93 protein-coding genes, 1 tRNA gene and 5 pseudogenes (1 of these 99 cut by a window edge) are annotated in these 112,332 nt (G+C 61.7%); 62 read left to right on the forward strand and 37 right to left on the reverse strand.

The annotated features are described in order from the left end of the window. The 3 genes from EI969_RS05215 to EI969_RS05225 all read left to right on the forward strand — a co-directional run. Nucleotides 1-134: the 3' portion of a LysR family transcriptional regulator gene (locus EI969_RS05215; RefSeq protein WP_160386234.1), read on the forward strand. Its footprint begins 730 nt before the window's first position; the window shows 134 of its 864 coding nt (coding positions 731-864); its start codon lies off the left edge, out of view; it ends in the stop codon at nucleotides 132-134. A 106-nt stretch (nucleotides 135-240) separates the two neighbouring features. Further along, the gene (locus EI969_RS05220) at nucleotides 241-1,386 is read left to right on the forward strand and encodes an SRPBCC family protein (RefSeq protein WP_160386236.1); all 1,146 of its coding nucleotides are present in this window, start codon (nucleotides 241-243) and stop codon (nucleotides 1,384-1,386) included. Then, on the forward strand, nucleotides 1,383-2,465 hold the full coding sequence (locus tag EI969_RS05225) for an SMP-30/gluconolactonase/LRE family protein (protein WP_160386238.1): 1,083 nt from the start codon (nucleotides 1,383-1,385) through the stop codon (nucleotides 2,463-2,465). The genes EI969_RS05220 and EI969_RS05225 overlap by 4 nt, the downstream gene beginning before the upstream one ends. A gap of 140 nt (nucleotides 2,466-2,605) precedes the next feature. On the opposite strand, the gene EI969_RS05230 is transcribed toward EI969_RS05225, so the two are convergent. After that, nucleotides 2,606-2,839, reverse strand: coding sequence for a DUF465 domain-containing protein (locus tag EI969_RS05230; protein ID WP_160386239.1), 234 nt, complete (start codon nucleotides 2,837-2,839; stop codon nucleotides 2,606-2,608). A gap of 217 nt (nucleotides 2,840-3,056) precedes the next feature. Between EI969_RS05230 and EI969_RS05235 the strand changes: the two genes are divergently transcribed. Beyond that, entirely contained in the window at nucleotides 3,057-3,578 is a 522-nt protein-coding gene (locus EI969_RS05235; protein WP_160386242.1) for a DUF4142 domain-containing protein, read from the forward strand. A 16-nt stretch (nucleotides 3,579-3,594) separates the two neighbouring features. Here the strand turns inward: EI969_RS05235 and EI969_RS05240 are convergent, their stop codons facing one another. Then, entirely contained in the window at nucleotides 3,595-5,706 is a 2,112-nt protein-coding gene (locus tag EI969_RS05240; RefSeq protein WP_160386244.1) for a PAS domain-containing hybrid sensor histidine kinase/response regulator, read from the reverse strand. Between the two features lie 105 nt (nucleotides 5,707-5,811). Then, on the reverse strand, nucleotides 5,812-6,501 hold the full coding sequence (locus tag EI969_RS05245) for a GntR family transcriptional regulator (RefSeq protein WP_007973313.1): 690 nt from the start codon (nucleotides 6,499-6,501) through the stop codon (nucleotides 5,812-5,814). 140 nt (nucleotides 6,502-6,641) lie between these two features. On the opposite strand from EI969_RS05245, the gene EI969_RS05250 reads away from it, so the two are divergent. From EI969_RS05250 to EI969_RS05280, 7 genes are all read left to right on the forward strand, one after another. Beyond that, the gene (locus EI969_RS05250; RefSeq protein WP_160386246.1) at nucleotides 6,642-7,727 is read left to right on the forward strand and encodes an ABC transporter ATP-binding protein; all 1,086 of its coding nucleotides are present in this window, start codon (nucleotides 6,642-6,644) and stop codon (nucleotides 7,725-7,727) included. Between the two features lies 1 nt (nucleotide 7,728). Then, on the forward strand, nucleotides 7,729-8,646 hold the full coding sequence (locus EI969_RS05255) for an ABC transporter permease (RefSeq protein WP_160386248.1): 918 nt from the start codon (nucleotides 7,729-7,731) through the stop codon (nucleotides 8,644-8,646). Further along, nucleotides 8,643-9,431, forward strand: coding sequence for an ABC transporter permease (locus tag EI969_RS05260; RefSeq protein ID WP_007995935.1), 789 nt, complete (start codon nucleotides 8,643-8,645; stop codon nucleotides 9,429-9,431). Before EI969_RS05255 ends, EI969_RS05260 begins: the two co-directional genes overlap by 4 nt. Nucleotides 9,432-9,448: 17 nt before the next feature. Further along, complete coding sequence (locus EI969_RS05265) at nucleotides 9,449-10,516, forward strand: extracellular solute-binding protein (RefSeq protein ID WP_160386250.1); 1,068 nt, start codon at nucleotides 9,449-9,451, stop codon at nucleotides 10,514-10,516. 155 nt (nucleotides 10,517-10,671) lie between these two features. Further along, nucleotides 10,672-11,868 carry an amidohydrolase family protein gene (locus tag EI969_RS05270; RefSeq protein WP_160386252.1) on the forward strand — a complete coding sequence of 399 codons (1,197 nt, stop codon included), beginning with the start codon at nucleotides 10,672-10,674 and terminating at the stop codon, nucleotides 11,866-11,868. Beyond that, nucleotides 11,865-13,352, forward strand: a complete 1,488-nt coding sequence (locus tag EI969_RS05275) for an amidohydrolase family protein (protein ID WP_160386254.1) — start codon at nucleotides 11,865-11,867, stop codon at nucleotides 13,350-13,352. The genes EI969_RS05270 and EI969_RS05275 overlap by 4 nt, the downstream gene beginning before the upstream one ends. Nucleotides 13,353-13,364: 12 nt before the next feature. Beyond that, complete coding sequence (locus tag EI969_RS05280; protein WP_160386256.1) at nucleotides 13,365-14,027, forward strand: flavin reductase family protein; 663 nt, start codon at nucleotides 13,365-13,367, stop codon at nucleotides 14,025-14,027. 130 nt (nucleotides 14,028-14,157) lie between these two features. Here the strand turns inward: EI969_RS05280 and EI969_RS05285 are convergent, their stop codons facing one another. Genes EI969_RS05285 through lexA form a run of 4 tightly spaced genes read right to left on the reverse strand, consistent with a single transcriptional unit; the run spans nucleotide 14,158 to nucleotide 19,889 of the window. Then, entirely contained in the window at nucleotides 14,158-17,256 is a 3,099-nt protein-coding gene (locus EI969_RS05285; RefSeq protein ID WP_371925860.1) for an error-prone DNA polymerase, read from the reverse strand. Next, nucleotides 17,232-18,647, reverse strand: coding sequence for a DNA polymerase Y family protein (locus EI969_RS05290; RefSeq protein ID WP_160386259.1), 1,416 nt, complete (start codon nucleotides 18,645-18,647; stop codon nucleotides 17,232-17,234). Before EI969_RS05290 ends, EI969_RS05285 begins: the two co-directional genes overlap by 25 nt. A gap of 7 nt (nucleotides 18,648-18,654) precedes the next feature. Continuing rightward, on the reverse strand, nucleotides 18,655-19,272 hold the full coding sequence (gene imuA / locus EI969_RS05295; protein WP_160386262.1) for a translesion DNA synthesis-associated protein ImuA: 618 nt from the start codon (nucleotides 19,270-19,272) through the stop codon (nucleotides 18,655-18,657). After that, nucleotides 19,272-19,889, reverse strand: coding sequence for a transcriptional repressor LexA (lexA, locus tag EI969_RS05300; protein ID WP_007987463.1), 618 nt, complete (start codon nucleotides 19,887-19,889; stop codon nucleotides 19,272-19,274). Before lexA ends, imuA begins: the two co-directional genes overlap by 1 nt. A gap of 1,189 nt (nucleotides 19,890-21,078) precedes the next feature. Here lexA and EI969_RS05305 point away from each other — a divergent pair. Then, a pseudogene (locus EI969_RS05305) lies at nucleotides 21,079-21,797 on the forward strand (AAA family ATPase). Between the two features lie 102 nt (nucleotides 21,798-21,899). Here the strand turns inward: EI969_RS05305 and EI969_RS05310 are convergent. From EI969_RS05310 to EI969_RS05360, 11 genes are all read right to left on the reverse strand, one after another. After that, nucleotides 21,900-22,175 (reverse strand): DUF971 domain-containing protein, encoded by a 276-nt coding sequence (locus EI969_RS05310; RefSeq protein WP_160386264.1) that lies wholly within the window; start codon nucleotides 22,173-22,175, stop codon nucleotides 21,900-21,902. Further along, nucleotides 22,172-23,134 carry a HEAT repeat domain-containing protein gene (locus EI969_RS05315; protein ID WP_160386266.1) on the reverse strand — a complete coding sequence of 321 codons (963 nt, stop codon included), beginning with the start codon at nucleotides 23,132-23,134 and terminating at the stop codon, nucleotides 22,172-22,174. Before EI969_RS05315 ends, EI969_RS05310 begins: the two co-directional genes overlap by 4 nt. Next, a complete protein-coding gene (locus tag EI969_RS05320) occupies nucleotides 23,131-23,979 on the reverse strand; it encodes an ABC transporter ATP-binding protein (RefSeq protein ID WP_160386268.1) in 849 nt (282 codons plus the stop codon). The genes EI969_RS05315 and EI969_RS05320 overlap by 4 nt, the downstream gene beginning before the upstream one ends. Further along, nucleotides 23,979-24,761, reverse strand: a complete 783-nt coding sequence (locus EI969_RS05325; RefSeq protein ID WP_160386270.1) for an ABC transporter permease — start codon at nucleotides 24,759-24,761, stop codon at nucleotides 23,979-23,981. Before EI969_RS05325 ends, EI969_RS05320 begins: the two co-directional genes overlap by 1 nt. A 137-nt stretch (nucleotides 24,762-24,898) precedes the next feature. Further along, nucleotides 24,899-26,323 carry an ABC transporter substrate-binding protein gene (locus tag EI969_RS05330; protein ID WP_178120560.1) on the reverse strand — a complete coding sequence of 475 codons (1,425 nt, stop codon included), beginning with the start codon at nucleotides 26,321-26,323 and terminating at the stop codon, nucleotides 24,899-24,901. A 204-nt stretch (nucleotides 26,324-26,527) separates the two neighbouring features. Further along, a complete protein-coding gene (locus tag EI969_RS05335; RefSeq protein WP_007946457.1) occupies nucleotides 26,528-26,773 on the reverse strand; it encodes a ferredoxin family protein in 246 nt (81 codons plus the stop codon). Between the two features lie 26 nt (nucleotides 26,774-26,799). Beyond that, the gene (locus EI969_RS05340; RefSeq protein ID WP_160386274.1) at nucleotides 26,800-28,530 is read right to left on the reverse strand and encodes a fumarate reductase/succinate dehydrogenase flavoprotein subunit; all 1,731 of its coding nucleotides are present in this window, start codon (nucleotides 28,528-28,530) and stop codon (nucleotides 26,800-26,802) included. 2 nt (nucleotides 28,531-28,532) lie between these two features. Beyond that, a complete protein-coding gene (locus EI969_RS05345) occupies nucleotides 28,533-29,279 on the reverse strand; it encodes a GntR family transcriptional regulator (protein ID WP_160386276.1) in 747 nt (248 codons plus the stop codon). A 210-nt stretch (nucleotides 29,280-29,489) separates the two neighbouring features. Then, complete coding sequence (locus EI969_RS05350; protein WP_160386278.1) at nucleotides 29,490-30,458, reverse strand: Gfo/Idh/MocA family protein; 969 nt, start codon at nucleotides 30,456-30,458, stop codon at nucleotides 29,490-29,492. 15 nt (nucleotides 30,459-30,473) lie between these two features. After that, nucleotides 30,474-31,361: a Dyp-type peroxidase gene (locus tag EI969_RS05355; protein WP_160386280.1), complete on the reverse strand. Its 888-nt coding sequence runs from the start codon at nucleotides 31,359-31,361 to the stop codon at nucleotides 30,474-30,476. Nucleotides 31,362-31,470: 109 nt separating this feature from the next. Further along, on the reverse strand, nucleotides 31,471-32,511 hold the full coding sequence (locus tag EI969_RS05360; protein WP_160386282.1) for an AraC family transcriptional regulator: 1,041 nt from the start codon (nucleotides 32,509-32,511) through the stop codon (nucleotides 31,471-31,473). A 208-nt stretch (nucleotides 32,512-32,719) separates the two neighbouring features. On the opposite strand from EI969_RS05360, the gene EI969_RS05365 reads away from it, so the two are divergent. After that, nucleotides 32,720-33,667 (forward strand): transporter, encoded by a 948-nt coding sequence (locus tag EI969_RS05365; protein ID WP_160386283.1) that lies wholly within the window; start codon nucleotides 32,720-32,722, stop codon nucleotides 33,665-33,667. A gap of 130 nt (nucleotides 33,668-33,797) precedes the next feature. Here EI969_RS05365 and EI969_RS05370 read toward each other — a convergent pair whose 3' ends face one another. The 3 genes from EI969_RS05370 to EI969_RS05380 all read right to left on the reverse strand — a co-directional run bounded on the left by EI969_RS05370 (nucleotide 33,798) and on the right by EI969_RS05380 (nucleotide 36,884). Further along, nucleotides 33,798-35,006 carry a DSD1 family PLP-dependent enzyme gene (locus EI969_RS05370; RefSeq protein WP_160386392.1) on the reverse strand — a complete coding sequence of 403 codons (1,209 nt, stop codon included), beginning with the start codon at nucleotides 35,004-35,006 and terminating at the stop codon, nucleotides 33,798-33,800. A 74-nt stretch (nucleotides 35,007-35,080) separates the two neighbouring features. Then, nucleotides 35,081-36,475 (reverse strand): D-arabinono-1,4-lactone oxidase, encoded by a 1,395-nt coding sequence (locus EI969_RS05375; RefSeq protein ID WP_371925862.1) that lies wholly within the window; start codon nucleotides 36,473-36,475, stop codon nucleotides 35,081-35,083. 22 nt (nucleotides 36,476-36,497) lie between these two features. Continuing rightward, entirely contained in the window at nucleotides 36,498-36,884 is a 387-nt protein-coding gene (locus tag EI969_RS05380) for a cytochrome c5 family protein (RefSeq protein ID WP_160386284.1), read from the reverse strand. Between the two features lie 266 nt (nucleotides 36,885-37,150). Here EI969_RS05380 and EI969_RS05385 point away from each other — a divergent pair, with 266 nt between their 5' ends. Beyond that, nucleotides 37,151-38,776: an NADP-dependent glyceraldehyde-3-phosphate dehydrogenase gene (locus EI969_RS05385; protein WP_160386286.1), complete on the forward strand. Its 1,626-nt coding sequence runs from the start codon at nucleotides 37,151-37,153 to the stop codon at nucleotides 38,774-38,776. Between the two features lie 44 nt (nucleotides 38,777-38,820). Further along, on the forward strand, nucleotides 38,821-39,861 hold the full coding sequence (locus tag EI969_RS05390; RefSeq protein WP_160386396.1) for an FUSC family protein: 1,041 nt from the start codon (nucleotides 38,821-38,823) through the stop codon (nucleotides 39,859-39,861). A gap of 15 nt (nucleotides 39,862-39,876) precedes the next feature. On the opposite strand, the gene EI969_RS05395 is transcribed toward EI969_RS05390, so the two are convergent. After that, entirely contained in the window at nucleotides 39,877-40,770 is an 894-nt protein-coding gene (locus tag EI969_RS05395) for a DMT family transporter (RefSeq protein WP_160386288.1), read from the reverse strand. 136 nt (nucleotides 40,771-40,906) lie between these two features. Between EI969_RS05395 and EI969_RS05400 the strand changes: the two genes are divergently transcribed. After that, entirely contained in the window at nucleotides 40,907-41,344 is a 438-nt protein-coding gene (locus EI969_RS05400) for an Lrp/AsnC family transcriptional regulator (protein WP_160386290.1), read from the forward strand. A gap of 56 nt (nucleotides 41,345-41,400) precedes the next feature. After that, nucleotides 41,401-41,730: a YceK/YidQ family lipoprotein gene (locus tag EI969_RS05405; RefSeq protein ID WP_160386292.1), complete on the forward strand. Its 330-nt coding sequence runs from the start codon at nucleotides 41,401-41,403 to the stop codon at nucleotides 41,728-41,730. A 59-nt stretch (nucleotides 41,731-41,789) separates the two neighbouring features. On the opposite strand, the gene EI969_RS05410 is transcribed toward EI969_RS05405, so the two are convergent. After that, nucleotides 41,790-42,461 (reverse strand): Bax inhibitor-1/YccA family protein, encoded by a 672-nt coding sequence (locus tag EI969_RS05410; RefSeq protein WP_103393095.1) that lies wholly within the window; start codon nucleotides 42,459-42,461, stop codon nucleotides 41,790-41,792. A gap of 123 nt (nucleotides 42,462-42,584) precedes the next feature. Here EI969_RS05410 and EI969_RS05415 point away from each other — a divergent pair. The 5 genes and pseudogenes from EI969_RS05415 to EI969_RS30410 all read left to right on the forward strand — a co-directional run. Beyond that, nucleotides 42,585-42,672 (forward strand) — tRNA-Ser (locus tag EI969_RS05415). Between the two features lie 560 nt (nucleotides 42,673-43,232). Next, on the forward strand, nucleotides 43,233-43,739 hold the full coding sequence (locus tag EI969_RS05420; RefSeq protein WP_160386294.1) for a sigma-70 family RNA polymerase sigma factor: 507 nt from the start codon (nucleotides 43,233-43,235) through the stop codon (nucleotides 43,737-43,739). Continuing rightward, nucleotides 43,736-44,704: a FecR domain-containing protein gene (locus EI969_RS05425; RefSeq protein ID WP_160386296.1), complete on the forward strand. Its 969-nt coding sequence runs from the start codon at nucleotides 43,736-43,738 to the stop codon at nucleotides 44,702-44,704. The genes EI969_RS05420 and EI969_RS05425 overlap by 4 nt, the downstream gene beginning before the upstream one ends. A 96-nt stretch (nucleotides 44,705-44,800) precedes the next feature. Further along, nucleotides 44,801-47,227, forward strand: coding sequence for a TonB-dependent receptor (locus EI969_RS05430; RefSeq protein WP_160386298.1), 2,427 nt, complete (start codon nucleotides 44,801-44,803; stop codon nucleotides 47,225-47,227). A 93-nt stretch (nucleotides 47,228-47,320) separates the two neighbouring features. Next, nucleotides 47,321-47,413, forward strand: a pseudogene (locus tag EI969_RS30410) (patatin-like phospholipase family protein); the annotation flags it as partial. Between the two features lie 311 nt (nucleotides 47,414-47,724). Here EI969_RS30410 and EI969_RS05435 read toward each other — a convergent pair. Both EI969_RS05435 and EI969_RS30760 read right to left on the reverse strand, forming a co-directional pair. Next, on the reverse strand, nucleotides 47,725-48,204 hold the full coding sequence (locus tag EI969_RS05435; protein WP_160386300.1) for a VOC family protein: 480 nt from the start codon (nucleotides 48,202-48,204) through the stop codon (nucleotides 47,725-47,727). Between the two features lie 96 nt (nucleotides 48,205-48,300). After that, on the reverse strand, nucleotides 48,301-50,436 hold the full coding sequence (locus EI969_RS30760) for a calcium-binding protein (RefSeq protein WP_160386302.1): 2,136 nt from the start codon (nucleotides 50,434-50,436) through the stop codon (nucleotides 48,301-48,303). Nucleotides 50,437-51,069: 633 nt separating this feature from the next. On the opposite strand from EI969_RS30760, the gene EI969_RS05445 reads away from it, so the two are divergent. The 3 genes from EI969_RS05445 (at nucleotide 51,070) to EI969_RS05455 (ending at nucleotide 53,990) form a co-directional block, all read left to right on the forward strand. After that, nucleotides 51,070-51,630, forward strand: a complete 561-nt coding sequence (locus EI969_RS05445) for a YSC84-related protein (protein WP_160386304.1) — start codon at nucleotides 51,070-51,072, stop codon at nucleotides 51,628-51,630. A gap of 193 nt (nucleotides 51,631-51,823) precedes the next feature. Continuing rightward, nucleotides 51,824-53,038 (forward strand): sodium/glutamate symporter, encoded by a 1,215-nt coding sequence (gene gltS / locus EI969_RS05450; RefSeq protein ID WP_160386306.1) that lies wholly within the window; start codon nucleotides 51,824-51,826, stop codon nucleotides 53,036-53,038. A gap of 58 nt (nucleotides 53,039-53,096) precedes the next feature. After that, complete coding sequence (locus tag EI969_RS05455; RefSeq protein WP_160386309.1) at nucleotides 53,097-53,990, forward strand: LysR family transcriptional regulator; 894 nt, start codon at nucleotides 53,097-53,099, stop codon at nucleotides 53,988-53,990. On the opposite strand, the gene EI969_RS05460 is transcribed toward EI969_RS05455, so the two are convergent. The 3 genes from EI969_RS05460 to EI969_RS05470 form a co-directional block, all read right to left on the reverse strand. Then, a complete protein-coding gene (locus EI969_RS05460) occupies nucleotides 53,978-55,144 on the reverse strand; it encodes a carboxymuconolactone decarboxylase family protein (protein ID WP_160386311.1) in 1,167 nt (388 codons plus the stop codon). The two genes, EI969_RS05455 and EI969_RS05460, sit on opposite strands and share 13 nt — an antisense overlap. Nucleotides 55,145-55,162: 18 nt before the next feature. Beyond that, a complete protein-coding gene (locus EI969_RS05465; RefSeq protein ID WP_160386313.1) occupies nucleotides 55,163-56,218 on the reverse strand; it encodes an alpha/beta hydrolase in 1,056 nt (351 codons plus the stop codon). A gap of 61 nt (nucleotides 56,219-56,279) precedes the next feature. Next, a complete protein-coding gene (locus EI969_RS05470) occupies nucleotides 56,280-57,374 on the reverse strand; it encodes an alpha/beta fold hydrolase (protein WP_160386315.1) in 1,095 nt (364 codons plus the stop codon). 208 nt (nucleotides 57,375-57,582) lie between these two features. Between EI969_RS05470 and EI969_RS05475 the strand changes: the two genes are divergently transcribed. Beyond that, nucleotides 57,583-57,882, forward strand: coding sequence for a hypothetical protein (locus EI969_RS05475; RefSeq protein WP_160386317.1), 300 nt, complete (start codon nucleotides 57,583-57,585; stop codon nucleotides 57,880-57,882). A 159-nt stretch (nucleotides 57,883-58,041) separates the two neighbouring features. After that, the gene (locus EI969_RS05480) at nucleotides 58,042-59,781 is read left to right on the forward strand and encodes a dipeptidase (RefSeq protein WP_160386319.1); all 1,740 of its coding nucleotides are present in this window, start codon (nucleotides 58,042-58,044) and stop codon (nucleotides 59,779-59,781) included. A gap of 160 nt (nucleotides 59,782-59,941) precedes the next feature. Here EI969_RS05480 and EI969_RS05485 read toward each other — a convergent pair whose 3' ends face one another. Then, entirely contained in the window at nucleotides 59,942-60,262 is a 321-nt protein-coding gene (locus EI969_RS05485; protein WP_160386321.1) for a DUF6124 family protein, read from the reverse strand. A gap of 401 nt (nucleotides 60,263-60,663) precedes the next feature. Between EI969_RS05485 and EI969_RS05490 the strand changes: the two genes are divergently transcribed. From EI969_RS05490 to EI969_RS05500, 3 genes are all read left to right on the forward strand, one after another. Then, nucleotides 60,664-61,077, forward strand: coding sequence for a nitrilase-related carbon-nitrogen hydrolase (locus tag EI969_RS05490; RefSeq protein WP_178120561.1), 414 nt, complete (start codon nucleotides 60,664-60,666; stop codon nucleotides 61,075-61,077). A 281-nt stretch (nucleotides 61,078-61,358) separates the two neighbouring features. Beyond that, nucleotides 61,359-62,150 (forward strand): enhanced serine sensitivity protein SseB C-terminal domain-containing protein, encoded by a 792-nt coding sequence (locus EI969_RS05495; protein WP_371925863.1) that lies wholly within the window; start codon nucleotides 61,359-61,361, stop codon nucleotides 62,148-62,150. 248 nt (nucleotides 62,151-62,398) lie between these two features. Continuing rightward, nucleotides 62,399-62,704, forward strand: a complete 306-nt coding sequence (locus EI969_RS05500; RefSeq protein WP_160386324.1) for a hypothetical protein — start codon at nucleotides 62,399-62,401, stop codon at nucleotides 62,702-62,704. A gap of 201 nt (nucleotides 62,705-62,905) precedes the next feature. Here the strand turns inward: EI969_RS05500 and EI969_RS05505 are convergent, their stop codons facing one another. Both EI969_RS05505 and EI969_RS05510 read right to left on the reverse strand, forming a co-directional pair. Continuing rightward, on the reverse strand, nucleotides 62,906-67,303 hold the full coding sequence (locus EI969_RS05505) for a response regulator (RefSeq protein WP_160386325.1): 4,398 nt from the start codon (nucleotides 67,301-67,303) through the stop codon (nucleotides 62,906-62,908). A 51-nt stretch (nucleotides 67,304-67,354) separates the two neighbouring features. Beyond that, nucleotides 67,355-68,512 (reverse strand): HD-GYP domain-containing protein, encoded by a 1,158-nt coding sequence (locus EI969_RS05510; protein ID WP_160386327.1) that lies wholly within the window; start codon nucleotides 68,510-68,512, stop codon nucleotides 67,355-67,357. A gap of 273 nt (nucleotides 68,513-68,785) precedes the next feature. Here EI969_RS05510 and EI969_RS05515 point away from each other — a divergent pair, with 273 nt between their 5' ends. The 11 genes from EI969_RS05515 to EI969_RS05585 all read left to right on the forward strand — a co-directional run bounded on the left by EI969_RS05515 (nucleotide 68,786) and on the right by EI969_RS05585 (nucleotide 86,096). Continuing rightward, entirely contained in the window at nucleotides 68,786-69,487 is a 702-nt protein-coding gene (locus EI969_RS05515; RefSeq protein ID WP_160386330.1) for an EthD domain-containing protein, read from the forward strand. Between the two features lie 173 nt (nucleotides 69,488-69,660). Continuing rightward, nucleotides 69,661-71,073, forward strand: a complete 1,413-nt coding sequence (locus EI969_RS05520) for an NAD(P)/FAD-dependent oxidoreductase (protein ID WP_160386402.1) — start codon at nucleotides 69,661-69,663, stop codon at nucleotides 71,071-71,073. 16 nt (nucleotides 71,074-71,089) lie between these two features. After that, the gene (locus EI969_RS05525) at nucleotides 71,090-72,049 is read left to right on the forward strand and encodes an alpha/beta fold hydrolase (protein WP_160386332.1); all 960 of its coding nucleotides are present in this window, start codon (nucleotides 71,090-71,092) and stop codon (nucleotides 72,047-72,049) included. 162 nt (nucleotides 72,050-72,211) lie between these two features. Continuing rightward, nucleotides 72,212-76,015 carry a hypothetical protein gene (locus tag EI969_RS30765; protein WP_305989796.1) on the forward strand — a complete coding sequence of 1,268 codons (3,804 nt, stop codon included), beginning with the start codon at nucleotides 72,212-72,214 and terminating at the stop codon, nucleotides 76,013-76,015. A gap of 259 nt (nucleotides 76,016-76,274) precedes the next feature. Beyond that, nucleotides 76,275-78,401: a TonB-dependent receptor domain-containing protein gene (locus EI969_RS05555; RefSeq protein ID WP_160386334.1), complete on the forward strand. Its 2,127-nt coding sequence runs from the start codon at nucleotides 76,275-76,277 to the stop codon at nucleotides 78,399-78,401. A gap of 570 nt (nucleotides 78,402-78,971) precedes the next feature. Beyond that, nucleotides 78,972-79,436 carry a MarR family winged helix-turn-helix transcriptional regulator gene (locus EI969_RS05560; protein WP_160386336.1) on the forward strand — a complete coding sequence of 155 codons (465 nt, stop codon included), beginning with the start codon at nucleotides 78,972-78,974 and terminating at the stop codon, nucleotides 79,434-79,436. Next, nucleotides 79,429-80,496 carry an HlyD family secretion protein gene (locus tag EI969_RS05565; protein ID WP_256678233.1) on the forward strand — a complete coding sequence of 356 codons (1,068 nt, stop codon included), beginning with the start codon at nucleotides 79,429-79,431 and terminating at the stop codon, nucleotides 80,494-80,496. Before EI969_RS05560 ends, EI969_RS05565 begins: the two co-directional genes overlap by 8 nt. Further along, nucleotides 80,489-82,027, forward strand: a complete 1,539-nt coding sequence (locus tag EI969_RS05570) for a DHA2 family efflux MFS transporter permease subunit (RefSeq protein ID WP_160386338.1) — start codon at nucleotides 80,489-80,491, stop codon at nucleotides 82,025-82,027. Before EI969_RS05565 ends, EI969_RS05570 begins: the two co-directional genes overlap by 8 nt. Nucleotides 82,028-82,188: 161 nt before the next feature. Further along, entirely contained in the window at nucleotides 82,189-83,463 is a 1,275-nt protein-coding gene (locus EI969_RS05575; RefSeq protein ID WP_160386340.1) for a flavohemoglobin expression-modulating QEGLA motif protein, read from the forward strand. 171 nt (nucleotides 83,464-83,634) lie between these two features. Next, a complete protein-coding gene (locus EI969_RS05580) occupies nucleotides 83,635-85,173 on the forward strand; it encodes a DUF3300 domain-containing protein (RefSeq protein ID WP_160386342.1) in 1,539 nt (512 codons plus the stop codon). A 14-nt stretch (nucleotides 85,174-85,187) separates the two neighbouring features. Next, nucleotides 85,188-86,096 carry a DUF2950 domain-containing protein gene (locus EI969_RS05585; protein WP_160386344.1) on the forward strand — a complete coding sequence of 303 codons (909 nt, stop codon included), beginning with the start codon at nucleotides 85,188-85,190 and terminating at the stop codon, nucleotides 86,094-86,096. 14 nt (nucleotides 86,097-86,110) lie between these two features. On the opposite strand, the gene EI969_RS05590 is transcribed toward EI969_RS05585, so the two are convergent. Beyond that, nucleotides 86,111-86,611: a GNAT family N-acetyltransferase gene (locus EI969_RS05590; RefSeq protein WP_160386346.1), complete on the reverse strand. Its 501-nt coding sequence runs from the start codon at nucleotides 86,609-86,611 to the stop codon at nucleotides 86,111-86,113. A 143-nt stretch (nucleotides 86,612-86,754) separates the two neighbouring features. Between EI969_RS05590 and EI969_RS05595 the strand changes: the two genes are divergently transcribed. Genes EI969_RS05595 through EI969_RS05605 form a run of 3 tightly spaced genes read left to right on the forward strand, consistent with a single transcriptional unit; the run spans nucleotide 86,755 to nucleotide 88,909 of the window. Further along, nucleotides 86,755-87,102, forward strand: a complete 348-nt coding sequence (locus tag EI969_RS05595) for a metalloregulator ArsR/SmtB family transcription factor (RefSeq protein WP_160386406.1) — start codon at nucleotides 86,755-86,757, stop codon at nucleotides 87,100-87,102. Nucleotides 87,103-87,126: 24 nt separating this feature from the next. Next, nucleotides 87,127-88,410, forward strand: a complete 1,284-nt coding sequence (locus EI969_RS05600; protein ID WP_160386348.1) for an arsenic transporter — start codon at nucleotides 87,127-87,129, stop codon at nucleotides 88,408-88,410. Nucleotides 88,411-88,438: 28 nt separating this feature from the next. Continuing rightward, a complete protein-coding gene (locus tag EI969_RS05605) occupies nucleotides 88,439-88,909 on the forward strand; it encodes an arsenate reductase ArsC (RefSeq protein WP_160386349.1) in 471 nt (156 codons plus the stop codon). 26 nt (nucleotides 88,910-88,935) lie between these two features. On the opposite strand, the gene EI969_RS05610 is transcribed toward EI969_RS05605, so the two are convergent. The 4 genes and pseudogenes from EI969_RS05610 to EI969_RS30910 all read right to left on the reverse strand — a co-directional run. Beyond that, on the reverse strand, nucleotides 88,936-89,262 hold the full coding sequence (locus tag EI969_RS05610; protein WP_160386351.1) for an AzlD domain-containing protein: 327 nt from the start codon (nucleotides 89,260-89,262) through the stop codon (nucleotides 88,936-88,938). Beyond that, entirely contained in the window at nucleotides 89,259-89,999 is a 741-nt protein-coding gene (locus tag EI969_RS05615; protein ID WP_160386353.1) for an AzlC family ABC transporter permease, read from the reverse strand. Before EI969_RS05615 ends, EI969_RS05610 begins: the two co-directional genes overlap by 4 nt. A gap of 90 nt (nucleotides 90,000-90,089) precedes the next feature. Beyond that, complete coding sequence (locus EI969_RS05620; protein WP_160386355.1) at nucleotides 90,090-91,073, reverse strand: GlxA family transcriptional regulator; 984 nt, start codon at nucleotides 91,071-91,073, stop codon at nucleotides 90,090-90,092. Between the two features lie 212 nt (nucleotides 91,074-91,285). Next, nucleotides 91,286-91,418, reverse strand: a pseudogene (locus tag EI969_RS30910) (proline/glycine betaine ABC transporter permease); the annotation flags it as partial. A gap of 206 nt (nucleotides 91,419-91,624) precedes the next feature. Here EI969_RS30910 and EI969_RS05625 point away from each other — a divergent pair. From EI969_RS05625 to EI969_RS05650, 6 genes are all read left to right on the forward strand, one after another. Beyond that, nucleotides 91,625-92,020, forward strand: a complete 396-nt coding sequence (locus tag EI969_RS05625; RefSeq protein ID WP_160386357.1) for a hypothetical protein — start codon at nucleotides 91,625-91,627, stop codon at nucleotides 92,018-92,020. Between the two features lie 477 nt (nucleotides 92,021-92,497). Further along, a complete protein-coding gene (locus EI969_RS05630; protein ID WP_160386358.1) occupies nucleotides 92,498-93,349 on the forward strand; it encodes a sugar phosphate isomerase/epimerase in 852 nt (283 codons plus the stop codon). A gap of 14 nt (nucleotides 93,350-93,363) precedes the next feature. Beyond that, complete coding sequence (locus EI969_RS05635; protein ID WP_160386360.1) at nucleotides 93,364-94,434, forward strand: isopenicillin N synthase family oxygenase; 1,071 nt, start codon at nucleotides 93,364-93,366, stop codon at nucleotides 94,432-94,434. 45 nt (nucleotides 94,435-94,479) lie between these two features. Then, entirely contained in the window at nucleotides 94,480-95,274 is a 795-nt protein-coding gene (locus EI969_RS05640; RefSeq protein WP_160386362.1) for an ABC transporter substrate-binding protein, read from the forward strand. Nucleotides 95,275-95,338: 64 nt separating this feature from the next. Then, a complete protein-coding gene (locus EI969_RS05645) occupies nucleotides 95,339-96,886 on the forward strand; it encodes an amino acid ABC transporter permease/ATP-binding protein (RefSeq protein ID WP_160386363.1) in 1,548 nt (515 codons plus the stop codon). 46 nt (nucleotides 96,887-96,932) lie between these two features. Next, on the forward strand, nucleotides 96,933-97,721 hold the full coding sequence (locus EI969_RS05650) for an SDR family oxidoreductase (protein ID WP_160386366.1): 789 nt from the start codon (nucleotides 96,933-96,935) through the stop codon (nucleotides 97,719-97,721). A gap of 30 nt (nucleotides 97,722-97,751) precedes the next feature. On the opposite strand, the gene EI969_RS05655 is transcribed toward EI969_RS05650, so the two are convergent. Beyond that, on the reverse strand, nucleotides 97,752-98,729 hold the full coding sequence (locus EI969_RS05655; RefSeq protein WP_160386368.1) for a LysR family transcriptional regulator: 978 nt from the start codon (nucleotides 98,727-98,729) through the stop codon (nucleotides 97,752-97,754). A 395-nt stretch (nucleotides 98,730-99,124) separates the two neighbouring features. Here EI969_RS05655 and EI969_RS05660 point away from each other — a divergent pair, with 395 nt between their 5' ends. The 12 genes and pseudogenes from EI969_RS05660 to EI969_RS05710 all read left to right on the forward strand — a co-directional run. Continuing rightward, nucleotides 99,125-99,454 (forward strand): DUF485 domain-containing protein, encoded by a 330-nt coding sequence (locus EI969_RS05660; RefSeq protein WP_160386370.1) that lies wholly within the window; start codon nucleotides 99,125-99,127, stop codon nucleotides 99,452-99,454. Then, the gene (locus tag EI969_RS05665) at nucleotides 99,451-101,100 is read left to right on the forward strand and encodes a cation acetate symporter (RefSeq protein ID WP_160386372.1); all 1,650 of its coding nucleotides are present in this window, start codon (nucleotides 99,451-99,453) and stop codon (nucleotides 101,098-101,100) included. Before EI969_RS05660 ends, EI969_RS05665 begins: the two co-directional genes overlap by 4 nt. A gap of 173 nt (nucleotides 101,101-101,273) precedes the next feature. After that, nucleotides 101,274-102,524: an OprD family porin gene (locus tag EI969_RS05670; protein ID WP_160386374.1), complete on the forward strand. Its 1,251-nt coding sequence runs from the start codon at nucleotides 101,274-101,276 to the stop codon at nucleotides 102,522-102,524. Between the two features lie 287 nt (nucleotides 102,525-102,811). Further along, nucleotides 102,812-104,515 carry an AMP-binding protein gene (locus tag EI969_RS05675; RefSeq protein ID WP_160386376.1) on the forward strand — a complete coding sequence of 568 codons (1,704 nt, stop codon included), beginning with the start codon at nucleotides 102,812-102,814 and terminating at the stop codon, nucleotides 104,513-104,515. 104 nt (nucleotides 104,516-104,619) lie between these two features. Continuing rightward, entirely contained in the window at nucleotides 104,620-106,128 is a 1,509-nt protein-coding gene (locus EI969_RS05680; RefSeq protein WP_160386378.1) for a CoA-acylating methylmalonate-semialdehyde dehydrogenase, read from the forward strand. An 88-nt stretch (nucleotides 106,129-106,216) separates the two neighbouring features. Then, entirely contained in the window at nucleotides 106,217-107,107 is an 891-nt protein-coding gene (gene mmsB, locus EI969_RS05685; RefSeq protein WP_160386381.1) for a 3-hydroxyisobutyrate dehydrogenase, read from the forward strand. Nucleotides 107,108-107,109: 2 nt separating this feature from the next. Further along, the gene (locus tag EI969_RS05690; protein WP_160386382.1) at nucleotides 107,110-108,198 is read left to right on the forward strand and encodes an enoyl-CoA hydratase/isomerase family protein; all 1,089 of its coding nucleotides are present in this window, start codon (nucleotides 107,110-107,112) and stop codon (nucleotides 108,196-108,198) included. 18 nt (nucleotides 108,199-108,216) lie between these two features. Next, entirely contained in the window at nucleotides 108,217-109,368 is a 1,152-nt protein-coding gene (locus EI969_RS05695; protein WP_160386384.1) for an acyl-CoA dehydrogenase family protein, read from the forward strand. 156 nt (nucleotides 109,369-109,524) lie between these two features. Beyond that, nucleotides 109,525-110,205, forward strand: a pseudogene (locus tag EI969_RS30915) (cache domain-containing protein); the annotation flags it as partial. A gap of 123 nt (nucleotides 110,206-110,328) precedes the next feature. Beyond that, nucleotides 110,329-111,063: a methyl-accepting chemotaxis protein gene (locus tag EI969_RS30920; RefSeq protein ID WP_371925864.1), complete on the forward strand. Its 735-nt coding sequence runs from the start codon at nucleotides 110,329-110,331 to the stop codon at nucleotides 111,061-111,063. Then, nucleotides 111,060-111,737, forward strand: a complete 678-nt coding sequence (locus EI969_RS05705; protein WP_160386388.1) for a TetR/AcrR family transcriptional regulator — start codon at nucleotides 111,060-111,062, stop codon at nucleotides 111,735-111,737. The genes EI969_RS30920 and EI969_RS05705 overlap by 4 nt, the downstream gene beginning before the upstream one ends. 103 nt (nucleotides 111,738-111,840) lie before the next feature. Next, a pseudogene (locus EI969_RS05710) lies at nucleotides 111,841-112,107 on the forward strand (MurR/RpiR family transcriptional regulator); the annotation flags it as partial. Nucleotides 112,108-112,332: the final 225 nt, after the last annotated feature.

The following is a 112,332-nucleotide window of genomic DNA, read 5'->3' on the forward strand; positions in this document are numbered from 1 at the left end:
AATTCAACTACCCGACCTATCTGGTCTACTCCCGCGATCGTGACTCGCCGACGCTGCAACACGCCTTTGATTTGCTGCGCAAGGTGATCGATTCCGACGAAGACTGGTCGCAACGCTGGGACCCGCTGACCTGAGTCCGGTTTGCACCGGATCATGGCGGTTGTGTCCTCAAGGTTCGCTCCGCCAGGACACTGGAATCGACTAATCTGCTGGAGATAACAATAACCACAGGTGATTGCAGTGAGGCAGACCACCGAAGGATTCCGCAGCCGTTACCGCGCCGCCATTCATCCTCTCTACAACCCTTGGCTGCACGGGGCTTTTGTCCTGTTGTTCGGGGCACTGGCGATCAGCGTTTTCTGGAGCAACGTGCATCAGGTACGGCCGGCGCAATGGCTGGCAGTGCCCGTCACGCTGCTGCTGTTCAACCTCGGCGTGTACACGGTGCATCGCCACCTGGGTCATCATAAAAAAAGCTTCGCCCGGCTGTTTTATGCCCGTCACGCCGGCGACCACCACAGCTTTTTCACCCCCGGCCACATGACCTGGGACGGTGCCCGCGACTGGCGGGTGATTCTGTTTCCGGCATGGCTGATCGTTTTGCACACCCTGGCCGTCGCCCTGCCCCTGTGGTGGCTGCTCAAGCACATCGACAGCAACGTCGCCGGGTTGGTCGGCGGCGTTCTTGTCCTCGGTTACCTGGCTTATGAAGTGTTTCACGCCTGCGAGCATCTGCCGCCAAACAACCCGGTCACGCGGTTGCCATGGATCCGCCAGATGCGCCGGCTGCACGAACTGCATCACCGCCGCGAACTGATGCAGGAGCGTAATTTCAACATCGTTTTCCCGCTGATGGACTACCTGTTCGGCACCCTGTACTGGGAGCCGGAACCTGCGCCGCTCAACCCTGCGAGGACGCCCATGACCCGCATGCAGCATCAGATCGTGATTACCGGAAAGCCCGTCGATGTCCTGGCCTACGCCAGTACCGTGACCCTTTGGCCGCAATGGCACCCGTCGTCGCTGCATATCGATGGGCCAAAAGGTCCGTTGCATGCCGGCGCACGTTTCGAGGAAGACATCCGCGCCGGGGGCCGCGACGGGCACTTGAGCTGGGAGGTGGCGGAGTATCTGCCCGGAAGGCGCTGGAGTGCCCGGGCCCGGGGTGATCATGGCCTGTCGCTGGTGGTGACCTACGAATGCGAAGGCAGCGGCGCGGACACACGTTTCGTGCGCACCCTGGAGTATCAATTCAGCGGCCTGGCGATGCGGATTGCCAACCGCTTGTTGCTCAAGCGGCGCATCGACCGGGAATCGGCGGCATCGATGCTGGCCTTGCGCAACATGGCCCACAAATACCTGGCGGCGACAGGGGTCAGCGCGTGAGCAAAATCTTCAAGAGCCTGTTGCTGGCCATAGTCGTCATCGGCGCGTTCCTGCTGTTGATGCCGACCAAGGTTCGACCGGTGGCCTGGGCACCCCAACCGGCGCCATCCCTCACCAGCGGCATCTACGCTGAGAATCAGCGACTGCGGGGAATGGAGCGCGTCGGCGCCGCTGACATCGACGGACCGGAAGCCTTGTTGCTGGAAAACGACGACACCCTCATCACCGGCCTGCACGACGGTCGCCTGATCAGCACCAGCGTGGATGGCAAGAGCAGAAAAGTCCTGGCCGACACCGGTGGCCGGCCACTGGGCCTGGCCCGGCATCCCAATGGTCTGCTGGTGATCGCCGATGCCGTCAAGGGCCTGTTGTCACTCGACGCCCAGGGTCGCCTGGTGGCCCTGACCACAGAGGCCGGCGGTGTGCCCTTCGGTTTTACCGACGATGTGGTCATCGACAAACCCGGTCACTACGCCTATTTCAGCGATGCTTCGAGCCGCTTCGGTTATGGCCACGACGGTGAGGCCGTGATCGAACACGGCGGCGACGGTCGACTGCTGCGTTATGACTTCCAGAGCGGCAAGACCACGGTGGTGCTGGACAAGCTGGAGTTTGCCAACGGCGTGGCCATGGGACCGGACGATGCCTACGTGCTGGTCAACGAAACCGGCGCCTACCGCATCAGCCGCTATTGGCTGACCGGCCCCAAGGCCGGCACCCATGACCTGTTCATCGACAACCTGCCGGGCCTGCCGGACAACCTGTCGTTCAATGGGCACGACCGGTTCTGGGTAGCGCTGTATGCCCCCCGAAACGCCTTGCTGGACGGCACGGCGGCGCATCCGTTCGTGCGCAAGATGATCGTGCGGGCCCTGACCATTTTGCCCAAACCCGTGGAAAAACGCGGTTTTGCCCTGGGCCTGGACCTTGAAGGCAAAGTGATCGCCAACCTGCAGGACAACAGCAGCGACAGCTACGCACCGATCACCACGGTGCGCGAGTATGGGGACTGGTTGTATTTCGGCTCGCTGAAAGCGCAGCACATGGCGCGGTTGCCTTTAAGCAAGGCATTGCAATGATCAGTTCGCCGGGATATCCGGGCGGGGTCATGAGGCACCTCGTTGAGAGCCGTTATATCGGTCCCTGTGCATTCGAGGTGCCGGTTCGGTTTGCCGTTCCAACTATTCAACCACCGATCGCCGGTGGCGGGCACGCTGGATCAGGACGACGGGCCAAGCTGCCTGACGATCTTGTCCTTGACCAGCAGACGCGCCTCCTTGAGTTTCCTTACGGTGTCATCGTTGGATTTGGCCTCCTCTGCTTTCACCACTTCGGCATCCGCCTGGGAATACTTGTTAAGCAGTGAATCCAGTAACGGATCCTTGGTGCGTTTCTGCTGGATTTCTTCCTTTGAGCGTTTCAGATCCTGATAAAGGTCATGTGGCACCGGCATGGAACACCTCCGTTTGTTGATCGGTAGCGAAACGCGATCAATTGCGTTCACCAACTATCAGAATGGCCTCGGATAGCCCGTTATGTCGACCACCCGTCAGACCAGCGGTGCCCGTTCGTCGTCCTGTCGCAAATGCGATAAAACCTTTGCCGACGCTGGCGCCTCCACCGGTTAACGATCATTCGATCTTCTTTGAAACCTGCGTGGAGAAACATCAATGGACGGATTCAACGTGCGTCACCTGGCCCTGGTCATCGCAATGAGCAGTTTCATGGGCAGCGCCCTGGCTGCCACTTCCAATGATTTTGTCGACAAAGCGGCTGCCGGCGGGATCGCCGAAGTCGAGGCCAGTCGGCTTGCCCTGGAAAAAAGCGGATCGGCCGACATCAAGAAGTTCGCCAACATGATGATCAGCGATCATTCCAAGGCCAACGATGAGCTGGCCGCCCTGGCGAAAAAACACGACATCGAAGTGCCGGACAGCACGACGCTGACCAAGCAAGCCAAGGAAAAAATCCTCGACATGCGCGATGAATCCTTCGATGCGGCCTATGCCGACAATCAGGTCAAGGCGCATGAAGAAGCCATTGCGCTGTTCAAGAAAGAAGCCAATACGGTGACGGACGACAAGGTCAAGGGCGCCACCGAACTCAAGGGCTTCGCGCAAAAAATGCTGCCGGCCCTGGAAAAACACCTGGAGATGGCGAAGGCACTGCAAGCTGCCCATCCGGATAAATAGGCGCCATCAATACAGCTCAGCCGTTCAGCACCCTGCGCACCATCTGCCTGAGCGCGTCCGGATTGTAGGGTTTGCTCAGCAGGTGGGTGTCGGGGCTGAGCTGGTGATTGCGCGAGATGATGTCGCGGGTATGCCCCGAGGTGAACAGCACGGCCACCGGCGGCTCCTGTACTTTGGCCCAGGCCGCCAGGTCCGAACTCTTGATCAGGCCGGGCATCACCACGTCGGTGAATATCATGTCCACCGCCAGCCCTTCCATCAGCATTTGCATGGCGACGTCACCGTTGGTGGCCGTGAGAATCTGATAACCCTCTTCGCGCAACAACTCCACCACCGATACCCGCACGGCCTCGTTGTCTTCGACCACCAGGATGCGTTCGTGCCCGCCCCGTTGCGGCACATCGGGGCTCGGGGTTTCACTGGCTGCCGCGCGCAAGGTGCGCGGGAAGAACAACTGCACCCGTGTGCCCTGCCCGACGTCGCTGGCGATTTCGATATGCCCGCCACTCTGCTTGACGAAGCCGAACACCATGCTCAAGCCCAGTCCGGTGCCCTGCCCGTCGGCCTTGGTGGTGAAGAACGGCTCGAACGCCTGGGCCAGTACCTGCGGCGGCATGCCGACGCCGGTATCCGCCACGGACACCCGCACGTAGTCCCCGGGGGCAATGCCCCTGCCGGCACAAAATTCGCGATCGAGGACGATGTTTTCCGCACAGAGGTCGATCACGCCTTCGCCTTCAAGGGCATCCCGGGCGTTGATCGCCAGATTGAGAATGGCGTTCTCCAGTTGGTTGCGATCGACAAACACGCTCCACGAATCTTCCGGCGCCGCCATGTGCACCTGCAGGGTTTCACCCAAGGCACGCAGCAACAATTCCGCCAGGCCATCGAAAATCTGCCGCAACGTGAACACCGCCGGCGACAAGGGTTGGCGACGGGCGAATGCGAGCAATTGCGAGGACAGCTTGGCACCGCGCTCGACCGCGGCAATCGAAGCCGCGACGCGGCGCTGCACATTGGCGTTGTCCGGCTCATGGCGCGCGAGCAGGTGCAGGTTGCCGGCGATCACTTGCAACAGGTTGTTGAAGTCATGGGCCACACCACCGGTGAGGCCGCCGATGGCTTCGAGTTTCTGTGACTGGCGCAGTTGTTCTTCCGCCGTCAGCCGCGCCTCGACCTCATCGGCCACCCGCTGTTCGAGATTGCGGGTGAACTTGAGCAGGGACTCTTCGGCGATCTTGCGCTCGTGAATGTCGATCAGCACGCCGGGAAAACGAAACGCCTTGCCCTGCTCGTCGAATTCGCAACAACCGCTGGCAAGCACCCAGAGGTAATGGCCGTCGGGGCTCTGGATCCGGTACTCGACGTTGTAGGGCTCGCCAGTCTCGACCGACAGAGTGACACGTTCCTGAACCCAGCCGCGGTCGTCCGGATGGATCCGGCCTTGTGCGATGTCCTGGGGCAGATTTTGCAAGTCTTGTCCGGGCGGATAGGAAAACGTGCTGGCGAAGCGCTCGTCACCCGACAACACGTTGCTCTTGATGTCCCAGACGAATGAGCCGAGCAAGGCGCCGGCGTTCAATGCCAGGCGCACTCGTTCGTTATCCGCGCGATAAGCGTCTTCGGCCGCCTGTCGCCGACTTTCGGAGATCACCCGTTCCGTGGTTTCCACCACCATGGCCATGACCCCGGCCGGACGCCCGTCGTCGCCGGCCACCGGGCTGTAGTAGAGGTCGAGCCAGACATCCTCGGGAACGCCGTCACGCAGTAACACCAGGTCTTTGTTGCGATAGGACAAGGTGCCGCCCGCCAGACAGGTATCCACCACGTGGCGATTGAATTCGGCGACCTCGGGCCAGCCCAGCTCGACCGCGGAACCCAGCAGGTAGGGATGACGCCCACCCGCAAACTTCGAGTAGGCGTCGTTGTAGATCATGTACCCCGACTGTCCCCAGAGCATCACCATCGGCAGCGGCGAAGCGAGCATCAACTGCACCGCGCTGCTCAGGCTCTTCGACCATGAATCGAGCGGGCCCAGTTCTGTCGGGCTCCAGTCGAACGCACGAATGCGCCCGGCCATTTCGCCGTTCCACCCGGCACACCCGTGGCTATCCTCTAGAAACTGCATCGGCTGGCTCTATCCCGGTAAATTGCACCCGTTTGTTTCGAGCGTCGCGAAGACTATTCGTTTCATAGAGGTATAGCTGATTCTGGCGGGCCACCGGAGAGGGGCCTAGACCTCAATCAAATGCTTGAGCGGGTTGTAACTGCTTTTCAGCGTGGCCGCGACATCCAGGATGGCCTTCTCGATGCCATTCAAATGCATGCAGGTCAGTTCGATCGCCGCGCTCTGGTTGCCCGCTTCGATGTACTCGATCAACCGCAGGTGTTCATCGTCGCGGCAGGCTTCATGGCTGTCGTCATCCAGCGCGGCGGCATACAGCGACGCCCGGGAAATCAGCTTCTGGAACCAGTCGAGCAGCACCGGATTGTTCAGGCTGCGGGCCAGTTTGATGTGGAATTCGCCGAGCAGGTGAATCAGCCGTTCGTGATCACCGCTCTGATGCGCTTCATCCTCCAGCAGCAGGTGATCGCGCAGGTCCTGGGTCACCGCCGTATCACGCCGACGGCACAGTTCGCTGACGATGCCGATCTCGACCAGGCGCCGGGTTTCGAACAGCGAGCGGATCTCTTCGTCACTCGGCAACGACACCGATGCACCTTTATTGGGCTCGGTGGTGACCAGTCCGTCGGCTTCCAATTGCTTCAGCGCGGCCCGAACGGAGGTGCGGCTGACATTGAACAGTTCGGCCAAAGACGCTTCGCCAAGCTTCATTCCCGGACGCAGCGAGCGCTTGCTGATTGCCTCGTAAACCCCTTGGTAGACACGGTCGACCGTGGTTTCCAGTTTCTTTTCCGTCATTCATCAACTCCTTACATCCAGTGCAACCGACCCTGGCGGATGAACAGCCATTGAAAAAGGGGCTTGCACGGGCAGATTAATCCGGGTATTTCTAAATTGCATCCAGATTTTGCATACAATAATTAGAGGAATGCACCATTATGGGTCATCCAGTTGCAATCGAAGTGCGTAACGTCTCCAAGCGGTATTCCGACGACCCGGGCTTGGCACCCGCGCTGGATAACGTTTCTGTCGATATTGCCGACAACGAATTCTTCACCCTGCTCGGCCCCTCGGGCTGCGGCAAGACCACCTTGTTGCGCACCATCGCCGGCTTCGAGCATGTCAGCGAAGGCGAGATCCGTCTGGCGGGCGAGCCGGTGAACGATTTGCCGCCATTCAAGCGTCGGGTCAACACGGTGTTCCAGAGTTACGCGCTGTTTCCGCACATGAGTGTTGCGCAGAATATCGCCTTCGGCCTCGAGATGCAGGGCCTTGATCGCAAACTGATCCCGCAGCGCGTCGAGGAAATGCTCGCACTGGTGCAAATGCAGCACCTGGCGCGGCGCAAACCGGCCGAACTGTCCGGTGGCCAACAGCAACGGGTGGCCCTGGCCCGGGCCCTGGCGCCGAAACCCAAAGTGCTGTTGCTGGACGAACCACTCTCGGCCCTGGACCTCAAGCTGCGCAAGGAAATGCAGGTCGAACTCAAGCGCGTGCAGAAAGAAGCCGGGATCACCTTCATTTTCGTCACCCACGATCAGGAAGAAGCGCTGACCCTGTCCGATCGCATTGCCGTGATGTCCGCCGGCAAGATCCTGCAGATCGGCACGCCCAACGAGATCTACGAGCGGCCGCAACACCAGTTCGTCGCGCAATTCATCGGCGACATCAACTTCCTCCCCGGCCACCTCAAGCGCGGCCAGCAGAATGAAAACATCTTCGTGCCCAACGGCATGCCTGTGGAGATCCCCTGCGCGGCCCAGGGCTTTGACGGTAGCAACGTGCAACTGGCGTTCCGCCCCGAGCGCTCGCAACTGGTCGAGCCGACGCAACCGCATCACCTGCGCGGTGTGATCGAAGCCGTGCTGTATGTCGGCACAGCCACGCTCTATCAGTGCCGCCTGAACAATGACATCAAGGTCATGCTGCGCGAGAACAACGAAGGCCTGAACCATGGGCGGGTGGTCGGTGATCGCGTCGCGGTCAACCTGCCGCCTCACGCCTGCCTGTTGATGGAGGCCTGAGATGAGCGTCAGCAGCACTTCCCCGGCCCTTAACCGCGCGCTGTTGCTCAGCCCGGTAGTCCTGACCCTGCTGGCCCTGATCGCCATTCCGCTGGGCATCATGGGCTACATCAGCCTGTTACCGCGCAACGTCTATGGCGGCGTCGACTGGCAGGCCGACTGGCAATTGCAAAGTTATGTGCAGTTGTTTTTCCAGGAAGGTTTCGACGGCGAACTGGAGCTGAACTGGGTCTACGCCCAGGCGCTGCTGCGTTCGGTGTTCCAGGCCGGCGGCACCACGGTCCTGTGTTTCCTGTTCGGCTTCCCGGTGGCGTTGTGGATGTCGAGCCTGACACCGCGCCGGCGCAACCTGATGGTGCTGCTGATCACCATCCCGTTCTGGACCAACCTGCTGATCCGCAACTACGCGTGGCTGATCATCCTGCGCGAGCACGGCTGGGTCGCCCAGAGCCTCAACGCGCTGTTGCCCCAGGCCGGCGGCATCACCCTGCTCTACAACGATTTCGCGGTCAGCGTCGGCCTGGTCTACAGCTTCCTGCCGTTCATGATTTTGCCGATCTACTCGACCCTGGAAAAGCTCGACTGGCGCCTGGTGGAAGCTGCCTACGACCTGGGCGCCAACCGCTGGCACGCATTGCGCCGGATCATCCTGCCGCTGTCGATGCCGGGGGTGATTGCCGGTGCCTTGCTGGTGTTCGTGCCGAGTCTCGGTGCGTTCATCACGCCGGCGATTCTCGGCGGCGGCAAGACCTTGATGATCGGCAACCTGATCCAGCAGCAGTTCGGCACCGCACGCAACTGGCCGCTGGGCAGTTCGCTGTCGTTCCTGTTGCTGGGGATCATGCTGGTGTCCCTGGTGCTCTACGCCCTCTATAGCCGCAATGCCGCCAAGGCCCAACGCCCGGGAGCCCAAGCATGATTGCCCTGCACCTGAAGAAACTGCCGCTGACCCGCGAAGTCAGCCTGCTGATGCTGGCCTATCTGTACCTGCCGATCTTCGTGCTGATCGCCTACAGCTTCAACGCCAACCGTTCGGCGACGGTGTGGACCGAGTTTTCGTTCGCCTGGTACGGACGCATCCTCGCCAACCCGTCGATTCAGACAGCGGCGCTGAACTCGATCATCGTCGCCAGCATCGCCACGGTCTGCGCCACGGCGATTGCCCTGCTCGCGGCGCTGGCGACCTACCGGCCGTTCTATGGGCAGAAGATGGTCGAGGGCGGGATCAACCTGCCGCTGATCCTGCCGGAGATCGTCACCGCCGTGGCCACCCTGCTGCTGTTCATGGCGCTGGGGATCAAGCTCGGCTTGCTGACCGTGATCGTCGCGCACATCGGCTTCTGCATTCCGTTTGCCTACCTGCCGATCCGTGCGCGGCTCAATGACCTGGACAAGAGCCTGCTGGAAGCGGCGAACGACCTGTACGCCAACCCCTGGCAGGTGTTTCGCCGGGTGACCTTGCCGTTGCTGTGGCCGGCGGTGCTATCCGGTTCGGTGCTGGCGTTCGTGGTCAGCCTCGACGATTTCATCATGACCTTCTTCGTCGCAGGTCCGGGTTCGACCACCTTGCCGGTGTACATCTTCTCGGCGATCAAGGCCGGGGTGACGCCCGAGATCAATGCGATTTCAACGCTGATGCTGGTGATTTCCATCGTGCTGGTGGTGCTGGCCTTCTGGCTGGGACAGCGCGGCAAACAACAATGAGCCTGGAGCCTTCCGATATGAGCAAGAAAGTCAAAAGCATGCGTTTCGCCGTTGCCGGTCTGGCCTTGAGTTGCTTCACCGCACTCACTTCGTTCGGCGCCCAGGCCGCCGAGCCCAAGGAACTGTTTTTCTACAACTGGACCGACTACTACCCGGTCGAGCTGCTGGCCAAGTTCGAAAAGGAGACCGGCATCAAGGTCACCATGGACGGCTACGACAGCAATGAAACCCTGCTGGCCAAGTTGCAGGCTGGCGGCGCGGCCTATGACGTGATCGTGCCGTCGCAGTCGATCATGCGCACCCTGATCAACCAGGACCTGCTGCTGGAAATCGACGCTTCCGCCCTGCCCAACTTCCAGTACGTCAAACCGGCATTCCGCGACCCCAGTTTCGACCCTGGCCGCAAGTTCTCGGCACCGTACCTGTGGGGCACCACCGGGTTCTCCTATGACAGCGCGCGGGTGCCTGGCGGCAAGCTCGACGACTCGTGGAAAGAGTTCTTCGAGCCGCGCAAGGAACTGCAGGGCCAGCTCGCCGCGCTCGACACCTCCAGCAGCGTGATCAACGCGGCCAGCCACTACCTGAATGTCGACGAATGCAGCGAAAACCCGCAGGACGCCAAGCGCATCCTTGAACTGCTGCAGAAACAGAAACCTTTCCTGAAGATGTACAGCTCGGACAACACCGTCGACCGCATGGCCTCCGGCGAGGTGATCATGATGCAGAACTGGAACGGTTCGACAGCGCGGGCCACCTTGCAGAAGAGCACCATCAAGTACGTGTATCCGAAGGAAGGCCTGGCGATGTTCCAGGACAACTTCGCCGTGCCGAAAAGCGCACCGCACCCCGGCAACGCGAAGATCTTCATCGACTGGATGATGAAGCCGGAAAACGCCGCCGCCGTGTCCAACGCCATCGCCTACGACAACGGCATCCAGAGCGACAAGCTGATCGACGCCAAGTGGCGGGTCATGGATGCCATCAACATGCCCGACGAATTCGCCTCGCGCCTGCGCCCGGAAAAGGAATGCAGCAACAAGGCGCGGGAGCTGCAGGACCGCATCTGGGCCAAGCTCAAGGGCTGATTGCCTGACTTGAAACCGCGGTGCGGCCATCGCTGGCAAGCCAGCTCCCACAGTGATTGTGTTGATCACAATTTTGTGAACACCCCCTAAACCCTGTGGGAGCGGGCTTGCCCGCGATGAGGCCCGTCCAGACACCATTGAATTAGAGGTTTGCAATGAATCAACCCCGCTGGCTGCGCAACGTGCGCCCCTACGGCTCCCCCGCCGAAGACCTGCTGATCGAAAACGGCCGCTTCACCCAACGCCGCCCCGCTTCAAACGAGGCCCTGTCGGCCACCGACATCGACGGCCAGAACCAGTTGCTCACTCCCGCCTTGGTGGAAAGCCACGTGCACCTGGACAAAACCCTCTGGGGCCAGCCCTGGCGCCCCAACAGCGCCGGCCCGACCCTCAAGGACTACATTGCCAACGAGCGGCGCATCCTGCGCGAAGTCACCACGCCCATCGCGCAACGCGCCGGTGCCCTGCTGGAAAACTGCATCGCCCGTGGCTCGCTGACCATGCGCTGCCACGTCGACATCGACCCGGAGTTTGGCCTGCGGCATGTCGAGGCCATGCAGCAACTGCGCGAACACTACCGCGACCTGATCGACCTGCAACTGGTGGTGTTCCCGCAAACCGGCCTGATCAGCCGCCCCGGCACCGCCGAACTGATGCGCGAGGCCATGGCCCTGGGCGTGGAGAACGTCGGTGGCCTGGACCCGTGCGGTATCGATAACGATCCGGTTGCGCAACTCGATTTCGTCTTCAAGCTGGCCAGCGAATTCGACCGTGGCGTCGACATTCACCTGCACGACAAGGGTGAGCTGGGCCTGTGGCAGATCGCGCTGATCGCCGACTACACCGAGCGCTTCGGCCACCAGGGCCGGGTGATGATCAGTCACGCGTATTGCCTGGGCATGTTGCCGTGGAGCCAGGTCAAACCGGTGGCCGAACGTCTGGCCAGATTGGGCATTTCACTGATGAGTTCGGCCCCTGCCGACTGCGCGGTGCCGCCGTTCCTGGCCCTGCGCGAAACCGGCGTGAATGTCTGCCTGGGTTCGGACGGCATTCGTGATGCCTGGTCGCCCATGGGCAACGGCGACATGCTGGAGCGGGCGATGTTGCTGGCGTTCCGCTTCGACTTGAACAAGGACGAAGAACTCGCGGCAGCGTTCGAGGCGGCGACCGTAAGTGGCGCCCAGGCCCTGGGCTGCGAAGCCAATCGCCTGGAGATCGGCCAGCCGGCGGACTTCCTGTTGATGCCAGTGCAGACACTGGGTGAGGCAGTGGTTTCGCGACCACCGCGCCAGGTCTATCGCGCGGGCCGGTTGATTGCCGCCGGTGGCCGTTTGCTGGATAGCCGCCTGTGAAGCGCATCGGCTTGCGGGCCAGTTGCGTGGTCGGCTTCGACGGCACCCGGCATGTCCTGTGGCGTGACGGCGAAGTGGTGTTCGCAGGCTCGCGCATCGAGTTTGTCGGGCGCGGTTATCCGGGGCCGGTGGATCAGTGGATCGATTACGGCAACGCGCTGATCGGCCCCGGCTTCATCGATCTGGATGCCTTGGGCGATCTCGATTCCACGGTGTTGACCCTGGACAACGGTGACGAGCGCGACATGGGCCGGATGTGGTCGGCGCAGTATCTGGCGCGTGGATCGCGGGACAGCTACAGCCCCGAAGAAGAAGTCTTCAAGTACCGCTACGCCTTCACGCAACTGATCCGCAACGGCATCACCACGGCCATGCCGATCACCTCGATGTATTACCGCGAATGGGCCGAGACCTACGACGAGTTTGCCGCGGTCGCCGGCGTGGCGGCGGAACTGGGGCTGCGCACTTACCTCGGCCCTTGCTACATGAGCGGCATGAGCTACTGGCAGGCCGATGGAACCCTGGCGCACCACTGGGACGAAAACCGGGGCATGGGTGGCCTCGATGCCGCCGAACGGTTTTTCCAGGATTTCGATGGCGCGCATAACGGTCTGATTCGCGGCGCGCTGCTGCCCGACCGCATCCAGACCTGCACACCGGCGCTGCTGCAACGCACCGCCGCACTGAGCCGGGAACTCAACGCGCCGATGCGCCTGCATTGCTGCCAGGGCCTCGGTGAAGTAGCGATGGTCGAGCAACGGCGCGGCACCTCGCCGCTGGGCTGGCTACAGCAGCTTGACCTGTTGAACCCGCGCAGTCTGCTGCCCCACGGCATCTACACCCGAGGTGATGAAGACCTTCAGCGAGTAGTGGATGGCGGCGCCAGCCTGGTGCATTGCCCGGTGGTGTTCGCCCGGGACGGCGAGGCGCTGAATTCGTTCGGACGCTACCGGGTCAGGGGCATCAACTTCGCCCTGGGCACCGACACCTGGCCGGCGGACCTGCTGGACAACATGCGCCAGGGCTTGAACATCGCGCGCCTGATGGAGGGCGGCAACGACCTGACCAGCACGCTGGACATGTACAACGCCGCGACCCTGGGTGGCGCCAAGGCACTGGGGCGCGATGATATCGGTCGCCTCGCACCGGGCTGCAAGGCCGACATCACGGTATTCAACCTGCGCGGGATGCATCTGGGGCCGCTATTCGATCCGCTGAAGAATCTTGTACTGGCCGGGCGTGGTGACGATTGCATCGCCAGTTACATCGATGGCCGTTGCGTGATGCACGAAGGCCAGGTCCTGGGCATCGACTACCCCGCCCTGCAACGCCAGGCCCAACAACAATTCGAAAAACTGATGCGCAGCCATAGCGACCGGGCCTTCGGCCAACCGGACTGGAAAAGTCTTTTCCAACCGGCCATCCCGTTCGCCGACAACTACAGCGCACAGGCGCCGCTGTGCGCCAGTGACCCTCTCCTTTAGAGATTTCTGCCTATGCAAAGCTTCGATTTCAGCCAACTGAGCCCACGGGACAAATACAAGATTCTGATCGGCAGCGTCGTGCCACGGCCGATTGCCCTGGTCACCACCGTCGACGGTGAAGGCCGGATCAACGCCGCGCCGTTCAGCTTCTTCAATGCGCTGTCGGCCGATCCGCCCATCCTCGCCCTGGGCGTGGAAAACTACGGCGACCAAAGCCCCAAGGACACCACCCGCAACATTCAGCTCAACCAGGAATTCACCGTGAACATCGTCAGCGACGCGCTGGTAGAGGCCATGAACGTCTGCGCCGTGCCTTTCGCCCCCGGCTTCGATGAACTGACCGCCGCCGGCCTCACCGCCATCCCCGGCACCACGGTAAAATGCCCGCGCATCGGCGAAGCCCCGGTGGCGCTGGAATGCCGGCGGATGATGGCGCTGTCCATCGGCCAATCCCGGGAGATCATCTTTGGTGAAGTGCTGATGGCCCATGTGCGGGACGAATTGATCGATCCGAAAACCCTGTACATCGATCAATTGGGGCTCGACGCCATCGGACGCATGGGCGGGCACGGCTATGCGCGCACGCGGGATTACTTCGACTTGCCGACCCGTTCGCTGCAGGCCTGGACGGATGCGCCGGGGGGTGGCGAGCGGTTTTGGCCTGTTACCAAGTAACCCGCAATGTCACAACCCTGTAGGAGCGAGCCTGCTCGCGATGGTGGATAACGATAACGCGGGCTTTCTGAATGAACGCGGCGCTCTCAAGTCCATCGCGAGCAGGCTCGCTCCTACAGGAGTTGCAGCGTTAGTGGAAATCCCGGCTCCGCACAGTGATGCCATCGAGCAACGGGCTCAGGTCACTCAACCGTCCGGCTATCAAATGCCGGACCTCCCCCTCCTTCTCCCAGCGCCCATCGACCTTGAGCAACTGCGAGCCGACCAGCACCTGGCGCTGGCGCTCGGCCAGGTCGCGCCAGACCACCACGTTGACGTTGCCGAACTCGTCCTCAAGGGTAACGAACGTCACGCCGCTGGCGGTGGCCGGGCGTTGTCGGCCGGTGACCAGCCCGGCGATGCTGACCGGCCGACCGTGTTCGACGTCCAGCAACTCCCTCGAACTGCGGCAGCGCCGCGCCTTCAATTCATCGCGCAACAGGGCCAACGGATGCGGCCCCAGGGTGGTGCCGACACTGGCGTAATCGGCTTGCAGGTCCTCGCCCACGGTAGGCTTGGGCAACGCCACCGCGTCCTCCTCCTGGCGCGGCAGGCCGGCGAACAGACCCAGCTGCTTTTGGACCCCGGCCACTTCCCAGCGGGCCCGGTGCCGGTCGCCCGCCAGGCCTCGCAGCGCGCCGGCATCGGCCAGTTGCTCGCGGGCGCGGGCATCGAGTCGCGCCCGTTCGCCGAGGTCGGCGATGTCGGCAAACGCGCCCTGCAAGCGGACCGCCTCGATGCGTCGGGCATCTTCCTCGCGAAAGCCCTTGATCATGCGCAGCCCCAAGCGAATCGCCGGTTGCCCGCCGCTGATCGGCTCCAGGCTGCAATCCCAGTCGCTGGCGCGCACGTCCACCGGGCGAACCTGCAAATGATGCCGGCGAACGTCCTGCAGAATCTGGTCCGGGCTGTAGAACCCCATCGGCCAACTGTTGATCAGCGCACAGGCGAAGGCCGCCGGTTCGTGGCATTTCAACCAGCAACTGGCGTACGTCAGCAGGGCAAAACTGGCCGCGTGGGACTCGGGAAAACCGTAGCTGCCAAAGCCCTTGATCTGCTCGAAGATCTGCGCGGCGAACTCCGCCGTGTAGCCGTTTTTCTTCATCCCGGCGGCCAGCCGTTCCTTGTGTGGTTCGAGCCCGCCGTGGCGTTTCCAGGCGGCCATGGAGCGACGCAGCTGGTCGGCCTCGCCGGGGCTGTAGTCGGCGGCGACGATGGCGATCTGCATGACCTGCTCCTGAAACAACGGCACGCCGAGGGTGCGCTTGAGTACCACCTCCAGCTCCGGTGACGGATAGACCTCCGGTTCTTCCTTGTTCCGTCGCCGCAGGTACGGATGCACCATGCCGCCCTGGATCGGCCCCGGTCGAACGATGGCGACCTCGATCACCAGATCGTAAAACGTCTTCGGCCTGAGCCTGGGCAGCATCGACATCTGCGCCCTGGACTCGATCTGGAACACGCCGATGGTGTCGGCCCGACCGATCATTTCGTAGGTGGCCGCGTCTTCGGACGGGATGGTCGCCAGGCTCAGGTCCAGGCCCCGGTGCTTGCGCAGCAGATCGAAACATCGGCGAATCGCGCTGAGCATGCCCAGCGCCAGGATATCGACCTTGAGCAAACCGACTGCGTCGAGGTCGTCCTTGTCCCACTGGATGATGGTGCGCTCGGCCATGGCGGCATTTTCCACCGGCACCAGGCTGTCCAGCGGCTGCTCGGAAATCACGAAACCGCCGGGGTGCTGGGACAAATGTCGGGGGAAGCCGATCAACTGCCCCGTCAGGCTGAGCACCCGGTGCAGCACCGGGCTCTCGGGGTCGAACCCGCCCTCGCGCAGACGCTCCACGGGCGGTGTTTCATCGCTCCAGTGACCGCAGCAATCGGCCAGGGCGTTGATCTGGTCCGGCGGCAAGCCCAGGGCCTTGGCCACATCGCGCACCGCACCGGCCGCATGGTAAGTGCTGACCACCGCCGTCAGCGCGGCGCGGGCCCGACCATAGCGCTGGAACACGTACTGCAAGACTTCTTCGCGGCGTTCATGCTCGAAATCGACGTCGATGTCCGGCGGCTCGTTGCGCTCTTTGGAAAGAAAACGCTCGAACAACAACGTGGTGCGATCCGGGTCGATTTCGGTGATCCCCAGGGCGAAGCACACGGCCGAGTTGGCGGCAGAACCACGACCCTGACACAGAATGTGCTGGGTGCGGGCGAAACGCACGATGTCGTGGACCGTCAGGAAATAGCTTTCATAGCCCAGCTCCGCGATCAGGTGCAGCTCCTTGTCGATCTGCACCAGCACTGCGCGTTTCGGCCCTTTTGGCCAGCGCCACTGGATGCCTTCGTCGGTCAAATGACGCAGCCACGAGGTGGCCGAGTGCCCTTGCGGCACCAGTTCGCGAGGATATTGATAGCGCAACTGGCCAAGATCGAAGGTGCAGCGCCGGGCAATGGTCAGCGTTTCGGCCAGCAAGCCTGGCGGATACAGCGCCTGCAGCACGTCGGGGCTGCGCAGATGACGCTCGCCGTTGGGGTGCAGGCGTAACCCGGCATCGGCCACCGGCAGGTGATGACGGATCGCGGTCATGGTGTCCTGCAAAGCACGCCGGCCGCGCGCGTGCATATGCACATCGCCACTGGCCACCGCCGCAATCTGCAACGCCCTGGCCAGTGTCAGCAGATCGTCCAGACGCCGCGCATCATCCTGGCCGCGATGCAACTGCACGGCCAGCCACAGGCGCTCGGCGAAGACCTGCTTGAGCCAGTCGCCCTGCGCGAAGGCATCGACGGCGTCCGGCACCCACAACGCCAACAACCCCGGCAAGGGTTCGCTGAAGTCTTCGCGCAGCACCTGGTACTGGCCTTTCGGCGTGCGGCGTCGGGCGCGGGTGATCAATCGGCACAGCGTCTGATAGCCTTCGAGGTTCTCCACCAGCAGCACCAGTTTCGGACCGTTCTCGATGCGTATCTCGCTGCCGATGATCAGCGGCAACTCCACGGACTTCGCCGCTTGCCAGGCGCGCACGATGCCCGCCAGGGTGCACTCATCCGTGATCGCCAGGGCTTGATAGCCCTGTTTTTTCGCGCGTTGGAACAGTTCGAGGGCACTGGAGGCACCGCGCTGGAAACTGAAGTTCGACAGGCAGTGCAATTCGGCATATTCGCAGCTCATGCGAACCAGCCCTGCAACCACAACGGGCCGTCCTCGCCGACCGCCCGGTAGGCCCAGCCCTGTTGGCCGGCTCGGGTTTCGATCAGGTAATAGTCACGGCGTATGTCGCCGCCGTCCCACCAGCCGGACTCGATACGTTCCGGCCCCATGAGAATGCGTGCCGAGCCCTGATGCACGGCCAGCGGCTCGGTCAGCAGCCAGCCCGGCCGCTTCACGGCGGCCGGCACCGTGCAAGGCTGGCTGTCGGCACGGGCCTGCCACGCGCACTCGGGGCGGTGATCGGCCTGAAAACGCAAGTCGTGCACCGCGTCATCCCCCAGCCGTGCACGCAGGCGTTCGCGCAGTTGTTCCCAGGGCAAGGTCTGCTGCGGGCGCTCGTCGAACAGCTCCTGAAACTGGGGTACGAAGGTCGGCAAATCTTCGGCGCGCAGACGAAAGCCACGCACCGGCGCCTCGACCTGGACTTGCTCCAGTCGCCCCCGGGCCAGCTCGAAGAGCATCGCCGGATCGCGCTCGGCGCTGAGCAGGCCGACCTTGATGACGGTGTCCGGCATCCCGGCGTGCTCCAGGTGCAGGTCGAAACGCTGTACGCCGCTGTCGCGACCGCAGAGGAACGCCGACAGGTCGCCCGTCAACCGGCGCAACGGAAACAGCAAGGCCTGATGGGACTGCACATCGAAATTGAGCTCGATGCGCACATCGAAGCGGTCCGGCGGCAGGTAGAACGTCAGCGCCAGCCGCCGCAAACCGGACAGGGCATCCAGATGCTTGAGCACCTGGGCCTCGAAACGCCGGGCCAGGCTATGCCGGGGCAACGCCTGCACCTGGCTCAAGGTGCGCAGGCCCATGCGCGACAAGGCCGTGGCGACCGAGGCTTCGAGACCGACCCGGTCGACGGGCATTTGCCCCAGGTGATGCTGCAAGGCTTGATCGTCCGGCACCACCAGACCGTCATAGGCGTTGGCCAGCACCCGCGCCGCCACCGGGTTGGGCGCGGCCACGATGCGGTGCCGGAACCCCAGTTCACCAAGCTCTCGGCGCAAAAGCGCTTCGAATTGCGGCCAGGCGCCGAACAGGCCGAGGCTGGACTCGATCTCGAACACCACGGCCCGGGGGTAATGCACGCTGACCTGGGAACTGAAGCGATAGGCCCAGGCGGCGAGAAACTGCTGCCAGTGTTCGATGTCAGCGGCGTCGTATTCGGCCGTGACAAAGCCTTTGCTCAAGGCCTGTGCCGCGCTCATGGACTGGCCGGGACGCAACCCCAGCGCCCGCGCCGCGTCGTTGACCGCCTGCAGCACCCGGCGCTGAGCCGGGCCGGTCAGCAACGCCAGGGGTTGATCGGGATCGGTGCGCTGACGCAGTACCGCGTCCAGCGCCAATTGCGGGAAAACAATGCAGACCCAGCGCATGGCAACCTCAATGCCCCACGGCGAAGGCAATCGGCGTCGACCGAGCCAGGCCGCCGCGACACTTGAGCACGCGCAGTTGTGCCGGTCGGGCATCGATGGCGATGCGCAGGGCCGCCGGCGAAGGGTTGATCGCTTCACTGAGGGGGCGATAGGCGAAGGCCAGGGTCTGGCCGGTTTCCGCCGCCACCTGCAAGCGGCGCAAGGCGCGGTCATCGACCTTGTGCGGCCAGCACAGCACCGCGCCGCAACTGCCCGAGCGCAGGCATTGTTCGGCGGCCCACAGCGCATCGCGCTCGCTGGCGCGGATGATCGACAACTGCCGCAGATCGACCCCGGCGCCCTGCCACGCCTGGGGATACGGCACATAAGGCGGCGCCACCAGCACGATACGCTCGCCCGCCGCCGACAGCCGTGCCAGCGTCGGCCACACCAGTTGCAACTCGCCCACGCCCTGCCCGGCCAACAGGATCTCCGTCAGCGCCGCCTCCGGCCAGCCACCGCTGGGCAATGCCGCGTCGAGCGCGGCATGCCCGGTGGGTTGCGGGCTGGCGGCCGGTGGCGCAGGCCGGCCCCTCCAGACCTGGCCGCCATTGAACAGCGTATCCAGCGCAACGACGGCACCCATCAGCCTTGCCTCACCAGGCCACAGAACACGCCTTCGATGGCCAGGTCCCGGTCGGCCTCGACAATGATCGGCTGGTAGGCCGGGTTGCGTGGCAGCAGCCGAACCACATCGCCGACCCGCTCGAAGCGCTTGATGGTGACCTCGCCGTCGAGCCGCGCGACGACGATCTGGCCGTTGAGCGCCTCGGGGTTGCGGTGCACGCCCACCAGATCGCCGTCGAGAATGCCGTCCTCGATCATCGAATCACCGCGCACCCGCAGCATGTAGTCCGGCACCCGCGAGAAGATCGACGGATCGAGCAGCAAGCGGCTGTGTACCTCGGCATCAGCCCCGATCGGCGCACCGGCCGCCACCCGGCCAAGCACCGGGATGTCCAGCAACTCGGGCCGCGGCGGCTGCCCAAGCAGGCGAATGCCCCGGGCCTGATGCGGGTTGACCTCGATAAACCCGGCTTCGGTCAGCGCCAGCACATGCTTGCGCGCCACACTGCGGGAGGCGAAACCGAACGCCTCGCTGATTTCAGCGAGGCTCGGAGGCTGACCGTGCTCGGCGATGCGATCTCGGATAAAGGTCAGGATGGCGGTACGGCGGGGAGTCAGAGTCGTCATGGAGTACATTTGTACTCTTTTGGCTTTTTTCTGGCAAGGGCCGTCAGTCATCTGCCGGACAGTTCGCTCCCACATTCAAGGCCTACCGTTCGTCGCCTTTTTTTTAAAAAAACAGGCTCTAAAAAAATAAAAACCATAGAAAAAATAGAAATCGCACATTGTTCCTACAGAAATATTCTACCCAACATAGAAGATCATTTTTGCTTGCCGAAAACTAAACCGCAGTTTCAAAAAGGAATTTCACAATTCACGCTAAAAAGTGCCAACACCACGATAAACCAAGACTCCTGACATCGTGCAGGACGCATCTTAAAAACATGCAGGAATACCCCTACAAACACAAAATTCTCTCGCTTGCACCCAGCAGCAAAATCAATTAATCCTTGCAATACCACTCAACGCCAAACGCCAAACGCCAAAAAATATAAAAAACAAATCTAAAAAGGTGCTACCCCATGACTAGAAACATTGCACCCAGAGCTTTTGTCCTAACTTCAATATTTATAAAAGAACAACTAAAAGAACCCACCGCCCTTTTCTGGATCATGATATCGCCTTGCGCGATGTTCTATTTTTTTGCAATAACCAGACAAGGCCTTAGCTATTTTTCCAGCAATTACATTACAGCCTCAGCATGGTTTTATGCCTACATCTCTTCAAGTGTCGCATTATTCGGATTCGCCTTTTACATAATCGGAAGAAGGGAAAGTGGATTCACCCGATCATTTATTTACTCCAAGGAATCGAAACTGATTTTTCTTTTATCGCACTTCATTGCCTACTCGCTAATATCGATATCTTATTGCGCAACCTTTTACTTAACGACCAAATTACCATTCGGAAACTACGATCTCAATGAACTACTGAATATCACACCACGCTTTTACATCTGCTTTATCATGTTTTGCGCGATCGGGGCTGCATTCTCATTATTACCGATCAACTTTCAAAACTCGAACACTTTGCTTTCCATTTTTTCGTTCTGCATGCTGATTCTCGGCGTAATGAGTGCCAGCAGATCAAACCCCATCACCGACACTTTGAACCTCGCAAACCCACTGACACTTGCAAGCCAGATAATGGAACAAGGTCTTAAATCCAACAAACTCATCACGACAGCAATAATTCTTTTATTTATTTTAGTACTGCACAAAACCTTCAAACACCTAAGAATCAATCCCGTATGGAGTCGATACTGATGAAAAAATTCATGGCGCAGAGCATTGACTTCTCCTATACAGATACCCCTCTATTGACCCAGGCATCTCTTGAGGTTGCTCAAGGCGACATTGTCGGCATTCTGGGACCAAATGGATCTGGAAAAACAACTTTTTCGATATCGTCTGTGACCTTAAAAAAGCGAAGTCCGGCTTCATAAAAAACGACTTCAGTCAGTTTTTATACCTTTCTCAAATCATTAGCACTCCCCCGCCGCTGCGCATGCGCGACATTTTTAAAATGGTGACTGCGCTGTCATCAAGCGAACCGATGACACAGGATAAGACCTTAAAAAAACTAAGAGCATGGAGTCCTGCGATAGTTGACCGATATCAAGACATATGGAACAAAAAATCATCGCTATGCAGCTACGGAGAAACACGCTGGTTCTTTACGCTCTCTCTTCTTTCAATTTCTGCAGACTTCGTGATTCTCGACGAACCTACCGCCGGTGTAGATCCGGAATTTCGGCGCTATATTTGGCAGTGCCTACGCGGCGCCGCCAGTGAGGGCACCGCTATTCTGGTTTCCTCGCACAATGTTGATGAAGTCATTAACCATTGTGATTATTTTTACATGATTAGCCAGAAGCGTTTCAATCGCTTTGCCAATGGTAGTGAGTTCATGCATCGGTATAACGTGAAGACTGTGGACGATGCGTTTATCCGAGCCGTTACTGAGCCTGTATTCACCGCATAAAGCCGGTCGACTGTTGGCGAAAAGCGTCCAGGCGTACCGATTCCTCCAACGGCATCGCTTTATCGTTCACGTCCATCGCGAGCAGGCTCGCTCCTACAGGGATCAGGTCAGAGCAGAGAGATACGCCCAAGGATAAATCCCCCGCTCGTGCCCATCGCTGAACACCAGTTGCAGGCCATAGCCCTGCGAGTTCAGTTCGATCACCTGAACCCGCGCATCGACCATCGGTGTCATCCCCCGCAATCGAAACGCCCGGCACTGTGAACACGGGCACTGCCGGCGCAGTTCGGCATGATCCAGCAGTTGCTCGCGACCATCCGGCCAGTTCAGGCGCAACTGCTGTTTGCTGCGGGAGTTGCCGATCGCCAGCGGGTTCATTGCAGTTGACTCAAGGCAATGCGCACGGCCTTGCGCACTTCCGGGTCGCCGTCGTCCTGCGCGGCCTGCAACGGTGCAATGGCCCGTGGGTCGTTCAGTTCGCCGAGGGCCAGCGCGGCTTCCTTGCGCAGGTTGCTGATGCGGTGGCCGAGGGTGTCGATCAGCGCTTCGAGCGCCGGTGTAAAACGCAAGCGCCCGAGGCTGCGGGTGGCGCGCAGGCGCACTTGCCAGTAACCGTCGCCCAGGGCGTCGATCAGGGCCGGGCCGGCGTCGGGGTGGCCGACCTTGCCCAGGGTGGTGGCGGCTTCTTCGCGCACTTGCCAGGCTGCGTCGCGCAAGGCCTGACGCAGGGCCGGCAGCACCTGGGCGTCAGACGCCAGGCCCAATGCGCCGGTGGCTGCACGCCGCACCTCGGTGTCCGGGTCAGCGCTGGCCAACTGCGCCAGCGCCGGCAAGGCATCGAGTTGCTTGAGCCAGCCGAGCACGCCCACCGCCTCGCGGCGCACGCTGGCGCTTTCATCAGTCAATGCCCGGGTGGCGGCATCGGCGGCATCGGGGCAACGCAACTCGCGCAACGCCCTGAACGCGGCAATGCGCACGCCGCTGTCGGCGTGCCCGGTCCACGGCAGAATGACCCGGCCCGCCGCTTCGCTCTTGAGCAGGCTGAGGCTTTGCGCGGCGGCCGCCTGCACCGCGGGGGACGGATCGGTCAGCGCCTGGCACAACGCTTCGACCACGGGCTCGTCCTCCCAGGCTTCCAGCAACCGCGCGGCTTCGGCGCGAACCTCTGCAATCGGGTCTGCGGCCAGTCGATCGGTCAACCACAGCAGGCCGTCCGGTTCCTCGAGATCGGCCAGTTCGATCAGCGCGATCCGGCGGACGCCGGGGTCGTCATCGGTCAGGCGCGGTTGCAGGGCAAGGATGTCGTCGTTATCGGTTACATCGAATAGTGAGGTCATAGGGCAAATCGCGGCAGTTTGTTTTCAGGAGGAAGCCCCAACGGGTTCAGGCGCGGCAGTTGCCGACCGTCTTCGTGGCGCAGGAGTTCGAGGCAATGACGCTTGAGGTGCGAGAATTCAGGGCTGGTCACCAGTTCGGTGCTGCGCGGCCGGGGGAAGTCCAGGCGCAGGTCTTCGATGATCCGCCCGGGGCGCGGTCCCATGACCAGCAAGCGGTCGGCGAGGAACAGCGCTTCGTCGATGTCATGGGTGACGAACACCACGGTGGTGCGGATGCGCGTCCAGATGTCCAGCAGCAGTTCCTGCATGTTCAACCGGGTCAGGGCATCGAGGGCGCCGAAGGGTTCGTCCATCAGCAACAGGCGCGGACGGTTGACCAGCACCCGGGCGATTTCCACCCGTTGCTGCATGCCGCCGGAGAGCTGATCAGGCCAGCGCTCGGCAAAACCTTCGAGGCCCACCAGCGCGAGGATGTCATCCGCCGCCTTGTGCCGTTCGCGCTTGCCGACGCCACGCATCTTCAAGCCGAACGCCACGTTGTCACGCACCGTGCGCCACGGAAACAAGGTGTGCTGCTGGAACACCATGCCGCGTTGTGGCGAGGGCCCCGACACCGGCGCGCCATCCACGTTCAAGGTGCCGGTGCGCGGTTGCAGGTGACCGGCCAGAGCGCCGAGCAAGGTGGACTTGCCGCAACCGGACGGCCCGAGAATGCACACGAACTGCCCCGGTTCGATCTGGCAATCGAGGCCCTGCACCGCTTCGAAAGCCGCGGCCCCTTCGCCCAGGCTGATCGACAGCCCGCGAATGTCGATGCGCCCTTCCAGGTGTTGAAAAACGCTCATCAGGCTTTTCCTCGTGGTCGATGCCAGGGCGTGAACAGCCCGCCCAGACGCTTGATCAGCAGGCTGCTGCCCATGCCGAGCACGCCGATCAGCAACATGCCGACGACGATGTCGGCGTAGTTCTGGATGGTGTAGGACTCCCAGGTGTAATAGCCGATGCCGAATTGGCCGGAGATCATTTCCGCCGTTACCAGGCAGAACCACGAGGTGCCCATGCCGATGGCCAGGCCGGTGATGATGCTCGGCGCAGCGCCCGGAAGAATCACCTCCAGCAGGATGGCCCGGCGCCCTGCCCCGAGGCTTTTCGCCGAGGCGATCAGCCGTGGGTCGACGCCTTCGACGCCATGCACGGTGTTGAGCAGGATCGGGAACAGTGCGCCGGTAAAGGTGATGAACACCATCGACAGTTCCGACGAGGGAAACATCAGGATGGCCAGGGGAATCCACGCCACCGCCGGAATCGGGCGCAGCACTTCCAGGGGCGGCAGCAGCAGATCTTCGGCCCATTTCGAGCGGCCGATGGCCAGGCCCAGGGCAACGCCAATGACCAGCGCTGCGAGGTAACCGGCGAACACCCGGCCGAGGCTGCTGCCCAGGTGCTGCGCGAGCTTGCCGGAGTCGCCGAGGCCGAGGGCGGCTTCAACGACCGCCACGGGTGTCGGGACGTTGGCGAAAGTCACCAGCCCGAGGTTCCAGTGGTGGCTGGCGGCGAGTTGCCAGAACAGCAGGCAGAGCAGCAGTGAAGCGGCTCTGGGGAGCCAGCGTGAATAGGATCGGTACACAATTTTTCCTCTCAACCGAGATCCCTGTGGGAGCGGGCTTGCCCGCGATGGCGGTATCACATTCAACATTGATGTCGACTGGTCTGGCCTCATCGCGGGCAAGCCCGCTCCCACAGGGGATTGCGGTGTTATGACTGTTAGCGGGTGGCCACGGCCTGCGCTGTGGCATCGGTGAAGTCGAAGACTTTGCCGCCTTGGGCGCTGGCGAACTGCTGGGCCTGGCCCTTGAGCAGGAACGCGCTCAGCTGGCCTTTGCTATCGGTGGCAAACCACGCCTGATCCGCCAGCAGCTTGATCCCGCTGTCACTGGCCTGGGTGTACACCGCGCGGATGTTTTTGCCTTCCTGTTTCAGCGCTGTCAGCGCGCTGAATGCGGCTTCCGCCGAGGCGTATTGACGGACTTTCGGCTCGCCACGCACCCAGATTTCCGCCACGTGGCGCACGTCGGTGATGGCTTTGCCGCTGGCGGCATCGGCGGCCTTGAGCGGCGTCTGCCGGTAATCGGCAAGCTGCGCGTTGTAGTCCAGGTTCGAGGCCTTGAAGGCGGCGCGGATGTACTGGTCGTCGATGAAGGTGTTGAGATCGAGACCGCGATCGGCCTTCTTCAACAACTTCAGGGTATCGATGGCGGTGCCCACGGCCTGACGGTATTCCGGCTTCCAGCTCAGGTCGCGGGTCTGCACGCCGAGGGGGCCATGGAACAGGTAGTTGACCTCGGCATCGACCCCGGTGACCTTGGCGATCAGCTCGCTGTATTTCTCCGGTTCAGCCGCCAGCAGTTGGTTGGCTTCGATGCTCGCGCGCAGGTAAGCGACGACGATTTCCGGGTACTTTTTCGCATAGGCCTGATCGACCAGCGCACCGTGGAAGGTCGGCGCATTGGCTTGGGAACCGTCATAGATCTTGCGGGCGAATCCACGGCTGGGGAACAGTTCGGCGAACGGCACGAAGTCAGCATGGGCATCGATCTTGCCGGCCTGCAACGCGGAGCCGGCGACTTCCGGCGGCTGGGCGATGATGTTCACGTCCTTGAGCGGGTCCCAGCCCTGGGCCGCCACTGCCCGCAATAACATGCCATGGGCGGTGGAAGCGAACGGCACGGAAATGGTCTTGCCCTTGAGCTCGGCCAGCGACTGCACGCCCGACGCACTCGGCACCACGATGCCGTTGCCACTGCCCTTGGTGCTGCCCGACAGCACGCTGATGAACAGGCTGTGCTTGCCGGCGGTTTCAAACGCCACGCCGTTGAACGAACCTGGGAAATCGGCCATGGCGCCGAAGTCGAGCTTGCCGGCGACCATCTCGTTGGTCAGCGGTGCGCCGCTGGTGAAGTTCTTCCACTGCACGTCGTATTGGGCGTCTTTGTATTGGCCGTCGTGGGGCAGGTATTTGTCCAGCAGACCGAGCTCGCGAATCAACAAACCGCCGGCGGCGCAGTTGATGGTGGTGTCCTGGGTGCCGATGGCAATGCGGATGGTTTCGGCCGAGGCCGACAAAGTGAATGAAGCCAGTACCAGACCGGCCAAAGTTGCACGCAACATGAGTGTTTCCCCTCGAATCATTTATAGGATGTTCGTCTCCGCCACGATCAGGGCGTGGTGGGAAACGAGGGGTGTTGTGAATCAGGCGTCCGGTGGTGGCCGGATGGCGTTTTAGCGTTGTTTGGGCTGGCCTCATCGCTGGCAAGCCAGCTCCCACAGGGTTCTTTGGTGTTTTCAGATGTTGAGGTGCTGCACAAATCATTGTGGGAGCAACTGTGTTCACATTCAGCGCAATAAATAGGGGATCTCGACTTTCACCGCGCCCGTCGGGCAGTCCTTTTCACAGGGCATGCAGTACCAGCATTCATCGAAGGCCATGTAGGCCTTTTGCGTGGCCGGGTTGATCGCCAGCAGGTCCATCGGGCAAACGTCGACGCATACGGTGCAGCCTTTGTGGGCGATGCAAAGGTCCTCGTCGACCGTGACCGGTGCGTTGGAGCGGAAGAAGATTTCCTGGGGTTGGTAAGCCATGTTCGGTCTCTCTTTGATTGTCGGCATCAAGCCGCATCGGCACCGACCCGCAACCGGTCGTAAGCCTGCATCTCGTCGGCATCCAGCGGGATGATGTAAGGCTCGACGGCTTTCTTGAAACTGCTCATCAAACCGTTCTGGTCTTTCTTCAGATGGCAATGGCAGAACCAGTCGCGATCGTTGCGTTGCGGGTGATCGACGCGATGGTGGTACAGCCCCCAGCGGCTCTCGGCGCGGAACAATGAAGCGCGGGCGGCCATTTCGGCGCAGTCGCGGATCATGCTGACTTCCATGGCGCGCATCAGCTCATGGGCGTTGTGGGCCTTGATCTGGTCGAGGTCGCGCTGGATGTCGCTGAAGCGTTGCAGGCCGATCTGCATCTTCTTGGTCACTTTCGGCGGTTGCAGGTAGTCGTTGACGAAGCGCCGCAGCTTGTACTCGACCTGGGCCGGTGGCAGGCCGTGTTCGCGATCGAGCGGCGCGTAGACCCGCTGTTTTTCCGCTTCGATCTGTGCCACATCGAGGGCGGAAAACTCACGCCCGGCGACAAAATCCGCCGCGTTGTTGCCGGCGAACCAGCCGTAGGTGAAGGCGCCGAGCATGTAGTTGTGCGGCACCGCGGCCATGTCACCGGCCGAGTACAAACCCTTGACCGAGGTCTCGGCCTTCTCGTTGACCCACACCCCCGACGCCGAATGCCCGCTGCAAAAGCCGATCTCGGAGATGTGCATCTCGACCATCTGCGTGCGGTAGTCCGTACCGCGATTGGCGTGGAACTGGCCGCGACTCGGACGCTCGTTGCTGTGCAGGATCTCTTCGATGTTCTGGATGGTTTCCTCGGCCAGGTGATCGAGCTTGAGGAACACCGGGCCGTTGCCGCTTTCCAGTTCCTGATGGAACTCCCACATCATCTGCCCGCTCCAGTAGTCGCACTCGATGAAGCGCTCGCCCTTGTTGTTGGCGGTGTAGCCGCCCAGGGGACCGGTGACGTAGGCGCAGGCCGGGCCGTTGTAGTCCTTGATCAGCGGGTTGATCTGGAAGCACTCCAGGTTCGCCAGCTCGGCCCCGGCGTGGTAGGCCATCGAGTAGCCGTCGCCGGCATTGGTCGGGTTTTCGTAGGTGCCCATCAGGTAACCCGAGGACGGCAAGCCGAGGCGTCCGGCGGCACCGCAGGCGAGGATCACCGCCTTGGCCTTGATCACATGGAAGTCCGCGGTGCGGCAATCGAAGCCCATCACGCCGTTGACCGCGCCCTCTTCATCCGTCAGCAAGCGCGTGCAGACCAGGCGATTGGTGATGCTCACCCGCGCGCGTTTCAACTGGCGGTACAGGACTTTCTTGATGTCGTGCCCTTCCGGCATCGGCAGCACGTAGGCGCCCATGTGGTGGACCTTCTTCACCGCGTAGTCGCCGGTTTCGTCCTTCTCGAACTTCACGCCCCAGCGGTCCAGTTGCTCGATGGTCTCGAAGCTGTGGGTGGCATAGGCGTACACCGCGGCCTGGTTGACGATGCCGTCGTTGGCGATGGTGATTTCCTTGGTGTACTGCTCCGGCGTCGAGTGGCCGGGAATGATCGCGTTGTTCAGGCCGTCCATGCCCATGCTGATCGCGCCGCTGCGCTTGACGTTGGCCTTGTCGATCAACAACACCCGCAGGTCGCGGTTGCGTTCCTTGGCCTTGATCGCCGCCATGGGGCCGGCGGTGCCGCCGCCGATCACGACGATGTCGTATTCCTGTTCGAGGGTGTTGCGTGTCATGTTCAAGCCCCTTTGTGCCGGTCGATCCGCAGGCGGTACTGGAAGGCATCGCCACGGTAGTAAAGGTGTTCGAAGTCCAGCGGCTGGCCGGCACAGTCGTGGGTCAGGCGCTCGATACGCATGATCGGCGAGCCGGGTTCGACGTTCAGCGCCTGGGTCAGGTCGCTGTCGGCCAGTACCGCATCGATGGCCAGGTCAGCGTGACCCAGGGCCAGGCCGCAGTCGTTTTCCAGGATCAGGAAGATGTCGCGGGTGACCAGGTCGGCCTTTTCCAGACGCTCACCAATGGTCTTGGGCAGGTAAGTGACTTCCAGGGACACCGGCTCGCGATTGATCAGGCGCACCCGTTTGATCTGCGCCACGATCTCGCCTTCGGCGACCTGCAAACGCTCGGCGACGAGCTTGTCGGCGGCGATGAACCTGAAGCTGCGCAGACGGTTGATCACCTCATAGCCACGCCCGGTCATGGACTCGGCCAGGCCTTGCAGGGTGCTGACGTTCTGGAAGGTTTTCGGCTTGGCGACGAAGGTGCCTTTGCCGTGGATCTTGAAGATCAGCCCTTCCTTCTGCAGGTCGCCCAAGGCCTGGCGCACGGTGATGCGACTGACCTTGAACAACGCGCCAAGCTCGCTTTCGGAAGGCATCTGGCTGTCTTGCGGGTACTCGCCGTCGAGGATGCGCGCACGCAGCACGTCTCGCAGCTGGGTGTGCAGCGGGACGCTGCTCAGGGATAGAACGTTATCGGTCATGGCAGATCACTTGTTATAACGAGTTATGACGTGATCTTAGAGAGGTTATGGCAGGCTTGAGAAATACCGAATGCGCATAAGGTTAGATGCGCAACGCAATCCGAAACTGTAGGAGCGAGCCTGCTCGCGATAAACCCGAGAACGCCGTGGGGTGTCAGACTTCCAGCGTTATCGTTGACGACCATCGCGAGCAAGCTCGCTCCTACAGGTTCAGTGGCGCTTGAGAATCTGGTCCATCACCCAGTCGGTCTTCAGCGCCTGCTCAGCCATCGCCGGATGCTGCGCCTCGCCACGAATATGTGCATTCATGCCCAATACGTGGTGCCACTGGATGTGGGCGTGATGCTCGATGGTCAGGCTCAGGTGTTCATCGGCGTGCAGTTCGACCGGGTGCTCATCGAACACCGAAAATGTGATCCGGCCTTGGCTGCCGATCACTTCGACCCGGTCTTCGCGGCGGTCGGTGACGAAGTTCCAGCAACCCATGCCCAGTGCGCCGCTGGCAAACCGCCAAGTGGCGCTGACGGCATCTTCGGCGGCGTACAAACCGGCCTGCCGGGCGGTGAACCCGGCCACTTCGACGATATCGCCGAACAGGTACTGGAACAGGTCCAGGCCATGGCTGGCCAGGTCGGCGAAGTAACCGCCACCGGCAATCGCCGGGTCGGTGCGCCAATTGTTCGCGCCCTCCAGATCCGCCGCCGACGGCGCTTTGGTGAGGGTCCAGGTCAAGTGCCGGACCTCGCCGATCCGCCCCTCCTCCAGCCATTGCCGCACTTGCCGGAAGCGTGGCAGCGAACGCCGGTAATAGGAGACGAACAGGTGCAGCCCGGCATCGGCGAAAACCTGCTGCATCTCGCGGCTTTGCCCGGCGTTCAGCGCCATCGGTTTTTCCACGCAGCAATGCTTGCCGGCGGCGGCCACCTGCAGGGCGTAGGCGTGATGGCTGTCGGGCGGCGTGGCGATGTACACCGCGTCGACCTCGGGATCGTTGATCAACGCTTGCGCATCGGTGTAGACCCGCGCGATGCCGTGGCGCGCGGCGTAGTCGGTGACGGCTTCCAGGCGCCGGCCCATGACCGCCACCAAGGCCGATCCGGGCGCCTTGTAGAAGGCCGGGCCGCTTTTGCGTTCAGCGACACTGCCACAACCGATCATGCCCCAGCGCACCCGGTTCATAAGCTCTCCTTTTGCTCAGCCGACGCGCAATGCGCGCAGGTCCAGTCGACCGTCCTTGAGCGGCGGGCACCAGTAGTAGCCACCGGTGAGCGGACGACTGATGCGGTACAGACCGTCGGTGATGCCGTCTTCCAGACCGCTCATGCGGCGCAGTTGGGCTTCGAAGGCGTCGAGGGAGAAACCGAAGGCCAGGAACATCAGGCCGGCACGCTCGCCTTCGATCCACGGCATCGAGCGGCGCACCACGAAGGCCTCGGGCGCGAAGCTTTCCTGGGCGGTGCGTTTGACGTGGGCGGAAACCGGCGCGTCGTCGATCTCTTCGTTGTCGCTCAGGCGGCGGCCCATGATGTTGTCCTTGTCATCGGCCGACAGCGCATGGAAACCTTGCAAGTCGTGCTGCCATTGCTGGATCGCGGCGAAGCTGCCACCGACCGTGCCGTCCGCGCCCTCACCCACCAGGGCGGCAGCGGCTGCGGCTTCATCGTGGGGGTTTTCGGTGCCGTCTTCGTAGCCGGTCAGGTCATGGCCGGTCATGTGGCGGAAGGTTTCGTTCATCTGCACCAGGCGCAACGCCGGAGCCAATGCGGCGGCGATGGCATTGCTGCGGTTGAGCAACTCACCACGGTCTTCGCCGTGCAGCCAGCACCAGAGCGCGTGCTGGGTCGACGGGTTGTCGACGCCTACGCCGGTCAGTGCCGGGAATGGCCGCAGACCTTCGATCTGCCCGTCCAGCGCCTTGACCAGGGACTCGCCGAAGCCGACCACCACCGACTTGCCGTCCACCAGCCCTTGCAGCTTATCGAGCGCGGCCGGCAGTGCAGCGGCGGATTCGAGCGCGAAGAACATATGGCGGGCTTGAGGCGGAACGGGGGTGGCGAGAATGCCCGGCTGGTAATGACTCATATGAACTCCTTGAAAAAGAGCACGGAGTTTAACCGGAGTATGAGGGTTTGTGTGCCGTCGGAGGCCAGGAACCTGTGGTGAAAAGCCAAGCCCTTTCACCACAAAGAGATCAAACCAGGCTGGGGCTGTCGTTGCGGAACGCGCTCGGGCTCATGCCGGTCCAGCGCTTGAACGCCCGGCGAAAGCTGCGCACGTCGCTGTAGCCGACTTCTTCGGTGATGCGTTCGATGGACATGTCCGGGTTGGCCAGCAGGCTCATGGTGCGGGCCTGGCGCACCTGTTCCAGCAAGGTTTCGAACGTCAGCGCGTGTTCGGTGAGACGGCGGCGCAAGGTGCGGCTGCTCATGTTCAGGTCGCCGGCGATTTTCTCGATGTGGCTGCCCTCGGTCAGGTCCCGGGCAATCGCCCGTTCCACCGCCTGGATCAGATCCATTTTCTGGTGCACTTGCGCCGCTTCCAGCTCGAGCAGTTTCACCGCCTGACGCAGGGCCAGGGAATGGTGATTGGGCAACTGCACGTCCAGCCAATGGGCATCGATCAGCATGCGGTTTTGCAGGCAGCCGAAACGCACGTCCGGCCCCAACAGGCGTGCGTATTCGTCGAGATAGCCCGGCGCGGCATGCATGAACTCTACCGCCACCGGCTTGAAATCCGCCCCGACCAGCGCCCGGCCGTACACCAGCAGGCTGGCGAAAAACTCCTCGACCGCGAACAACTGCACGTCGGCGAACGGCAAGCGGCATTCAACGTCGACAAACACCCGGTCACCCGCCTCCTCCACACTCGATACGACAATGCCGCCGGAGGTGTGTTGATGGCGGATGCCCAGTTCAAAGGCATCGCGCAGGGTCTTGCACAGCGACAACACGTGCCCCAGCAGCCCCAGCGTACCGAGCACGTTCTGCGCGCCGACCCACAGGCCCAGGCCCTGATTGGGCAGGACTTTGAGCGCGCGCTGAATCATGGCCACGGCCTGGCGATAGGAAATGCGCTGCGCGGGGTCCTGAAGGTCTTCGAAGTTGAAACCCAAGCCTCGGCACAGGCTCTGTGGGTCGATGCCTTTTTGCTCGGCCACGTCGGCCAGGGTCTGCAGGAGAAACGGCGACACCAGCGCCAGTTCAAAGGTGGGGTCAATCACTTTCATTTGCATGGGGCTATACATTCCGGGTCGAGCTGCATTCTTATTTTTGTAACCGGTTATGTCGAAGGAAGTTAGCACAGGGTGCAAAGGCTGTCCGCAGAAGTCCCCCTAAATGGCCGCCAATACCCTGCCTTGTAGGGCGCAGACAGCTTATTTCTATGTTGCGGCCCTCGTATGGATGCCGGACAGCCCGCCAACAATAATAACGAGTACACCCATGACCCCGATCCGCAAGACACTTCCCCTGATGGTCATCAGCCTGGCCGGCGTCTGCGCCCTGCAACCGGCACTGGCCACCGAGGCCGGCGTGGACAACATCGGCCCCGGCACCGACGGCTACTTCATGTTGCCGCTGTCGCCCGACAGCCTTCCGGACAACATGCTTGCCTTCAACCTCTACTACAACCACTACAAGGCCACGAAGCTGAACATCAGCTCGTTCGGCGGCAAGGTGCCGAACGTCGAGATCGAATCCACGGCGGTCATTCCGCGCCTGGATTACCTCAGCCCGGTGCGCGTGTTCGGCGGCCGGCTGGCGGGTTACATCGCGCAGCCCTGGCTCAAGCAGGAAGTCTCGGTGTTCGGCCTGCCGCAGGACACCCGTGAAGGCATGGGTGACACAACGTTTGCGCCGATCATTCTCTGGGACATGGGCCCGAACCTGACCCTCGGCGCCGCCATTGAAGTCACGGTGCCGACCGGCGAATACAGCGTCGATCGCCTGGCCAACACCAGCAACAACTTCTACACCTACAAACCGCTGTTCTCCTTCACCTGGCTGCCGACGGACAGAACCGAGGTGTCGATGAAGACCACCTACAGCTTCAACGAGAAGAACAAGGACACCGACTACAAGTCGGGGCAGATTTTCCACTTCGACTATTCCGCCAGTTTCAAGATCACCGATGACCTGATGTTCGGGCTGAACGGCTACTACCTCAAGCAGACCACCGACGACAAACAGTTCGGCCACACCGTGCAGTTCAATGGCGAGGACGTGAACGACGGAGTGCGTGGGCAGGTGTTTGCGATCGGTCCGGCCCTGCACTGGACCTTTCTCAAATATGCCAGCGCGGAGATTCGCTGGGCCAAGGAGTTCGACGTGGAGAACCGGCCTGAAGGGGAAATGCTTTGGGCCAAGGTCAGTATTCCCTATGCGTTTTGACTGAACTGACGCCATCGCTGGCAAGCCAGCTCCCACAGGTATCTGCGGCGTACAAAAATTTGTGTACGACAAAGTTCACTGTGGGAGCTGGCTCGCCAGCGAAGGCGGCGGCACATCCACAGAAATCCCTTCAGGAATACACCGGCCAGCTCTCCACAATCTTCCCACCCCGAACCGCCAGCAAATCCCCGAACTGCAACAACACCGACTCCGTCTGGGTTGGGCGCAAGAACACCTGATCTTCAACCGCCAACCCCACCGCCGCCGAGCCGTTGACCATTTCCTGGTTCGAACTGCGGCCATACACACCATTGCTCTGCAACCCCGCTGGCGATTCGAGCTCGGCCATCCAGTTACCGCCATAGATGAAATACGTCTCGCGCTGATTGGTGTCCCACCAGGAGAACAGCCTGGATTTGTCGTCCAGCGCCGGAATGTTCACCGCCCCGGTGCTTTTCAATACCGGCGTGGCGATGTAGGCCGCTGGCACATGCTCGATCAGTGACGGCAAATCATAGTGAGTGGGCTTGAGCATCGCGGTCCCCACCGACACTTCGCTGCTGAGCTGTTCGCGTTCATGCATGCCATAGCTCGGGCTGCCGGCCGTATTGAGCGTCAGCCCTGCATGCCACAAACCGGGGTACTGTTGACGGGTGAAATCGACACAGCGCTTGTAGATCACCATCACCTTGGCAAACAGCTCTTCGGGCGAGCCCAGAATCCCCGGCACGCCCATGCCCACGAACGGGTCGTAGCCCATGAACCCGGCGAACTCCAGGTGCTGCGGGTGCTGGCAGATCAGCGCCAGCATCTGCCCGAGTACGCCAAGGTCGCTGACGCCACCGCGATGCAGGCCGACATCCAGCTCGATGTTCACCCGCAACCGCGTGCCCAGCCCCTGGGCCAGCGCGAGGTATTGCTGCAAGCGCTGCGGCGTATCGAGCAGCCATTGCAATTGCTTCGCCGGGTCGAAGGGCCCCTTGTGCGATTGATAGAACAGCTCGGCCGAACGCACCGGCAGCGGCTTGCCCAACAGAATGTCGGCGGCGGGAAACTGCACGGCGTCATGATTGAGGAACGGTTGGTGAAACGACATCAGGCGTTGCGTGCCGGCGCGCCGGGCGATGTAGCTCAAGAGTCCCGGTGCCGGCAGTGATTTTTCCACCAGGCGCAGGTGTTTGCCGCCACGCTTGACCGACTGCATCACCACATCGACGTTGTGATCGAGCCGGTCGAGATCGATCAGCATCACCGGGCGCATCGGCCCGTGGTCCTTGAGTTCGGCGTTCAGCATGCGGAAGTAATCGCTGTACGGCGCACCCCGGTCACCCGGGCGCAGCCACGCCCCGACACCCACCAGCAAGGCGCCGACACCCGCAGTGCCGAGCAGGAAATTGCGGCGATTGACGGCCATCAGCTCACCCCCAGGATCGATGACAAATGCGCATTGAGGAATTTGCCGCTGGGGTCGATCGCCTGCCGCACCTGGATGAACTCCTGCCAGCGCGGGTACAGCGGCTGCAGGTTTTTCGCGTTCAGCGTGTGCAACTTGCCCCAGTGCGGCCGGCCGTTGTACTTCCAGAAAATCTGCTCGATGGCGGCGAAGAAGTTGTGATGGTCCATCTGGTAATGCTGGTGCACCGAGATCGAACAACTGTCGCGGCCTTCGAACATGCTCAGGGGAATGTCGTCGGCCTTTACGTAGCGGTACTCGATCGGAAACCAGGTGCGCAGGTCCTTGTTCTGGATCAGCTTGAGGATCTCGCGCAAACAGGCCGGGCCGTACTCGGCCGGCACGGAATACTCCATTTCGTTAAAACGCACCGTGCGCACGTTGGCGTAGATGTCGAACGAATCGCCCACCCGGTCATCGAAACTGGCCAGGTGGCGCAGGCTGTTGAGCATGCTGCGGCGCAAGTCCGGAAAATCACTGCCGTATTTGTCGATCTTCTCGATCAGCGTGACAAACTCGTTGCCACCCTCCTCATCCGCCGGCACCGGCGGTGTGGCCGGGTCGGTGGTTTCGTTCAAGGCGATCGACAAGGCGTAATCGGAATGGGTCACCACGAGCATTTCCCAGTGCTGGTTTTCCCGGGTGTTCTTGTCCAGGTCTTCCAGCAGCTCTTCGGTTTTAGCGATCCACTGGCGCTCCCGCAAGCGATACGCCGGGCGATTTTGCAGGCGAATTTTCGTGGCCACCCCGAGCGCGCCGAGCGATACCCGGGCGGCGTTGAACACGTCAGGATGACGCGTGCTGTCGCAGTCCATGACCTCGCCGCTGGCGGTCACCAACTGCAAACCACAGACATGCGCCGAATAGGATTGAAAGTGCTTGCCGGTACCGTGGGTCGAGGTAGAAATCGCGCCGGCCAGGGTCTGATAATCGATGTCGGCCATGTTCTGCAGGGCCTGGCCGATGTCCTTGAGCGGCGTGCCCATGCGTGACATCGGCGTGCCGGCGGCGAACTCGGCTTGCAGGGTTTGCGGGTCGTGATCGAGCAAGCCCGTGAAATAGCTCAGCGACAGCAAGGTGCCGTCGGTGGGCACCAGCGCGCTGAAGGAATGCGCCGAGCCCACCGGGCGAATCCTGCCGGGGGCCTGGCGCACCACTTGCGTCAACTCATCCAGGTTCTTTGGCGCCAGTCGCGCCGCCGGCAGGCAGCTCTGGCCGCCCGACCAGTTGCGCCAGGGAATCAGCCGTGGCGCGCGCAGCAGCTCGGCCAGTGCCGGCGTCGAGCCAAGCGCGGTAAAGGCGCCGATGACGCTCGCCCGTTGCAACAACTGACGCCGTGTCAGGTCCATCGTCATGAATCGCACCCTGCCGTTCTTGTTATTGGATGGGCTGGCCGGACATAAAGGCAATCAGCGCCAGGAACTGTTCTTGCGAACACTGCATGCACATGCCCATCGGCGGCATGCCGTTGTAACCGTTGATCGCGTGATCGAGCAGCGTGTCGGCACCCTGCAATACCCGTGGTTGCCAGGCCTTGATGTCGCCGGTCAGCGGCGCCCCGGCCGCCGGGTTGGCATGGCACAGCTTGCAGCTGTTGTCGTAGACCTGCGCCAGCTCGGCGTCGGCGGGCCGTGCGGCGCCTGCTTCGCTGCGGGTCGGCGGGGTGTTCGACTGTTCGCCGCACCCCGCCAGCACCACCGCGAAGATGCACCCCGCCAAGGCCAAACAAAGGCTAGGCTTTTCAGTTAATCGGCTTGCCCGCATGGCGGTCCTCTCATGGGTTGCCCGGCCAGCCGGGTGCAGCTTTTTTGTTGTGATCAAGCTGAGGTCAACACTAAGGCACCCGGCGTGGGTGGGTTGAGGGCATTGGGGGCCAACAAGGGGCGCTTCTGAGGCCATGACGCAGGGCGTCGATAAATCGGCAATCCGTCACGCTGTGGGGCAAAACCCTGAGATGAGTCATGACAAGGGTAACCGGGGTCTGCTAAAACGATTCATCAGTGCATCACCCAATCCAGAGGGGTAGCGACATGACCACAGCCAACATTCTCCAGAACCTGTTCCCGAGCCCCGCCGACATCCCGGAAAAATACCGCCTCGACGGCCAGACCGAGCAGCGCGAGTACCTGGTCGATGGCGTGCTGAAAACCTGGAACGGGCCGCTGGCCCAGGTCCGCAGCCCGGTGTACTTGAACGGCCCGGATGGCGACGAGCAAGTGATCCTCGGCAGCACGCCGCTGCTGGATGCCGAGACCGCATTGACCGCCCTCGACGCCGCCGTCCGTGCTTATGACCGCGGTCAGGGCCTGTGGCCGACCATGCGCGTGGCCGAGCGCATCCAGCACGTCGAAACCTTCCTGGGGCGCATGCGCGAGCAGCGCGAAGCCGTGGTCAAGCTGCTGATGTGGGAGATCGGCAAGAACCTCAAGGATTCGGAAAAAGAGTTCGACCGCACCTGCGACTACATCGTCGACACCATCAACGCGCTGAAGGAACTCGACCGCCGCTCCAGCCGCTTTGAACTGGAACAGGACACCCTCGGCCAGATCCGTCGCGTGCCGATGGGCGTGGCCCTGTGCATGGGGCCTTACAACTATCCGTTGAACGAAACCTTCACCACGCTGATCCCGGCGCTGATCATGGGCAACACCGTGGTGTTCAAGCCGGCCAAACTCGGCGTGCTGCTGATTCGCCCGCTGCTGGAGGCCTTCCGCGACAGCTTCCCGGCCGGAGTGATCAACGTCATCTACGGCAGCGGCCGCGAGACGGTCAGCGCGCTGATGGCCAGCGGCAAGATCGACATCTTTGCCTTCATCGGCACCAACAAGGCCGCCAGCGACCTGAAAAAACTCCACCCCCGACCTCACCGCTTGCGCGCGGCGCTGGGCCTGGATGCGAAAAACCCGGGCATCGTCCTGCCGGAAGTGGACCTGGACAACGCGGTCAGTGAAGCGCTGACCGGCTCGCTGTCATTCAATGGCCAGCGCTGCACCGCCCTGAAAATCCTGTTCGTTCACGAAGACGTGGTCGAGTCCTTCATCGACAAGTTCAATGCCAGGCTGGCCAGCCTCAAGCCCGGCATGCCCTGGGAAAGCGGCGTCGCCCTGACACCCCTGCCGGAATCGGGCAAGGTCGCCTATCTGCACGCACTGGTGGCGGATGCCGAGAGCAAAGGCGCCAGGGTGGTCAACCCCAACGGCGGCGAGGCCCGGGCGTCGTTCTTCTACCCGGCGGTGCTGTACCCGGTCACGCCGCAGATGCGCGTTTATCAGGAAGAACAGTTTGGCCCGGTCGTCCCGATCGTGCCGTACCGTCACCTGGATACCGTGATCGATTACGTGCTCGAGTCGGACTTCGGCCAGCAGCTGAGCATCTTCGGCACCAACCCGGTGGCGGTCGGCCGCCTGGTGGACACCTTCGCCAATCAGGTCGGGCGCATCAACCTCAATGCGCAATGCCAGCGCGGCCCGGACACCTATCCTTTCAATGGGCGCAAGAACTCGGCCGAAGGCACCTTGTCGGTGCATGACGCACTGCGGGTATTTTCGATCCGCACCCTGGTGGCCACCAAATTCCAGGAGACCAACAAGGACCTGATCAGCGAGATCATCAGCGGCCGCAGTTCGAGTTTCCTGACCACCGACTACATCTTCTGAGGAGCGCCAGCCTGAGTACGTCCACAGCCCAACGCTTGCCACCGCTGCTGCGCCGCTTGTTGCGGCCCTTGCTCGACCCGTACCGGCGCTACCGCCATGCCCGGGTGATCCATGCGGTGCGCGTATCGCTGGGGTTGCTGGCGACGATCCTGCTGACCACCGGGATCAACCTGCCCCATGGTGAGTGGGCCTCGGTGACGATGCTGGTGGTGATCGGCGGCTTGCAGCACCACGGCAACATCGGCAAGAAAGCCGCCGAGCGCGCCATCGGCACCTTGATCGGCGCCGGTGTCGGCCTGGCGCTGGTGGCACAACACGCCTGGCTCGGGATGCCTTGGCTGACTTATTTCGCGATGTCGGTGGTCTGCGGGTTTTTCTCGTATCACGCCATCGGCAAGGGGGGTTACACGGCGCTGCTGTCGGCGATTACCGTGTTCATCGTCGCGGGGCACGGCGACAACCCGGTCACCGACGGCTTGTGGCGCGGGGTGGACATCCTGATCGGCATTGCCCTGGCCCTGGCGTTTTCCTTCGCCCTGCCGCTGTACGCGGTATATTCCTGGCGCTACAACCTGGCCGATGCGCTGCGTGATTGCGCGAAAGTCTACGGGCGCATCATTGACGGCCAGGCCATCACCGCCGACGAACACCTCAAGCTCATGACTCGCCTGAACGCGGCGATGGTGCAACTGCGCTCGTTGATGCCGTCCGTGTCCAAGGAAGTGAAGATTTCCATGACCGAACTGGACGCCATCCAGCGCAACCTGCGCATGTGCGTGAGCACCCTGGAGATCCTCGCCAATACCCGACCCGACGCCAATGATCCCGAGGCGATGAGGCTGATGCAAACGGCATTGAAAGCCGAGCATCGACAGATTCGCGTGCAATTGATCGGCATGGCCAGGGCGTTGAAATCGGGCGCCGCCCAGCGGCTCAATCGTCCTGTGGATGTGCCGCTTGTCAGCCTCGATGCCCCGGTCTACAACACGCTGGATGGCTATCGTTTGTTGACTCAACAACTGGCCGCCAACGTCGGCGAGATGCGCCAACGCCTGGCCAAAAGCGCGCCGCGCTGGAACATCTGACGCCTGGCTCGCGGGTTACGGCGTCACCGTGCGCCGAAACTTCAACGACCAGCCTTGTTGCATGCCGGAAGCCGCCAGCAGAATCGCCGCGACGCCGAGCCATTGCAGCGGCTCCAGGCGATGGCCAAAGGCAAACCAGTCGACGAAAATCGCCGCGATCGGGTAGATGAAGGACAGCGCCCCCGTCAGCGCAGTCGGCAGTTTTTGAATCGCACCGTACAACAACACGTACATCACGCCCGTGTGCACCATGCCCAGCGTCACCAGGCTGGCCCACGCGCTCGGCGCCTGGGGCAATACGGAAAGACTGGCGAAGGGCGCGAGCAACAACACACCGGTGCTGACCTGGATCAGCGCGATCAAGTGCGGTGGTGTCCCCGTCAAACGCTTGATGATCAGCGCGGCAATCGCGTACAGAAGCGCCGCGCCCAAGGCCAGGGCAATCCCCGTCAGGTAATCGCTGCCGCTCTCGCCCTGGCTGCCATGGGCGCTGACGATTGCCAGCATCCCGAGGAACGACACGCCCAGCCAGAGCAGTTTCTGCGTGGTGATCTTTTCGTTGAGGAACAGCACCGCCAACCCGACCAGCATGAACGGCTGGACGTTATAGACGGCGGTGCCGATGGCAATCGACGCCCGGGAGTAGGACGCGAACAACAGCACCCAGTTGCCGACAATCGCCACACCGCTGAGCACCGCCAGCAAGAAGGTCGTACGGGTCAGAATGCCGGGGCGCAGAAAGCCGAAGGCCGCGCAAATCAGCAGCAAGGTGCCGGCACCGAACAGGCAGCGCCAGAACACCACATCGAGCACCGGTTGCCCGGACACCAGCACGAACCAGCCGATGGTGCCGGAGATCAGCATGGCGGCCGTCATTTCGAGCGAGCCGCGGCGTAGGGTTTTGTCCATCATCAGACTCCTGTGTTTGTGGGCAAAGTATGCCAATGCACCCAGGCACCACTCCATAGCAAAAAGCAGGCTAAACTCGGGATCTGCCTTTTTTATCAAGGCCGTTTTGAATAAATGCCTAACAGAGGATTTCGCCATGACCGATGACATCGACCAGGTGCTGATCGCGGCCCTGATGGAAGATTCGCGACGTTCGCTCAAGGCCCTGGCGCAGATCAGCGGCCTGTCCTCCCCCAGTGTCGCCGAGCGTCTGCGCCGCCTGGAAGAGCGTGGTGTGCTCAAGGGCTACACCGTGGAGATCGACCCGAAGAGCTTTGGTTATCAACTCCAGGCCATCGTGCGCATTCGCCCGTTGCCCGGGCAACTGCAGGAAGTGGAGCGGCAAATCATGGCCATTCCCGAATTCACCGAGTGCGACAAGGTCACCGGCGACGACTGTTTCATTGCGCGCCTGCATGTGCGCTCGATGGAACAACTGGACACCCTGCTCGACCGCCTCAACACCCACGCCGAAACCAATACGGCCATCGTCAAGAAAACTCCGGTCAAGCGCCGGTTGCCGCCCATGGCGTAAGTGATATTTGTTTCAGAGTGAAGTAGATTGGCGTTTTCCGGCGAAGGATTGACGGTATGAAAACTCAGGCAATGCTGCTCGCGGCAATGATGCTGGCGGGTTGCGGCACGATTCAGACGGTTGTGCGCAGTGACGAAGTGGCCTCCAAAAGCCTCAGGGAACAGAAGAGTTATTGCGGCGCCGTACCACGTATCTACAGCGGCGTGACCTACGATTTCTGCTACCTGAACGCCCCCCTCGAAGACGGTCGGGATGCCCAGGTACATGGTCCCGCCCCCGCCGTGGTGTTGCTCGACGTGGTCGTGTCCGGGGCGATGGATACCTTGCTGCTGCCCTACACCATCTACCGCCAGCAAGCCGATGGCAGCATTGTCATTACAGAGTAGTGCTGAATTTCAGGTAATAAAAAACCCGCCTGGGCGGGTTTTTTACTCAATGCCGACGATCAGTCATCGCGACCCATGATGCCGAACAGCTGCAACAGGCTGATGAACAGGTTGTAGATCGACACATACAGGCTGATGGTAGCCATGATGTAGTTACGCTCGCCGCCATGAATGATGGCGCTGGTCTGGAACAGGATGCAGACCGAGGAGAACAGCACGAAACCTGCGCTGATCGCCAGTTGCAGGCCGCTGATCTGGAAGAACATGCCCGCCAGCGTCGCACCCAGCAGCACGAAGAAGCCCGCCGTGATGAAACCGCCGAGGAAGCTCATGTCCTTGCGGGTGATCAGCACATACGCCGACAGACCGCCGAACACCAGCGCCGTCATTGCGAACGCCGAGCTGACCACTTCCGCGCCGCCCTGCATACCCAGGTAACGGTTGAGGATCGGGCCGAGCAGGAAACCCATGAAACCGGTCAGGGCAAATGCCGACACCAGGCCCCAGGCCGAATCACGGAGTTTGTTGGTGAGGAAGAAAAGACCGTAGAAGCCGATCAGCACCACGAAAATATTCGGGTAGCCAACACGCATCTGCTGGGCAACGAAGGCCATTACACCGCTGAATGCGAGCGTCAGGGCGAGCAAGCCGTATGTGTTGCGCAGGACGCGGCTAACCTCTAGCTGCTCAGCCTGCACGCTGTTATTAACTGCGTAATCCTGTTCGCGCATGGCGACACTCCTGTTGGTTTGAAACGTTCAGTCGCAAAGATCATAACAGACGCCCTGTAACAAGCTATGCAGAGAGTTTGACAGTGTGTTTCATTCAGGTATTATGGCGCCCGCAACGCAAACGGAGGTGTGGCCGAGTGGTTTAAGGCAACGGTCTTGAAAACCGTCGACTGTAACAGGTCCATGAGTTCGAATCCCATCGCCTCCGCCATCTTTATACGACAAAGCCCTGATTATTCAGGGCTTTGTCGTTTCTGGCTTTCCGCTTTTCACATCCAGATCCTGATCCGTTACAAAACTCTCCTGATTCAACCCCTACTCCGGCGTTCTGCTGACCGTTAAAAAGCCTTCATGAAATACAGTGCTTCACTGACCTCATAACCGAGGAGCTCAAGGTGATGAGCAACGGTGCTCAACACAACTCGCACCAAAACAGGACCATGCTCGTCGCCAGGCCGCTAGCGGAGATCCCGATTCCAAACATCACGCCGCAAAACAGAGTTTTTGCCCACATGGCCCGAACCTCCGGATACCGCATTCAATGAATGCTTGAGTATGAGTACCCGAGCAAAATCCAGGCCATTTGGTATAGGTACAACCAGGGCTCGGCAATTGCTCTGAGACGGTCTCTTCGAGTGGTGAAAATTCCCCGGAAAAGGGTTCGCTCCCCCTGCTTTTTTGGGTAAACCACCCAAAGGACAGGATTGCACTGTCGCTCATCCCACAGGTACCATTGAGAACGATTCACACTAACATCTGGAAAGCCGACTAGTGCAATCTCCTCCGTCCAGCAAGCTGGGATTCTTTTTCAGCGATCACCACCGTTGGCTGCTGCAGCATATTCATCGACACCTGCGCAATCACGCGGACGCTGAGGACACCGCCGCCGATACGTTTTGCCAGTTACTGGTGGCGCGGGTCGATCCCGACAGCATCGAACAACCTCGCGCTTACCTTTCGACCATTGCCCGCCGGCTGATCTTTGACCGTCATCGCCGGCGCAAGCTGGAGCTGGCCTACCTTGAGCGCTTGTCCAACCTGCCCGAAGCGCTGGCCCCCTCCCCCGAAGAACAGCTGCTGTTGATCGAAGCCCTGGTGGCCATCGACCGGGCTATCGACGGCTTGCCGATGCTCGTCAAGGCCACCTTCCTCTATAGCCAACTGGATGGCCTGAGCTATGTCGCGATTGCGCAGAAGCTGGGACTGTCGGAGCGCACTGTCAGTCGCTACATGAAACAGGCATTGCGTCAGTGCTATCTGAGCGAAGTATCGCCATGAGCAAGCCGCGCCTGGACCCCGTCAGTGAGCAGGCCATCGACTGGATGGTCAGGCTTCGCGCCGGTACGCCCGATGCAGCACTGCAGGAGCGTTTCAACGCGTGGCTGGCGATGGATCGTGCGCACAGCCAGGCCTGGGCAACGTTGCAGGATCGTCTCGGCGGTTCGTTCAACACGGTTCGCGCGCTGGATCGGCGTTTGCCCGGTCAGGCCAGCGAAGCCCGGCAAGTGCTCTTGCAGCCTCATGCTTCGCGGCGCGACGCCTTGCGGGTGATCGCGGGTCTGGGCCTGCTCGGCGGCGGTGTGTGGCTGGGCGCCGGGAGTCAGCTGGGTGATGCGCTACTGGCTGACCTGCACACCGGACGCGGCGAGCGTCAGACCTTCAAGCTGGCCGACGGCAGTCGCCTGAGCTTGAACGCCAACAGCGCCGTGGACCTGCGCTTCGATGACAAGCAACGGCTGGTGATCCTGCGCCACGGTGAACTGGTGATTGACGTGGCGCCCGATCCCCGCCGGCCGTTGCGCGTGCGCACCGCTGAAGGTGAAGTGCGCGCGCTGGGCACCCGGTTTCTCGTGGCCCAGGAGCAAGAAGCCAGCCGACTGGTGGTGTTGCAGCATTCGGTCGAAGCACGGTTGTTCGACGGCACAGTGCAAGTTGTGCAGGAAGGTCAGTCGGCGCTGCTGCATGCCCGGCAAATTGCCCTCCTTGCCGGCGATCAGCGCAGGCGAGCCGACTGGTTGAACGGCAGGCTGAATGTGCTGGACGAATCCCTTGAGCAAGTGGTCGACGCCCTGCGCCCTTACAGTCGCGGTTTTGTCCGCGTGGCACCCCAGGTTCGCGGCTTGCGTGTCCAGGGTGTGTTTCCGCTTGACGATCCCGACCGCGCGTTCAATGCCCTGGCAGAAACCCTGCCCATACGGGTGGATCGCTACAGCCCCTGGCTGACGCTGATCGGTTCGAAGTAAAACGCTGTTTTTTTTGATAATCGATCTTATTCGTGTCCGGTTTTCATTTCTCATCCCACCTATCTCCTGACACTTCCAAACAAACAGGAGAATGTTGTGTTCAACACATGGCCCCACGCCCTTTCCGCCGCCGTTGCCCTGGCAACCCTGGCGACCCCTGCCCTGGCGCAAAACCTGACCTTCAATCTGCCGGCCGGCCCACTCGCCGGCACGCTTAATGCGATCGCCGGCCAGAGCGGGCAAATCATCTCGCTGGAGCCAGCGCTGGTGCAGGGCAAACAGGCGCCATCGGTGATCGGCCAGATGTCGGCCGAGCAAGCGATGCAGAGGGCTCTATCGGGCAGCGACTTGCAGTTGCGCGTGACGGATCAAGGCAACTTCAGCGTTGAACCGGCTCCGCAGAGCGGCGCGGCACTGCAATTGGGTGTCACCAACATCGTTGAACGCAACACCGACGCCACTACCGAAGGCTTGGGTTCCTATGCCGCGCGGGCAGTGACCATCGGCAAAGGCACCCACACCCTCAAGGAAATTCCGCAGTCGGTCACGGTGATGACCCGCAAGCAGATGGACGATCAGGATATTGTCGATCTCAAGGACGCGGCCAACAAGACCACCGGCCTGGTCGGGGCCCAAGGCGTCGGCCGAGGCTTGATCCTCAGTTCCCGCGGTTTCCAGATCGATGACTGGCAATACGACGGCGTGCCGATTCCGCGCAACACCTACGCGCTGGGCAACTGGGCCACGCAGGACATGATCTTCTTCGATCGCATGGAAGTACTGCGTGGCGCATCCGGTCTGCTGCAAGGCACCGGCAGCCCTGGCGGCGCGGTCAACCTGGTGCGCAAACGCGGCCAGGCCACACCGACAGTGACCCTCACCGGCAAGGCCGGCTCCTGGGATCACTACGGCCTGCAACTGGACGCCGGCGGGCCGCTGAACCAGAGCGGCACCGTCCGTGGACGCTTCATTGCCGACCAAGACGACAGCCACTCCTTCATCGATTCCGAATGGTACAAGACCACTTCGCTGTACGGCGCGCTGGACTTCGATCTGCGTGAAGACACCACCCTGGGTTTTGCGGTCAGCCAGTCCGACGGCGAATCGCGCTCGAACGTCCGCGGCTTCCCGCGCTACGCTGACGGCAAACCGATCGACCTGCCGCGCAAGACCTACACCGGTGCGAAGTGGAACCATTCGGACATCGATGTCACCACCCTCTACACCGACCTGGAACACCGTTTCAATGACGAATGGGCCCTCAAGGCCGGCGCCGTGCGCATGACGGAAACCAACAAAGCGAAGAACCAGCGGGTGCAAACCATCGACAACGGCATCGAGCCCGATGGTACCGGCGTGGAGTACGCCGACTTCGTGACAGACCTGGACTCCACCAAGATCGGCCTGGACATGAACCTCAATGGCAAGTTCGAAGCCTTGTCCATGCAGCAGGAAATCATGGTGGGCGGCAACTATTCCAAGTACAGGTCAGACGACAAATTCGCCCGGACCTTCAATGACGGCACCGACAATATCTTCGACATTGATCACGACCGTCCGGAGATCAGTTACGAAGGCTTGCTCGACTCCGGTGGATTCGGCACTCAGAGCAAATATGACATCCGCCAGAAAGGCCTGTATGGCAGCTGGCGAGTCAAGCCGATCGATCCGCTGACCCTGGTGCTCGGCTCGCGGGTCAGTTGGTACGACTACAGCTACACATCGTGGAGGCAGAACGCGACCAGCATGACCGCCGACCCTGAAAGCACCAGCAACGAAAACGGCGAAGTGACGCCCTACGCCGGCATCGTCTATGACCTGAGCCGCGAATGGGCGGTCTATGCCAGCTACACCGACGTGTTCACACCGCAAACCGAACGCGACACGGGCGGCTCGGTGCTCAAACCGATTATCGGCACCAACTACGAAATCGGCCTCAAGGGCGAGTTGCTCGATGGTCGGGTCAATACGTCCCTGGCCTTGTTCCGTTACGACCAGGAAAACCGCGCCACTCTCGATACAGAGGGTGAGCAATCCTGTAACGGTTGGTACTGCTCGAAGGCCTCGGGCAAAGTGCGCAGCCAGGGCCTCGACGCGGAAATCAGCGGTGAAGTGATCGACAACCTGCAACTGTTCGCCGGTTACACCTACAACACCACCAAGTACCTCAAGGACCCGGACAATGAAGGCAAAGTCTTCAGTTGGTGGACGCCCAAACACATGCTGCGCGTGTGGGGCAACTACCAGTTCAGCGGCGACTGGAACCGTGTGAGCACCGGTCTGGGCTTCACCGCCCAAACCCACACGCTGGGTTACGACCACGCCGTCAACGTACCGGGTTACGCCGTATGGAATGCCCGTCTCGGCTACCAGCTCACGTCGGAAATCGAGCTGGCGATGAACGCCAACAACCTGTTTGACAAGACGTACTTCACTGCGGCCTACAACCAGATCAATGGCAACAACAACTATGGCGAACCGCGCAACGTGATGTTCAGCGTGAAGTACACCCCGACATTCTGACCCCCATCGAGCCGGAATCCGTTTCCGGCAAGAGGGCCTTGCCGACCCGCCAGCGACACTTGTTCGAGACATTGGCGCACAGAGACTTCCGTCATGGCGAGCAAGACCGCAAGCGTATTCGCTGGCGGTGGCAGCCTGGGGGCGGTGCAGGTGGGAATGTTGCGGGCCCCCGTAGGAGCCGGCTTGCCGGCGATGGATTCAGGTGCGCCGCGTTTATCCGGGTTACACGCGTTATCGTTGACGACCATCGCTGGCAAGCCAGCTCCTACAAGGGACCGCGTCCGGATCGAAACACGCCATACCTGTAGGAGCCGGCTTGCTGGCGATGGATTCAGGTACGCCGCGTTTATCCGGGTTACACGCGTTATCGTTGACGACCATCGCTGGCAAGCCAGCTCCTACAAGGGACCGCGTGCTGGTCGAAACACGCAATACCTGTAGGAGCCGGCTTGCCGGCGATGGACTCAGGTGCGCCGCGTTTATCCGGATTACACGCGTTATCGTTGACGACCATCGCTGCGATGCGGCGACCCGACAAGCTGCCCTAGCTCCTGGGCCAGTCCGATGAGTATTCCCTCGGGACCCCGGATGTAGCAGAGACGATAGGCATCTTCGTAGCGGGCCACTTTGCCGACGAGCTGTGCGCCGCGCTTTTGCAGCCGGGCGAGTGTGTCGTCGATGTCCTCCACGGTGAACATCACGCGCAGGTATCCGAGGGCGTTCACCGGGGCGTTGCGGTGATCGGCGATCACGGGGGGTGCCAGAAACCGGGATATCTCGAGCCGGCTGTGACCGTCCGGCGTGCGCATCATGGCAATCTCGACGCGCATGTCGTGCAATCCTGTGACGCCATCGGCCCACTCGCCTTCGATTGGCGCGCGGCCCTCGAGCTCAAGGCCCAGCTCGGTGAAAAATCCGATGGCAGCGTCGATGTCCTCTACAACGATGCCGATGTTGTCCATACGCTTGACCGTCATGATGTCTCCCTGGCACTTGAAGGGGCGTGCGGTACCTCTGCAACCGCGCCTGAGGCATGCTCACGCCATCACCTGGCGTGAGCATACGTCGTTCACTCAGGTAAAGGCGAAATCCGCTTCGCCGATGCTGGCCTGTGCCACGCCGCTCAAGGTGATGGTTCCCACATCCGGCTGGCCAGTGACGCTGATGACGGCCTCGCCGAACTGTTCTGCGATGGTGAGATTGGCGAAGGTCAAACCGCTGGTGCTCAGGTCGATCAGGTCTGTCCCATCCTCGAAGTCGGCGATGGTGTCCGTTCCCCAGAGGGCCCCGAACTGGAACCTGTCCGCATCGAGGCCGGGTTCGAACTGCAGGCTGCCGACCATGAAGTCATCCGCCGCGCTGCCTACCAGCCGGTCATCCCCCGTGCCACCGATCATGAAGGCGCCTGCGCTGCCCGATTGCAGTGTGTCGTTGCCTTCATTTCCCTCGAGGGTCGTCTGGAAGGCGAACTCGGCGCTGCTGCCGATCACCAGGTCATTGCCGGCACCGCCGAAGGCACTGCCGAAATCCTCGATGGTGAGCGTGTCGTTACCCTCGCCGCCGAACAGATTGTCCAGGCCCGTGCCGCTGAGCAGCACGTCGTCACCCGTACCGCCATCGAGCAGGTCCTCCCCTGCCTGGCCGAACAACTGGTCGTTGCCGCCGAGGCCGAAGATCTTGTCGTCGCCATCAGTGCCGACGATGATGTCGTTGCCGTCGGTGCCCGCCGTGACGAATTCGGTATTGTTACCGAAGTCGCCCACCGTGAAGTTCTTGACGCCGAGGAACTTCACCGTGAAGTCGGTGCTGTCGAGCCGGCCGTTGTCATCCTCGTCCGCGATCAGCCAGGTGTTGCCCTGGCGGACCGTGTAGAGCAGATCGGTGATGCCGTTGCCGCCGCCGACCAGTACCGCGCCCAACTGTGGATTGAGCGTGACCTGGCCACGAAATACGAACTCATCGAACAGCTCGAGCGTATCGCCCCCGGCCACGCCTGCGCCCTGGAAGTCCTGGACGGTATCGAAGGTCGCGAAAGGTGTGTTCGGGTTGAACGAGCCAAGGAAGAACTCGAACTCGTCATTGCCGGCCCCGCCATTCAATTGGTCCGCCCCGGCGTCGCCTTCGAGCGTGTCGTCACCATTGCCGCCGAACAACTGGTCGTTACCGGCATCGCCAAACAGTTCGTCGTCGCCGTCCTCGCCAAACATCTGGTCGTTGCCGTCTTCACCGAACAGGTCATCGTTACCGATGCCGCCGAACAACTGGTCGTTGCCGGCATCGCCGTCCAGCGTGTCGTTGCCTGCACCGCCACTCACTATGTCATTGCCGTTGCCGCCGGCAAGCAGCGAGTCATTACCGGCACCACCGTCAATGATGTCGGCGCCGTCGTTGCCCGTGATGCTATCGCGGTCGTCGCCACCGTTGAGGATGTCATTGCCCAGCCCACCGGTAAGCAGATCGTTGCCCGCGCCACCGTTCAGGATGTCGTTGCCGGCGCCGCCGTCGACGATGTCATTGCCGTTGCCAGCGTTAATCACATCGTTGCCACCGAGCGCGAAGATCCTGTCGACCTCTGCGGTGCCGTTGATCACGTCATTGCCTTCGGTGCCACGCACGACAAAGGTCGTGGTGCCGAAATCGGCTTTTACGAGGTTGTGCCGGCCCGTCAGTTGTACAGAGAAGTCCGTAGCGTCAAACACGCCGTTGTCATTGGAGTCCGCGAATAGTAGCGTGCTGGCGGCACCTGCGACATAGAAGACCTCGGTGAAGCCATTGCCGCCGAAACCGAGCGAAGCACCCAGCGTCGGCACCGTGGTGCGAGCCCCCTCGAAAACCATCCGGTTGCTCGCGGTGAGAAGCAGGTTGTCACCTCCGGCAACGCCGGCACCCTGGAAGTCGGTCACCGTGTCGCGGGCCAGGGACGTGGAGTCCGCGCCATTGCCGATAAACCAGTTGAAAGAATCGTTGTCAGCCCCCCCGGTCAGGGTATCGGCACCGACATTGCCCGTGAGGCTGTCGAGTCCGGCGCCACCGCGAAGCAGATCGTTGCCGTCGCCACCGGAAAGTTCATCGTTGCCATCGCCACCCTCTACTGTGTCGTTGCCTCCGTCACCCAGGATAAAGTCGTCGCCGCCGAGACCGAAGATCTGATCAGCCTCCGGGTTGCCGAATATGAAGTCGCCTTGTTCAGTCCCATTGATAACAGCCATGGTACTACCCTCCATTAAAGGAAATGGTAAGCGTTAACTGCGTTACAGCGGGTTGAGGCAAGTTAGACAAACCCGAGGGGGCACAAGTGCGCCATTTTGGCTCACCGTTTATCGTGAATGCAGGCGCGTGTTCTGGCGTCTTTTTCACCCCTGGAAGGCGGCAACATGGCTAGCTCCTGAGCTCCAGGGCCGGAGGTTCAGAAAAGCCGCCATCTCCCGGCGCCCCGAGGAAACATTCGGAAACAGTTAAGACTTCCCTTGTAGGAGCCAGCCTGCTGGCGATGGTCGTTAACGATAACGCGCGTAACCTGGATAAACGCGGCGCACTTGAGTCCATCGCCGGCAAGCCGGCTCCTACAGGTGGGCGTGAACCGGATAAAACCGGCGCACTTGGGTTCATCGCCGGCAGGTATTGCGTTATCTGTGTCCTGGCGAACGAACACGGCCATCACGCAGTGGTCATAACAGGTGATGGCATCGCAAATGACAGGTTGGTCGCCAACCCACTTCATTCAGGAGCGCTGCTTGCAATTCACACATTTCAGGGTGCGACGGATAACCTCAGCGGGTTCGGTTCCTGCCTGACGCAGGTGCTTGCTGCTCTCGTCCAATGCTCCCTCAGCGGAGTACCAAATGACTCGATCAATACGCTTGTTCCTCTCGTTCTTCCTCGCGACCGCAGCATTGGCATCGGCCGGTTTACTGAACAATGCAGCAGCGGCCACCGCCGAGGATCTCAACGCCGATGCTCGACAAGCCTTGCAATCGCTGTACAAGACCAATCCTTTTTCCGAAACCATCTCGCACGAAGCCAAGGCGGTGCTGGTGTTCCCGAAAATCATCAAGGCGGGTCTCGTGTTCGGTGGCAGCTACGGTGAAGGCGTCCTGATGAAAGGCAGCAAAGTCGAGAACTACTACAACTCCGTCAGCGGTTCCTGGGGGCTGCAGGCCGGCGCCCAGTCGTACGGCTATGTGGTTTTCCTGATGACCGATAAAGCCGTGAAATACGTGGCCGAAACCAAGGGCTGGGAAATCGGTGTGGGGCCAACGGTCGTCGTGGTTGACGAAGGGGTTGCGAAGAACCTGTCCAGCTCGACGCTGAAAGATGACGCCTACGCGTTCATCTTCGACCAGCAAGGGCTGATGGCGGGTGTCAGTATCGAGGGAACGAAGATTTCCCTGATCAAGCGCTGAAGTCCGTCGTTTGATTGGCCATCGGGAGCGTGATGACGACTTGGCCGTTTAGGCTAGGCTGTCATCACTCCCGGCACGCAAATGTACCTGGTGATTGCGGCACAGGCCTGTATCGACCGTTCATTGATACAGGTCCATATATTGAATGTGCGAATCCTGATAATGATTTTTCAGTTTTCCAGGTAGGCCTTAAATGACTTCACAGCTCTTCCAGGTTCACGGCCTCGTGAGCTTCACCCTCGCCATCCTCCTGCTTTTCCTCGGCAAGACCCTCGTCCAGCACAACACCTTTCTGCGTCAATACTGTATTCCCGAATCGGTCGTTGGCGGCTTCGTCTGTGCGGCCGTGACGTCCTTGCTCTACTTCGGCCTGAATATCCAGATCGAATTCGATCTACAGGTACGCGACACCCTGCTGCTGTATTTCTTCGCCGGCATCGGCTTGAAATCGGACATGCGCCAACTGCTCAAGGGTGGCCGCCCGCTGCTGATCCTGCTGGTGCTCGCCGCTGTGTTCATTCTCCTGCAGAACTCGCTGGGCATGGGTGTGGCCCAGGCGTTTGGACTCGATCCCAAGGCCGGCTTGATGGTGGGCTCCATTTCCCTCACCGGCGGAGTGGGCACCACCCTGGCCTGGGCACCGCTTTTCGTCGATAAGCTGGGCATCGGCAACGCGCACGAACTGGGCATCGCCAGCAACACCGTCGGCCTGATTGCCGCCTGCGTCATCGGCGGCCCGATCGCCAACCGGCTGATACGGCGCTATCAACTGACGCCGTCCCGGGATGCGGAACTGGAGGTCGGCATTCTCGAGCAACAACCGGGCAAGGCACTGGATTACTACGATGTGCTCTGGGCGTGGATGTGGCTCAACCTGACCCTGATGCTCGGTTATGGGCTGAATCTGCTGCTGGTCGATGCCGGCGTCACCCTGCCCAAGTTTGTCAGCTGCCTGTTCGCGGGTATCGTCATTCACCACCTGGTACTGGCGTTTGTGGGCGATCAACGCCTGAAAAGCTGGAGCGGCGCCAGCCTGGGTCTGTCGCTGATCTCCGACATCTGCCTGGGCATGTTCCTGACCATGGCCCTGATGGGGCTTCAGCTATGGCAACTGAGCGGCGCCTTGATGTTCATCCTGTGCGCATTGACCCTGCAGATCCTGCTGACGGTCCTCTATACGTACTTTGTGGTGTTCCGCTGCATGGGGCGCGATTACGAAGCCAGCGTGATTGCGTCTGGATTCGGCGGGATCGCCCTCGGCTCCACCGCGACGGCCATCGTCAACATGTCGACCGTGACGCAAAAGTACGGCGCGGCGCACCAGGCCTTCCTGATCGTGCCACTGGTCTGTGGCTTTTTCATTGACCTGGTCAATGCCGTGATCATCAGTATGTTCAGTGGTTTGTAACGCTACGATGGGTCACAGGAATGGCATAATCGCACCGGCTCATAACAGGTGCGTATAAATGACCGTCGAAAGCTACGATCAACTGGCGATCTTCTCCGCCGTGGCTCAGGAACGCAGCTTCACCCGTGCCGCCGCCAGGCTGGGCATGTCGCAGCCGGCCTTGAGCCGGGCCATGCGCCAGCTCGAGGATCGGCTGGGCGTCAGGTTGCTGGCTCGCACCACACGCAGCGTTTCACCGACGCAAGCCGGTGAGCATCTGCTGCGAGTGATCGCCCCCAGATTCGAAGAAATCGACAGCGAACTGGCCTTGCTCAGCGAATTCCGCGACAAGCCCGCAGGCAAACTGCGGATCACCGCCGGCGAGCATTCGGCGATCACCGTTCTGCACCCCGTGCTCGCAAAATTGCTGCCGGACAATCCCGATCTCAACATCGAAATCATCGTCGACTACGGCTTGACCGATATCGTCGCGGAAGGCTTCGACGCCGGCGTTCGATTGGGTGAGCAGGTCGCCAAGGACATGATCGCGATGCGCATCGGCCCTGACATGCGCATGGCGGTGGTCGGCTCTGCGGCGTATTTCGCCCGCTATCCAAAACCGCTTGTCCCGATGGATCTGATGCAGCACAACTGCATCACCCTGCGCATGCCGACCTACGGAGGGCTGTATCTGTGGGAATTCGAGAAGAACGGCCAGGAACTGAAAGTCCGCGTCGAAGGCCAACTGGTGTTCAACAACATTGCCATGCGCCTGGAAGCCGCCCTTCAGGGGTTGGGCCTGGCCTATATGCCGCAGGACCTGGTGCAGGAGCATGTCGCGCAGGGCCGGTTGATCCACGTGCTCGCGGACTGGTGCGAGCCGTTCTCCGGCTACCACCTCTATTACCCGAGCCGGCGCCAGAGCTCGCCGGCCTTTACCTTGCTGCGCGAAGCCCTGCGCTATTCGGGCTGATTGGCCAGGGTGGTGTCGAGCGCCTCGGCGGCGCGTTTCGCCGCATCGGCATCGCCCTGATCGGCCAATAGCCGGGTCAGTTGACGCAATTGCGCGACACTCAGCCCTACCCGCAGGCTGGCGGCCATGTGCGAGCGCAGTTGGGACTCCACGCCCGGCGTAGCAGCCAGCGCTGCGACTGTCGCCAGCTCCCGGCTTTGCCAGTCGAGGTTGTCGCGCTCGAAAATGTCACCGAACAAATGCGCTTGCAGGTACTGGTTGATCACAGGGACGAAGTCGAACAGCGGCCCCTGCACCGGCGCCCCGGCAATGCGCGTCTGGTTGGCCTTGCCCCGCGCCAGCAGCTCATCGCCGACGGGAATGACGCGACCAGGCTCACGCCCCGGCTCGTCCTCAACGCCGCGCAGTTTTCGCGCCTCCAGCACTTTCATCAACTCGCCAAGGGCATTGAGGCTGCGTGGAAAGCCGCTGTAGGCGTAGAGCTGCACCAGGATTTCCTTGGCCTCGCTGACCGTCAGCCCGGCATCCAGGCCTTGGTTCAGAGCGACGTTGAGCCGCGCAATATTGCTCGAGGCCATGGCGGCGGCAATCAACGGGATGGCCTGCTGCTTGGCCGACAATGTCTGCGAGGCAGGCGGCACCACCGTCTGCGGCACCACCGGACGTTGGGCGTCGTACTGGGCATCGGTGACTTTCTCCAGCCACTGCACGCTTTTGCCCTCAACCGAACCGGTCACGGCCAGGTGCGTCATGCTGCTCGCCGGAGCGGCCCCGTGCCAATGCTTGACGCCCGGCGGGCAGACAATCACATCGCCCGGATGGATTTCCTGCACGGGCTTGCCCCACTCCTGCGTCAGGCCGACGCCGGACGTCACCACCAGGCGCTGACCGGCGGGATGGGTATGCCAGGCCGAACGTGCACCCGCTTCGAAGGTGACGTAGGCGCCGGAGGCATTGTTCTCGCCGGTGGCCGGAAACAATGGATCGACCCGTACCCGCCCGGTGAAATAGTCCCCGGGCCCTGCGACCGAAGCCTGGCTGCCAGCACGGTTGATCTGCTGGGCGGCCCTGGGCTCACTGATACTGCCTGCATCGGCGGCACCGGCGAAGGGAGCCGCGGCGCACACCGCGATGCCAAAAAGCGTGTTTTTCATATTGGCGAATCCTTCAAGTCACAGCGTTCTGGCATAGAACGCATTCAATTGGCCGATGGCGACGTCCACATACTCAGGCACCCAATAGGTTTCGATATGGGTCGCGCCATCGATGGTGAACAGTTTCTTGTCCCGGGTTCCGGTGGCCTTGGCGAACGCCTGCTCCGACATGTACAGGCTGTCGGCCTTGCTGCCGGCGATCATCAGCAACGGCTTGTCGATCAGTTCGATCTGGTCCGTGGCATCGAAACTCATCAGGTCCAGAAGACTGCTCTGGGTATAACGGAAGGTCGAATTCGGGTGTGCGTGGGTCTTGCCGTAATACTCGAACCCCTGCCGATACAGATCGAACGGCAGCCTGGCAATCTGCTCATCGGTCAGTTTGGCGTCGCCGACATAGCGCACCTCCCCGCCCGCCGCTTCCTGAGCGCGGGCAGCTGAAGCCTGTTGCAAACGCTCCTGGATCGTCGCCACTTGCGAGTCCTGGTACCCATTGCGGCGCACCAGCCCGGAGTTGAACATGCTCAGGGTCGCGATCGACTGGAAGCGCTTGTCGGTCTGCGCGGCCTTCAACGAATAACCACCGCCGCCGCAGATGCCGAGCAAGCCCAGGCGCGTGCTGTCGACACCGGGAAAGCTGGCGATGAAGTCCGCCATGCCATGGATGTCCTCGATGCGGTAAGCGGGCTTGTCGATGTTGCGCGGCTCGCCACCGCTGGCGCCCTGATACGCCGCATCCGCCGTGATGGTGATGTAGCCCTGGTCCGCCAGACGCTGGGCGTACAGTCCCGCCACTTGTTCCTTCACGCCGCCATTGGGGTGCGCCACGACGACGGCGGGATACTGCTTCGCCGCATCATAATTGGCCGGGGTATAGACGTTGGCGGCAATGTCCAGACCGTTGAGCTTGTAGCTGACCGGGTGGATGTTGACCTTGCCCGGCTCGTTCTTCACCAACGCACCAGCGTAGGTCAAGGTGTAGGGATTGTGCTTGTAGTCGGCGGCCTCGACTTCAGCCCCCGACATGCCGATCATGGCGGCCATGAGCGTGGCCTTCAGCGTGGTTCGCATCATGTGAATCCTCCTGACAATTGCTGTTTCCAAAGGTGTGTGGCAGCGATGGCCATGCGCGCTGTCAATCGAGGTTTTTCTCGGTGAGAAACTGCGAAACCAGATCCGCGATCTGCACGTTGTTCAGGTCGGAAAAGGGAAAATGGCTGTTGCCCCGGATGCCGATCTCCGGCAAGTGAACGAGCCGCACGTCTCCACCCTGGCGGTTCACGGCGTCTCGCCACAGCCGGGCCATCTCAAGGCGGGCACGCCAGCTGTCCTGTGCCGGCAATCGAACCGGTTTGTCCGGGATGTTGTCGCCGTAGATGATCAGGATGGGGATATGCGTCAGCGCCTGGAACTGCGCCTTCGATACGACCTGCGCGATGAGCGTGTCGAACGCGCTGGGAATCGGCGCCGGCGCCTCGCCTTCGGGAAACACGAAGCTGCTTCCCGGTTCGAACGCCACGATGCCCCGCACTTTCTGAGTCTTGATCGCCGTCATCCAGCCGGGCCCACCGCCCTGCGAATGAGTGAACAGGATGGCCGGCCCGGTTTTTTCCAGCAGCGCGGACACGCCATCGGAGGCCACTTCAATGTCATAAGGGCCGGTGTTGGGTGTCATGGAACGGAAGAACTGCTCCAGAGCCTGCGGTCCACGGGGAAACTGGCTGCCCTCGAAGGTCTCGGGCCACAGGCCGATACGGAACTGGTTGAACCACAGTTGCTCGTCCGGCACTGGCTTGATCGTCGTTTCCACCAGGCTGCGCCCGGCATCGCCACGGCGCGGCTGGTCGATCAGGTAAGTGGAGAAACCGCGTCGCAGGAAGATGTTCTGGAAACCCTCCCGGCCATCGGCCGTGGTTTCCCAGGACTTCGCGGATTGCCCCGCGCCATGCCACATGACGATGGGCAACGGGTGAGCGTCGACCGGTACCTGATAGAACGCATACACATGGTCGCCATGGTAGGTCTGGCCATCAGGCATCATCGGTTTGTAAGGATCAAAACTCCCTGGCCGGGTGATCATTCCCCCGCCGGCGATCAGGCTTCCCTGATCCTTGATCATCAGCGGGCTGCGCTCCTCGGCGTCCACCAGTGCACCGCCAGTCAGGGTGACACAGAGCGTACCCGCCTTGATTGCAGCGTGCGCGTAGTTGCGGATGGAATCGCGGGTCATGAGTGGCTCTCGACTTGTTATCGCAGAGTTGCAACTTACCGCCCGGTTATTAATTAATGAATAGACCCAATCGAATAGAACTAATACCAAAAACACATAACTATCTTGATTGCAGCAACACCCCCCCCCGAGGTGGCTGATGTCCTCAATCGGGCCTAATCTGAACAGGCAGGACCTTGAGCACGCCTCTCGATACAGGGGAACCCGGATGGCTGGAACAATTGCGTGCCGTGGTCCGTCCTGGATCCTGCTATCCCTGCTCGCCGCCAATCTGGCGCTGACCAGCGGGTGTTCAGGCAAAACCAGCACAGCGCGTTATTCAGCGTCGAACATCGGTTCGGCCTGCTATGCCAAAGCCCTCCCCACGGTCGGCGAAGGTGGCCTTGCCTGGGGCGATACCCTGAACATGGCCCGGCAAAAATCCCTGAGCAATTGCGCCCGCTATGCCGGCCGATCGGGTGGCACGCCGAGCACTTGCCAAGTGGTGCTGGCAGAATGTAAGCACTGATGGGCGGTTTTTCGTTTCTGCGCCGCTTTTGCGTTTCTGTGCGACAGATCCCACTTCAGGGGCTCCCGCTTCACAGGCTCGTGGTGTTAGTTTTGAGATGTTTCTGACAAAGCGATCAGATATTTCTTACAACCTGCCTGCAAAGGAATGCCCCCAGCAATGGATTTTTCACTCAAGCACCTGGCTGCGACCACCCTCATGCTCGCCAGCCTTTCGTCGTTCACCTCGGCTGCGCAAGCCAACATCACGCCAGAACAGAGCGCGGTCATCCTCAAGACTTTCAATGATGCGTCGGTCAAGGATTTCAGGCAGTTCCTCGCAAGCCTGGCCAAGAGCGATATCGCCAGGACCGACAACCTCGGCGCGGCCATCGGTGCCTTCCTCGACAACAAGACGCTGTCCGCCGAGCAGCAGAACGAAATCCATCGTTTGCTCGGTCTTTATGCCCGGGTGAAATACGGCAGCGCGGCCACCGAAACCTTGAAGGAACTGGTAGCCATTCCGACAGTGAACGTGGAAGGGGTGGCCCAGCACGACAACCCTGAATTCATCAAGATTGCCGAGAAGATCAAGGGGCTCGCCCAGGCGTTCAACCTGAACTTCCGCAACATCGACAATCGCGTCTACGAGATTTCCCTCGAAGGCAGCGGCGATGAAGTCGTGGGCATTCACGCCCACGCCGATGTGGTGCCGGTGACACCGGAGAACTGGGTGCTGCAGGACGGCACCCGCCTCGACCCGTTCAAGGTCACCCTGATCGGCGATCGCATGTATGGCCGCGGCACCGAGGACGACAAGAACGGCATCGTGGTGGCGCTCTATGCCATGAAAATCATCAAGGAAGAAAAGCTGCCGCTGGCGCGCAACTTCAAGTTGCTGGTCGACACCACCGAAGAGACCACGGGCGACGCCATCCCCTACTATTTCGAACGCAACCCGACGCCCAACTACAACCTGGCGCTCGATGGCGGCTACCCGGTGGTGATCGCCGAGAAAGGCTACGGCACCGTCATGGCCAGCTTCGCCAAGCGCGCTGGCGAGGGCAAAGGCGCAGAGATCATCTCGATGACCGGCGGCCTGGCCACCAACCAGATTCCGTCGACCTCGGTCGCGACCCTGGTGACCGACAAGCCCGCCGAACTGGCCGCCAGCCTGCAAACCGCCGGCAGCGAATACGCCAAGCGCAACGGCGGCAACTTCGAGGTGGCTGCCAAGGTCGACGGCAAGGACGTCAAGTTGACGGTCACCGGCGTGTCCGCGCACTCCTCGGAACCTGAATCCGGCGTCAACCCGGTGGCCAGGATGCTCGATTTCATCAATGGCCTCGACGGCAAGGTGGCGCTCAAGCACAACCACATCACCGATGCCGCGCGCTACGCCGCCGACAACTGGGGCCTGGATTACCTGGGTGGCAAGTTGGGGGTCGGTTTTGCCGATGAGTTCATGGGCCCGCTGACCACTTCCCTGACCTATGTCGGGATGGACGACAAAGCCTTCAAGCTCGCGGTCAACCTGCGCGTGCCGAAGGGTAAGTCGCCTGAGGCGCTCAAGTCGGAGATCGCCGGCAAGCTGGACGCCTGGAGCAAGAAGACCCGCATCGCACCGACCTTCGAGCTGTCGATCGCCGAACCGATGTACCGCAACCCCGAGGGTGAATGGGTCAAGGCGCTGCTCGCGGTGGCCAGCGAAAACCTCGGCATGGAACACAAGTTCGGCACCTCGGCCGGCGCCACGTCCGTGCATGAACTGCCTAACGGCGTGCAATTCGGCCTGGCCATGCCGGACGTCAAATACACCGGGCACAACGACAACGAGTTCAAGACCACCGGGCAGTTCCTGCTGGACTTGCAGATCGTCACCGAAATGATGGGCCGCATCGGCCAATTGCCGAAACTGTGACACCTCTTCGGACCCGCCGCACTGGCGGGTCCTTTGCTTTCACTCCAAAATCACCTGCCGGCCCTTGTAGGAGCGAGCTTGCTCGCGAAAAACCCAAGGGCGCCACGGTGCGTCCGGTTTCCCGCGTCATCGTTACCCTCCATCGCGAGCAAGCTCGCTCCTACGGGTCGATTTGATCCAGCACCCGGTTCGCCGTGATCTCCGCCAGCATCACGCTGTTGGAAATCCCCAGCAGCGCATTGCGCGACCCACCGTCCAGGTGATCCACCAACTGATGGACCATCACATCGACCGACGCGAGGGTTTCGACCAGATAAACCATCAAGGTTTCGGAACTCGCCTGCGGGTCCACGGAGAACAGGGTGCCGGGTGTGCGCGGTGTGGCTTTGATATCGGCAATCGAGGGGATGTGAAAATCGAGGGCGGCTTCGTGTGGGGAGACCGGATCGGCGTCCGGTGGGTTTGGCGTTACCTTGAACATATTTCTGTCTCCAAAAAATGGAGCCATCACCGACTTGCGACTAAACAAGGGGGTGGCAGCTGTACGCAGGTTAGTCGACCGGGGAGACACGAAACCGGCGCGCCCGAAGGCGCCCTGCGCACAGCTACCATGAAGTGCAGGCATGAAATGACCTGACTGTCTGGATGCAAATACGCTTCGTGAAACCATCGGGCGACTAAACCCGATCACTGATGGGCAGTGACACGATTCAAGTTACCGATGGTCCCCAAGGCGCACAAGCCGGCGGATTCTGGCGTAACCGTAGGCAACGGCGCAAGGTCTTGTAGCTTGCATGAAGCAATCTTAAACGCCTTTAAACAAACGCTCTGTAGCCCCGGCGAAATTGAAAAAACATCGTTAAACACATTGATCTCATCCACTTGGCTGCACGCCAAGGTGCCAATCTGGCGCTCTTTCCCGAACTCTCTCAGCGGTTACGAACCAAAGCTGGCGGAAGTATTGTCCTGGCACCCGGCATTTGCTACGAGTCATTGCAATCAAGCCATGCCGAACAAGCCGCAGAGTCGGGCGCTCAGGTCTATCTGGCAAGCGTGGCAAAGTCTGAGAGAGGCGTTGCATCGGCATACAGCCATTATCCGACGATTGCTAAAAAGCTCTCCATGACTGTGTTGATGGCAAATTATGTAGGTGCCACCGACAACTTTATAGCAGCAGGTCTGTCTGCCATCTGGAACAGTGACGGTGAAATCGTTTGCAGTACCGATGCCTTTCAAGAGGCATTGCTTGCGTACAACTTGCAGACTGGGGAAACCGGCATTTTCAGCGTGACTTGAAACCTGCTCTTGATCGCCGCTGCCTCCAAAACGACCGGCTGTAATGGGTCGACTGCTGCCCCTCGTGACGGGCAGCAATCGGCCAAAAGCAGACATCCCGCAACGTCCGCCAGTGGGCTACTTCAGCTTGTCACGACAGGCCGAGATCAGCAGACGGCTTTTCGGGCTATTCGACGTAAAGTTCGCGAAGTTTTCAGATTTCCCTCTAGCGTGGCTCATTGGAATGATGGCAAATTGATTCTCTCGAATCGCTATTTCTTTTTGCGCTTACAGGAGTTCTCGTGAGCAAACCATCCAATGATCTTGAGCGAAAGCTAATGCTCGCTGCCGACAATCCGGCGAATCGCCCCGAGTTCTACAAGGCATTAATGGCGTCCGATGTTTACGTAATCGGCTTTACAGATTCTGAAGGCGAAGAAATTAGAACAATTCCTACCGGCGACAAGTTATCAATAGTGAGTTGGGAAAAGAATGACGGTACGCCAATCATTCCGTTCTTCACCAGCCTCGAAGCATTGCAGCGTGCCTTGAAGGAAGAGTCGAAATATGTGGCTTTACCAGCCAAAAGCTTCTTTGAAATGACCCTTGGGTCATTCTTGATGCTCAACCCAGCCTCATCCTATGGCAAAGAGTTCTTTCCTGACGAAATACATGCACTACTAGAAACGGGTGTGAACCATGCTCCGCAGACTAGAGTAGTTCAGAAGGAAACCAAGGTACTGCTCGGTCAGCCAGCCAATTATCCATCAGAGATGGTGTCCGCGCTCACATCACTTCTGGCGAAGCATTCGGCTGTTAAGGCTGCGTATTTGTGCTTAATGCAAGATCCATCAAGCAGTGAAAAACCGTCACTGGTCGTTGGTTTTGACGGTGATAAGGACCTTGCTGAGGCAATGAAGGAAGCTGGCTCAGTGGCCGCGGATACAGCCCCCAAGGGGGACGCGGTTGATTTTGTTGTTCTCAAAAAGGGCGAATCGGGAGTTAGCAATTACATGCTCAAATCTGTGAAGCCATTTTACGAACGCACTTGGGGGGCCAAATTGCGCTCACTATTCTCTCCGGGCAAGGTATAGCGAATCATTCCCGCGAACCGCGCTGTGAATGTCAGCAAAGTGTCGATTTCTGCCCATCGTGGCAGGCAGAAATCGGCCAGTATCTGCCGGTGAATGTAATGCTGGAAAGTAAATGGCTATGCTTGATCTGATACCGAGATTGGTCTCCCCTCAATTGGTAAAGATGGACAGCCTTTAACGGTGATGGCGTACAGTGTCGTTTCAAATTTTGACCCTAACTGGACCATTGAAACTCGGAGCTTTAGCAAATGATCGCTGTTGATGCTGCCGCAAAAGAGTTTGTTCGATTGCTCGATGTTGCAATCGCTATTGCAAAAAAAATAAAGGCGCGTACCAGGGATGCATTTATTGTTGAGTCTGCAGACACAACAGTGAAAAATCTTATGGGCTTCCGCGATATGGCAATCTCTGGCGGGCTTCCGAGACCATCAAAGGGCGAAGTTCCTCAAGGAACTGGCCTTGGATTGACTCGTGGAGTTGGGGAGTGGACAGAGGATGATGATTTGCTTGATGCTGTTTACGAGGTCGAAAGCCACTATAAAAAATTAATGTAAATTTAGGTTAGGTCACGCCCGGCTTGCCAGGCAGTGTTGTTCCAAACAGGTATTCCATTGGCGGCTTCTAGCCGGTTTCTGCCCCACATGGAGGGCCGCTATGGGTCGATTACAGCCCGTCGTGACAAGCCGAAATCGGCCAAAAGCGAACGCTCACCCGCTCTCATGCGCATGAGCCATGACTATCCACCGACTGAATGTTCAGGACAGGCTTTCCAGTAACTCCAGCGCCTGATCGAAATCGAAGCACTGCGCTTGCTCGACAACCCGGTGCAACTGCTCGGCCATCTTCGGGTCCGAAGCCAGCCCCTGGAGTTTGAGCAAGGCCGTCAGGGCCTGGGTGTCGCTCTCGGCCAGCAGAGACCGGGTGTGGGCCAATTGCACATGCCATGCGCTGTCGAGTGGCGTGGTTGATGAGTCTGCGGACGATGTCGCTTCGCCGAGTACCGATAGTCCTTCCAGCACCGGTGTCAGGTGGCGTTCAACCTCCGCCAGCCGCTCGGCCAGCGCTTGCTCGGCGCCAGCGCTTTGGCACGCCTGCTCCAGCGCAGCGGCCGCGTTCGCCACTGCAACGGCACCAATGTTGCCCGCCGTGCCCCGCAAGGTATGGGCCAGCCTGGCAGCCGCCAAAGGATCGCCCGGGCCTCGGGCAGCGAGGAACTCGCTGCAAAAAGCCTGGTGGCTGGAGCGAAACTTGCGCAGCAGGCGCAGGTAGAGTTCAACCTTGCCCATGCAGGTGCCCAGGCCCGCTTTCAAATCAATACCGGGAAGGCTGGCGGGCAGTCTCGTCGCTGTCGCCGTGGTGCCCGGCGAAACTTCCGCCGACTTCGCGCCACGGTCAGGACGCGGATGTATCCACTTGGCGATCGTGGCGAACATATCCTCGACGTTCAAGGGCTTGGAGATGTGGTCGTTCATGCCGCAGGACAGCGCCCGCTCACGGTCTCCCGCCATGGCGTTGGCCGTCATGGCGATCACCGGCAGGTTCGCCCAGCGTGGCTGCTCACGTATCTTGCGGGTCGCGGTATAACCGTCCATCACCGGCATCTGGCAGTCCATCAACACGCCATCGAAGTCGGCGTCACGCGCCAGTTGCTCAAGCGCTTCTGCGCCGTGAACGGCCAGACACAGCTCGATACCGGCGCTTTCCAGCAGTTCACAGGCGAGCTCGCGGTTCAGCTCATTGTCTTCCACCAACAGCAATCGCGCGCCACGCAGGCTGGCCATGGCGCTGGCGCTCTGACCGAGTCGTTCGCTGGTGCGGGTATCGGCCTGGGGTATCTTGCCGAGCACTGTGCCCAGCGCCTCAAGCAAAGTGGACGGCGTCACCGGCTTGGTCAGGACCACCGGCAGTTGAATGCCGTGCCGGCTGGCCACTTCACGAGCCTCCTCGCGACCGAAAGCCGTGACCATGATCACCGACGGCGTTTGCGCCAGTTTGGCGGCACGCATCTGCCGTACCGTCTCCACACCATCCATGCCCGGCATGCGCCAATCCATCAGCACCAGATCATAGGGCAGTGTCTTCGCCTCAGCCTCCAGCAGCATGTCCAGTGCGGCCCGGCCACTGTGCGCGACGTCCACCTCCACGCCAAAACTGCGCGCCATGCTGGACAGGATCTCGCGCGCGCTGGCGTTGTCATCGACCACCAATACACGGCTGCCCAGCAACTCATCGGCAGTCACCATGCGCCGCAACTGGCTGTCGCGCTGCACGCCCAGGCTCACCTCGAAATGAAAAGTGGAACCCTGGCCCGGCTCGCTCTCGACCCAGATGTGTCCGCCCATCAACTCCACCAGATGCCGGGAGATGGCCAGGCCCAACCCGGTGCCACCGTACTTGCGGGTGGTCGAGCTATCGGCCTGGCTGAACGGTTGAAACAGGCGCGAGCACTGTTCGGTGCTCATGCCGATCCCGCTGTCACGTACCCAGAAATGCAATTGCACCTGCTCTGCTGCCGAACCTCGCCGCTCTACTCCGAGCACGATCTCGCCCTGCTCGGTGAACTTCGTCGCATTGTTGCCCAGATTGATCAGCACCTGGCCGAGACGCAATGGATCGCCGATCAAGGCAGTCGGCAGTTCGGCATCGGTGCTGAACAGCAATTCCAGGCCTTTGTCCTCGGCTTTCAGTCCAATCATGCTGGCAAAGCCGTCGAGCACGTCCTCGAGGTGGAAGGGAATGTGCTCCAGGTGCATCTTGCCGGCCTCGATCCTGGAGAAGTCGAGGATGTCGTTGATGATCACCAGCAGGTATTCCGCTGAACGATGGACCTTTTCGATGTAGTTGCGCTGGCGGTGGTCGAGTTCGGTTCGCAGTGCCAGGTAGCTCATGCCGATGATGGCGTTCATCGGCGTGCGGATCTCGTGACTCATGGTGGCGAGGAAATTGCTCTTGGCCCGGGTCGCCTCTTCCGCGGCCTCGCGTGCGCGCTGCACCTCGGCCTCGGCGATCTTGCGCGCGGTGATGTCGAAGTACCAGTTGGCCCCCATGCCCCGCTCTCCCGGCGTCATCGTGACGGACGAAACCAGTACGTCGACGCGCCCGCCTGTGGCACGTTTCAGGGTCGTCTCGAAGTTCAGCACCGGACCTTGCGATGCCGCTTCAAGAAAGCGCTGGTGCGCCGCAGGGTCGACCCAGAACTGCCCCGGATCCACACCCTCGAGCTCAGCCAGACGCGTTCCGAACAAGCTGTCGAACTGCGGATTACAGTAGGTCGGACGGCCATCGACGTCTCTGATCACCATGGCCACCGGGCTGCTGTCCAGGACCGAGCGCAACTGTGCCTCGCTGGCCTTGAGTGCCGCCTGCAGATGACGGCGTTCGCTCACGTCACGCACCGAAGCGCACACGCATGCTCCACCCCCTTCCAGGCTCGGCAGGTGCGACAGGCTGATCTCTGCCGAGAACAGACTGCCGTCCTTGCGCACGCCTTGCAGGTCGTCGAGGTTGGCGCCCATCTGGCGGGTTTCGCCGTGGGCCATGAAGCCCTTGCGCAGCGCCACGTGACGCCCTCGACTGGCCAACGGCACCAGGCGATCGATGGACTCGCCGAGCAGCTCGCCGGCGCTATAGCCGAACAACTGATCCAGTTGGCGATTGGTGCGCAGGATCTGTCCTTCGGCATCCACCACCAGCATGCCGTCCGGCGCCGCTTCGATAATCCCGCGATACCAGGCCTCGGTCGCGCGCAACGCCGATTGCTGGGATTCGAGTGCTTGCGCCTGCTGCTCCAGTTGCAGCGCCTGTGCCGACATTTCATTGGCCTGGCGCCGGGTTTCGGCCAACAGGGTCTTGACCGCCTGATTACGCTCCAGAATCGCCATGGCCGCGGCCAAACGCGGGGTAGCTTCCTGCAACAGCAGCATTTCGCGTTCGCCCAAAGGCTCCAGGCCAGCCAGCTCGAGCACTCCCAGCAAGCGCTCGCCACGCACAATGGGTTGCAGCAGCAGGCAACGGGCCGGGACCTCGCCCAGCGGCGAGCGCAAGCGCCAGTATTGCTCCGGCATCGCCTGAAACTGACGTGGCAGGCGATCCACCGCGCACTGCCCCAGCAGGCCATCGCCGAACATGACTTGCGCCTCGGGTGGCCGCTCGGGATCGGTGGCATAACGCCCCATCAGCTGCAGCGTCCCGGCGTCCTCCTGTGCGCTGTACAGCACCCCTTGGCAAATTCCGTGCAGGCTCGCCAAACATTGCAGGAACACCTGCGCCAGTTCCTCCGGCGTTTCTGCCTGCTGCAGATCGACCTGCAATTGTGCGGTATGCGCCTTGATCCAGCGTTGACGCTCAAGCTGTTGGGACTCGGTCTGCAGTTTGGCGATGGCGCGCGCCAGGTCGCCCGTTTCGTTGTTCAGGTCGGTGTGGGGAATCGGTTGATCGAGCTGCCCCGAGGCCAAGTGATCGACCGCCACCCGCACCCGGTTGAGCGGATTGCGAATCGACTGGCTGACGACCCAGGACAACAGCAACGCCAGCGACAAGCCACCGAACAACAGTACATAAGTGAGCATGGTGCTGTGCTCGGCAAACTCGGCGATGTCCTTGGCCGTGTCGCGAATCGAAGCTTCCTTGATCTGGGCGATCGCATACAAAAGGGCGTCGGCCTGCTGGGCAATCTGCTGGAACTCGGTGCTGTTGAGCAACAACAGCGCCTTGCTCTGCTGGCCCTGGTCGATCAACACGAAGGCCCGGTCGCTTTGGCCCTGCAATTGTTGCAGCAGCAGGTCGAATTCAGCCAGACGCGCCAGGTTTTCCGCACGCTTGAGGGTCACTTTTGCTTGGGCCACAGACTGCTGCAGGCGGTCCTGGGTATCACGCAACCGCTGCAGGGATTCGACGCGAATCTGTGCGCTGTCGGTGCCCACCGCGCGCTGCAATCCTTGCATCATTTGCGGCAGGAGCACCCGTGCTTCCTGCAGGTGCTCCATGCCGACCAGTTCCTGCAGATAGAGGTTCTGCATGTCCTGCTTCAGCGATTGCTGGGTACGCAGGCTTTGCACGCCGAGCACCAGCACCAACAGCAGCAGCGCAGCGAAACCCAGGATCAGTTTGTGAAGCAGCGCCAGGCGCTCAAGCAGGTTGCGCAATCGGGCCATGACTATCCTCAAGGACCTGGTGAAAACACTGACAAAGGGGTAACAGCGGGTTCACGGAGTCTGGCCGGTACGCTCCAGGGCCGTCCGCTTGGCGGCCATGTCCTGATCGGTATCGACGAAACGCGCGGCAATGGTCTGGAACTGTTCAACGCAATCGAGGAAGGCATCGCAGACGTCCGGATCGAAGTGCGTGCCTCGCCCCTGACGAATGATCTCGACTGCCTGCGCATGGGGCATCCCCGATTTATAGACCCGACGGCTGATCAACGCGTCATAGACGTCCGCCACGGCCATCAACCGGGCGCTGATGGGGATGTCGTCACCCGCCAGCGCTTGGGGATAGCCGCTACCGTCCCACTTTTCCTGGTGACTGTAGGCAATTTCCTTGGCCAGGCTGAGGAACTCGGCGCGAATGCCAAGCTGGTCCTCGGCATGCTGGATGGCGTCACGCCCAAGCGTCGTATGAGTCTTCATGATCTCGAACTCTTCCTCGGTGTAGCGTCCCGGCTTGAGCAGGATATGGTCGGGAATGCCGATTTTGCCGATGTCGTGCAGCGGCGCCGACTTGAACAACAACTCGATGGTGTCGTCGGTAAGAAAATGACTGAAACGCGGATGATCACGCAGATGCTCGGCCAGCACCTTGATGTAGTGCTGGGTCCGCCGGATATGGTTGCCCGTTTCGTTATCGCGAGTCTCGGCCAGTGAAGCCATGGCCTGGATGGCCACATCCTGGATCGCACTCACCTCGCGGGTCCGGCGTGCCACTTCCTTTTCCAGATAGTCGTTGTGATCACGCAGGAATGCTTGAGCGGCCTTGAGCTTGAGCTGGGTATCCACCCGCGCCAGGACCAGCGCCGGCCTGATCGGTTTGGTGATGTAGTCGACGGCGCCCAGCTCCAGGCCAAGGATCTCGTCTTCGGTGGCGGCCATGGCCGTCAGAAAGATGATCGGGATATCGCGGGTACGCGGGTCGCGCTTCAGCTGCTGCGCCACCTCATGGCCCGATAGCCCAGGCATCATCACATCAAGCAGGATAAGGTCCGGAAGCGTGTCGCCCTGAAGTACGCGTAGAGCCTTTTCACCGCTGTTGGCGGCCTTGACCCGGTAGCGATCCTTGAGCAGATCAGTCATCAGCATCAGGTTATCGGGTGTGTCATCGACCACCAGGAGGGTCGGCGGGCTGTAATGACTCTGTTGTGCACTCATGGCGCAGGCTCCCTTGCCCGAAATAGACGCTCCAAGGCAACACTTCTGACTGCCGCCCCAGCGCACGAAAGCTTAGCTGCAGGGCTGCCCGACGTCGAGCGTGGCCATTACCCCCTCATTGTTGGTCAATAGTCTGTTTGAGGTATTACCGGGGGCTGACCTTGATTGACTATGGCGCCAGAGGGTTTCCCGCATGCGGGCCAGACCATTCGGACGGACCAGGCAGCACGACGGCGGGTCCAGCCATCAACCGCAACGAGGAGCTCGATAGCGATGGAAAAAGTCATCTACCTGCTGTGGCGTGATACTCAAGTCAGTCCTGCTACCTTCGCCCACCGCCTGCGCAGTGAGGTCGCCGGGCAATTGCAGGCACTCGGTGCCCGTGGCGTGCAATTGAACCTGTGCGACGCACATGTGCAGCCTGCAGCCGGCCTGCGCCAGGAAAACAACCGACCATTGCCCGATGGCAGCCTGTCGCTGTGGCTGGACAGTGCCAACGGCCCGGCACGTCGCCCTTTCGATGACGTGATCAATGCGGTAACGGCGCGCATGGCCGCCTACCTGGTCTGCGAATCGGTGGCCATCGCCAATACGCGCTTCCCCGCGACGCCCGGTGAGCGTACCCACGGGTTTGCCCAGCTGGCCCTGCTGACCCGCCCGCCACGCCTGACCCCCGAGGCCTGGCTGGATATCTGGCGCAACCATCACACAGCGGTGGCCGTGGATACCCAAGACAACTTCCAGTACGTGCAAAACCTGGTGGTGCTGGCACTGACCCACGGCGCCCCACGGATCGATGCCATAGTCGAAGAATGTTTTCCGCCGGCAGCCATGACCGATCCCCAGGCCTTTTTCGATGCGGTGGGCGACGACGCGAAATTCCAGCGCAACCTGGCCACGATGATGGACAGCTGCAGCCGCTTCCTTGATTTCGACAAGATCGACGTGCTGCCCACCAGCCAGTACTGCCTGTAGGCGCGGCAGATCGAAGCCCGGATACGCCAGTCCGGGCCCTTGATTATCGAGACTGCAGCGCTTTGCGCATGAAAACCTTCCATCGGTTGTGCTCGTGATACGCATTCGTTCTATTGGGCCGGGTATTGCTAGCTACTCTACTCAGGTCGAGGGGGGACGAAAGGCACATGCATATGGAAGAAAATCTGATCGAAACCGACTATCTGGTCATCGGTGCTGGCGCGATGGCCATGGCTTTCGTCGATACACTGCTCAAGGAAACGACAGCACACATCGTGATCGTGGATCGACACGACCGGCCTGGCGGGCACTGGAACGATGCCTACCCTTTCGTGCGGCTGCACCAGCCCTCGGCCTTTTATGGCGTCAACTCACGCGAACTGGGCAACGCAACGAAACACCCTGCGCAACTGAACGAGGGCTTGCACGAGCTGGCCTCCGGCGCCGAGGTGTTGAGCTACTTCGACCAGGTGATGAACCAGCAGTTTTTGCCGTCAGGTCGAGTCCGTTACTTCCCCATGTGCAACTACACCGGCGATCGCCTTGACGACCACCGCTTTGCCTCGCTGGTCAGCGGCACACGCCATCGGGTGCGGGTGCACAAAAAGCTGGTCGACGCCACCCACACCCAGACGGCAGTTCCCTCGACCCACCCGCCCAGGTTCAGGGTGGAGCCCGGCGTGCAATGCGTGCCACCCAACCACCTACCGAAGATCGAGCACCCACACGCGGGCTACGTTGTGGTGGGAGCGGGCAAGACCGGGATCGACGCTTGCCTGTGGCTTCTGCAAAACGCTGTCGAGCCGGCAAAAATCTGCTGGATCATGCCGAGCGATCCATGGTTGATCGACCGGGCCAACCTGCAACCCGGCCTCGATAACTTCGAACGAACCATCGGCGGCCTCACGGCACAATTCGAGGCCATCGCAGGCGCAGAATCGATCCCTGACCTGTTCGCCAGGCTTGAGGCGTCCGGCCAGTTGCTGCGCCTGGACACGTCGGTCGAACCCACGGCTTATCGCTGCGCCACCGTCACCCAGACAGAACTGCGCGAGCTGCGGCGCATCGACAACATCGTGCGCCTGGGCAAGGTGCAGGTGATCGAGCCAACGCGCATCGTGCTCGATCAGGGCAGCATCGCCACCCGCCCGGATGCCCTGCACATCGACTGCAGCGCCAGTGCCATCCCGTCACTGCCCGAGATGACGGTGTTCGAGGCGAGCAAGATCAACCTGTTGATGATCAGCAGCTGCCAACCCTTGTTCAGCGCCGCCCTGATCGCTTATGTCGAAAGCCACCTGGCCGATCAGGCGCAAATGAACGCGCTGTGCACCATGGTCCCCCCGCCTCACCTCCCCACGGACTGGCTCAGGATGTGGGCGGTCAACCTGGGTAACCAACTACGCTGGGCAGAGCGCGAAGACCTGACCCGCTGGATCAGGCAGTCGCGCCTGTATTTCCTGACCTCGGTGGTCAGGGGCTTGAAAGAAACCGACACCGGCAAACTGGCACAGCTGCATCGGCTCTCTGTCTGCAAGCAGCAGGCGCTGGTGAATCTGCCACGGTTGCTGGAGTCCATCGCTTGAATTGCAGGAAGCACACATGAACGAGCCCCACCTGGAAATACTCGACATCAATGGCATCCGCATGCAGGTAGCGTCCCAGGGTTCAGGGCCGTTGGTGCTGCTCTGCCACGGCTTCCCGGAGCTGTGGTATTCGTGGCGCCATCAGCTTGCTGCGCTGGCGGGGGCCGGCTATAGAGCGGTCGCGCCCGACATGCGCGGCTATGGCGGCACGCAAGCCCCCGCCGAGCCTGACGCCTACACCACCCTGCACCTGGTCGGCGACATGGTGGAGCTGGTCAACGCACTCGGCGAACGGCAAGCCGTGATCGTCGGTCATGACTGGGGCGCGCTGGTGGCCTGGAGCGCAGCCATGATGCGACCCGACATGTTCCGCGCAGTGGTCGGCATGAGCGTGCCCTTCTCGCCGCCGGGCCGGGTGGAACTCCTGAGCGCGCTGGCCGCGCGGGGTATCAGCGACTTCTACATCCAGTATTTCCAGACACCGGGTGTGGCCGAGGCCGAACTGGAAAGGGATGTCGAGTCGTCGCTGCGGCGGATCTACTTCAATGGCTCGGGTGACGGGCCCGACTGGCCTGTGTTCGGCCAGCTGCTGCCGGGCAAAGGCTTCCTGGGACGGATGATCGAGCCCGACACCTTGCCGGCCTGGCTGAGCCTCGACGACATCGCCTACTACACCCGCGAATTCACCCGCAGCGGATTTCGCGGCGGCTTGAACTGGTACCGCAACATGACACGCTCATGGGCACTGCTGGCGCCCTGGCGCGACTGCATCATCCGCCAGCCGTCGATGTTCATTGCCGGAAGCCGCGACGGCGTACTGAAGTTTCCGGGCTCCGCGCGGCAGATCGAAGCCTTCGCGCAGACACTGCCAGGACTGCGCGGCTGCCATATCCTTGAAGAGGCCGGTCACTGGATACAACGAGAACGCGCGACAGAGGTGAATGAACTGCTACTGGGCTTCCTGAAGGAACTGTGATCAGGCGGTCACAGCCGTCCCAACCTCAACAGCAATAGGCCACTATGTTGTTTCAGTGCATCTCTATAAAGTGTCCTGCACGATTTAAACCTGTCCGGCAGCGTTCAATGACAACGCCCTTGCCCGGGCTCCACCTGCTACCTGGAAGAAAGGAAATCAACTTTGGCCACAGTCAACGGCACAACGGAAAACGATAACCTCTCAGGGACAAGTGGACCTGACAGCATGACGGGCGCCGCAGGAAACGACACCCTCGACGGCGGCGCGGGCCAGGATACGGCTATCTATACGGGCAACGCCGGCGACTACCGTTTTGGATGGAGCAACGGCCAGCTGACGATCACCGACCTGAATGTCGCTGATGGCGATGAGGGTACCGATTACCTGCGCAATATCGAAAGCCTGCAATTCGCCGACAGGGTTCTGAGCGTCAAGGCGGGCGGTGAAAGCCGGGTCAGTACGCTGACGCCGATGACTGTGGACAGTATCTCCATTACCGGACTGGCCGACGGTGGGTGGCTGGTGTCCATGCAGTCCTCTGATTCGGGCGATATTTTAATCCAACGTTACAGTGCAGCAGGCGAGAAGCTGGGCGATGAGATTACTGTCGCGCCTTTGAATTCGCTATACGCTCAGCAAAATTCCGATGTCGCCGGGCTGGCTGACGGTGGCTGGGTGGTTACCTGGTTCTACACTGGGGGGAGTGGTGACATCTATGCCCGGCGGTTCAGCGCGGCTGGTGATCCCATGGGCGATGAATGGCGCGTCAATACCCACACGGTTGAAAGCCAGGACAGCCCGGCTGTTACAGCACTGAATGACGGTGGTTGGCTGGTGGTATGGATGTCCCGGGACGTCGCTGGCAATAACTTCACGATCGAGTCCCAACGCTATAACGCAGCGGGCACGGCTGTGGGGGGTGAAACCCAGGTCAACACGACGACAGGGGATAATCAGATCGTACACGGCAGCTCTGACGTGACGGCCCTGAAGGACGGTGGCTGGCTGGTGACCTGGCATGCGACTCACCCGGGCGACAACCTCTTCGATATTTATGCCCAGCGTTACGATGCAACAGGTAACAGGGTAGGCAGCGAAACTCAGGTAAACACCAATACGCTGAATGACCAGTACTTTCCTGCGGTCACGGCCTTGAACGATGGTGGCTGGCTGGTGAGCTGGTCATCCTTCAGCGTAGCTGCCAATGGTAGCGATATCTACTTCCAGCGCTATAACGCCAATGGTCAGGCGGTCGGCGGTGAAACCCACGTCATAAACAGCCCTGACTATGCCACTCAGTCTCAGAGTTTCTCCGATGTAACGGCATTGGCTGATGGCGGCTGGGTGGTGACCTGGGAAGCGGGCGGCGCGCAGGATGGCAGCGATATGGCTATCTATGCCCAGCGCTACAACGCCGCGGGCCAAACCGTCGGTGGCGAAACGCTGGTCAACACCACCACCGACGGCTATCAGGTTGTCGCCAAGGTCACGTCTCTGGAAGACGGCGGCTGGGCGGTGACTTGGGTGTCTCAAGGACAGTCCAGTCATGTCAATGACGGTATCCATGTCCAGCGCTTCAGTGCCGATGGCACCGCGGTACGGCTGGAGGTTACTGGCGGGAGCGCTGATGACACGCTGAACGGTCAGGGCAACATGCTGCTGGCCGGGGGCGCTGGCAATGATACTTATGCAGTGGGCGATAGCCTGATTCAACTTCGTGAAGAGCTGGGTGCCGGCACTGACACGGTCAAGTCGGCGGTGAGCTGGGTGCTGGGGGCCAACCTGGAGAACCTGACGCTTACCGGAACTTCGGCGATCAATGGCACCGGTAACGGCCTCGCCAACACGCTGACCGGTAACGACGCCGCCAATACGCTCAACGGCGGTGCCGGCGCCGATGTGATGATCGGCGGCCTGGGCAATGACATCTACTACGTCGACCATGCCAGCGACGTGGTCAGCGAAACCTCCGCCGCCGGCGGCGTCGACACCGTCGTTTCCAGCGTCAGCCGCACCCTCGGCAACTACCAGGAGAACCTGACCCTCACGGGCAGCGCGGCGCTCACAGGCACCGGTAACGATCTCGCCAACACGCTGACCGGCAACGCCGCCACCAACCACCTCTACGGCGGTGCCGGCAATGACTTTTTGAATGGCGGCGCAGGCGTCGACAGGATGACGGGGGATGATGGTTCCGACATCTACTACGTCGACAACGCGGCTGACGTCGTGGTTGAAACCAATGCCACGGCCAGCACCGGCGGCAGCGACACCGTCTACAGCTTTCTCAACGCCTACACCCTCGGTGCCAACGTCGAGAACGGGCGCGTCCTCGCCACCGGTATCGCCGGCCTGACGGGTAACGGCCTCGACAACACCCTCTATGCCGGGGTCGGCAACAACGTCCTCAATGGTGGCACCGGCCTCGACACCGCCTCCTACATCTATGCCGCCAGCGCAATCACCGCCAGCCTGGCCGTGACCACGGCCCAGGCCACCGGCGGCTCGGGCGCCGACACCCTGATCGCCATCGAAAACCTCACCGGCTCCGGCTACGACGACACGCTCACGGGCAACGCCGCCGCCAACCTGCTGAGCGGTGGTGCCGGAAACGATACGCTCGCCGGTGGTGCGGGCAATGACATCTTGAATGGCGGCACTGGCGCCGACGGCATGACCGGCGGCGATGGGTCCGACATCTACTATGTCGACAACGCCAGCGACGCCGTGGTTGAAACCAATGCCACGGCCAGCAGCGGCGGCAGCGACACGGTCTACAGCGCTCTCGGCGCCTACACCCTCGGCGACAATGTCGAGAACGGTCGCATCCTCGCCACCGGGGTCGCCGCCCTCACGGGCAACGGCCTCAACAACACCCTCTATGACGGGACCGGCAACAACGTCCTCGATGGCGGCACCGGCGTCGACACGGCGTCCTGGCTCTATGCCGGCAGTGCCGTCAGCGTCAGCCTCGCCGTGACCACGGCCCAGGCCACCGGCAGCTCGGGCTCAGACACCCTGATCGCCATCGAAAACCTCACCGGTTCCAACTACAACGACACGCTCACGGGCAACGCCGCGGCCAACTTTCTGAACGGTGGCAGCGGTAACGATACCCTCGACGGTGGGGCGGGCAATGACGTTCTGGATGGCGGCGCAGGCGTTGACAGGATGACGGGCGGTGATGGTTCAGACCTCTACTACGTCGACAACGCGGGCGACGTCGTTATCGAAACCAATGCCACGGCCAGCACCGGCGGCAGCGACACGGTCTACAGTTCTCTCGGCGCCTACACCCTCGGCGCCAATGTCGAATACGGTCGGGTCCTCGCCACCGGGGCCGCCGCCTTGTCAGGCAACAGCCTCAACAACACCCTCTATGCCGGCGCCGGCAACAACGTGCTCAATGGCAGCACCGGCGTCGACACCGCCTCCTACCTCTATGCCGGCAGCGCCGTCACCGCCAGCCTGGCCGTGACCACGGCCCAGGCCACCGGCGGCTCAGGCTCGGACACCCTGCTGGGCATGGAAAACCTCACGGGCTCCAACTACAACGACACCCTCACGGGCAGCGCCGCCGCCAACCAGCTGAACGGCGGCGCCGGCAATGACATCCTGATCGGCGGGATGGGCAAGGATGTTCTCACCGGCGGCGCCGGCAACGACATCTTCGACTTCAACGCCGTCGCTGAAACGGGGCTGACCAGCTCCACCTGGGACATCATCAGCGACTTCGTCCAGGGAGCCGACAAGATCGATCTGTCGACGCTCGATGCCATCACGGCGACGGCCACCAATGAAGCCTTCACCTCGATCATCGGCAGTACCGCAGCCTTCAGTGCGGCCGGCCAGTTGAAGCTTTCTGGGGGCGTGCTCTACGGCAATACCGATGCCGACAGCGCCGCCGAATTCGCCATCCAGATAGTCGGACTCAACAGCGCGACCACGGCGGACTTTATACTTTAACGTTTCTACTTCGGTGGCTCCCCCCCCGGCGGGCCATCGCGGCACTTGCGGGCCTCAAGCCTGCGAGGTTCCGCGTCTTGCTGCACTCTTTGCAACCCGGCAAGCACTCAAGGCTGCCAAGAAGCCTCGGGTTTTGCGGTGACGTCAACGCCACCGGAAATATCCGGTGGGCAAAAAACAAAATTTCCATGTGCTCCCTTCGTTCATCCTTGCGTCGCACTGTTCATTGCCCATTCCCTGCACGCCTGGAGTTTCCCCGATGCCCTCGCCTAATTCATTGCCCGCCGCGCTGCTGGGCCTGGCCCTGGTTTGTCCGGCCATGACCGAGGCTCAGGGTCTGGAGCTCGGGCAAGTGCTGATCGGGGCCGAGGACCCGAGCGACGAAGACCGCACGATCGAGGACGCCAGGGCCCGGCTGGACCAGGTGCCCGGCGGCACCAACGTGGTCGACATGCGCCGCCCGTTGCAGGGGCGCGTGGCCAGCAATCAGGATGTGCTGGCCTACCAGCCGGGGATCTATGCCCAGTCGGCGGGCAACGAAGGGGTGAAGGTTTCGATCCGCGGATCGGGCATCAACCGCGCCCCGGGCGCCCATGCCTCGGGGCTGTACACCCTGCTCGACGGCCTGCCGCTGACCGGCCCGGGCGGCACGCCCTATGAGTTGCTGGAGCCGCTGTGGCTCGACCATGTGGAAGTGCTGCGCGGCGCCAACGGTTTCGACCGGGGTGCCCTGGCCCTGGGCGGGGCCATCGATTACGTCAGCCACACCGGCTACGACGCGCCGAAGCTGCAAGTGCGCTATGCGACCGGCAGCCACGGTTACCAGCAACGCCAGGTCAGCTCCGGCCAGGTGCTGGGCGACTTCGATTACTACATGGCTTTGACCGACGCAAACGCAAACGGCTACCAGGACCACACGGCCAGCGAGAGCCAAGGCGTGATCGCCAACTTCGGTTATCGCTTCAATCCAAACCTGGAAACACGCTTCTACCTGCGCCACCGCCAGACCGACAACGACCTCGCGGGACGGGTGACCAAGCACTCCATCGAGCACGACCCACGGGCGGCCAACCCGACCTACGTGGCGCGGGACGACCGTCGCGACGAGCCCGGCAGCACCTTTATCGGCAACAAGACCACCTGGTACATCGATGACGATTCGAGCATCCAGACCGGCCTCGTCTACCACGACTACCCCATGGACTTGCGTGAGGGGCCCAACCGCCTGAAGGTGGCGTACACGGATGTCAGCGGTACGTTCGACTACAAGCGTCGCGACACGCTCTGGGGACTGCAAAGCCAAAGCATCGTGGGCCTGCGAACGACCAAACATCTGCCCAATGCCGGCGCCAGCGAGTTCGTGCGCATCCCCACCGGCAACACTGCCGGTTACGCACCGGGCACGCTGATGCGCAACTTCACCTACCAGGGCTCGGACACGGTCCTGCATGCGGGCAACGACCTGGAAATCGCCGACGACCTGTGGCTGACCACGGGCCTGGCCGCCATCTATACACGTCGTGAAAGTGACGTGACCTACCCGCAAGAAGGCGGCAAGACCAGCCTCAACGACTGGGACTACGCTCCGCGCGTGGGCCTGCGCTACCAACTGACACCCGACCTGCAACTGTTCGGCAATCTCAGCCGTTCGGTCGAGGCACCGCATCCGTGGTCGCTGGTCTATAGCTCCAACATTCGTTTCCCCGCAGGCAGCGGCCCTGCCACGGGCGCCCAGCGCGATCCGGTCAAGCTGCAAAACCAGACCGCCACCACCCTGGAAATCGGTGGCCGCGGTGACAGCACGCTGGGGCAATGGAGCCTGGCCTGGTACTACGCCCAGGTGCACCATGAATTGCTTTCGGTGCTGCCGGACGCCAACGCCACCACGCCCTACGAACTCAATGCCAGCCCCACCGTGCACCAGGGCGTTGAAGCCAGCCTGCTCAGCCCCCTCTGGTCGCCGGGCGATGGCGGCCAGTTGAGCCTGCGCCAAAGCTATACCTTCAGTGACTTCCACTATCGCGACGATGAGCGCTTCGGCGACAACCGCCTGCCCGGCCTGCCGATGCATTACTACCAGGGCGAACTGCGTTACGACTGGCCGCAAGGCTTCTTCGCCGCCGTCAACACGCAGTGGACGTCGAAAGTGGCGGTCGATTATGCCAACAGCTACTACGCCGATCCCTACGCCATATTCGGCGCGACCCTGGGCTACAACGCACCCAAGGGCGACTGGCAGACCTGGCTGGACCTGCGCAACCTGACCGACAAACACTATGCCGCCACCGTCACGCCTGGCTACGACGACAAAGGGCTGGACGCAGCACGCTCCACGCCTGGCGAAGGCATGGCGATGTACGTCGGAGTGTCGTGGAGCCTGCTCTGAGGCCTGGTTTACCGGCCGCAGGCATAGTGCCTGTGTAGAAACTGGCTTGCCAGCGATGGCGGTGTGTCGGGCGACATTGATGTTGAATGTGAGGGCCTCATCGCTGGCAAGCCAGCTCCCACAGTAATTGCGGTTATTCACGAATACTGCGTACACCCACTGACCCTGTAGGAGCTGGCTTGCCAGCGATGGCGGAATGACAGGCAACATTGATGTTGAATGTGAGGGCCTCATCGCTGGCAAGCCAGCTCCCACAGTAATTGCGGTTGTTCACAGAATTTTTGTATACCCGCCAATCCTGTGGGAGCTGGCTTGCCAGCGATGGCGGTGTGTCGGGCGACATTGATGTTGAATGTGAGGGCCTCATCGCTGGCAAGCCAGCTCCCACAGTAATTGCGGTTGTTCACAGAATTTTTGTATACCCGCCAATCCTGTGGGAGCTGGCTTGCCAGCGATGGAGGCGGGCCGCGTCCAGAGAATCGATTCACCTCAATTATTCCGCATATATAGATAGCTGACTAATTACAAGCTCAACTATGATGAGCTAACTCTCCAGCAGCAGATATCACCATGACCGACCCATTGACCCTTGGTTTTGCCCTGCACGACAGCGCCCGGCTGATGCGCAAGCGGTTCGAGCAACGCGCGCGGCATGTCGGCCTCACTCGCTCGCAGTGGCAAGTGCTGGCCATGTTGTCGACCAACGAGGGCATTCATCAGAAGGGCCTCGCGGATTTACTGGAACTGGAGTCGATCACCCTCGTGCGCCTGCTGGACAAGATGGCCGAACGCGGATTGATCGAGCGTCGCAGTCATCCCACGGATCGACGCCTGTCCCTGCTGTTCCTGACGGAGCAGGCCCACCCACTGCTGCAACTGATGCGAGACATGGGCCGAACGACCCGCCAGGAAGCCACGCGCGGATTCTCTGCCGAGGAGGAACAACTGCTGTTGCAGATGATGAAGCGCATGAGGTCCAACCTGATCGACGCCTGCAGTCTTCCCGTTGAAGAACAGGAGCATCGTCATGATTGAAAAACGGCAGCTCGTGCGCACCACGCTCTTTGCCTTGTTACCCATCGCGTTGGTGGTCGGCGGCTATTTGTATGTCACCGGCGGGCAGATCATTTCCACCGACAATGCCTACATACAGGCTGATCGTGTCGGCGTCTCCACCGATGTCTCGGGCCTGGTCGCCTCGATCGATGTCAAAGACAACCAGCGGGTGGTCAAGGGCCAAGTCCTGTTCACCCTGAAGACGGAGCCCTTCGAGATCGCGCTGGCCAGTGCCAGGGCGCAGCTGAGCAACGTGCGCAACCAGATCCTCAATCTCCAGGCCAATTACAAGCAAGCACTGGCCGAAATCGACCAGGCGCAAATCGACCTCGCCTACTACCAGGCCAGCTTCCAGCGCCAGCAAACCCTGCTCAGTGTCTCGGCGGTGTCCAGGACCAACTACGACGATGCCAAGCACGCGCTGGACAGCACCCGGCAAAAAATCACCGTGGCCAGGGCTACCGCGCAGATGGTGCTGGCGCAACTGGGCGGAAACATCGAGACCCCGGTCGAACGTCAATCCACGTACCTGATCGCCCAGGCTGCCGTCGACGAGGCGCAGCGCAACCTCGACAACTCGGTGGTCAGGGCATCGTTCGACGGCGTCGTGACCAACGTCGATTCGCTGCAGGTCGGCGCCTACCTGCAACCACCGCAATCGGGCATCAGCCTGGTGTCGGCCGATCACCTGTGGGTGGCGGCGTCCCCCAAGGAAACCGAACTGACCCACATGAAACCCGGCCAACCGGTCGCGATCAGCGTCGACAGTTACCCCGGCGTGCAGTGGCACGGCACCGTCGACAGCATCAGCCCGGCGTCGGGTTCGAGCTTCTCGTTGTTGCCCGCGCAAAACACCACGGGTAACTGGGTCAAGGTCGTGCAACGGATTCCGGTGCGCATCAGCATCGATGATGCCGGGGAAAAACCGCCGCTGCGCACCGGCATGAGTGTGCAGGCCGAAATCGACACCGGCTCGGCCCGTGGCCTGCCACCCATGTTCTCGGGGCTGCTCGCGAGCAAGGCCGCCCCCCATGAGTAGCGAGGCACCGAGCGAAGCGGTGGCCCATCGCGGCATGATCACCGCTTGCGTGGTGCTGGCGGTGATCATGCAGGCGCTCGACACCACCATCGCCAACGTCGCCCTGCCCTACATGCAAGGCAGCATCTCGGCCAGTTCGGACCAGATCAACTGGGTGCTGACGTCCTACATCGTCGCCGCGGCGATCATGACGCCGCCGTCGGCCTTCCTGGCCCGGCGCTTCGGGCGCAAACGCGTGCTGCTGTGGGCGATTGTCGGTTTTGTGGTCTCGTCGATCCTTTGCGGGCTGGCGCAGTCGCTGGAAGAAATCATTCTCGCCCGCCTGCTCCAGGGCCTGGCGGGCGCGGCGCTGGTGCCGCTGTCCCAGGGCATACTGCTGGACATCTACAGCCTCAAGGAACGCGGCTCGGCCATGGCGCTGTTCGGTGTGTCGGTCATGGTCGGCCCGGTGCTGGGGCCGATGCTCGGCGGCTGGCTGACGGACAATTTCAGCTGGCGCTGGGTGTTCTTCATCAACTTGCCCATCGGTTTGCTGGCGCTGGCCGGGATCGTCTATTACGTCAGCGAAACCACCACCGACACCTCGAGCCGCCTGGACTGGCTCGGCTTCGGCTCGCTGAGCGTGGCGATCATGGCCCTGCAACTGTTTCTGGATCGGGGCGAACAACTGGGCTGGTTCTCTTCCGGTGAAATCCTCGTCGAAGCGATAGTGGCCGCTGTCGCCCTGTATGTGTTCCTGGTCCACACCTTCACCACCGACACGCCCTTCATCAGCCCGCAGCTGTTCAAGGACCGTAATTTTTCGATCAGCGTCATCTTCATTTTTATCGTCGGCATCACCTACCTGGCCTCACTGGCGCTGATGACGCCCTACCTGCAAACCCTGATGGGCTACCCGGTGCTGACCGCCGGCATGGTGATGGGCCCACGTGGCCTGGGCACGATGCTGACCATGTTCCTCGCCGGGCGCCTGTTGGGCAAAGTCGATACCCGCCTGTTGCTGCTGACGGGCCTGGGACTGTCAGCGCTGTCGATGGGGCTGATGACCGGCTGGACGCCGGATGTATCGATGCAAACCGTCATCTGGGTCGGTTTCATCCAGGGCACCAGCCTGGGCATGCTGTTCGTGCCGCTGACCACAGTGGCCTTCGCCACCCTGCCGGCTTCCCTGCGCGCCGAAGGCACCGGGCTTTACAGCCTGTCGCGCAATGTCGGTTCCAGCGTCGGCATCTCCATCGTCACCGTGCTGCTGACCCAGAACATCCAGGCCAACCACGAGCAGATCGGCGCCTACATCACGCCCTTCAACCGCGCCTTCGACGCAGGGCTGATCAAGAGCTACCTCGACCCGATGGCCGCCTCCGGCCGCGCCGCCCTGGACGCAATGGTCAACGTGCAGGCCAGCTGGATCGCCTACGTGAACGACTTCAAGCTGCTGATGCTGTTGTCACTGGCGGTCATGCCGTTGTTGCTGATTATCAAACCGCCAAAAACCCAGGCCAATGAAGAGCCGGCGCCGGTGATGGAGTAAAAACCTGCGCAACTCGTTAAATCCAGCCGCTTCAGACCTGCGCCTGACGGCAGGTCGACAGGCACTCATCGACTTCGCCCGAGCGGCTCGCCAGCACCCCACATGACCGCGCGCGGCGACTAAGCTTTTGTAACGTCACTTCGTCCCTCAAGGAACTGTCCATGAGCGCCGCCCTGTCCGAACTCGATGCCGCCCTGCCCGGCCTGACCCGCAAGATCCGCGTGCTCGATGCCCTGTCCTGGCCGGATGGCGTCGAGGAAGACTTCCTGGCGAAATGGCGCGGCGGGCGTGCCGAACTGCCCAGGGTCCAGTTGCAGCCCCGCGACCACAGCGCCGACATCGCCGCCCTGGAAAGCTTCATCAGCCAGTGCGATGTGGGGCATCCGGCCGGGAATTACCTCGCCATGACCGCGCGCAGCTATGCCACCGCCGGGCACATGCTCGGGGCCATTGGCACGCCGGCCTTTACCCAGTATTCATCCGCGCTGTACCGGCGCCCGGACTTCTACTACACGCGCTTGCAACTGAGCATGCTCGACGCCGCGCGTTTCTTCCTCGATACCACCGACGCCCTGCTCGGCGGCGCGCGGATTCCACCGAGCCCGGCGGAGATTCCGGCCAAGGCCTTCGCCGCCTGGATTCAACCGGAACTGGACCGCTTCTTCGGCGTCGGCCAGATCACCGTCGTGCTCGATCCGAACCTGGCCGCCAAGGCCATCGCCGGTTCGAGCCGCATTCGCCTGCGGGCCAGCGCGCTGTTCACGGAGCTGGACAAAAACCAGCTGCTGCAACACGAAGCCTTCGTGCACGTCGCCACCGCACAGAACGGCGCACGGCAGCCCAACCTCATGAGCCTGGGCCTGGGCGCACCCCGCACCACCCAGACCCAGGAAGGCATTGCCACCCTGGCCGAGCTGTTCACCGGCAGCATGGACATCAACCGCCTGCGTCGCCTGGCCCTGCGCGTGCTCGCCGTCCAGCAGGCGCTGGAGGGCGCCGACTTCATCCAGGTGTTCGAAGGTTTCCTGGCGGCCGGGCAGACACAGGAAGAGTCCTTCCGCTCAACCCAACGGGTGTTCCGCGGCGCCGACCTGCGCGGTGGTTCGGCGTTCACCAAGGATGCCGCCTACCTGACCGGTCTGCTCGGCGTCCACACCTTGCTGCGCATAGCGATCCGCGATAATCGGCCGGAACTGGTCGGGCATTTGTTTGCCGGGCGCCTCAGCCTGGCGGACACCGTGCGCCTGGCGCCGCTGTTCGAGTCCGGCTGGCTCAAGGGCCCCACCTACCTGCCGGCCTGGGCCTCTGACCTGCGCCTGCTGGCCGCCAACCTGGCGTTCTCCGCGTTCATCTCGCGGATCAAGCTGGATGTGTTGGACCTCGACGTCTTCATGGCATTTGCCGAAGAACACGAAAGCGATGCCAGTGCACCTTGATCGGAAACAGGACCGGCATCACACCCTTTCAAAGCCGGACGGGGTCTTTGAAATCTGCTGCTACCATTAGGAAGCGGTGTCGAGGCCGGGCTCTGTGGCTTGCAAAGTCGGCTTTCACTGCAAGGGATTGCTCCATTCATTTCAAGCCTGCCTGACCACGTGGGGGGTGCAATGCACATTCCATTACTGTATGCGCTGTCGGCCGTACTTTTGTTGAGCGGATCTTCCAGCCTGGCACTGGCTGCGAATGAAAGCGCTGCCACACCCGCCGTTCCGGCCCAGGCAACGGCGGACAATACCGCGCCCGTCGCCCCGGTGGCCAAGGATCCGGTGTTCACCCAGGAACAGCTGGACCAGATGCTCGCGCCCATCGCCCTTTACCCGGACCCACTGTTTGCACAGGTACTGATGGCCACCACCTACCCGGGGGAAGTCGGCGAGGCGGTCAGCTGGTCCAAGGCGCACCCGGACGCCAAGGGTGACGATGCGGTCAAACAGGTGGCGAACCAGCCGTGGGACCCGAGCGTGCAGGCGCTGGTGGCCTTCCCGCAGGTGCTGGCAACCCTGGGGCAGGATCCGGTGTGGGTGCAACGCCTGGGTGATGCCTTCCTGGCGCAACCCGACGATGTCATGGAAAGCGCGCAACGCTTGCGTCGCCAGGCACAGGCCGCCGGCAACCTGCAGAGCAACCAATATCAGAACGTGACGATTCAGAACGTTGCCGCACCCGCCCCTGCACCCGCTCCCGCGGCCACGGCTTCAGCTCCCGTTGCGGAGCCTGCCCCTGCCGCCAGCACTTCCACCATCATCATTCAGCCTGCCGATCCGCAGGTGGTGTACGTCCCCACGTACAACCCGACCACGACCTACGGCACCTGGCCCTACCCGGCGTCGCCGCCCGCGTACTATCCACCGCCACCGGCCTACTACCCTGGCCAGGCGCTGATGGCCGGACTGGCGTTCGGCGCCGGCGTGGCGATCGTGGGATCGTTGTGGGGGGAATGTGACTGGGGCAACAACGACATCGACATCGACGTCAATCGCTACAACAACATCAATGCCAACAACCGGATCAATAACAACAAATGGCAGCACAACCCGGTGCATCGCAATGGCGTGCCCTATCGGGACAATGCGAGCCGTGCGCAGTACGGTCGGCAACTGAACGGCGCCAACCAGCGCGAAGCCTATCGCGGAGACAACGCCCAGCGCGCCCGGGCACGTGAAAACGCCCGCAGTTCGATGGACAGGCACGGCATCGAACGACCCGCCACCAGCAACCTCGAAGCCCGCGATCAAACGCGCAAGCTCCAGTCCGCAAACGCGGGGGCCAATCGCTCGCAGGCCGGTGCCGACAGACCGAGGGCCGCCGACCGAAGCCAGGGCACGGCCAGAAACACCCGCGAGAATCAGCAGCCGAGGAACCAGGCCCGTCAGGAACCCAGGAACCAGAGCGCTCAGCTGAATCAGCGCAGAGAGGGTCAGGCGCAGACACGACAGGCGACGAACAAACGGCCGGCCGCCAGTGCCGGCAGTGCCCGCAACAATGCGTTCGCCGGTGCACGCTCGCCGTCCCAGGCCAACCTGCAGGCCAATCGTGGCCGGGCCAGCCAGGCCTCCGCCCATCGCCCCAATGCCTCGCGAGCGGCCGGTCACCAGATCAGTCGGCCGTCCAGTCCACCAGCACGTCAAAGGGGGGGCCGTCGTTGAAAAACCATCCTCGAATGAAAGGATTCACGGGCTTGCGGCCTCATGTCCTCGCGATAGCTGCCGGCTTGATGTGGTCGTGCCTGGCGACGGCCCAGCAGGCCTTTCCAACCCCGGAAAAGGCCGCAGAGGCCTTTGTCCAGGCACTGGGCACGGAACAGGCCGACCAGGCACGCCTGACCGAGTTGCTGGGCGATAACTGGCACAATTACATCCCGCGTGAAGGCGTGCAGCGCAAGGACGTCGATGCGTTCTTGCAGCAATACCGCGAGCAGCACCACATTGAAAAAAGCGGCGAGCGCAAGGGCATCCTCGCGGTCGGCCCCGAGAACTGGACACTGCCTATTCCCCTGGTAAAAGTCGAGAGCGGTTGGCGCTTCGACATGAAGGCCGGCAGTGCCGAGATCCGCGCACGCCAGATCGGCCGCAATGAACTGGCGGCGGTGCAATCGGTGCTGGCCTATCACGACGCGCAGATGGACTACGCAGCAGTCGATCGGGACGGTGATGGCGCACTCGAGTATGCGCAGAAAATCGTCAGCACCCCCGGCAAGCACGACGGGCTCTACTGGGCAGAAGACGACAGCGACCAGATCAGCCCGTTGGGGCCTTCATTCGGCAAGGCGATTGACGAAGAAGAGTGGCATGGCTACCGCTTCCGCATCCTCAATGGCCAGGGGCCTTCGGCACCGGGTGGCGCCTACAGCTACCTCATCGGCGACAAGATGAGCCGCGGTTTTGCCCTGATCGCCTGGCCGGCGATATACAACGACACCGGGGTGATGAGTTTCATGATCAGCCATGAAGGCCAGGTGTTCGAAAAAGACCTGGGCCCCGGCGGCGAAAAACTCGCGCAGTCGATGAAGCGCTTTGATCCGGACGACAGCTGGAAAGAGGTGCCTGCAGATCAAGCGCAGCAGGACTGACCGGGGGATCTTGTCTATATCGACAGGACGAACCGGTCTTCGTTGCCCGTATTTTCGTGACAAGCGGCCTGCTCAAGCTGGAATCCGCAGCGCTCGAGGACTTTTCTTGAGCCCAGGTTTTCCTTGAAGGCAAAGGCAACCAGTTGCGTAATCCCCCAGCGCATCCTTGCCTGCTGGATCAGATGCCTCAGCGCCAGTGTTGCCAGCCCCTGACCGCACGAACGCTGATCGATTCGATAACCCACTTCAGCGGAGCCCGTCGCCAGGTCGATGCTTTTCAGATTGGCTCGACCAATGATTGCCTGGCTGCAATCCTCGATGACAAACGGGTGCCAGGCGCCGATGGCCAGGCCGGTCAGATAGCTGTCGATATGCTCGGCGACGCCCTGCAACGAGTAAAACGCAGGGTCGCGCGCATCGATATGCGATTCGAACCATTCACGGTTGCGGATTTCGAAAGCCAACAAGGCTTCAGTGTCAGTCTTTTTCAACTCGCGAACGCTGAACGACTCCATTTCTCGCCTCTCCTTTGTCTTGTGCCGAAACGCCTCGAGTCTACCTCATACCTGATCAGCCTTGCCTTCCTGAGTCCCGCCGGCTTGCACAGTACATATGGAAAAACGTATATTCGAATAACCACATGTATCGAACCATGCCAATGCTCAATCCTGCCGCCGTATTCAAGTGCCTGTCCGACGAAACCCGCGCCCGGGCCACTTTGCTCATCACCCGCGAAGGCGAGCTGTGCGTGTGCGAGCTGGTCTGTGCCCTGGACGACAGCCAACCGAAGATTTCCCGCCATCTGGCACAGCTGCGCGGATGCGGCCTGCTGCTGGACCGCCGCCAGGGGCAATGGGTGTACTACCGGCTCAATCCTGACTTGCCGGCGTGGGTCCGCGACGTGCTCGAGACCACGTTGCTGGCAAACGCCGAGTGGCTCGAAGACAACATCGCTCGCCTGAACGCGATGGGCGACCGCCCTCTGAACACCTCCGTCTGCTGCTGACCTTCATTGCTCGAGAGACTCCACATGTTGATTGCGTTTGGCATTTTCCTGCTGACCATGGTGCTGGTCATCTGGCAACCCAAGGGCCTGGGCGTCGGCTGGAGCGCTTCCCTGGGCGCCGTTCTGGCCCTGCTCGCCGGCGTCGTGACGCTGCACGACATTCCGCTGGTGTGGGCCATTGTCTGGAACGCCACCGCCACGTTCATCGCGCTGATCATCATCAGCCTGCTGCTCGACGAGGCCGGTTTTTTCCAGTGGGCCGCGTTGCATGTGGCGCGCTGGGCGAAGGGTGACGGGCGGCGCCTGTTCGTCTTCACGATACTGCTGGGCGCCGGCGTATCGGCGCTGTTTGCCAATGACGGTGCAGCCCTGATCCTGACCCCCATCGTCGTTTCAATACTGCTCGCCCTGCGTTTTTCGCCGGCCTCTACCCTGGCGTTCGTCATGGCGGCCGGTTTTATTGCCGACACGGCGAGCCTGCCGCTGGTGGTGTCCAACCTGGTCAACATCGTTTCGGCGGACTACTTCGGCCTGGGCTTCAGCGAATACGCCGCCATCATGGTGCCGGTCAACTTCGTTGCCGTGGCGACCACGCTCGCCGTGTTGTACTGGTTTTTCCGGCGTGACATTCCCCGGCACTACGCCCTGGAAGACGTGCAGGATCCACGCCGGGCCGTACGTGATCCGCTGACCTTCCGCGTCGGCTGGGTGGTCCTGGCGCTGTTGTTGATCGGGCTGTTTGCGCTGGAACCCATGGGCATTCCGGTCAGCGCCATCGCCGCGGTCTGTGCCGCGCTGCTGTTCGCCGTGGCGGCGCGCGGGCATGTGATTTCCACCCGCCGGGTGCTGCGTGAAGCGCCCTGGCACGTGGTGATCTTTTCGCTGGGCATGTACCTGGTGGTCTACGGGCTGAAAAACGCCGGACTGACCACCTACATGACGATGGCCCTGAACCACATGGCAGCGTTCGGCATCTGGGGCGCCGCGCTGGGCACCGGCCTGCTCACGGCGTTGCTGTCATCGGCCATGAACAACATGCCCACGGTGCTGCTGGGCGCATTGTCGATCCAGGCCAGCGATGCCACCGGTGTGGTCCGAGAAGCCATGATCTACGCCAATGTCATCGGCTCTGACCTGGGCCCCAAGATCACCCCGATCGGCAGCCTGGCCACCCTGCTCTGGCTGCATGTGCTGGAGCGCAAGGGCATCCGCATTACCTGGGGTTACTACTTCAGGGTCGGCGTGGTGCTGACGCTGCCGATCCTGCTCATCACCCTGTCTGCCCTGGCCCTGCGCCTGAGCGTTTAACCCTGTGCGACTGCAAAGAGGAGCCACCATGCGCGTTCTGTTTATGTGTACCGCCAACAGCTGTCGCAGCATCCTGTCCGAAGCCATGTTCAACCATCTCGCCCCCGCAGGTTTTGCAGCCATCAGTGCCGGCAGCTTCCCCAAGGGACGCGTGCTGCCGCGCACCCTGAGCACCTTGCAAGAGGCCGGCATTGCCATCGACGGCTTGAGCAGCAAAGGCAACGAGGCGTTCGAAACCAACCTGCCGGACATCGTCATCACGGTCTGCGACAAGGCCGCCGGCGAAGCGTGCCCGGTGTACTTCGGGACGGCACTCAAGGCCCATTGGGGCCTGGAAGACCCATCGGACATCAAGGGCGATGAAGCCACGGTATCGGCCGCGTTCCACTCAACCCTGGCGCACATCGAAACGCGCTGCCGGGCATTGCTCGCCCTGCCCTTTGCACAACTTGACCGCGATGCGCTGGAGCGCGAACTCGAGCGCATCGGCACGCTGTAAGCGCAACCCGCATGGACGCGGGGAGATTACCCAGCGATGAACTTGCACCCCCACAGCACCGCCATCCCCACAGCCAGCGTCAGGACGGTGCTTCGCGTCTTCCAGGCGATCCACGCCGCGATAATGGCTGCGGGTATCTGCGGGTTGGCGAACACAAACGCTCCCTGCCCGCCGGGGTACACCACCGCGGGTAACACCAGGGCTGCCAGCACGCTGGCCGGCACGTACATCAATGCCCGACTCAGCAGCGGGGGAATTCGCCACCGGCCATAAAGCTCGACAAAGGAAAGGCGCATGACAAAGGTGCCAATGCCGACCGCCAGAAACATCCCCCACAAAGCCCAATCACTCATTGCGATTCCCTCTCGACGTTACCGGTTGAAGCACTGCCCGAGGTTTTCCTGCGAGCGTTTTCAATCAGCAACCCTGCAATGACGCCACCGATGGAAGCGGTTACCAAGCCGAGGTTGTAGGGCAGCTTTACGGCTGACACTGCAATCAGCCCCCCTGTCACTGCGGCCCCCAGGCTCGCCGCGCTGCGTATGCCCGGAACCAGTAGCGCCAGAAAGGAAAGCGGCACGGCAAAGCTCAACGACCACGCCTCGGGAATGCTTGCCCCCAGGTAAACCCCTGCGAACACTGACAGCTGCCAGGTCAGCCACATGGCAACGGCTGTGCCGGCATAAAAATGCGGCGCGAACCGACCCAGTTCTCCCGAGGAAAACTTCAGCGTGCAAAGGGCATAGGACTGGTCGGAAAGCAGGTAGGACACCGGCCACGTCCAGCGACGCGGCAAGTGGTGCAGGTAAGGGGCCAACGAAGCGCTGTACATGATAAAGCGCAAGTTGATGATCAGGGCCGTGACCACCACCGTCACCGGCAAGGCACCATTTTGCAGGAGCTGCAGTGCAACCAGCTGAGCGGAGCCAGAGTAGAAGAGCAATGTCATCCCCATGCTCATGCCGGGCGACATGCCCATCTCGATCGCCATGACCCCGGTGATCAAACCGAACGGAATGACCCCGGGAGTCAGCGGGATGAGCGTGCGTACGCCGTGGAAAAAAGCTTCTCTACCTGTTCGGTACGTCATGTCGTGTCCTTCAGTTAAACGGGCGACTCCCCTGCAAGCTGCAATCTAATAGCCTTTGGACCGATCATGAAATGGATATTCGGGGTGCCTTTACTTGACCAGCCGGACTTCCTTCGACGGGCGATAGCCAAAGTAGGAGCTGTAGCACTTGCTGAAATGGCTGGGGGAAACAAAACCACAGGCCACCAGCACATCGACCTGGGAAAGCTCCGTGTGCTGCAGGAGCCGACGCGCTTCGGTGATGCGCAGCTCCAGGTAATAGCGTTGCGGTGTAGTGCCCAGTTGCTCCCTGAACAGGCGTTCGAGCTGGCGACGTGAGCGGCCGGCGTAGGCCGCCAGTTGCTCCAGCTCGAGAGGTTCTTCGAGATTGGCATCCATCAGCTTGACCACCTCGCGCAGCGGTGCGCTCAAACAGATGTTTTCTGTCGGCTTGATGCGCCGGTAGCGCGACTCTTCAAACGCCAGGATGTCCTCGATGCCTTCGACCAGAGCTTTGTCGTGCAGCCCCTTGATCCAGTCCAGGGCCATGTGGAACGCCCCGGAAGGACTGGAGGCTGTCAGCCGGTCCCGATCGATCACATAAGGCTCGCTGCTGACTTGTGTCGCCTTGCAGAACTCGGCCAGCGCGGGACGATGCTCGGGATGGATGGCGCAGCGGTAACCGCTGAGCAACCCGGCGCGCCCCAGGAACCAGGCGCCATTCCACAGCCCGGCGAGCGTGATGCCCAGACCCGCGGCGGTCTTGAGCAACTGGATGAACTCATCGGACGCCCTGAGCTCGGTCCTGTAGCCGCCACAAATCACCAGCAGGTCCAGGTCCTGAAGGGCCAGACAATCAATACGCGCATCCGGGCGGATGACCAGGCCCAGATCACTGACGACCTCGCCGTCGTTCAAGCCGAACGTGCGGGAGGAGAACAGCCTGGGCCGCAGGAGATTCGCCGTGACGATCGTATCCAGCGCCTGGGTGAACGCTGGCAGGGAGAAATGCTCGAGCAGGAGGAATCCTGCTCGAACCATCTGCGCCGGCTGATTGGGGTTGTCATTCACATAGCGAAGATTTTTCCCCTTCATGCCTCCGCTAAACTGGCGTCTTTCGATCAATCTTCGATCCACTCTTTCACGTTCTGGAAGGCGTCATTTGCAACGTTGAGAAGCCCATCATCCTGATACCACCGCTGCCCGGTCAAGCAAGCTGAAAACCGTGACGCAGGGGATCAATTCGATCTTGAACAGGATCGACCTCGGCGACGCAGCAATGGCCTGGCCCAGCTCGAGGAATTCCCCTCGACACCGCCCAGTACCGCCTCGATCACCTGGCTGATGATTTTGAACAACCCGTGCAGATGGGTGTTGAGCCAATCAACCGCGGGTGCGAGAAATGCGCCTGGTGAAAAAATGGATTTGTGCAGCACTCATTTCGATTCTCCCATCCGCGACCGCGCCGCGCTCTGCGCAAGAATCCTCGGGCCGAAAACGGACACCGTTGGCTATCAAGCAGCGGCTCCCTAGAACTTTTTCCTATTAATCGGTCTATGTGGACAGGCATATCCACTTTGCGAGCACGAAGGCTTCGCGAACCAGGTGCCACACGCCCAATTGTCAATCAGAGGTTGAATTCGCTCATGAAATTCCATGACCCACGGATGGTGCTCTTCGGCCTGTTCGCGTTCGCGGCGGTGGGCTCGGCATCGGCAGCACAGATGAAGACCTCGCCCCCTGCGCTCGCCACTGAGGTCGTGGCCGTCCAGACCCCGGTCCAGGCCGCCGACAACCCCTGGCCCACCCTGGCCGCTATGCCCGGCAAGCAACCAGGCCCGTTGCTTGCCCATGACGACCGTTATTGGCATGACGGCCGCTGGCACGATCGTAGAGACGATTGGCGCCGGGACGACTGGCGCAGGGATCAGTGGCGTAGAGAACAATGGCGCAGAGAACAAGCCCGTCGAGAAGCCGAACGCCATCGCGACTGGGAGCGCCATCGCCGCTACGACGACGATGACCGCTACTATCGTCGCTAGTTCGACACCACGGAAAACTGTAGGAGCCGGCTTGCCGGCGATGGACTCCAGTACGCCGCGTTTATCCAGTTCATACGCGTTATCGTTAACGATCATCGCCGGCAAGCCGGCTCCTACAAAGGATCGCGTAATACCTGTAGGAGCCGGCTTGCCGGCGATGGACTCAAGTGCGCCGCGTTGCTCGGCCGCAGAGCCATGGCCCATTGTCGCTTGGCAGTCTTCAAAATGATGTCGTAATACCAGCACTCCTCGCTAACACCCAACGCAGACAAGTCTTCGGCTGTAACTCCCCCGCCTGCAAGCCAGATAAATAGCCAGCTATTGGTTATTGAATACCTGAAGTATTCATTTGAATTTTCGGATTCTTTCGTCGCTCCGCCTGTGCCTAACATCGGCTCCACAGCGAACCCGCCGCTTGATCGGCGGGTGCCGTCGAAGTGCTTTTGCAGTAGGCCCTGGGATTTTTGAGGATCACCGATGAAGCTGGAAATTTTTCGCACGCTGTGGGGTTACACCGCCAGCAAGGCTCAGGCACTCGAAGAGTTGCTGCAAGCGGGCTTTGACGGCATGGAAGCACGCCTGCCACTGGACGCCCGTGAACGGGCCGAGTTTGCTGCCTTTCTGAAGGCCAATCGCGTGGGCTATATCAGCACTGTCTTCACCGCGTACGACGTGCTGCCGGAGCAGTCGGCAACGCCTGCCGTGCACCTCGTTGACCTCGACCACAAACTGGCCTTGGCCGCTGATCTCTCCCCGCGTTTCGTCAACGTGCTGGCGGGCAACGACCGCTGGTCCTTGCCGCAGCAAGTGGAGTTTTTTGGCCAGGCGCTGGAACTGGCGCGCAAGCATGGCCAGGTCTGCAGTTTCGAAACTCACCGCTCGCGTTCGCTGTTCAACCCCTGGGTGACCCTGGAGTTGATCCGGCAACTGCCCGACCTGTTGTTCACCAGTGACATCAGCCATTGGGTGGTGACCTGCGAGCGTCTGTTGAACGACCCGGCCGATGACCTCAGCGCTTTCGTCGAGCGGGTTCACCATATCCAGGCACGGGTCGGTTACGACCAGGGGCCGCAGGTTCCGCACCCTGCCGCGCCGGAATATGCCAGGGAACTGGCCTTCCATCAGCAGCACTGGGAAAGCATCTGGCGCTCGCAGCAAGCCCGCGGTTACCAGGTCAGCACCCTGACCCCGGAATTCGGTGCCGACGGCTACCTGCATCACCTGCCCTTCACCAATGTCCCGGTCGCCGACCTGTGGTCGTTGAACGTGTGGATGGGCCAGACCGAACGCGAACATTTCGAGCGATTCCACCACTCCAGCCATCCTTAGGGAGCCGATGCGTCATGCCTGACAATAAAAACAACAGCGCCAGTACTGACACACAAAAAGCCAACTTCAACAGCATCCCGGTGGTCAACATCGCCGGTCTGTTCAGCTTTGAACTGGAACACCGCTTGGCCGTGGCCGAACAATTGGGGCGCGCCGCCAGCGAAGTCGGGTTCCTCTACATCACCGATCACGGCATCGACCCGCAACTGATCGCCAACCTGCGCAAGGCTGCGAAAGACTTTTTCGACCAGCCCCTCGACACCAAGATGCAGCACTACATCGGCACCTCGCAAACCCACAAGGGCTTTGTACCCGAAGGCGAAGAGGTCTATTCCAAGGGCAAGCCGGACCACAAGGAAGCCTTCGACGTCGGCTTCGAAGTGCCGGCCGACGACCCGCTGGTGCTGGCCAACACGCCATTGCTGGGGCCCAACGACTGGCCGCAGCTGGCAGGTTTCAAGGCATCGGTGCAGGCCTACTATGAAGCGATCTTCGCCCTGGGCCGGCGCCTGTTCGGCGGCTTCGCCCTGACCCTGGGCCTGGAAGAAAACTACTTCGACAGCCTGGTCACCCGGCCACCGTCCAAACTGCGCCTGATCCACTACCCGTTCGACGGTGCGGCCCATGACGCACCGGGACTTGGCGCCCATACTGATTACGAGTGCTTCACCATCCTGCTGGCCGATAAACCGGGCCTCGAGGTGATGAACAACCTTGGCCAATGGATCGATGCACCACCGATCGCCGATGCCTTTGTGGTCAACATCGGCGACATGCTCGAAGTGATGACCGCAGGCGCATTCGTTGCTACGGCGCACCGGGTGCGCAGCGTGAAGGAGGAGCGTTATTCCTTCCCGCTGTTTTATGCCTGCGACTACCACACCCAGATCAAACCGCTGCCCGGCTTCGCCCAGGCCGGCAACGACTACGAAGAGATCACGATCGGCGAACACATGTATGGCCAGGCGCTGCAGACCTATCAGTATCTGCGCCAAAGGGTGGCCAACGGGGACGTTCAACTGCCAGGCAAGGCACGCAAGCCCGCCAGTTTCGGACATTTGAAAAATCAGGTGCAACCGTCCTGATTGCAGTTTTCAGCTACATCCCTACCTACGCCGGAGTCAGTAAAAATGAAAAACAACAAGAAAAAACTTTTGAGCCTGGCTGTATTGGCAGCCGGCCTGTTCGGCGCCTCGGTGAGCATGGCCGCCGGTGACACGTTCAAGGTCGGCATGGAAATCACCTACCCGCCTTTCGAGTCCTATGACAAGGACAAGAACGTGGTGGGTTCCGACCCCGAACTGGCCACGGCACTGGCCAAACACATGAACGCCAAGGTCGAGTTCGTCGACACCAAGTTCCCGAGCCTGATCCTGGGCCTGAACTCCGGCAAGTACGACGCGATCATTTCCGGCATGTACATCACGCCGGAGCGCCAGACCCAGGCCCAGACCATCGCCTATGCCAACACCGGCGCCGCGGTCATGGTGCCCAAGGGCAGCGAGATCAATGCGAAAAAACCTGAAGACCTGTGCGGCCTGAAACTGGGCCTGGAACAGGGCACGACCTGGGTCAAGGAATTCAGGAAGCTGTCCGACGAATACTGCGTGCCGAACAACAAAGGCGCGATCACCGTCAGCGAGTACCCTTCGGCCCCCGAAGTGACCCAGGCCCTGCTGTCCAGGAACATCCAGGCCCAGGTCGAAATCGCCGGCGCGGCCAAAATGATCGCGGAAAAAACCGGTGGCCGTGTCGTGATCACCACCGAGCACCCGATCTATCAGCAGACCCTGGGCATCTTCGTCAAGAAAGGCAACGACGAAACCTACCAGGCCGTGCAGAAGGCCTTCGAGGAGACGAAAAAGAGCGGTGAATACGCCGCAATCCTCAAGAAATATGGCCTGGAAGAACCGACCGCCCACTAAGAACCTGCCCTTGTAGTCTGGTTATCTGCCGCCCCTGCACGGGGGCGGCAGATCGAGGTGTCCCATGCAATTCGATTGGTCGTATTTCTTCTCGCTGTTCTCCCTGCCGGACTTCTGGAATGCCTGTGTCACGGTGGTCCAGCTCAGCGCCCTGGCCTGGTTCATCGGCATGCTGCTGGGTTTTGTCCTGGCCTCGGCCAAGCTGTCCCAGTCGCCCTTGCTGCGCATTCCCGCAGCGGTCTACATCTGGTTTTTCCGCAGCATCCCGTTGCTGGTGCTGGTGGTGTTCGTCTACAACCTGCCGCAGCTGTTTCCCGGCAGCGGACCGATTCTGTCCAACCCTTTCTACTCAGGCCTGCTGGCCCTGGTGGTCACTGAAGCGGCGTACATGGCGGAGATCCATCGTGGCGGCCTGATCTCCGTGGCCAAGGGCCAAAAGGAAGCCGGACGCGCGCTGGGTGTCGGCCTGTTCGGCATGCAGCGCCTGATCGTGATTCCCCAGGCTTTCCGCATTTCGCTGCCCACGCTGATCAATGAATACATCACCGTGGTCAAGCTGACCTCGCTGGTCTCGGTCATCTCCCTGACCGAGATCCTCACGGTCGGCCAACGCCTCTACGCCACCAACTTCCTGGTCATGGAAACCCTGGCGGCGGTTGGCGTCTACTACGTGCTGATCGTCACCGTATTCGGCTATTTCCTGCAGCGCCTGGAGCGCTACCTGGACCTGAACTTCCGCAAGCCGCACACCCTCGACGACGCCACCATCGCCAGGTTCAAGGCCAGCGCCGAAGCCTTGCCCGACATTGCGCGCAAAGCCACAGGCAACAACACGACGCCGATCCTGCAACTGAACAACATCCAGAAGAGCTATGGCACGCACAAGGTGCTGCTGGGCATCGACCTGAAGGTCGATTACGGCCAGGTGGTCTCGATCATCGGGCCATCCGGCTCCGGCAAGACTTCGCTGATCCGCACGGTCAACGGCCTGGAAAGCATCGATACCGGCGACATCCAGCTGTTCGGCGAAACGTTCATCGAAGCCGCGGACAAACCCAACAGCGCGCGCCTGCGCAAAGGCGTGCGGCAAATCGGCATGGTGTTCCAGAACTTCAACCTGTTCCCGCACCGCACCATTCTCGACAACATCACCCTGGCACCGCGTTACCACGGCCAGCCGGGCGAGCTCAGCGAGCATCGCGCCTATGCGCTGCTGGACAAGGTCGGCCTGCTGGCCCATGCCCACAAGTACCCGCACCAGCTCTCCGGCGGCCAGCAACAGCGCGTGGCAATCGCCCGGGCCCTGGCGATGGAACCGCAGATCATGCTGTTCGACGAACCGACCTCGGCCCTCGATCCGGAACTGGTCAACGACGTGCTCAACGTGATCCGCGACCTGGCGAAGGAAGGCATGACCATGCTGATCGTGACCCACGAAATGGACTTTGCCATGTCGATCTCCGATCGGGTGATTTTCATGGAGAACGGCAATATTCAACTCGATGCCGCCCCTGAAACCATTCGCTGCGAGGCTGAAGGTGAGCGGGTACGGCGCTTCATGGGCATCGGTGCGCGATCGCCAAACCTGTCCGTAGCGGTGGATCACGCATGAACAGGCCAGCGTTTCATTTGAGCTTCTTTCAGTCAGGGACACACGCATGAATCTTGGAATTGCAGGACGCTGGGCGCTGGTGTGCGCCGCCAGCAAAGGCCTGGGCAAAGCCTGCGCACAGGCACTCGTCAGCGAAGGCGTGAACGTGGTGATCACCTCACGGGGCGAGGACACGTTGAATGAAACGGCCCGTCAGCTCAGGGCGATAAACCCTGAAGTGACGGTCATCGCCGTGGCCGGGGACATTTCCACGCCCGAAGGTCGGGCGGCAGCGCTCAAGGCCCATGAGCATTTCGATATCCTGATCAACAACGCCGGCGGCCCTCCTCCCGGGGACTTCCGCGAATGGAACCGTGACGCCTGGCTCAAGGCGCTGGATGCCAACATGCTGACCCCCATCGAGCTGATCAAGGCCACCGTGGACGGCATGGCGGCACGCGGTTTTGGCCGGATCATCAACATCACCTCGAGCGCCGTGAAGTCCCCGATCGAAAGCCTGGGCCTGTCCAACGGCGCACGCAGTGGCCTCACGGGGTTCATCGCAGGGCTTGCCCGGCAAGACAACATTGCCAGTCGCAACGTGACGATCAACAACCTGCAACCGGGCTCGTTCGACACCGATCGACTGCGCGGCAACCTGATCGCCACCGCACAGGAAACGGGGCAAGACAGCGAGGCATTCCTTGACGAATGCCGCAGCGAAATTCCGGCCAGACGCTTCGGTTCACCCGAGGAATTCGGCGCGCTTTGCGCCTTCGTCTGCAGTAGCCATGCCGGCTACCTGACCGGGCAGAACCTGTTGATCGACGGCGGGGCCATTCGCTCCAGCCAGTAATCACGGGAGGCACGATTGCAGGGGGTGTTCTCACGGCGACGGCAAGTAGAGCATCGCATGGGACTCCCCCATCAATAACGGACGATTCAGTTCCGCACAGGCGCGCAGATAATCGGCTACCAGAGTGACCCGCTTCAGCTTGCGCAGATCCTCGCTGTAGTACATCCAGAACTGTCGCGTGATCTCCACTTCACCCGACAGCACTTCACACAGGCGGGGATCCGGGCCGGCGAGGAAGCAGGGCAGGATCGCCAGCGCCCGCCCTTCCAGGGCTGCATGATAATGGGCTACCACGCTGGTGCTGCGCAGGCGGCTGTTGGCGCCAGGCATCAGGTCGTTCAGGTAGAGCAACTTGAAGCTGAAGGCCAGGTCTTCGACGTAGGTCACGAACGAGTGACCGGACAGGTCCTCGCTACAGCCGATCGGCGGATGATTGGCCAGGTACTCCGGTGTCGCATACAGGCGCAGGCGGTAGTCGCACAATCGCGAGCACACGTACGGACCGCGCTCGGGCCGTTCCAGGGTGATGGCGATGTCCGCCTCGCGCCGTGACAGGTTGATGAAGTGCGGGACCGGCAAAATGTCCGCCGAGATATTCGGGTAATGCTCGAGGAAGTGGCTCATCTGCGCAGTGATGAAACAGGTTCCGAACGCTTCGGTACAGCCGATGCGCAGGTGCCCGGAGAGCCCCCCGGTGGTGCCGAAAACCTGCTCGCAAGCCACCAGCAGCGTACTTTCCAGGCTTTCGGCGTGGCCGACCAGACGCTGCCCCTCCACGGTCAGGACGAATCCCGAGGTTCGCGATTTCTCGAACAGCAAGGCGCCCAGGCACTGCTCCAGGGCGCGGATGCGCCGCGAAACAGTGGTGTAGTCCACCCCCAGGCGACGGGCCGCACCGCTGGCGGTGCGAGCACGGGCAACTTCGAGGAAGAAACGCAAGTCGTCCCAGTTGAGTGGGGGCTGCGTTGTGCGTTTTTGCATATCCATCGAGCTTTTCTGCCAATACATATGGGAAATATGCCCTTATATACTCGCATCTCACCCAACTTGGCCAGCAGCGTTTTCGGGCCAGGAAAGTCCCCTCCCCAATAATAAATAACGAGGGCTGACAGCATGAGCGCATGGATAAAAACCGGCCTCCACGGCGGACACAAACAGCTGCGCAACAACGCAATCGCGGTCACGCTTCTCGTGCGCCGTTGGCCCGAGCCGCTGCTCGCAACGCAGACTCACCACGCCGACTTCCACCACTGCGCCCTCGCCACCGAAAGGTCGTCCGGGCGGCAATAACTCCAGCACATCAGCATTCAGGTGGCGTCCCGCATCGGGTCGCCGCCCGGGTACCCGTACGCCCCTCAAAAGGCCGAACACAAAAAAAACAACTAGAAATGCGGAGCCTCACCATGACGACCGACCATCCGAACAACGCCCAGACCTGCGCCCGGGTCAGGGCCAACCCCAAGTTCCAGCGCCTTGCGCGCCAGCGTGCACTGCTGGCCTGGACACTGAGCGCCGTGGTCCTGGCGATCTATTACAGCTTCATCATGGTGGTGGCTTTCGCCCCTGCCTGGCTGCACATGCCGATGTACGACGGCAGCCACCTCAGCCTCGGCATGCCGATCGGCGTGACGATCATCCTGTTGTCCTGGCTACTCACCGCCTGGTACGTGCACAGCGCCAACACCCGCTTCGACGTGCTCAGCTCGCAGATCCTGCAGGAGTCCCGCGCATGAAACGCCTGTCCGCCCTGCTCGCCCTCAGCCCTGTGCTGGCCCATGCCGAGCCCATCATTGCGCAGAAGCAACCGCTCAACCTGCACGCCATCGGCATGTTTTTCGTCTTCGTCCTCGCCACCCTGCTGATCACCTGGTGGGCAGCTCGACGCACCCGCTCAGCCGCCGATTTCTATAGTGCAGGCGGCGGTATCACGGGGTTTCAGAACGGCCTGGCAATCGCCGGGGACTATATGTCGGCGGCAACGCTGCTGGGCCTGTCGAGCCTGGTCTTCGCCAAGGGCTACGACGGCTTCATCTACATCATCGGCTTCTTCGTCGGCTGGCCAATCGTCACCTTCCTGATGGCCGAGCGCTTGCGCAACCTGGGCCGCTACACGTTCGCCGACATTGTCTCCTACCGCCTCGATCAAACCCGCGTGCGCAGTTTCGCCGCCCTCGGATCGCTGACCGTGGTGTGCTGCTACCTGGTGGTGCAGATGGTCGGTGCCGGTCAACTGATCAAACTGTTGTTCGGTCTCGACTACCGCACGGCGGTGGTGGTAGTCGGACTGCTGATGCTGGTCTATGTGATCTTCGGCGGCATGCTCGCCACCACATGGGTACAGATCACCAAGGCGGTCCTGCTCCTGGCGGGCGGCACCACCCTGGTGGTGATGGCCCTGAGTCGCTTCGACTTCAGCTTCGAGACGCTGGCCGCCCAGGCGGTGGCCGTGCATGCGAGCGGCGTGCAGATCATGGGCCCGGGCACCTTGCTGGCCGACCCGATCAACGCGGTGTCGCTATCCCTTGGACTGGTCTTCGGCATCGCCGGCCTGCCGCACATCCTGATGCGTTTCTTCACGGTGCCCAATGCCAAAGAGGCGCGTAAATCCGTATTGTTCGCCACGGTGTTCATCGGTTTCTTCTTCCTGGTGGTCTGCGTCCTGGGCTATACCGCCATCGTCATTGTCGGCACGGATCCGCAGTTCTACGTCGATGGCAAGCTCGGCGGCGCCATGATCGGCGGCGGCAACATGGTGGCCATGCACCTGGCCAAGGCGGTGGGCGGCAACCTGTTTCTCGGTTTCCTCTCTGCCGTGGCATTCGCCACCATTCTCGCGGTGGTCGCCGGCCTGGCCCTGGCCGGTGCCTCGGCCATTTCCCATGACCTTTACGCTTCGGTATTGAAGAAGGGTTGCGCCGACGAGAAACAGGAAATGCGCGTGTCGCGCATCGCCACCGTCTGCCTGGGCATCGTGGCGATTTCCCTCGGCATTCTGTTCGAAGGCCAGAACATCGCCTTCCTGGTCGGCCTGACGTTCGGCATCGCCGCCTCGGCGAATTTCCCGGTGCTGATCATGGCCATGTACTGGGGTGGCCTGACCACCCGCGGCGCCCTCTATGGCGGCCTGACCGGCCTGGTCAGCGCCCTGGCCCTGGTGATCGGCTCGCCGTCGGTGTGGGTCGGTGTCCTGGGGCATGCCCAGGCGCTCTTCCCTTACGACCAGCCGGCGCTGTTCTCCATGCCGCTGGCCTTCGTGGTCATCGTTGTGGCGTCCAGGCTTGACCGCAGCGAGCGCGCCAATCGCGAACGCGCCGCCTATGCCGACCAGTTCGTCCGTGCCCAGACCGGCCTTGGAGCGGCCATGGCCAGCAGTCACTGACGCTGATTTTCCGGGGCTGACACCCCGAGCGCGAGTCCGCTCCTTTGCTTCGCGCTTTTTTACCCACGACCTGCGCCGCTCGGCGCAGGACACCCCCAAAAGCGCCCTTCCTTCGCCAACACCAAACGGTGCGGGAGCGGCGCGTCGACAACAAAAACAACAAAAGGCATCCAATGAAATCCAGCACCCTCACCCTGTTTCTGGCCGGCAGCGGCCTCGCTGCACAGGCTCACGCCGACTTCCTGGCAGACAGCACGGCCAGACTGGAAACGCGCAACTTCTATTTCAACCGCGACTACCGCCAGGCAAATGCCCCCCAGTCCAAGCAGGAAGAATGGGCCCAGGGCTTCCTGCTGCGCTACGAATCCGGTTATACCGACGGCATGATCGGCGTCGGTATCGATGCCCTCGGCCAGCTTGGCATCAAGCTCGACTCCAGCCCCGATCGCGCCGGCTCCGGCCTGCTCAAGCGCGATAACGAACCGCCCAAACGCGCCAAGGACGAGTATGGCGAACTGGGCCTGACGGCCAAGTTCAAAGCGTCCAACAGCGTGCTCAAGCTGGGTACCCTGACCCCGAAATTGCCGGTGCTGCTGGCCAATGACTCGCGCCTGTTGCCGCAAACATTCCGCGGTGGCCAGTTGAACGTTCAGGAGTTCAAGGGCCTGAGTTTCGATGCCGGGCGGGTGGATCGGGTCAACCAGCGCGATTCCTCGGACTACGAGAAAATGGCGATCACCACCACCGGCGCCAAGGGCATTGTCGGTGGCCAGGCCCGCAGCAACGCGTTCAATTTCGCCGGCCTGGCCTACCAGTGGAACGAGCGGTTGAATACGGGCTACAACTACGGCGGCCTGGACGACTTCTACCACCAGCACCAGTTCAGTCTGGTCCACGTGCTGCCGCTGGGCACCGGTCAGTCGCTCAAGAGCGACCTGCGCTACGCCCGCTCCACCGACGATGGCAACAGCAACATCGACAACAATGCCTTCGGCGCCCTGTTCACCTATGCCCTCGGCGGCCATGCCTTCGGCCTCGGTTACCAACGCATGAGCGGCGATACCGGCTTCGCCTACGTCAATGGCAGCGACGCCTTCCTGGTCAACTTCGTGCAGATCAACGACTTCGCCAACAAAGAGGAGCGTTCCTGGCAGGCGCGCTACGACTACAACTTCGCGGCGCTGGGCATTCCCGGCCTGACGTTCATGACCCGCTACCTGTCCGGCGACAGCATTGATCTGGGCGTCGGCAAGCCCGACGGCCACGAATGGGAGCGCGACACCGACATCGGCTACGTGGTGCAGAGCGGCCCGCTGAAAAACATTGGTCTGAAGTGGCGTAACGCTACGGTGCGCACCGCCCATTTCGGCAGCGATCTCAACGAGAACCGCCTGATCCTCAGCTATACCCTGGCGCTCTGGTAAGTCCCCGCACAAGGCGGGCGCTGCTTGCATCGCTTGACGGTGCAGGCAACGCCCGCCTTGTGCATTTGGTCGATCCGACGATGCCGCAGGCCTATGCTTTTTTGCACAACATACGGGATTTTTTGAGCATTCTTATTTGATTTATGCCTGCCTATACTCGATCCAACCGCCAGGCCGTGAGCCAGGTCAGTCCCAATAAAAACAAACAGGGCACCCACTGTGAAGCCATCATTGCTTGCCGTCGTCTCCCCACTTCCAGCTACCCGCGCGCGTCTCGGGAGCCTCCAATGAACAGCAACTGCCAACCCTTCCTGGCCGCTCGTGACTTCCTGCTGACCCACCGTACGGACTACGCCACCGCCGTGCGTGATTTCCGCTGGCCGCAACTGAGCGAATTCAACTGGGCGCTGGATTACTTTGACGCCATGGCCGAAGGCAACCAGGCCAATGCCCTGTGGATCGTCGAAGAGGACGGCAGCGAACAACGCTACAGCTTCCAGCAACTGGCCGCGCGCTCCAACCAGGTGGCCAATCACCTGCGTGCCCTGGGCGTGCGCCGCGGCGAACGCATCCTGCTGATGCTCGGTAACGACGTCGCCCTGTGGGAAACCATGCTGGCCGCCTTCAAACTCGGCGCCGTGGTCATTCCCGCCACCGCCCTGCTGACCCCCGAGGACCTGCGCGACCGCATCGAGCGTGGCCATGTTTCCCACCTGGTGGTCGGTAGCGCCCATGTCGACAAGTTCGTCGGGCTGGGTGAAGGCTGCAGCCGCCTCTGCGTTGGTCCGTCCCCCGCCGGCTGGATCCCGCACAGCGCCGCCAGCGAACATAGCGAGCAGTTCGAAGCCGAGGGCCGCACGCTGGCCACCGACCCGATGCTGCTGTACTTCACCTCCGGCACCACCTCCAAGCCGAAGATGGTGCTGCACAGTCACCAGAGCTACCCGGTCGGGCACCTCTCGACCATGTACTGGATCGGCCTGCAGCCGGGCGACCTGCACCTGAACATTTCGTCCCCGGGCTGGGCCAAGCACGCCTGGAGTTGCCTCTTCGCACCCTGGAACGCCGGTGCCTGCATCTTCATCCACAACACCGCACGCTTCAGCGCGCCAGCCCTGCTCGGCGTGCTGGAACGCTACGGCGTCACCAGCCTGTGCGCGCCGCCTACCGTGTGGCGCATGCTGATCCAGGAAGACCTGGCCAGCTACAAGACACGTCTGCGCCTGCGCGAACTGGTGGGCGCCGGTGAACCGCTCAACCCGGAGATCATCGAGCAGATCCTGCATGCCTGGGGCCTGTTGCTGCGCGACGGCTTCGGCCAGTCGGAAACCACCGCGCTGGTCGGCAACACGCCTGGCCAGCGGCTCAAGCCGGGCTCCATGGGCCGTCCGCTGCCAGGTTACCGGGTAACCATGCTCGACCCAGATGGCGTGCCGGGTACCGAAGGCGAAGTGGCCCTGCCGCTGGACGTGCGTCCCCTCGGCCTGATGCTGTGCTACGAGGACAGCCCGGAAAAAACCGCCGAAGTGATGCGCGACGGCTACTACCGCACCGGCGACACCGCACAGATCGATGAAGAGGGCTACATCACCTTCGTCGGTCGGGCCGATGACGTGTTCAAGGCCTCCGACTACCGCATCAGCCCCTTCGAGCTGGAAAGCGCGCTGATCGAGCACCCGGCGGTGATGGAGGTGGCCGTGGTGCCAAGCCCCGACCCGGTGCGCCTGGCAGTGCCCAAGGCCTATCTGATCCTCGCCCATGACGCACAGGGCAGCCACGAACTGGCCGGCAGCATCCTCGCGTTCGCCCGCGAGCACCTGGCGCCGTACAAGCGAGTACGGCGCATCGAATTTGTCAGCGAGCTGCCCAAGACCATCTCCGGGAAGATCCGCCGGGTGGAACTGCGGCAAATGGAAGTGCAGCGCCGCCAGGGCGACGCTCGTGGCCCGCAGGAATACTTCGAAGAAGACTTCCCGCACCTCAAGGGCTGAACCCCGGGCCGGCACGCCGGCCCTCCCCCAATCCAAACCCGACCGCTCGGCCAACCACGCCGAGGGGCCTCATTCGACCTGAAAAAAGCAGGCAGGACCCGCAGATGACCTCTTCCATCATTCCCAGCGTCAAGCTTCTCATCAACGGCGAATTCGTCGAATCGCGCAGCACCCAGTGGCGCGACGTGGTCAACCCGGCCACCCAGGAAGTCCTGGCCCGCGTGCCCTTCGCCACCGCCGAGGAAATGAACGCTGCCGTTGCCAGCGCCAAACAAGCCTTCAAGACCTGGCGCAAGACCCCGATCGGTGCCCGCGCCCGTGTCTTCCTCAAGTACCAGCAACTGATCCGCGAGAACATCAAGGAGCTCGCCGCCCTGCTGACCGCCGAGCAAGGCAAGACCCTGCCGGATGCCGAAGGTGACGTGTTCCGCGGCCTGGAAGTGGTCGAGCACGCCGCCAGCATCGGCAACCTGCAGATGGGCGAGTTGGCCAACAACGTGGCCAACGGCGTCGACACCTACACCCTGCTGCAGCCGATCGGCGTGTGCGCCGGCATCACCCCGTTCAACTTCCCGGCGATGATCCCGCTGTGGATGTTCCCGATGGCCATCGCCACCGGCAACACCTTTGTCCTCAAGCCGTCCGAGCAGGACCCGCTGGTGACCATGCGCCTGGTGGAATTGGCGCTGGAGGCCGGTGTGCCCAAGGGCGTGCTCAACGTCATCCACGGCGGGGTCGACGCAGTGAACCTGATCTGCGATCACCCGGACATCAAGGCCGTGTCCTTCGTCGGCTCCACCAAGGTCGGTACCCACGTCTACAACCGCGCCACCCAGAACGGCAAGCGTGCGCAGTGCATGATGGGCGCGAAGAACCATGCCATCGTCCTGCCCGATGCCAACCGGCAGCAGACCCTGAACAACCTGTTGGGCGCCTCCTTCGGCGCCGCCGGCCAGCGCTGCATGGCCCTGCCAGTGGTGATCCTCGTCGGTGAGGCACAAACCTGGCTGCCAGACCTGATCGAGCGGACCAAGACCCTGAAGATCAATGGCGGCACCGAGCCGGGCACCGACATCGGCCCGGTGATTTCCTGCGCTGCCCTGGAGCGCGTCAACGGTCTGATCGCCAGCGGCATCGAAGAAGGCGCCAAGCTCGAACTGGACGGACGCCACCCGAACGTGCCGGGCTACCAGGACGGCAATTTCGTCGGCCCGACCATTTTCTCCGGCGTCACCGCGCAAATGTCTGTGTACCGCGAAGAAATCTTCGGGCCGGTGCTGTGCGTGATGAACGCCGCCAACCTGGACGAGGCGATCGAGATCATCAACGCCAACCCGAACGGCAACGGTACCGCCCTGTTCACTCGCTCCGGTGCTGCCGCGCGTCACTTCCAGGAAGAGATCGACGTCGGCCAGGTGGGCATCAACGTGCCGATCCCGGTACCGGTCCCGCTGTTCTCCTTCTCCGGTTCGCGCGCCTCCAAGCTGGGCGACCTGGGTCCCTACGGCAAGCAAGTGGTGACCTTCTACACCCAGACCAAGACGATCACCCAGCGCTGGTTCGACGAAGACGACACCGGCGGCGCGGTGAACACCACCATCACCCTGAAATGACCTTGGCCGGCCGGCGCCCGGCGTCGGCCGACGACAAGCGCGCGCAGGACCTCCTGCGCCACTGCCCCCTATCGTAAAGGTAGCCAACATGCATATCGGATTTCTCGGCCTCGGCAACATGGGCGGCCCAATGGCCCGTAACCTGCTCAAGGCCGGCCACAGCCTGACCGTCTTCGATCCTTTCCCCCAGGCCGTCGCCGCCCTGGTGGAAGCCGGCGCCAGCGCCGCCGACTCGCCCGCCGCCGTGGCCAAGGCCAGGGTCGAGGTGATCGTCACCATGCTGCCGACCGCCGACCACGTGAAACAGGTCTATCGCGGCAAGGACGGCCTGCTGGCCAATATCGGTCCAGGCGTGCTGTTGATCGACAGTTCGACCATCGACCCGTTGAGCACCCGCGAAGTGGCCAAATACGCCCTTGCCCAAGGCAACCCGATGCTCGACGCGCCGGTATCCGGCGGCACCGGCGGCGCGACTGCAGGCACCCTGACCTTCATGGTCGGCGGCCCGGACAGCGTGTTCGACCAGGCCCTGCCGATCCTCTCGGCCATGGGCAAGAACATCGTGCACTGCGGCGCGGCAGGCAACGGCCAGGTGGCCAAGATCGCCAACAACATGCTGCTCGGCATCTCCATGGTCGGCGTTGCCGAAGCCATGGCCCTGGGTGTCGCACTGGGCATGGACGCCAAGGTGCTGGCCGGGATCATCAATACCTCCAGCGGCCGTTGCTGGAGCTCGGAGGTCAACAACCCGTTTCCGGGCGTACTGGCAAACGCGCCGGCCTCGCGCGGCTACAGCGGCGGTTTTGGCAGCGACCTGATGCTCAAGGACCTGGGCCTGGCCACTGAAGCGGCCAGGCATGCGCGTCAACCGGTCGCGCTCGGTGCCATGGCCCAGCAGCTGTACCAGACCTTCAGCCTGCACGGTAACGGCGGCCTGGACTTCTCCGCCATCATCAACCTGTTCCGCGGGGAAGCCTGAGCATGAGCGAGCAGCAAGCCCCGGTGCTGGCCAGCGTACGTAACCGTGTCGGCCACCTGACACTGAATCGGCCAAGCGCGTTGAACACCCTGGACCTGCCCATGGTGCGCCTGCTCTGCCGGCACCTGTGGGCGTGGGAGCAGGACCCGGAGATCGTCGCCGTGACCCTTCGCGGCGCCGGTGAAAAGGCCTTCTGCGCCGGTGGCGACATTCGCATGCTGTACGACAGCTACAAGGCGGGCGACAACCAGCACGAATTGTTCCTCGAGGAAGAGTATGCCCTCGACGAATACCTGCATGGCTACACCAAACCCGTGCTGGCACTGCTCGATGGTTTCGTCCTCGGTGGCGGCATGGGCCTGGCCCAGGCCGCGTCGCTGCGAGTGATCACCGAGCGCACGCGGATGGGCATGCCGGAAGTCGGCATCGGCTTTTTTCCCGATGTCGGTGGCAGTTATTTCCTGCCGCGCCTGCCAGGCGAACTGGGCACCTATCTGGGGATCACCGGCTGCCAGGTGCGTGCCGCCGATGCCCTCTATGCGAACCTTGCCGACTACTGCCTGCCCAGCGAACGACTGGCCGAGCTGGATGCCTGTCTCGACTACCTGAACTGGACCTCAGCGCCGGCCGAAGACTTGCAGGACCTGCTCGCCGACATGGCCACCGAGCGCCTGGCAGGATCCGAGCTCAAGGCCTGCCGCCAGGCGATCGACGAATATTTCGCCCTGGCCGATGTCCCGGCCATTCGTGCCGCGCTGCAGCACGAACAACGCCCCGAGCTGCAAGACTGGGCCGAGCAGACGGTGAAGCTGCTCGACAGCCGATCGCCACTGGCGATGGCCACGACGCTTGAGTTGTTGCGCCGTGGTCGCGACCTGAGCCTGGCCGAGTGCTTCGCCCTTGAGTTGCACCTGGACTACCAGTGGTTCGACAAGGGCGACCTGATGGAGGGTGTGCGCGCCCTGATCATCGACAAGGACAAGTGCCCACGCTGGAACCCGCCGACCCTGGCAGAGCTGCTACCTGAGCGGGTGCAAGACTTCTTCAACGACTTTGAACGCGCCTCCGGCAAGCCCGTACGCACCGCCTGATCGGCAGGAGACTTTGCAATGCACGATATCGAATTGACCGAAGAACAACGCATGATCCGCGACATGGCGCGCGACTTCGCCCGCAGCGAAGTCGCGCCGCATGCCCAGGCCTGGGAAAAGGCCGGCTGGATCGATGACGCCGTGGTCGCGCAGATGGGCGAGCTGGGACTGCTGGGCATGGTCGTGCCGGACACCTGGGGCGGCAGCTACACCGACTATGTGGCCTACGCCCTGGCCGTCGAAGAAATCTCCGCCGGCGACGGCGCCCTCGGTGCGCTGATGAGCATTCACAACTCGGTGGGCTGCGGCCCCCTGCTGAAATACGGCACTCCCACACAACAGGACAGCTGGCTGCCGCTGCTGTCCAGCGGGCAAGCGATCGGCTGCTTTTGCCTGACCGAGCCACAGGCCGGCTCCGAAGCGCACAACCTGCGTACCCGTGCCGAATTGCGCGACGGCCAATGGGTACTCAATGGTGCCAAGCAGTTCGTCAGCAACGGCAAGCGCGCCAGCCTGGCCATCGTCTTCGCCGTCACCGATGCGGAACTGGGCAAGAAGGGGCTCTCAGCCTTTCTGGTACCGACCGACAATCCCGGCTTCGTGGTCGACCGCAGTGAACACAAGATGGGCATCAAGGCTTCCGATACCTGCGCGGTGACCCTGAACAACTGCATCATTCCCGAGGCCAACCTGCTCGGTGAACGCGGCAAGGGCCTGGCCATTGCCCTGTCCAACCTGGAAGGCGGCCGCATCGGCATCGCCGCCCAGGCACTGGGCATCGCCCGCGCCGCCTTCGAGGCCGCCCTGGGTTATGCCCGCGAACGCATCCAGTTCGGCAAGCCGATCATCGAACACCAGAGCGTGTCCAACCTGCTCGCCGACATGCACACCCGGCTCAACGCCAGCCGCCTGCTGGTCCTGCATGCGGCGCGCCTGAAAAGCGCCGGGCAACCGTGCCTGTCCGAAGCCTCCCAGGCCAAGCTGTTCGCCTCGGAGATGGCCGAGCGCGTGTGCTCCAGCGCCATGCAGATCCATGGCGGCTATGGCTACCTTGAGGACTACCCGGTGGAGCGTTACTACCGCGACGCGCGCATCACCCAAATCTACGAAGGCTCCAGCGAGGTCCAGCGCCTGCTGATCGCCCGCGAACTGAGCCACTACCCGCTCTGACCGCCTCCAGCCGGACGCGACCGCCGCGTCCGGCGTTCCCCTGTCTTGCCCCTTGTGGAGCTGCCCATGCCCGGCTTGCGCAATATTTCCATCAGCAGCCGTCTGTGGCTGATCCTGCTGACCTCCATCCTGATGCTGCTGATTCTCGCCGGCCTGATGCTCAAGCAGAGCCATGACGACCTTTATTCGGCCAAGGCCCTGAAAACCCGCCACGTGGTCGAGGCCGCCAGCAGTATCCTGCGCCACTTCCAAAGCCTGGAAAGCCAGGGCCTCAGCCGTGATCTGGCGCAGCAGCAGGCCATCGCGGTCATGCGCGATCTACGCTACGACCGCGAGGATTATTTCTGGCTCGAAGACCTCGACACACGCTTGGTCATGCACCCCAATGCCAAGCTCGAGGGCAAGCGCATGGCCGGTACACTCGATCCGGACGGCAAGGCACTGTTCGACGAAATGGTCGCCACGGCCAAACGCGATGGCGCTGGCCTGGTGCACTACCGCTGGCCCAAGCCGGGTTCTGACGCGCCGGTGGAAAAGGTTTCCTACGTCGAATTGTTCAAGCCCTGGGGCTGGATTGTCGGCTCGGGCATCTACATCGACGACGTGCAAGTCGAGTTCCGCCGCCAGCTGATTCAAGCCTTCGTCATCGTGGTGACGATCACCCTTGTGCTCAGTGCGCTGATCCTGCTGATTGCCCGCAGCATCGCCTCGCCACTGGCGCGGGTGGTCGATGCGATGGAGAACATCGCCAGCGGCGAAGCCGACTTGACGCGCAATCTGGATAACCGCTGGCGCGATGAACTGACAGACCTGAGCGGGCATTTCAACGTTTTCACCAACAAGCTGCGTGGCGTGATCGGCCAGTCCATTCAATCCGCCGACAGCCTGGACCAGGCTTCGAAGTCGCTCGGCGAAATCGCCGCCGCTAGCCACAACCACAGCCAGCAACAATCGCAGCAGATGGAACTGGTGGCCGCCGCGATCCACGAGGTTTCCTACGCCGTGCAGGAAGTGGCGAAAAACGCCGAGCACGCGGCCAACGAAGTTCGCCAGGCCGAAGAACAGGCACGTCGGGGCCAGCACAACATCGACAGCAGCCTGCTGCAGATCGACCAGTTGTCCGAGACCATCGGTCAGGCCGTCGAGGTGATCCAGAGCCTGGCCAGGGAAAGCATTCAGATCGGCAGCGTGCTGGAAGTAATCCGCGCCATCGCCGAGCAGACCAACCTGCTGGCGCTGAACGCCGCCATCGAGGCGGCACGCGCCGGCGAACAGGGCCGCGGCTTCGCGGTGGTAGCAGACGAAGTGCGCCTGCTGGCCCAGCGCACCCAGCAGTCCACCGCACAAATCCAGGACATGATCGAGCGCCTGCACGGCAACTCGGAAGCCGCGGTGAATGTCATCAACGCCAGCAGCCAGGCCGCCCGGCAAACAGTGGAACAGGCCCACCAAACGGCTGAAAGCCTGCACCAGGTACTCGGTGCACTGCGCAATGTCACTGAACTCAACGCCTCGATCGCCAGCGCCACCCTGGAGCAGTCACACGTGGTCGAAGACATCAACCAGAACGTGACCCGCGCCGCCTCCCTGGCCAACGAAAGTGCCCAGGCCGCGGACCTTTCCAACGCGGCGAGCCAAGAGCTGGGCCAACTGGCCGGTCAGCTCAATCGGCTGTTGGGGCAGTTTCGCGTATGAGGGAGATGAACAGCATGCAAGCCTCCAAATCCCTTTTTGCGCTGCCTGTCGACGAAGCGCGCAACACGCGTTACCTGGCAACGCGGCACAAGGCGGTCGAGCTGTTCGCCAGGCATGGTTTCAGCCGGGTCAGCATGCGCGACCTGGCCACCTGCCTGGGGATCACGGCCGGCTCTATCTACAACCACATCGATAGCAAAGAGGCACTGCTGTTTGAACTGATCGAGGAGCTCTACGAAGCGTTGCTTGACGGCGCCAGCCTGGTGACCCGGCGCAAATCCGCCCCCGTTGTTCGACTGCACGGCCTGCTTGAGGCGCACCTGCGGCTCCACGAACGCATGGCCGCGCATTTCCGCCTGGCGGAGTACGACCTCCATTGTTTGAGCGGCGAACAGCAAGCCTCGATCCTGATCCTGCGCCGACGCTACGAGGAGCATCTGGTGCAGACCATAGAGCAACTCACCGGCAAGCCGGCCAGCGCCACCCGGCGCGCAACCATGAGCGGCATCGTATCCCTGCTCAATCAACTACCGGCCTGGGTCGGGGAGCCCCTGGCCGGCAAGGGAGCACGCCGCAAGCTACTGCAAGAGATGGTGATGAGTACGCTGCAGGGTGCCTTGCGGGCCACTCAAGCCGCAAGACCATTCTCGGCTATCTCGCCGAACAAGGTCTGATCAGCGGTGACTGGCCAGCGGCACCGCCGAGCCATTGCCAGGCCGTGCCGTTCGCCGGCGCACATGTCCGGTGGCGACGCGCACTGGCGATGGAACCGCAAGTGAAGCCTTCGTCACTCGCCTGACCAAAGCGCGCAAAATCTACATCCTGGGCTTCGGCAACAGCGGCATTGCCGAACACACACTGTTCGCCCCTTGCGACCACCCGGTGCTGACCAGCTCCAACATCGCCGTGCTCGCCCTGATCGAAGGCCTGGTCGCCGGCGTGATGGCGCGCAACAAGGAAGCGATCAAACTGGCAACCAAACTGACTGAAAGCGTGATGTCGTATCTGCATATTCCTGCCAGTGGTAAAGCGGGGAAGAAGTGATTGCGTTGTGGATTTGCCTGGCAGAGCTGTGCCGTCACTGACTGGTATGGGTTGAATCCACAGTCGTTTTCTGCCTCTTGCGATGGGCAGAAAACGGCCCAGGCTGTGTGAAAACACATGCACCGTTTTGAAGTCCGCGTTTCTACGTAAAATCTGCCAGCGTTTGGTTGTCCAGCCGCTCTGAAATTTGCATAGGATCGCGTTTTTCGTTGCGATCCTGACGGT

It is taken from the genome of Pseudomonas sp. PB101, from assembly GCF_009764265.1.
Taxonomy (GTDB): domain Bacteria; phylum Pseudomonadota; class Gammaproteobacteria; order Pseudomonadales; family Pseudomonadaceae; genus Aquipseudomonas.

Coding starts and splice junctions, on each gene's coding strand:
- EI969_RS05230 (WP_160386239.1), bottom strand. CDS start 2,839: ATGCCGGTGCCACATGACCTTTATCAGGATCTGAAACGCTCAAAGGAA.
- EI969_RS05235 (WP_160386242.1), top strand. CDS start 3,057: ATGGACGGATTCAACGTGCGTCACCTGGCCCTGGTCATCGCAATGAGC.
- EI969_RS05240 (WP_160386244.1), bottom strand. CDS start 5,706: ATGCAGTTTCTAGAGGATAGCCACGGGTGTGCCGGGTGGAACGGCGAA.
- EI969_RS05245 (WP_007973313.1), bottom strand. CDS start 6,501: ATGACGGAAAAGAAACTGGAAACCACGGTCGACCGTGTCTACCAAGGG.
- EI969_RS05250 (WP_160386246.1), top strand. CDS start 6,642: ATGGGTCATCCAGTTGCAATCGAAGTGCGTAACGTCTCCAAGCGGTAT.
- EI969_RS05255 (WP_160386248.1), top strand. CDS start 7,729: ATGAGCGTCAGCAGCACTTCCCCGGCCCTTAACCGCGCGCTGTTGCTC.
- EI969_RS05260 (WP_007995935.1), top strand. CDS start 8,643: ATGATTGCCCTGCACCTGAAGAAACTGCCGCTGACCCGCGAAGTCAGC.
- EI969_RS05265 (WP_160386250.1), top strand. CDS start 9,449: ATGAGCAAGAAAGTCAAAAGCATGCGTTTCGCCGTTGCCGGTCTGGCC.
- EI969_RS05270 (WP_160386252.1), top strand. CDS start 10,672: ATGAATCAACCCCGCTGGCTGCGCAACGTGCGCCCCTACGGCTCCCCC.
- EI969_RS05280 (WP_160386256.1), top strand. CDS start 13,365: ATGCAAAGCTTCGATTTCAGCCAACTGAGCCCACGGGACAAATACAAG.
- EI969_RS05290 (WP_160386259.1), bottom strand. CDS start 18,647: ATGCGCTGGGTCTGCATTGTTTTCCCGCAATTGGCGCTGGACGCGGTA.
- imuA (WP_160386262.1), bottom strand. CDS start 19,272: ATGGGTGCCGTCGTTGCGCTGGATACGCTGTTCAATGGCGGCCAGGTC.
- lexA (WP_007987463.1), bottom strand. CDS start 19,889: ATGTACTCCATGACGACTCTGACTCCCCGCCGTACCGCCATCCTGACC.
- EI969_RS05310 (WP_160386264.1), bottom strand. CDS start 22,175: ATGAACCCGCTGGCGATCGGCAACTCCCGCAGCAAACAGCAGTTGCGC.
- EI969_RS05315 (WP_160386266.1), bottom strand. CDS start 23,134: ATGACCTCACTATTCGATGTAACCGATAACGACGACATCCTTGCCCTG.
- EI969_RS05320 (WP_160386268.1), bottom strand. CDS start 23,979: ATGAGCGTTTTTCAACACCTGGAAGGGCGCATCGACATTCGCGGGCTG.
- EI969_RS05330 (WP_178120560.1), bottom strand. CDS start 26,323: ATGATTCGAGGGGAAACACTCATGTTGCGTGCAACTTTGGCCGGTCTG.
- EI969_RS05335 (WP_007946457.1), bottom strand. CDS start 26,773: ATGGCTTACCAACCCCAGGAAATCTTCTTCCGCTCCAACGCACCGGTC.
- EI969_RS05340 (WP_160386274.1), bottom strand. CDS start 28,530: ATGACACGCAACACCCTCGAACAGGAATACGACATCGTCGTGATCGGC.
- EI969_RS05345 (WP_160386276.1), bottom strand. CDS start 29,279: ATGACCGATAACGTTCTATCCCTGAGCAGCGTCCCGCTGCACACCCAG.
- EI969_RS05350 (WP_160386278.1), bottom strand. CDS start 30,458: ATGAACCGGGTGCGCTGGGGCATGATCGGTTGTGGCAGTGTCGCTGAA.
- EI969_RS05355 (WP_160386280.1), bottom strand. CDS start 31,361: ATGAGTCATTACCAGCCGGGCATTCTCGCCACCCCCGTTCCGCCTCAA.
- EI969_RS05360 (WP_160386282.1), bottom strand. CDS start 32,511: ATGCAAATGAAAGTGATTGACCCCACCTTTGAACTGGCGCTGGTGTCG.
- EI969_RS05365 (WP_160386283.1), top strand. CDS start 32,720: ATGACCCCGATCCGCAAGACACTTCCCCTGATGGTCATCAGCCTGGCC.
- EI969_RS05375 (WP_371925862.1), bottom strand. CDS start 36,475: ATGACGATGGACCTGACACGGCGTCAGTTGTTGCAACGGGCGAGCGTC.
- EI969_RS05380 (WP_160386284.1), bottom strand. CDS start 36,884: ATGCGGGCAAGCCGATTAACTGAAAAGCCTAGCCTTTGTTTGGCCTTG.
- EI969_RS05385 (WP_160386286.1), top strand. CDS start 37,151: ATGACCACAGCCAACATTCTCCAGAACCTGTTCCCGAGCCCCGCCGAC.
- EI969_RS05395 (WP_160386288.1), bottom strand. CDS start 40,770: ATGGACAAAACCCTACGCCGCGGCTCGCTCGAAATGACGGCCGCCATG.
- EI969_RS05400 (WP_160386290.1), top strand. CDS start 40,907: ATGACCGATGACATCGACCAGGTGCTGATCGCGGCCCTGATGGAAGAT.
- EI969_RS05405 (WP_160386292.1), top strand. CDS start 41,401: ATGAAAACTCAGGCAATGCTGCTCGCGGCAATGATGCTGGCGGGTTGC.
- EI969_RS05410 (WP_103393095.1), bottom strand. CDS start 42,461: ATGCGCGAACAGGATTACGCAGTTAATAACAGCGTGCAGGCTGAGCAG.
- EI969_RS05425 (WP_160386296.1), top strand. CDS start 43,736: ATGAGCAAGCCGCGCCTGGACCCCGTCAGTGAGCAGGCCATCGACTGG.
- EI969_RS05435 (WP_160386300.1), bottom strand. CDS start 48,204: ATGACGGTCAAGCGTATGGACAACATCGGCATCGTTGTAGAGGACATC.
- EI969_RS30760 (WP_160386302.1), bottom strand. CDS start 50,436: ATGGCTGTTATCAATGGGACTGAACAAGGCGACTTCATATTCGGCAAC.
- EI969_RS05445 (WP_160386304.1), top strand. CDS start 51,070: ATGACTCGATCAATACGCTTGTTCCTCTCGTTCTTCCTCGCGACCGCA.
- gltS (WP_160386306.1), top strand. CDS start 51,824: ATGACTTCACAGCTCTTCCAGGTTCACGGCCTCGTGAGCTTCACCCTC.
- EI969_RS05455 (WP_160386309.1), top strand. CDS start 53,097: ATGACCGTCGAAAGCTACGATCAACTGGCGATCTTCTCCGCCGTGGCT.
- EI969_RS05460 (WP_160386311.1), bottom strand. CDS start 55,144: ATGAAAAACACGCTTTTTGGCATCGCGGTGTGCGCCGCGGCTCCCTTC.
- EI969_RS05465 (WP_160386313.1), bottom strand. CDS start 56,218: ATGATGCGAACCACGCTGAAGGCCACGCTCATGGCCGCCATGATCGGC.
- EI969_RS05470 (WP_160386315.1), bottom strand. CDS start 57,374: ATGACCCGCGATTCCATCCGCAACTACGCGCACGCTGCAATCAAGGCG.
- EI969_RS05475 (WP_160386317.1), top strand. CDS start 57,583: ATGGCTGGAACAATTGCGTGCCGTGGTCCGTCCTGGATCCTGCTATCC.
- EI969_RS05480 (WP_160386319.1), top strand. CDS start 58,042: ATGGATTTTTCACTCAAGCACCTGGCTGCGACCACCCTCATGCTCGCC.
- EI969_RS05485 (WP_160386321.1), bottom strand. CDS start 60,262: ATGTTCAAGGTAACGCCAAACCCACCGGACGCCGATCCGGTCTCCCCA.
- EI969_RS05500 (WP_160386324.1), top strand. CDS start 62,399: ATGATCGCTGTTGATGCTGCCGCAAAAGAGTTTGTTCGATTGCTCGAT.
- EI969_RS05505 (WP_160386325.1), bottom strand. CDS start 67,303: ATGGCCCGATTGCGCAACCTGCTTGAGCGCCTGGCGCTGCTTCACAAA.
- EI969_RS05510 (WP_160386327.1), bottom strand. CDS start 68,512: ATGAGTGCACAACAGAGTCATTACAGCCCGCCGACCCTCCTGGTGGTC.
- EI969_RS05515 (WP_160386330.1), top strand. CDS start 68,786: ATGGAAAAAGTCATCTACCTGCTGTGGCGTGATACTCAAGTCAGTCCT.
- EI969_RS05520 (WP_160386402.1), top strand. CDS start 69,661: ATGGAAGAAAATCTGATCGAAACCGACTATCTGGTCATCGGTGCTGGC.
- EI969_RS05525 (WP_160386332.1), top strand. CDS start 71,090: ATGAACGAGCCCCACCTGGAAATACTCGACATCAATGGCATCCGCATG.
- EI969_RS05555 (WP_160386334.1), top strand. CDS start 76,275: ATGCCCTCGCCTAATTCATTGCCCGCCGCGCTGCTGGGCCTGGCCCTG.
- EI969_RS05560 (WP_160386336.1), top strand. CDS start 78,972: ATGACCGACCCATTGACCCTTGGTTTTGCCCTGCACGACAGCGCCCGG.
- EI969_RS05565 (WP_256678233.1), top strand. CDS start 79,429: ATGATTGAAAAACGGCAGCTCGTGCGCACCACGCTCTTTGCCTTGTTA.
- EI969_RS05570 (WP_160386338.1), top strand. CDS start 80,489: ATGAGTAGCGAGGCACCGAGCGAAGCGGTGGCCCATCGCGGCATGATC.
- EI969_RS05575 (WP_160386340.1), top strand. CDS start 82,189: ATGAGCGCCGCCCTGTCCGAACTCGATGCCGCCCTGCCCGGCCTGACC.
- EI969_RS05580 (WP_160386342.1), top strand. CDS start 83,635: ATGCACATTCCATTACTGTATGCGCTGTCGGCCGTACTTTTGTTGAGC.
- EI969_RS05585 (WP_160386344.1), top strand. CDS start 85,188: ATGAAAGGATTCACGGGCTTGCGGCCTCATGTCCTCGCGATAGCTGCC.
- EI969_RS05590 (WP_160386346.1), bottom strand. CDS start 86,611: ATGGAGTCGTTCAGCGTTCGCGAGTTGAAAAAGACTGACACTGAAGCC.
- EI969_RS05595 (WP_160386406.1), top strand. CDS start 86,755: ATGCTCAATCCTGCCGCCGTATTCAAGTGCCTGTCCGACGAAACCCGC.
- EI969_RS05600 (WP_160386348.1), top strand. CDS start 87,127: ATGTTGATTGCGTTTGGCATTTTCCTGCTGACCATGGTGCTGGTCATC.
- EI969_RS05605 (WP_160386349.1), top strand. CDS start 88,439: ATGCGCGTTCTGTTTATGTGTACCGCCAACAGCTGTCGCAGCATCCTG.
- EI969_RS05610 (WP_160386351.1), bottom strand. CDS start 89,262: ATGAGTGATTGGGCTTTGTGGGGGATGTTTCTGGCGGTCGGCATTGGC.
- EI969_RS05615 (WP_160386353.1), bottom strand. CDS start 89,999: ATGACGTACCGAACAGGTAGAGAAGCTTTTTTCCACGGCGTACGCACG.
- EI969_RS05620 (WP_160386355.1), bottom strand. CDS start 91,073: ATGAAGGGGAAAAATCTTCGCTATGTGAATGACAACCCCAATCAGCCG.
- EI969_RS05625 (WP_160386357.1), top strand. CDS start 91,625: ATGAAATTCCATGACCCACGGATGGTGCTCTTCGGCCTGTTCGCGTTC.
- EI969_RS05630 (WP_160386358.1), top strand. CDS start 92,498: ATGAAGCTGGAAATTTTTCGCACGCTGTGGGGTTACACCGCCAGCAAG.
- EI969_RS05635 (WP_160386360.1), top strand. CDS start 93,364: ATGCCTGACAATAAAAACAACAGCGCCAGTACTGACACACAAAAAGCC.
- EI969_RS05640 (WP_160386362.1), top strand. CDS start 94,480: ATGAAAAACAACAAGAAAAAACTTTTGAGCCTGGCTGTATTGGCAGCC.
- EI969_RS05645 (WP_160386363.1), top strand. CDS start 95,339: ATGCAATTCGATTGGTCGTATTTCTTCTCGCTGTTCTCCCTGCCGGAC.
- EI969_RS05650 (WP_160386366.1), top strand. CDS start 96,933: ATGAATCTTGGAATTGCAGGACGCTGGGCGCTGGTGTGCGCCGCCAGC.
- EI969_RS05655 (WP_160386368.1), bottom strand. CDS start 98,729: ATGTATTGGCAGAAAAGCTCGATGGATATGCAAAAACGCACAACGCAG.
- EI969_RS05660 (WP_160386370.1), top strand. CDS start 99,125: ATGACGACCGACCATCCGAACAACGCCCAGACCTGCGCCCGGGTCAGG.
- EI969_RS05665 (WP_160386372.1), top strand. CDS start 99,451: ATGAAACGCCTGTCCGCCCTGCTCGCCCTCAGCCCTGTGCTGGCCCAT.
- EI969_RS05670 (WP_160386374.1), top strand. CDS start 101,274: ATGAAATCCAGCACCCTCACCCTGTTTCTGGCCGGCAGCGGCCTCGCT.
- EI969_RS05675 (WP_160386376.1), top strand. CDS start 102,812: ATGAACAGCAACTGCCAACCCTTCCTGGCCGCTCGTGACTTCCTGCTG.
- EI969_RS05680 (WP_160386378.1), top strand. CDS start 104,620: ATGACCTCTTCCATCATTCCCAGCGTCAAGCTTCTCATCAACGGCGAA.
- mmsB (WP_160386381.1), top strand. CDS start 106,217: ATGCATATCGGATTTCTCGGCCTCGGCAACATGGGCGGCCCAATGGCC.
- EI969_RS05690 (WP_160386382.1), top strand. CDS start 107,110: ATGAGCGAGCAGCAAGCCCCGGTGCTGGCCAGCGTACGTAACCGTGTC.
- EI969_RS05695 (WP_160386384.1), top strand. CDS start 108,217: ATGCACGATATCGAATTGACCGAAGAACAACGCATGATCCGCGACATG.
- EI969_RS30920 (WP_371925864.1), top strand. CDS start 110,329: ATGGAACTGGTGGCCGCCGCGATCCACGAGGTTTCCTACGCCGTGCAG.
- EI969_RS05705 (WP_160386388.1), top strand. CDS start 111,060: ATGAGGGAGATGAACAGCATGCAAGCCTCCAAATCCCTTTTTGCGCTG.